Raw genomic sequence first — 115,343 nt, 5'->3', positions numbered from 1 at the left:
GAAGCCCGATAGCCGCCAAAGCTGTAAACGGTGTCGCCGTCGACGATCACCGAAGGCGAGACGTTTCCGGTCATGGGTGACTCGGCATACCAATTCAGTTTACCGGTCTTGGGATTCATCGACCAAATCTCACCCGGCACGCTGATGACGAGTTCTTGAGTGCCGTTTTCCAACTGAACCAGCCGCGGTGTGCCATAGGTCAGTTCGAGCATACCTGCTTCCTGCCGCCAAAGTTCTTCGCCGGTTTGCTTGTCGAGCGAAATGATTGATTTGGCCTCTTCGGCAGCATTCACGATAATGCTGTTTTCGTACAAGATCAAACTCGCTGCCGAACCCCATTGCCGATTGCTGGATTCTTTTCCGACATCGACGCTCCAGTTCGTTTGGCCATCCAAGCTGATCGAATGCACGCCACCTTTTCCTAGAAAGACGTAGACGTTTTCACCATCGGTTACGGGCGTGTTGCTGGCGTAACCGTGTTCGGTGATGTAGCCACGGTAACCGTCTTCGCGGTAGTCGATCGGGAAATCGACCGACCAGAGCTGCTCGCCACTGTTCTGATCGAAGCACAGCACTTGACGTTTCGCGAGGTCGTTCCCGGAAATGTAGCACGTCACAATGACTTTTCCATCGACGATAACCGGGCTGGACGAACCCGTTCCCGGCAGGTCGACTTTCCATGCCATGTTCTTCGTTTCGTCCCAGGTTTTCGGCACGACTTCGGTAGAGCGTGCGGCGCCATTAGGGCCTAAGAATTCGGGCCAATCGTTTCCCTGAGCGGGAACGAAGAGACAGAGCGTTAGCAGTGATGCGAAGAAGTATCGTTGCATGGAAAAGTTCGCCAGTGAAAAAGGTATTCCGGTGAGTCGGGAACGTGGTTGCGAGTCCCGCGAATATACCACGCAAGAACTCGTCTCCTTGGCCACTACGTCAGTTCAATCCAAACGGGAGTGAAATGACGCAGCGGATTTCGCCCGAAATCCTCGCGGTAGGGCATTTAGGCGAATCTCACTTCCAGATCGGACAGTGATTTTCCGCTCGACCGTTAGCTATTGCGGACGTTGGGGTCTGCCGCCAGCTTCTTCACCGTGGTCTGGATGCTGAGGTGGATGCGAGTTCTCGAGTTGATCTTCTTGTTCGTCCGTCAGAATCGCGGCGAGGCGTTTATCGACATCGGCTTGCAACGCGGCAAGTTGACGCGTTTGCTTGGTGCTTAAGTTGAGAGACTCGGCGACCGGTTCGGGCAGGATTTGTCCGGGTTGTGGCGGAGGGCCATGTTGGCCACCGTCTTGTGGCGGTGGGTTCATTTGTTGGTTGGGTGGTCCTCCGTTTCCGCCTTGCGGTGGTGGTCCGCCTCGACCGTATTGGTTGGCCCGCCCTTGGTACTGCAGAACCGCCGTCAATTCCGCCTTGGTGACGCAGCCGTCTCCGTTGGCGTCCGCTTGCGTGAACAACTGAATAATCATTTCTGTCGGCGGTCCGCCGCCTTGATTCATCCCGGGAGGACCGCCACGGCCAGGAGGCTGGGCAAGCAAATAACTCGTTCCCGACAAGAGGCTGGCACTGAGTGCGATGCCGAAGTTGGCAATGAGCTGGAGACGACGATTCATGATTCGGTTCCGGTAAGTGACGAGCGATCAGAACGCGAGATCAACACGTGACGCATCTGCTAAGTAGCGGAAGTCGTCAAGGCTTTCGGAGGGAAGGAAACGAAACTCCAAATGAGTTGCGTTACGCCCGGTGTTGTTCTTGCGTTGCTTAGTGAGGAGGCGATGAGAAGCGAATTAGCAACCGCCGGATAGATTAATGCGTTGTTCGCACGAGCAGTGGGCCACGCTTTTCAGAACTTTTTCGGGAATAGCGGGAACCTCAGAAAACAACGTGAATTCCGCTATTTGGGCTCGTTTTGTCCGCAAGATTGAGGTGGTCTTGTCCCGACAAGGAAAGTGCTGATCGCCTTTGCAAGGCTCATCTCACACCACACCCAAACTCAAAGCCGTCCCATGAATATCTCCAATTTGAATGCGTCATACGCCAGCCAGGCGTCGTCCTCAAGTTCTCGTCCACAGGGCCCTCCGCCGCAAAAAGGCGAAGAGCAACTTTCCTCTGCACTGAAGTCGATCGGCGTGGATGATTCGACGGCCGCAAGCGTGCTCGATCAAATCGATGAAGCCATCTCGGCTTTGGAGTCAGACTCCGCGTCGGGAACGACGAGTCGTGCCGCGTTCAAGTCTGCGATCAACGAGGTGCTCAAGGCCAACGGAATCGATTCGGCGGAAGTCGAGGAAGCGATTCAAGCCGGTGGCGTGGATGGCCCATCGGGTACTGGCGGACCATCGCGTGGCGGACGACCCAACGGACCGCCTCCACCGCCCCGAGACGATGAAAGTGAAACCAGTGCCGTGGAATCCGCTCTGCTTAGCAGTGGCGTAGATGAGTCGTCGACTGACGACCTGATCAGTCAGATCATTGAAACGCTTCAAGAGTTGTCCAGTGAATCGAGTAGCAGTGTTTCCCAAGACGACATCCGTTCGGCACTGACGAATCTGTTTGAAGAAAACGGAGTTAACTTCGATCAGTTTCAACAATCCCTCAGCAGCGGAGTTGGCTCCAGTGGATCGTTCCTCGACCGCGTGGCCTAAACCCCGGAAAAAACGAAGAGACATTGGTGGCCCCGTTTTGATCCGAATGACGAAAATCGACCCACCCAGCGTTCAATGCTTGCAAACTGGATCCCAATCGAGGGTGGGTCCATCAACCTTGAATAGAAGCCATTGCCACGAGGTCATAGGGACGTTGATTGTTTTAGTGCCTTTTTTAGCGGAACGGCGCAAGCCGTCCGGTCCCGAGTCACCGGACGGCTCGCGCCGTTCCGCTACTTTTGAAATCCTTCAGTAATCCAATCGACGTCCCATACGCCCGAGGTCTTTTTACCGGACGGACGACAACGCCGATCCGGCACAGTGGCAGTTCTCTGACGGATTCACGATCACTCGGGCAGTTAGCTGACGATCTGGTCAGATGACGACACCGACCAAAGCGACAATCACGTGTCGTTCAAATGGTCATCCGGCGGTGAGTTTGTGCTGCTTACGGACGTCCACGAAACGCTGAGTTTGTTTGCGATTTCGTAACAGCGTTTGATGCGTTTCTGATTGTGAATCACTCGTCAGTAAGTCGTCGAGCGATTCGAATCAATTCAAACGAAGTGGATTTACTTTGTCGTCCATTGCGGTGTCGGTTCGATCTCGTCGGCGACGGCGCCGCCTTGGTCTTTCCGACCGCTGCCTTCGAGACGGCTGATCAGACGCACCGACATGTCATGATCGCAGGCGATCTGGCAACTCAGTCGAACACCGGGGTCGGTGATTTCGCGTGCACGCAGAGTTTCCTGTTCCGCGACGGTCATCTTGTCCGGTTCACCTTCGATGAATTCGACACGGCAGGTCGTGCATCGGGCCGAACCACCACACGCGTGCAGTTGGTCGGTTCCGGCATCTTGAGTTAACGCTTGGACCAATCGTTTGCCAGCGGGGACGTCAAACGTACCAACATTTTCGACAGTGAGTTTCGGCATGGTGGGAGTGGGGGCTCGGTTTGAGGAGGAAGGGAACGTCACGCGTTTACCGGTTGGCAACCGCGTGCTGGCGAGTCGTGCAAAAAGCGGGCCGCCCTACAGGGCTGGGGCGGTTTGCTTTCGGTTGCATTGGACGCTGGCGAAATCCACCGTTGCGAAGTAATCGTCGAAGTTTTCTGCTCGGCGAATTTCGCGGACATCGCCCGCGTTGTTAAAGAGGATTTCAGCCGAACGTAATCGGCCGTTGTACTGGAAGCCCATCGAGTGGCCGTGAGCACCCGCGTCATGAATGACAAGGATGTCTCCGACTTCGGTTTGAGGAAGTTCACGATCGATCGCGAACTTGTCGTTGTTCTCACAGAGCGAACCGACCACGTCGACGGTTTTTTCGGCGGGGGCGTTTTCTTTGCCGAGGACACTGATGTGGTGGTAGGCGCCGTACATGCCCGGTCGCATCAGGTTGCTCATGCAAGCGTCGACACCGACGTAATTTTTGTAGGACGTTTTTTGGTTGATGACTTCCGTGATCAAGAAGCCGAACGGGCCGGTCATAGCACGCCCGTTCTCCATCATTAGCCGAACGGGTGGAAGGGCCGAGGGTGTCAGTTTCGCTTCGTACAACGCCTGCACGCCACGTCCAAATTCGGCGATGTCGATTTCGTCTTGTTCGGGACGATAGGCAACGCCGATGCCACCGCCGAGGTTAATGCATTCGACGGCGACGCCGGTTTGTTCGTGGATTTGAACCGCCAAGTCGAACAGCATCTCCGCGGTTTGCAGCAATGCGTCCACGTTGAGTTCATTGGAAACGACCATCGCGTGAAGTCCAAAACGCGTCACGCCGAGTTCGGCACATCTCGCGTAGCCTTCGAAAATCTGTTCGCGCGTGCATCCGAACTTTGCTTCCTTGGGATCGCCGATGATGACGTTGCCCTGGCGTTCGGGACCGGGGTTGAACCGGAACGAAACCATTTCAGGCATCTGTTCAAGTTGCAACAGTTGGTCGATGTGATGCGGCGTGTCGAGGTTGATGATCGCACCGAGTCGGGCGGCGATCGCGAATTCCTCGGTGGTTGTGTTGTTGGACGTGAACATCACGTCGTGGCCGGTGATGCCGAGCCGTTCGCAGGTGATCAGTTCCGCCACGCTGCTGCAGTCGGCGCCGCTGCCCTCTTCGGCCATTAACGCGACGATGTGCGGATTCGGGGTCGCTTTGACCGCGAAATACTGCTGGAAACCTTCGTTCCAGGCGAATGCCGCGGTCAGATCCCGAACACGTTGGCGAATGCCGTCTTCGTGATAAAGGACGAACGGGGTCGGGTGGTCGGAAATGATGCGGTCGATCAAAGGGCGATCGAAAGGCAGTGTTTTAGCGGCCATGGGGTAACTTCGAGGGTCCAAACCGAAAGAGGGTGACACGTCAGACGTACCAGGAAGGATAGTCTCGGTGGCAAGTTTGGAAAACCGGAGAACACCGTTGCCTTCGGCGAGCGGGCACCCGCCGAAGGCTGGCGATCAGTTGTTGTTGCCAAAAGAGAACGAGACCCCGCCGAATGGCACGATGCCGTAGACCCCTTCGGTGAAGACCTGGGTCACAAATCGATCGAACAACCGGATCGGGGCAGGCGGTACGATGATCACGTCCCCGTCTTGGACCCAAATCTCGTCCGCAGGTCGCGACGCTTTGGCGAGCAAGGCGGCACGCAGGTCAAGCACCGTGGAGAGCAATTCCCAGTTCGGACCGCGGCGGAACACAACGACCTGACGAAGGTTCGCACCCGGCACGTAGCTGCCCGCGAGGCTGAGCGAGCCCAACACGGTCGTCGGGGCATCGATTTCGAAACGGCCCGGTGTGGCGACTTCGCCGAGGACGTAAACGTAGTGCGGAGCCTGCTCCTCAAGCATGACTTCGACTTCGAGACCGGCGCCGAGCGATTCGTATCGAAGGTTGATCTCGCGTTTGAGTTCGGCCATCGTCAAACCTTGCGTCGGGATCGCACCCAGACGCGGCAGACGAAGTGTTCCTTCCGGGGTCACGGTTTGCACGGTTTGTTGCGGGTTGAAACCTTCCGAGCCGCTGATCGCTTCGCGAATTTGTCGGGCGACGTTCCCGGTTCGGACCGGTGTGACGTCGATCGACGGGTCCGGATAGTACTCTTCGTAACGTTCGTTGAGTAAGTCTCGCAGTTGTTCAATCGTTTGGCCGGCGGCGTGAACCTGCCCAATAAACCGCAGCGTCAGCGTCCCGTCGGGTTGAATTTCCAAACCACGTTCGAGCGTGCCGCGGGTCAAGTTTTCATCGGCATCGGATTCGATCAACAACTCGTCACCAACGACCAACCGGTAGGACCCAACGGTTCGAATCGTTTTGATCAGAAACGTCATCTGAACTTGGTCGCCGGCCCGCAATCGGTACTCGGGTAACGGTGCCGATCGTGCTGGACCGGCGTAGCCACCGGGGCCGTAGAGGTTGAACGGGGCACTTTGAGGGCATCTCCAGCACTGGCATGCGGGTTTCTCACGAGTTCCCACCCCCACGTAGACGCCGACCTTATCGCACACGCCAACGCCGTGCCGGTCCACGCACCCGCCACATGACGAGCACGTGACTTGCGAAACCGGCATGTTTGGTCGAAAGCTCGCCGGCATCGGCCACCGAGCCATTTCGTTTTCAACTAGCCCGGTCCAGTGCGTCGAACTGGTGGAGTTTGGGTCGATGGGTGTTTCGAGAACCGACTGCGAATGATCGTTGCGATCTACGTTGTTCCCGGAGTTGGTGCGACGGGAGTCTGCCGAATCGTCATCGGAATCGCGGTCGCGGTTCCAGCCGCGTGATGAATCGTTGGACTTCGATGGCGGATCCGAATTCGGTGTGGATGGTCCTGACCGGTCGCCGCCCAATCGACTGGGGCGTTCGTTCGAGTTTTCGCTATCTCGTGACAGCGGTGGAGGGAGCTTGCGATCGGGGAGGTCCGAAATGTCGCGATCCCGGGGCTGGAGCGGCAACAGCAGATCGTCCAAGTCGCGATCGGGCGGATCGAGGAGATCGCTCGGTGATGCAATTTCGTCGGCCGATCCTCGGCGAGGTGTCGGCAACAAATCATCGTCTCCGGTAAGGTCGCTGGTACCTCGTTGGTTCGTTTTCGGTTTCGTCGGAGTCAGTCTCGGAATCAGATCGAGTGAACGTGATTCAAAACGTGCACGCGCCTCGGCCTTTGCCTTCTCTTTTCGCAAAATGTGCTCTTCGAGCGAGCGGCGATATTCTTCCATCGGGTCCACTGCGGCGTCGGCCGCTTTGGCTTTCGTCGCCTTTGGACGCGAATCCTGTTGAAAGAACGGATTGGGTGTCGGCTCCTTGGGCTGATTCGAACGCGGCGCGGGCAACTCGGAAGCTGGCGTGCCGGGAGCGATGAGCTCTTGAGCGGAAACCGCTTTGCTGTCGGACAAGCCGGTGGAAACCGCCACCGCGCATACCAGCGAGAGCAGACCGACGACGCCGCGACGTGGCGTAACGATCTGACCCGAAATACACAAAAGGAAAGAGGGTGGTGTTCGCATCATGTGATTACCAAAACAGGCGACGTGCGGGCTGCGTCGGCGCGGGTGATGCCGAAGGCTTGGATGTCCAGTTGTCAGGCAGCGTCGGGTCAACGATTTGATTGCCATACCCGGGCGAAGACATCGGCTGACGGTTGCCGGGAATGTTCCCGTAGGCGGGTCGAGTTGCGACCCGGTATTGCTGGGACGGGGTGGCCTGATTCATCGGCACCGATGTCGATGCGACTGACGATGGCATCGTCGTGTTAGGCAACATCTGACCGGTTCGCGCGAAGGCTTGCGGCGACATCATCTGGACCGGCAGTTCGCTGGGGAGTTGTTGCGTCGCGAGTTGTTTTTCGCACTGATCAACCAAAACGAAGTCACCGGATTTCGCCGCGGCTTCGAGCAACGATTCGACACGTTGGCGTGTCGGAGCAACCCGTACGCTTTGCAGCAACAGTTCTTTCGCGGCGTTTGGGATAGAGCGTTTCAACAAAGTTCGGCCAAGGTCTGCGGCTGCCGCTGCGTTTTCGGGAGCGATCTCGACCGCGGCTCGGCGGTACGTCAACCCCAGTTCGGCAGAATGCAGGGGTGAAAACTCCGGCAGCGAATCGATGGATCGTCCCGCATTCGCAGCGATCGATTCCAAATCGGCCAAAATCATCGCCGCTTCGGCAGCCAACGGGCCACCCGAGGTGGCGTTGACGAGCCGGCGCTGCGCAAATTGCAGGTAGGCGTCCACGGCGCGTGCCGACGTTAAGTGTGTGGTGGCAACACCCTTGAGGACCGGAGTTTGATGCACGTCGATCAGACGACCGATAGCGGCGGTATCGACGGGGCCGTAACGGCCCGAAAAATCCATGGATTCACGGATCGCGACGAAAGCCGTGTTGAGTTCTTGGGTGTAGGCGTTGTCGCCGTTTTGAGCGTCACGAAGTGCAGCGATTGTGCGGAGCGTTTCGATAGCGGCCTGTTTGGCCGATTCGGTGGCGCCACGCTGCGCCGCCCAGTGTGCGATCCGAAGTTGTCCAACGGCCGCTGCGGCAAGTTGTGATTTTCGAGATCCGAGATTGATTTCGTCCGTCGGTGGTAGCGGCCGGTCAGGAAGCTGGGCGGCGTCATATTCGGATCGCTTTTCGACAGCCCGTTTTTGCAGCAGTTTCTGCTGCCGGATTTCAGCCGGTGTGGGTGGCTCAGGCTCGGGTTCCGGCGCAGTCGGTGGTGGCGCAGGAGCAGGTGGTTGGATAACGATCGTGGTCGCCTGGGGAATCGGCGCAGACGCAACTCGTGGCGGCGGGCTCCATGGGGTGGCAGTGTCAGAAGTTGCCGGAAGCGCTAGCGGTCGTGGCTGCCAAACCGCATGTCCACCTGATTCGGTTGGAGTGGTGGTGGTAGTCGACGTCCAGCCTTCACCGATCGCCGGTCCCGATGTTGACGCCAAATTCAACGCCAGTGCCGCGACGAGAATACGGCCGGTCGATTTACGGTAATGAGATTGCCCGTGGGGGCGGCGTCGCAGCATATCGCGATCCATCGCTCTAGGTGAATTTCGTCCATGAAATACCTTTTCTGCTATCGTCTGGTCACACCCAGACGCTCTATGAGAGACGCGCCGAAGACCTAAACATGGCCGCGCAGGGGGCGTGCAACCGTGATCAGCGGGGCAAGCCAAGTAACCCCGGTATGCCCCGTAACCCGCAGTGTCGCTGCTTTTCCGTAAACTCGAACAAGTGCCGATGACCAAGAAATTGCCGAAAAAATCGATCTGTAAATGGGACCGTCGCACGTTGGAGAACGCTTTACCGCTTTTGGCAGATCAGATAGCGGGAGCGACGTTGGTCTGTCGAAAATGTGGACGTGCGGCCTCCGAAAAAAGTTTGCTATGCAAGCCCATGAAACTGCAGCCGCTACTTTCGAAGGATGAAACGAAATCGTGAATTTCCACCTGTTGTTCGCCGCGACCACCATTGCTGTCTCGCTCTCCGTGGTCGGTTGTCAGCCGTCGGCATCAACGACTCGGGAAAATAGCACGTCGAACTCGCAATCCGAGCAAACCCGTCCACGTATTGACGCCAAAAGTCGTTTGCGAGAAGTCTTTCAGAGATACCAAGTCTGTTCCTACTACGAGGACGATGGCGAAGTCGTGATCCGGGCGTCTGGATCGCGATCCTTCGCCGCTGGCCGAAACGCGACTTCCCGCGAAACGCAATCCGCGCCGCTGAGAGTTCATTTGGACCAACGTGAACTCAATGTCGACGCGTACATGGCGCGGATACGTGTGAACGTGGTCTCGAATGCGTCATCCGGTGCCAGCGAGCGGATCGATATGATCGCGTGGTTCGACGAACCCGAGAGTTCTCATTTCGACGCGCAAGTTCTGAAACAACAGTGGCAATCCGCATCTGCCGATCGACTGCGGCTGGAGCGAGTACTCGCCGACGAAGTCTTGCGTTCGCGTTTGTCGGCTGGTTTGGCCGGTCCACCTCCGCAGCTCGAGTGGTTACTCGCCGATCGGCCGATGGAAAAACTGTTCGAACCGGAATCGCAGTTCGAGTGGCTCGATTCGGAAGCGATCGACGGTGTCTCGCTGCAACGCATCGCTGTGACGTCGGATCGTGAGCGGTTTGTGTTTTGGATCCATCCGGCGACGAGTCTCGTGCGACGCGTCGAGCTGCCTGTGCCTTTGGCGATGGATAGCGGGCAAGACGAATGGTCGCTAAGCCTTGAACTCAAATCTGCCAGTTTTCAACCGCCACGCGCAGGACAACAGAGTGACGTCGAATTTGAATCCCGGCCACGGTTCGAACCGAAGCTCGTTCGACAGTTCGTGCCGATGCCACCGCCTCCTCCGTCACCATTGCTGGGACGCAGTTTTCAAATCGATTCCGTGTTCGCTGCGTCGGGAACTCGCGGATCGGACGGTTTGAAAACGGCTCGGTTTGTCCTGATCGCTCTGCCGCCATCGGACGATGGGAGTCTACGTACTTGGATGCCAACTTGGACGTCCGTGTTGCCGATGATCGCGTCGCCCACGATGGGACCGGCACATCTCGTGTTCGCCACATCAGATCGATCGGTCGGAGACGCTCTGAATCAATTACCATCCTCCCTCGTGTCGGTGATTCAACCGCGAGAAGTGAATCAACTACTGCGGCAACTCCGTTTAGGCGAAAACTCATTTGCGCTGCTCGACGTTTCCGATCGGCAACCAAAATCGGGTAGGCTGTTGTTGACCGAGAACGCGACAGACGCGAGTACGATCGGCAATGCGCTCGCCGTTATTCGCGACTCGCTGTCAGGCGTCGACGTTCCCAAGAAGATTCGAGTCGATTACGACTCGATCATTCGCGACTACGAATCGTCGCTGCGTCAGAACTTGACTTCAAATTAAAGATTGCGTCATTCGCGAACAAATCGCGGTGTTTTGAATCATCAGTGATCGGAGCCGACGATGGGACTTTTTGACTTTCTGTTTGGCGGTTCGAACTCGTCCAAGTTGCAGACGCCACCGGATTTGATCTGGATGACAGAAGCGGGCAAACTCAACGGCATCCTCGCGGCGGTGAACGAAAAAGGGCAGGGCGACGCGGTAGCGATCTTGGTCGTGTCGCATTTTGACGAGACGCACGCCAAGATTGAACGCTTGCTGACCAACTACAGCGGTCAGGTGCCCGCGATGGCGGTTCGCACGAACGACTTGTCACCTCGGATCGCGACGGGATCGCAGTTCAATGAAGCCAGCAGGGTCGAGTGCATCGTTACCGAACACCATCCACTCGCCGAGGAAGACGATCGGGTCATCAACGAATTTGTACAAGACCTGCCCTGCCAATGCCGAGTGAGCTTTTGCACTTCGTTGGATGACGCGGTGATGCAGCTCTTCGCTGGCGATTACATGAAGAGCGTCATGAAAAGGATGGGGATGAGCGACAATGAAGCGATCGAGAGCGCTTTGGTTTCGCGCCGCATCCGCGCGGCCCAAGAGTCGGTCGCACAAAAGACCGTTTCCAGTCACCGGGCCAATTCGGCCAAGGAATGGATCGAGATGAATGTCCGCAAGGATGGTGGTTGAAAAGTCGATCGATCGGGCAAGTTTTTTCGCCCCGGCGAGAGTCGACCGCTAGAATGAATTCGGGCCACGACGCTGGCCAGCGTTCCCGTGACGTCTCTTCTCTCACGCAAAGAACTACGATGAAAATCTTGCAAAAACTCGGTCTGTTGTTGTTGCCCACGTGTCTCTTTTGGGGCGGAACTGGACTCAGTCTGGTGTCGGCGCAAGGCGTGAAAATCACGATCGAAACCGGTTCCAATACGACCGCCACGGTGACCTCGTCCGATGCCAAGGAACCGTTCACCGGCCAGCGTCCCGCCGTCGACGTCACGATCCTGCTGGATACCTCCAATTCGATGGATGGGCTGATCAATCAGGCGAGAAACCAATTGTGGAACATCGTTCAGGAATTTGCGAAAGCGAAGAAAAGCGGCAAAACGCCTTTGTTGCGAGTGTCGATCTTTGAATATGGCAATTCTCGTCTACCAGCTTCGGAAGATTACATCCGTCAGGTCGTGCCGCTAACCGATGACCTCGACAAAGTTTCCGAGGCGCTGTTCGCATTGAGCACCAGTGGCGGGGATGAGTATTGCGGGTCCGTGATCACCGAAGCGATCAAGCGTCTCGATTGGAGTAGCGAGCCGAACGCCTACAAGGCGATCTTCATTGCCGGCAACGAGCCATTCGATCAGGGGCCAGTCGATTACCGATCGGCGTGCAAAAAGGCGATCGGTGACGGCGTCGTGGTCAACACAATCCATTGTGGAAATTATGACCAGGGGGTGCGAGGTAAATGGCAAGAAGGGGCTAAGCTCGCCGAAGGCAAATTTCTGAATATCAACCAAGACGAAAAGGTCGTGCACATCAAAACACCGCACGACAAAATCATCATCGAGCTTAACGCCGAACTCAATAAGACCTACCTGTGGTACGGTTCCAAGTCCAAACGCCAGAGTTACGCTACCAACCAAGCCATGCAAGACTCGAACGCGGGGCGGGGATTGAGTAGCCGAGCGGCGATCAAGTCGAGTTCGTTGTATCGCAACGTCGGCCGGGATCTCGTCGACACCTACTTGGAAGATGCGAGCGTGGTCCAAGAGTTGAAAGACGAGGAATTGCCCGAAGAACTTCGCGGTCTTTCGGTCCAGGAGCGGATGAGCCGTATCGAGGAAATGGCCAAACGCCGGGCCGAGATCAAGCAGCAACTCGCCGAAGCGAGCAAGAAGCGGGACGCGTTCGCTTTGGAGCAACAGCGGGCTGCCCAGCCCGCTGCGCCCGGAGCGATCACCCTCGGCGACGCATTCTCTGACGCGATCAGCGAACAACTGCAGGAATCAGGGTTCGAAGTTGGAGAATAGCAGGCAAGCACCCGCGGTGATCCAGCGGATTTGACGCTTCAGGTCACCATTGTGCGAGTCAAAGATTTGGCGTTGCGGCTTGGTCAGCCGCCATGCGGGAATCACCGACAGCCCGGTCAAGAGACGGAGGCTGTCGAATGAATTCCGCCGTCGAGCCCCGCGAGGCCGACGGGAAAAAACCAACCGACATCGGTCGTTTCTTCCGCCACCGAACGATGTCTGGAACGCATCGACCTAATTTTCGGGGCAATCGCTGTGGCGTATTACCCACTCGGGACCAAGAGTCCCATGCTCAGAATGAGGTAGTTGCTCACTTCTGACTTGACGTGGCCGCTATTCACCGGCGGGGAAGCCCGCAGAGGGGGATCGGTCCGCAATTTCGGCGGATCGACAGACATTCACCTCCGTCGAAGAGGGGCCACATGCATGCTTTGTGGAACTTTCTGCGTATTCGAGCGTCCAAGTGGGCGCGGAATCGTGCCGGTTATGCGCGTTGAAACGTCTCTGAGGCTTGTCAGATTCACTTTTGCCACCTGATGGCAGGGTGAGTGACGGGGAGTATCTCGGCGCCAGCGTCGTTGCGACTGGTACATCCGTTCGCCAACGTGTTCGTTGCGGTAAGTAGCGGTGCAGCAAAAATTTGCGACACCGCTAGCCCTAACTATACTCGGCGAACTGTACGCCTTAGCTCCTATGACGGATAGGGATCCTTTCCTGACCCCCGAGTGGAGTGCTGATGGGCGTTCAGCCTTGTCATTCACGACTGATCTTCGTCCGCTTTTAGGCCGGTTTCCGCTTGTGGGTTATTGAAAAAATAACCCTCTGGTGAGATCGAACTGAGGTCGTGCGAAGCTCCGAGATTCACATCAAGTGCAATGGTATTGCGGTTTTTTCATGCATTTTCGCCTGTAACAACCGACTTGCCGTCCGCTCTGCCTAGAAGGTTCGGTCTATGACCTCGCGTCAGCGAAATTCGTCGTCTTCTCCTGTTTCCACGACCCCTCAAGCGTCGTCCGATCAACCCACGCGCGCCCGCCGCTCAAATCGAGAGGGCCGGCGTTCGAGCGTCACACGTCAACAACGACGTCGGCATTTGCTCGAAACGCTTGAGGCCCGGCAATTGCTCGCCGGTCCCGAACTGATCGGGGTCCAACCCAATGAGGGCGAGTTGCTCGACAACGGGGCGGTTCGGCAAATTGCCCCACGGGTTTTGACGTTCCGGTTTGATCAAGATCAGCAGCTTGACGCCAACACGCTCGATTCGATCCAGCTCACCCGGAGCGGTCGTGACGGCTTGTTTGGGACGACCGACGATGTCCGAATCACACCGGGGCTCGTGTCGCTCGGTGATCCGAACGAGAATGAAGTCGTCGTGCGATTTGCCGATTCGCTGCCCGATGACAATTATCGAATCACCATCTACGGCTATGACGACCCGAACGCGACGCCTGTTCCGATTGTTGGCTTGCGTAACGTCCAGGGTGAGCTGATTCAGCCCTCGGTGGTCGGCGAACGCGTCGAGACGGTCAATTTCCGGCTCGACCTCGGTGCACTGATCGAAGCGGTCGTGCCGCAGCCGGTGATCCGAAACGCGGACGGGTCGTTGACTCAAAATCGTGACGAGATCGTTGTCTATTTCAACGAAGATCCTTTGTTCGTCGAGGACGACGCGGCGGGGAATCCGACCGAACGCTCAGCGGAGAACCCACGCTTCTACCAGTTATTGCTGACGCAAGATTCGGTGCGGACGACCGACGACGAGTTCTATCTTCCTGAGGAAGTGATCTACGACGCGACCACGCACACGGCTCGCTTGATTTTCGAATCCGACATCAACAACCTGCCTGGAGTTCCCGTCGGCGGCGGCACTTTCCGGTTGCGGATCGGAACGGCGGTCGATTCGAAGTTAGACCTGATCGTTGAACCATCGGAAATGCTGACGGCGCCGACGGCAACCGTTTCGCTCGGCGTGAACAGTGGGTCGTTTGAATTTGTCTCGCGTCAAGTCGGCGAAAACGCGTCGGGCCAACAGGTCCGCTTTGTGAACACCGGGACCGCCGGTTTGTCGGTTTCGCAAGACACGTCGGGTGTGATCGTCGTCAACTACGGCGGCAGCACTCCCTTGGTTAGTGACTTGGTCGCTGCGGTCGAGGGCGATGCGATTATCAGCAGTCTGATCTCGATCTCGGTCAACAGTTCTTTCTTATCGACGCAGTTGCCCCAGCGTTTGGTCGGCGGTGATCCGATCACGCTGGTCGGACTCGGAGACACGCTCAGCACGTCATTGGACATCGGAACGTTTGATGCCGATACGCTAACGAGCCTTGTGATCCGTGAGTCGATCTCGCCACAGCAGGTCAATATTGAGTTGCCCGGTGGGGATGACGATCCGGGGCACCGGTTGTTGATCGAACATATCAATGACGCGTTCGGTGCCGACTTGCAGTCTGGTATCACCGAGATCCCGTACAATTTCAAAGGCGTCTATTTCCAGAACGGAACGACCTCTTCGCTCAATCAGATCACTCCGACGCAGAAGCTGCGGATCCGTGAAGTGCTGCAGTTGTGGAGCAACAAAATCGGTGTGCAGTTCACTGAGACCGCGGACCAAGGGATCACGTTTGCTTTGGGTGAGACTAGCGATCTGTTGACGGCCGCTTCGCTGCCCGACGATCTGCGTTTTACCGCGGTTCCGCAATTGCAAGCGTCGGTGCGAGTCGACCCGGCGATCAATGACAACGCGACCGCGGGCAGCTCCAACGCGTCGATCGTGTTCAGCAACCAAGCGAACTTTGGATTCGATTACGGCGAGGACTTCACCCGCAAGGCGGCAGCCGGTGTGGGGCTGTTGCTGGGACTTTTAGCCGCTCCCGATCAGGCTCCGCGAGTGCTGATGGCGCTCAATGCGTTTAATGATGAGGCGTTGCTTCGCCGACCGACCGACGGTGTCCTTGGGCCTGCAATCACAGCACCAACGACCGATCCGAATTCGCCGGATTATCAACGGTTTGCTGAAGAACATCCTGAATTCCGGGGCTTCCTCAATGATCTAATTGATCCGATCACGCTGCCCGCGGATGTGCCAACGACGGAAGGTAGTTTGGTCTATCTACCCGATAATCTCGACGATTTCTCCCTTCCAGATTGGGAACCTGTTTTCCCATCGAACGTCGATGTCTTGCACGGACAATACGTACACCGGCCGGATAGCGTCGACGTCGACCTGTATCGATTCGTAATCGATTTGGACGATGCCAATCGGATCGGTCAACTCAGTGTCGAGACGTTTGCCGAGCGGCTGTCGGACTCCAGCGCCCTCGATACAACCGTCACGCTATTCGAAGAGGTTCGCGCCAGTGCGTCGACCGATTTGAAGATCGGGCCTTCCTTGCAGCTCCGTGTCGAAGCCACGCAAGTCGGCACAGGCGGCAACGGTGCGCGTATCGAATTCATTGAGAGCGACCGTGATGCCGGCGACGATCAAGTCCGCGTGCTAAGGCTTGATGATGGTGCCGGCGGATTCGTCAACAATGCGATTCTGATCGATATGCCACGTCGGGGCCGGTTTGTCGACGCTGTCGAAGTCGGCCAACTGATCGCGGCCATCGAAAATGACGCGTTTGCCAGCAGCCTCTTCCAACTCGAGCTCGTGAAGGGTTCGATAACGACCGACATCAGCGGTCTGAACCTCCGCACAACGCCGATCATTTTGTCCGGCGGTGGTCTCCATCAACTCAGCCGTAATGACGATTACTTCAGCGAAGATTCGTTCCTGACCGCGTCGCTCGGTGAGGGCGTCTATTACATCGGTGTTGCCGCCAGTGGCAACGATACCTATGACCCGATGGTGAAGGACAGCGGCTTTGGTGGATTGACGCAGGGCGATTATGAATTGCGGATCAAGTTCGAGCCGCAGGTCGATGAGGTCGATGTGATTCGAGACCGGGACGGAACACGTCCAGGAGTTCCAGGAACACCGATCGACGGTGATGGTGATGGCGTGCCTCGCGGAGCGAACAATTTCTGGTTCCAGACCCGTCCGGAACTACGCACGATGCAGTTCACACTCGGTGGTGAATCGATCACGCCGGGCCAGACGATGACGATCACGGGTGCCAACGGCGACACCCGCACGTATGAGTTCCTGCCGTTTGGCGGTGGTTCGGCACGACCGGGTAACGTGGTTGTCCGTTACAGCAGCACGCCTGGAAACGATTCGCCTCCTGAGAACCTTGCCGAATTGTTGGCGACGGCGATCAATGGCCGGCAAGACGCGACGGGTGTTGTCGCAACGGTGAATGCGGACAGCATCACGCTCGATGGTGAGCGTTCGGTGAGCTTCAGCAATAGTTTCCGCGGCGTTGAATCGTTCGGACGAATGATCTTTGTTGACAAGCTCGCCGCGACCAATGCGGACGGTAGTATCGATTTGCCGTTCAATAACATCAACAATCCCGCCGTCGTCAACGCCTTCGACTCAACGCTTCGGGGCGACATCGTCCGGATCGTGGGCAACGGTGGCTCGGATCAAAACATTGTGACCGAGGCGGATAACTTCGCTTATGAATTTGGATTGAGCGAAGTCGGTGGTCGGACGCTCGAAGACGGCCGCGACATGGAAATCCCCGCCGGGGTCACGACCATGATCGATGCCGGCGCGATTTTTAAACTGCGTTCATCCCGCATCAGCGTCGGAAGCAGCAGCACCCAGATCGACCGCAGCGGCGGTGCGTTGCAAGTTCTCGGAACGCCGCGTTTGGTAAGCTTTACCGACACCGGCGCCTCCCTGATTGGCGAAGTCAACGACGCCGGTCTCGGCTATGACGATGGAAGCGTCATTTTCACCAGCACCCGCGATCGCGCCGCCGACGCTGCCGGTGCCGGGACTTCCATCGCGCCCAAACCCGGTGACTGGGGCGGGATCGTTTTCCGTCGCGATATCGATCAAGCATTGGGCCGACTCGATTTGGAAGATGAAGGCATCTTCTTGCATACGGTCAATCATGCCGAAATCCGTTACGGCGGGAGTAGCGATATTCGGGTCGATTCGGTGCAACAATTGGTTAACCCGATTCAGTTGATCAATCTGCGTCCGAACATTTCTTTCAACGAGATCACTCGGAGTGCGGACGCCGCGATGAGTGCGGCTCCGGACAGTTTCCAAGAGACCACGTTTAGTACGCCCGCATTCCAGCAAGCAGGCAGCTTCACGCCTGATTACAGCCGGGTCGGACCGGACATCCACAACAACGTGCTAACAAATAACAGTCTCAACGGGCTGTTCATCCGCACCGTTGTGACCCCGAATTCGGCCCCAACGCAACTCATGTCATCGGCACGATTCGATGACACCAGCGTCGTGCACTTCATCGCTGAGAATCTCGTGATCGCGGGTGATCCCGGTGGTGCAATCCAAGACGGAATCCGACCTTCTTTGGCACAAGCTTCTGCTCAGATTTTGACGGGCGGTGCGATCCCCAACGGAACGTCGACGGTTGAGTACCTGATGACGTTCGTCGACGGAAACGGGTTCGAGTCGGCGGCGACGGACGTCTCCGCCGCCTTGCGTCTGTCGGCCGCGACCGGAGAAACGCTCGCCGGAGCAAGCATTCAATTGGCAGGATTGCCACGAATCCCTGATGGCACCGACTACGTTTCACGTCGCTTGTATCGAGCCGAATTCGACGCCACCGGAGCCCTGATCAGTGGTGGTTATCACTTGATCGCCAGCCTCGATGGTCTCAGTTCGACGTACACCGATGGTGGCGCGTCATCCGAAGGTCTGTTGGATCTCAATCGCGTGGGCCGACGTGGTCGACTCGATGCGTCATTGGTCATTGATCCGGGAATGGTGGTTAAGCTTCAGGGCGCTCGAATCGAACTCGGACACGGTACCCAGTTGCTCGCCGAAGGCACGCTGTCGCAACCGGTGATCTTCACCAGTTCGCTCGACGATCGCTATGGAACCGGCGGGACGTTTGATACCAACAATGATGCCAACACCCTGAACGGAAATGAAATCGCCGAGCGAGGTGATTGGTCGGGTATCTACGCCGGCGCGAATGCTTACGTCAGTTTGGACCACTCCGTCGTTTCATACGCCGGTGGTATCAGTTTGGTGACCGGTGGTGAGAGTCGCGGGTTTGCCCCACTCGAACTGCAACAGGCCGATGGTCGCATCACGAACACGCGATTCGAGTTCAACGAAGACGGACAGGATGGTTCGGGTCGTCCCGGCCGTGGTGGTCGACTCGCGGTGGATCCTTCGGTGATCTTTGTTCGCGGTAGCCAACCGGTGATTGTCGCGAACGAATTCAAGGACAACCGGGGTGCCGCGATCGGTATCGATGTCGACTCGATGGTCGCCGATCTGTTGCGAGACACCGGTCGTCAAACGGGCAGTGTGGATACGTTCTCCGAATTCGACGACAACCACGGTCCGTTGGTTCGCTTGAACCGATTCGAAGTCGTTCCCGCCGATGATGATGAAGACAAGCAAATCAGCGGCTTGGTCATCCGCGGTGGCGAGCTTCTCGTGGAGTCGATTTGGGACGACACCGACATCGTTCACGTGCTCAATAAGAGTGTGACTGTTGGCAATATCCAAAGCTCCGGCGGCCTGCGATTGCAAAGCCGCGCCAACGAATCTTTGGTGGTCAAACTCAGTGGTGCGGGCACGCCGAACAGTGCCACGCTCGGTACCGGGTTTACCGCGACGGGAGAAACGAGCGATAGCGACCAACGGCTCGGCGGCACCATTCACATCGTCGGTTTGCCGGGAGCTCCGGTTGTTCTGACGAGTTTCAAAGACGATACGGTGGGTGCGGGTCTCGCGATCGACGGAACGCATTTCACGGACACCAACGGAGATTCCTACGGATCACGTCCCGAGACGAATGATTGGCGCAGCGTTTTGCTGGACCAATACAGCAACGACCGTAACGTCGATTTCATTCTGGAAGAAGAACTCACCACCGACGTGGCTCCGGGACGAAACGGCGACGTGAATCAGGCTCAGTTCTTGGGTGATCTCGCGGCCGATTTGAATCTCGGTGATGAAAATCGTCGGCTCGGTTTCGAGGTCAGCGGTTACCTATCGGGTCCGACCGACGTCGATACGTACAGCTTCGATGGCAGCGCCGGTTCCGAGGTTTGGTTCGATATCGACAGCACGTCCTTTGGCCTCGATACCGTTGTGGAATTGCTCAACGCCGAGGGCGTGTTGCTCGCACGTAGCGACAATTCGATTGCCGGAGACGTGGTCATCTCAGATCCTTCGGTAGCCGGTTTGGTGAGTCCGTTGCAATCGCGTGCCGACACTTACACCGAAAAGAATGTGTTCGGTGACTACCTCGATATCGGCAGCATCAACTCACGCGACGCCGGTTTCCGAGTCGTATTGCCTGGCGATTCGACCGGAAACGACAGTCGCAGTACGTACTATTTCCGTGTTCGCAGTGCATCGACTAACCCGAACGATCCGAATGCCGGCGGCAGTCACGGCACCTACCTGGTCCAAGTTCGCTTGCAAGAAGCGCAAGAGTATCCCGGCAGCGTCATTCGCTACACCGATATCCGCTGGGCTAACAACGGGATTCACGTCCGCGGATTACCGGGTGAGTCACCCTTGATGGGTGAAGCCGGTGAGAACGAATCCGTCGTGGGCGATGATTCACCGTTCGGAATCGCCTCGTCCAACGACGTACTCGAATCCGTTTCTCTGCAAAACGATAATCGTGCACCGGCGCAACAACCGCAGAACGTCGGAAACCTGCTCGACGGTAAACGTCCCGTCATCAGCGTTGCCGGATCAATCAGCGATGGGCTCGATGTGGACTTCTACCAAGTCGACATCGCGGCCCTGGTCGGCACCGAAGGTTTGAATACCAATTACATGTCGACGATTTTTGACGTCGACTACGCCTCGGGGCTGACACGTCCGGATACCAATATCAGTGTGTTCTATGATCCTGACGGCGAGTTCGGGCCTGCACTCCCGCAATTGGTATTGTTCGGTGCCGATAGCAACGTGGCCGAAGATCAATCGAGCCCATTCGGTGAGAACGGCAATTTCGCCGAACGCCTCGACCGTGGTTCGATCTCGGCAAGCGATCCACTGATCGGTCCTGTTTCGCTTCCCGAAGGTGCGTACTACGTCGCCATTACCGCGGGAGAAAGATTGCCTGAGCAACTCAGCGATGTGGCGGTTCGTCGGGAGCCGATTAACTCGATCCAACGGATCTTCGAAGACCGGATTGATAGTGCCGCGACGGGCGACAGTGTCTTTGGTGGCCCGCGTGAAGACGAATTGTTCTCCGATGCTGCGATCATCGGCGGTGGGTTCACCACGACCACTGAGCGTGCCAACGACATCGGCCACGGCGTCAACGACAACTTTGACAAGACGAATTTCGGGCTGACCGGTCGCAACCAGACTTTCTACAGCGAATTCCGCGGTGAGTTCAACACGACTGATGATACAAACGTTGAGTCGCCGTACACGCGAATTCAGAGAATCACCGAAGGCACCGCGGGGCCTGCCGGTGCGTTGGATCTGAATACATTGGATTGGTCGATTTCGAGCAACCCGCAAATTGGTGGTACCGACGACTTCACCGCACAGACGATTCCTCACGTTTCGATCGAAGCGTCGATGAACGGCGATTCCGCCGACTTCTATCAATTGACGATCACGGAAAACAACACTCGCGTGATCATCGATGTCGACGAAGGTGAAAACCCCTTCCAATCAATTTTTGGTGATCCGACTCTCGGCAGCGTGGATGTCGACCTGGTCATCCTGGATGCTTCGCGTGTTCTGCTCAATCCTCCCGGACGTGTGTTTAACTCGTTGACGACGGAAGGACAAACGGGCAGTGCGGGTGATACGTTCTTCTCGATCAGCAGTGACCCTTTCTTCGATGGCATCCTTGACCAGGGTGTGTACTTCATCGGCATTTTGGAGGCGAACACTCAAATCGTTACCGCCCCGAACGGTACGCTGACGTTCCCGCGCACCGGCGAGGCGGCAACGGGGCGTTACGTGATGCACGTTTCAGCGGCGGATCAAGTTATCGGCGACGGCGCCAACGAAAGCATCCACTTCGATCGCAACGTCGAAACTCGCGGTCAATTGCTCAGCAACGCGTTCGACCTAGTCGGATACGCCGCCGAAGACCTGCCGCGGTTCTACTTCAACTATCTCTGGGATAGCCCGCTCGATGGTCTCGGCAACCCGATCGATTCGCTCACGCTGAAGATCACTAGTGCGGAAAACCCCGCTGGCATCACGTTCGATGAGACCCAGCCGAACTTGACGTTAGATCCGACCGCCGACCCGGATCCTGATTTTATCAGTGATTCGCAATGGCGTCAGAAGGTAATCTCGCTGAGCGATTTTGCCGGCCACACTGATATTCGTTTTGAGTTCGAATATGAGAGCGATGGGGTCGTCGTTGACGAAGCCGAAGGTTTGTATCTGGACGACTTTATCGTTGGTTTTGCCGAACGTGGCGAGACGGTGTTCAACTCCACGCCGGGAGCCACCACGTTCGTCGGTGAAGCCGAAGGGCCGACCGGCGAGTACCAACTCGAAATGCGTCGTGCGACGTCGTTCACCACGCCTACCGGTAACGCACAAGGTTTGACGCGATCGTTCGATACCAACGACCGTCACGCTCAAGAAATCACACTCGTCGTGCCCGCCGGGTCCCAGGTCCAAGACGGCGATATCTTCGAAATCAATGATGGCAAGACGACGCAAGTCTTCGAGTTCGACAACAACGGGTCGACCCGGTTCACGAACCAACGGTTGATATTTAGCACCGCGGACACACCAGCGGAACTCGCAATGCGGATTCGCACGGCGATCAACGCGACCAATCGGTTGGATGTGGAAGCTGCCTCCGCGTCCGGACTCGATGATGAAACGATGACCGGAAATCGGTTGAACCTGTTTGGTGCCGTCAATGGTTCGTTCACGGAGTTGGCGTCGTACAGCGACGCACCGCAAGTCACTGATACGCTGGACTTTGAACTCACCGCGCAAGGCAACCGACGCATCCTCATGCCTGCGGTCTTGCACAACGGATCAGGTGACGTCAATTACACGCGGACTCAGGGCCAGGTCATCATTGAGAACAATGTGATCAGCGATGTCCACGCCATCGGTATCTATTCGGAAGCCGGCGATCGTGGTACCGACATGGAATACTATCGCGGCGATCCGTCGGAAGTCGATTTCTTCAATGAGTTATTCGGTATCGCTCAGAGCACCGACTCACCGCATCCATTCTTACAACTGCCCCCAGTCGGTAATCCTGCTGCCGGTGTCGCTCGGAACCTGCCGACGCTGAACAACTCCGTCGACGGCGGGTTGATGTCGGGCGTGGTGATTCGTAACAACACGATCGATCAAGCTCGGATGTCGGGCATTAAGGTCGAAGGCGAAACGCGACCGTTTGTCATCGATGCTTTGTCATTGAACGTCAATGACGGATACACGATGGCGATTGACGCCGCCGGAACGCGGGTCGTCTTCGAATTTGAAGACATTGGTGGGGCACCCGTCGTCGCGGGCGGTAGCGGAACCGCGGGTGGAAATGGATTCATTGACGGTCACGTGCCGATCTACTATCGGCATCAATCCAGTGCAGCAGCTTATAACAACGCACCCGGAACGGTTTATCCGTATTCGTCGTTCGAGTTGATGCTCGCAATTGAACAGGCCATCCAAGGCAGTATCCTTGTGACCAATGATATGGCCGAAGTGGTTACTGCGTATCTCGGCCCTTCGATGGTGCAGCGTAGCGGTTTCGAAGAACAATTTGCCGCTAACCCGGAATCATTCCCGAACGCCGCGGTCTACTTGCAAGGTGTTAGTAATATTTACTTCACCACCGCCTATGGAAGCAGTGGCGGCGGTATCACTGATTTCTCGGTCGGTCCGGCACCGGTTGCCGAAGCGGCACAGCCGTTTGCTCGCGTGGTTAACAACACCGTCTACGGTTCCGATGGGACGCAGTCGTTGTTCCCTGACGACGCGAAACTGGACAACAACGACGTTCTTGCTGATGCGACGACGACCTATGTCGGACGTGATCACGCAGGTCCTTACATCCAAAACGCGGCGATCGGTTACAACATTCCACAGGGTCTGACCGATCAAACGATCACCTTCCGAACCGTGTTTGACAGTTCCAACGTGACCGATGCACGCAGTGCCGTGGTCGGTGTCGGCGTCGAGTTTGGCAACATTGCTAACTTCGCGACCGACGGTGCACCGACCACGACGGTTAACGCCAACATCGACGTCAATAATGCGTCGATCTCGGTGAATTACACCGGTTCCGGTGTGGTCGCCGACGGCAGTTTCAACGGATACGTTTTCGAAGGGGATTTCAGCAACCTTCGAGGTGTCGACGTCAGCGACGCGTCAACCGTGGGTGTGGATGTCTCCTTCACCGATACGCAACTGTTGGTTAACCTGACCGGTGGGCAGACGATCGACGCCAGTGATCAATTATTCCTCAGCCTCGAGTTCCCAACCCAAGAATTCCCTGCCGCTCTTGCCGGAGTGGAGGATGCCAACGATGTCGACCTCTATAAGGTGGAATTGATCGTTGGTGATCGCTTGATCGTTGACATCGATACGATCGAAAATGGTCCGGATACGATTATCCGGATCTTCGATGAGTTCGGTGAGTCACAAGTCTTGAACTTCGGTGCACCCAACGAAACCAAGGTTGCCGACAATGGTGCGGCGCCGGATTATCTCGATCCGCGATCAACTGCATTTGCCGGTGCCGGTCGAGCAGGTACGGTGACGGATAACTTGAATGGTCGCGACCCGTTCGTTGATTTCACCGCTTTGAAGACAGGAACCTATTTCATTGGTGTCAGTTCCGTGGGCAATGCGGGTTATGACCCCAACAGCCTCTCCGGACGAACGGGTGGTACTACCACGGGTGACTACGAAATCGGCATTGAGGTTTACACCCCTCGCCAATTCGTAATGAGTCTTGACGACGGCAACGAAGGTCAAAGCCGGCGGGGTGGCACGGTCGGTAGCGATTTGGTCGGCACGACGTTTACGGTCACGCAGATCGCGGATTTTGCGGGCAATTGGCCTAATTTCCCGGTCAGTGGCGGCACACCAACAACCGTCGGAAACCAACTAACGTTCGAATTTACGAACAGTGTTACCGGCATCGTCCTGGGCAACGGCAACTACAACGTCCCGTTGATCGCTAATTACAACGTTCCTGAAATCATGGACGCGATCGCCAGCGCCGTGACCGGATTGCAAGATCCGATTTCCGGTGCGGACATCCCTGCACTGCCCAACAATGAAAACGGTAACGGTCCTGGTGGACGCAGCGGCCCGATTGCTCGTGGCCGCGCCACGGCGTTGGGTGGTCAAAGCGGTGACAACTTGGGCATCGTGAACCTGTCCGACCCGAGCCGACGGCCGGGGCAGACTCGCACGCTATTCCCGATTCAATCTCAAGGGAATGACACGGACTTCCCGTTGGGTTTCGGACATGATCGTGTTGAAAATAACTCGTCAACGCTCAGCCCCAACAACACACTAACGGACGGTTTTGCGTCGACCGAGCTGTATGTTCTGTTTGAAAACATCGCGGAAATCGAACTGAGTCCGCAAGCGATGGCCGCCGGATTGAAGCTGAGCACGAACGACTTCCGTCCGAACTCAGACAACAACAACCGAGTCGAGTTTGCCGAGAATGCGGATCAGCTGATCGCTGAAAGCGGGATCTGGGTCACCGGTGGTGCTTCCCCGACCTTGCTCAACAACGTGTTGTCGAACCTGCACCAAAGCATCCTTGTTGACGAGACGAACTTCTTCGGTTTCGGAAAACGGGTGCGGGTCGCCGGGAATGACTTCATCAAACCGCAAGAGGTCGTTGTTAACGGCAACGTGTTCCAGCACGACGAATCTCGCAACAGCGAAATCCGATTCGACGTGACGTGGCCGGTCGACCCGACCGGGCCGTTTGACATCGTTGATACTTCGTTGTCGACCGACGACGTGGTTGGCGCGACGAACGTGACGTTGCAATCGGGTGACTTCAATTTCTTTATCGATCCGACTGGTGTTTTGCTGGTTGATTCGCAAGGAAACAACTTCCTCCCGGCGCCTGGCTCTCGTGTCATCGATAGTGCGACGAGCAGCCTGAACGAGCGGAGTTCGTTCTCGTCGGTGAAAACCGCCGTCGGTCTTCCGATCAGCAACGTTCTGGCACCGAATCGTGACGTCAATGGAGTCCTGCGAGCTGATAATCCGAACTTCGTGACGTCGGGTGGATCGGGACAATCGATCTTCAAGGATCGTGGTAGCTCGGAACTCGCTGATTTTATTGGGCCCATCGCGATCGCATTGAATCCGCGAGATAACGACGCCGCTGGGCTCGACCGTGATACTTCGGTGTCCTACATCCAACGTGGTGTAGGCGTGCTGGGTGACTTCCGCATCCAGTTGGTGGATACCGGAGACGGATCCAATCCGTTCACCGGCATCGGAATCGATGACAGCACGTTGAAGGTTGCCGAGATTCCAGGCCTCCGCCGGGAAGGTGCCAACCTGACCGTGTTCGAGAACGATGAACTGCTCGAGGAAGGTATCGATTACACGTTCCGATATGACGAAACGAGCAACACGATCACCCTGATCCCGTTGGCGGGTGTGTGGCGTGATGATCGTTCGTATCGGATCGCGTTGAATAACCGTGACCGTACCGTCTTAATCGCGCCAGATCCGAGTGAAGTCACCGACGGTGATCAAATTCGAATCACGGACTCCGATGGCGGTACCGTGGTGTTCGAATTCGATTCGGGCTACCAATTGTTCTTGCCTGAAACGCCGACATTGATCGTGCCCACGGTTGGCACCGAAGTGGGCGGATTGAGCGATGGAGATATCTTCCTGATCTCCGACGGTATCAACGACGCGGTCGTCTTCGAATTCGATAACGATGGCGTTCTGTTGCCCGGTTCGCGGCGTGTTTCGTTGCCTACGGAGTCGCTGGTCGGTCAACAAGTCGGACTAAGAGTTGGCAACGATAATTTCTTGTTCCAGTTTGTCGAAGAGAATGGTTCCGCAACCGGCGGCGCGATCGCCGTCACGTTTAATCCTGCTGATCCGGTTGAAGGAAGTATTTTCGAACTTTACCGAGTCATCCAGCAGACGCTTGCAAACAACGGCATCAATGTGGTTGTCGATGTTGCCGATGATGATCTCACCACGTTGATTATCACGACCGCAACCAGCGGACCCGCGGTCTCGATTACGAGCAAGCCGACTTCCTTCTCGACCGGCGCTGCCCCGTCGCCTTCCCGAGGCATTTCTCTCCAATTGGAAAGTTTGCCGGCCAAGGAAACCCCGACAGGACGGCAGGAACGTCAAGAGTACCTCAACCTGATCGCTCAAAGCATTCAAACCGCGATCACTCAAGAGCGTCGCAAGACGAATGAAACAGGTGATCTGCCGTCGAATCGGGCTGCGGCGTTTGACTTTGAAGTGAAGATTGATGCCAATCGTGTTGTACTCGGTGCACCGGCTGGTTATGTCGTCGATACTTCAGGTACCGGACTCGGCCAAGATGCTCGGACGCTGGCGTTGCAAGTGCCAACCGTCGGAACCGGAATCAACGGTATTGTGGACGGTGACTCGTTCACGGTCAGCAATGGCAATAGCGAAAAGGTGTTCGAGTTCACCTTGGATGCTCAGCTCGACAACAGTGACGCGACGCAGATTTTCCTCGACACCACGCTGGGTAATCTGACTGGAGGAGAGATCGCCGAATTAATCCGCGAGACGGTCGAGGAAGCCGGCCTCGGATTGACCCCAACGGTCGATGGTGAAACGGTATATCTCGACCTGCCAGCGAACGGGTTGGTCGCTGCCTCGTCGGGTCAGTTGCGTGTGCTCGGTTTGTCGCGTCCGCTGCTCGATGGGGACATCATTCGTGTTGCCAAAGCTCCTGAGCCACCGTCCACGGCGATCGCAATTAACAATGCGTTCCCAGCCGGATTTGAAGTCGGCACGATTGTGGCGCAGATCGATAGCACCGTGTTCACGCTGGAACTCCGCGAAGGCGATCTGCTGCCTGAACTCTATAATTTTGAGTTCGACACCAGCGATGCGGATCCTGCTGAAGTCACACCGGGTAATTTCCCGATTGACGTTACGGAAACGATCGCAGACGAAAATGGCGTCTTGCGTGAGTATTTTGTTTCGCGAGATGAATTGGCTCGCCGAATTGCTCAGGCGATCCAGGCTCGCGGAATCGATGTCAGCCCGGTGGCTCAAGATGAGTTCATTTATCTGACCGTTCCTGCCGAAAAGACCGCTCGAATCATTTCCGAATTCAATGGTATCGGTTTGACGGAGACCGCGACCTTTGAAGAACGAGTCACGTTCGAATTCGATCTGAGTACCGCGGAAAATCCGAACGGTGATGGGGTAACACCCGGCAACCGGGCGATCCTTTATTCACTCACCGATACATCTTCCGAACTCGCGGACAAGGTTACTGCGGCACTGAATCCTGTCGACGATGCCGGCAACGCGATCACCTTGATCGACGGGTTGCTGCCGGGAAGTAGTCCGGTCGCGCCAGGACAGGTTGCGGTGAACGTCAGTTCGGATAATCCGTTGACCTTGTCGGTGACCATTGACAGTTCGCTCGAAATACGCGGCGAACCGGGCGTCAGTGGCAGCAGCACGGTCGAAGTGTTCGGACCGCTGTTGTTGTCGATGCCGGTCCTCGGCGGTAATAGCATCACCAACGGCGGCATCTTTGTGATTGCCGATGACGACGGTAACGATATCGTCTTCCAGTTCGGAATTGGTGGTTTTGTGCCACCTGCCCAAGCCGTTGTCGGTGCGAACGTGGTCAACTACAGCACCGCGGATGACCCGGATGTTTTGGCGACGAAGTTTGCGGCGGCCATCCGCGCAGCGGCTACCGGTTTGACCGCAACTGTCGTCAACGGAACGCAGGTTTCGCTGGGACGTACCGATCAAGACCGCGTGAGCAACGCGGGATTACCCGGCGTCAGCGGCACGCCGGCGATCGATATCGTTCGCGGGATCGTCAGTGACGGTGAGATTCTTCGGATCCGCCAAGGCGATGTGTCGGTTTCCTTCGAATTCGATTCGGTCGATAACGGTGGGGGCGTGGAGCCGGGTAATGTTCAGGTCGCGTTCCAGCCGACCAGCACTCCGGGTGATATCGCCGAAGCTTTGGCGGCAGCGATTCGCAATAACAGTGGCGGGTTACGGTTTACACCGGGTGAAGACGGAACCGTCTACCCGATCGCCGAACTCGATGAAAACGGTATCCCAACCGGCGGCGTGATCTTGAACGATTTGCCGGGAACTCAAGTGGATATCTCAGACGCACCGACCTTGAACGTGACGGGTGTTCCCGGCGGAGCGATCCCGATTGCGATCTCGCCGTTGTTTAGCCCCGAAGCAGTGAAACAGGTCATGCTTCGTCAACTCAACAGCGTCAACGTTGTTGGCGAATTGCCGACGACCACGTTGGTAGCGGAGGACCGCGGCGGAAACACGCTGTTCGTTGAGAACGCTTCGATTATCAGTGGTCCGGTCAGCAACTACTATCTGCCCGCGATCAAAGATGTCGTTGGCAACCCGCTGCAACCCAATCGTGATGATCGGACGACGCAGTTCACGATTAACCTGTCCGACATCGCCTTGGACTTTGGTGACGCTCCCGATCCGGTCGGATTGGTTGCGGGACGCTATCCGACACGACTTGCTGACAACGGTGCTCGTCACATCATTGGTGTGGGACCTGTCTTGGGGACCAGTGTGGATGCGGAAGTGGATGCCCTTTCGGTGCGGACCGCGGATGGTGACGACTTCACCATTTCTGTCAGCGGCGGGGGATCACTGTTTGTCCCACGGCTCGAAGATGGCGTGGTCAAGATTGACATCAATCCGAACAACCTATTCGACGTCACGCGTTTCGATGGAGAGACGTTCACGATCGATACGGGGGCCGCGATTGCCACGTTCGAATTCGATACCGACGGCATCTTCGACGAAGACAACTACAACATCTGGGTTCCGGGTTACACCGGAAATCGCATCCTGACGGCGGCCGACAGTGCATTGCTGACACGGACGGCAATTGCGACGGGCATCGAGGAAGCGATTGCTCTGAGTCCGTTGAATCCGGCATCCACGAGGACCGTGGAAGGGGCAACGCCAGGTTCGGTCACGTTCGAAGTCAGCGGTGACGACGAAGACGGTGTCACGTTCACGAGTACCGCGAACCCAGAGGGACTCTTTAACGCGAGCCTAACGACTCAAGTAAGCGTGACCGTGACCGGTGCCGGTATCCTCGAGGGCTGGATCGACTTCAACGCCGACGGTGATTGGGATGATCCGGGCGAGCTGGTGATCTCACCCGATTTGGCATTCGATGGAACGGTAAACCCCGCCATCTTCGGTGAGGGCACGACGACTCACACGTTCCCGGTAACGATTCCGGCAACGACGACCAAGCTACTCGCCGGTCAATCGGCCAACACGTACGCACGTTTCCGGGTGTCCACCAACGGCACCGGCTCGCCGGTCGGATTGGCACTCAGCGGAGAAGTCGAAGACTATCTCGTTCGTTTGGTCGGTGGCCAACCTCCAGCGATCGGGAACCCGAGTCCGCAGTACACCGTCCGTGAGGGTGATTTCCTACAGGCGGGCGACGACACCGGTACGGACGCGTTCACCAACAACAACGGACTGCTGGTCGGTGTCACGACCGCAACGCCGGGTGGGGTTCAGATCTATGCGGATGATATCGGTGTGCGGCAATTGTTTGACGAGTCAGGTCAATTCGCCGGAACACTCGAGGTTCAACGCAACGGAACGTTTACTTTCGATGCCGATGATGACTTCTCAGGCCAGGTAACGTTTAGCGTTCTGGCAACGGACGTTGTCCCGTCAGCTCCTCAGAACCAATTGGTGAGCCCGACGCCGATCGTCGCAACGATCACGGTCACACCAGTAAACGATCGACCAACGCTGCAGGACGGTGTCGTCGAAGATGATGTGGTTACGACGACCACCATCAATGAAGACAATGTTGTCAGCCAAGCCGATCAAACTAGTCTCGGACCGGTCGTGTTTACCGCGAGCCAACTGATCGATCCGTTCTACTCGGCAGGACCGGGTACCGAACCTGACGAACAAGATCTGTTCTTCTTGTCCGCCGGTACTGTGACGACGCCATTCCGGACGACTCAGGGCGGATCGTTGACGATCAGTTCGAATGGTCGCACAATCCTTTACACACCACCACAGGATTACAATGGTCTGACAGCGGACACGTTCACCTACACGGTGGCGGATCGGTTGAAGAGCACTCTTCCAGGAACGATCGTCAGCCAAACGGCCGACGTGAGCGGCCGGGTGGAAATCACGATCAACGCGATCAACGATAACCCTCGGGTGAACAACGAGACGTATCAAACAACCGAACGGGTTTCGAACAGCGATCCGATTTTGATCATCCCGATCAATGGTCCTACGGTGATCAACGGACAAAGCGTTGCTGGTATTCTGGATAACGATACGGCCGGGCCACTCGACGAGACGCAACCGCCGCAAAATCAAACCATCAGTTTGAAAGCGGGGCAGTTCACGTCCATCGAAAACGGTGCGATCGTCCAATCGCGACGTACCGAAGGTGGTGGCGGCCGGATCGCTCTGGTCGGAAATAACTTGGAGTACACGCCGCGATTGAACTTCAGCGGCATCGACCGGTTCACCTACATTGTTGTTGACTCACTCGGTGCGGAGTCGACGGCGACCGCCTTCATTAATGTCGGTGGTGTGAACAATCAGCCTGAGTTCTTTGGGGTCCGAGGCCAAGAAGGGCAAACCACTCTCGAGTTCGATGAACGCAAGGCGGCCGACGAAACCGCCACCTTCGACTTGACGTCGTGGTTTGTGGATGCCGATGACGATTCGCTTACGTTCCCGCAGCCGACTGTGGAGAACACGGATCTGTTTACCGCGACCACGAACGGCAGCCAGCTGACGCTGAATTTCAAACCGTTCGCATTCGGAACCACGACCTTGTTTGTTCGTGCCACGGATTCGTTGAGTCCCGATGTGGTTCAAGAAATTACCGTCACCGTGCTTGGATCGGATGACCCACCGGTTGTCGCAGGCAGCTTGCAGCCGCTGCAGATTCTTGAGGACGGCGTCGGGCAAGCAAATCTGAGGCGTCCGACCGTTGACGGTGATGGATTGTTCTTCGATCCAGACAACGATGTGTTGACGTATCGCGTTCGCCGACTCGGTTCGATCAGCAACCCGACGGCGGCCCAAATCGCCGCGCACCCGTTGGTCCAGTCGATTCAGTTCCTCGGTGACACGCTGCAGATCACTCCGAAGCCTGATCAATCCGGATCTGTTCAAATCGAGATCGAAGCGTCCGATGGAACGTTTGTAAACTCACACTCCTTTGACTTCGTCGTGTTGGCAACTGAGGATGCTCCGCGGGGCAATGTCACGCCGAGCGGCGTCGCAAGCCCGGATGCCTATTCCGTGCCTGTGGGAGGAACGTTGCGAATTACGGATCCGTCGCTCGGACTGCTCCGCAATGACTTCGATCCCGATCCGGGTTCGTCGATCCGAATCGCTCCAGGATCGTTGACCCAACCGGTTGGCGGAACGGGAGCGGTCGATCTGCTGGGACGCGAAGACGGTGCGTTCTCGTTCACGACGACCAAGACCGGCAATTCGATTCCGGTTGCCGGTCAGACGGATACGTTCACGTATCGTTTGATCGACAACACAGGACGACTCAGCGGCCCGATCACCGTGAACATCACTTTCAATCAATCGAGTTATCAGAACCCGATTAATAAGTTCGACGTCAGTGCCGACGGATTCATCACCGCCGTGGATGCTCTGCGAATTTTGAACCTGATGAATGCACGCGGCGCCGATACGAGTGCCTTCAGCGTCTCGGAATTGACGAGTTCGCCGCCGGACTACTACGACGTCAACGGTGACGGATTTATCAGCTCGGTCGACGTGCTGCAGGTCATCGAAGAGCTCAACCGTCGTGATGCCAACGGCAACAACGGTTCGAGTGAACCGCTCGCGACGCAATCAGCATCCTCGGTGACCACGGTGACGTCCAATGTCGCCGGCGGCATCGAGAGTTCGCTGGCATCGACCCAGGCATTTGCGAGTGGTTCAACAGCCAATCTCGGTTCGGCAAACACCGTGCTGCGAACGGCTGAAGAAGAGGGGCCGATTGATGCCTCCGCATCGCTCGATAAGCTGTTGACCTTCGGCATGGACCTCCAATCAGGGGGGCAATTGAAGGCGGAGGAAGTTGCCGACACGTTGGCATCGAACCTGTCATCGTCACAAGCTTCCGAATCGGAAACGACCGGACAAGCGAATGACTCTGCGTTACTGGATCTATTTTCTGATAGTTTTGAGACAGACTAAACTGGTCTACTAATCGTCCAGGGACGGTTGAAGGGAATTCCTTCGCCGTCCGAGTTCCGTCTGCTATTACCCCACCGATTTTTTCTTCCAAGGCTTCGGTCAAACCATGACCCACCGACGAAACCCACTTTCGCGAGCGTCTCGTACTGTTTCCCGTCGAGATGTTCGGCGAAATCAGGCCGCTCTGCGTCGTAAATCCTCCGACATGTCCCGTCGGTTACAGCATCAAACCCTTGAGCGTCGTGAACTGCTCGCTGCAGAGATCATCAGCGGTCCACGGTTGGTTAGCGTCGAAGCGGGAGCGGACTCACAAATCCGCCTGGATGGGTCGAGCGTCCAAAACCGGCTGGATTCGGCACCGCGCGAGTTGACCTTCCGTTTTGACGGAACGTCCCGACTCGATGGGTCGACGCTGGAGGGAATTCGGATCATTGGTTCCGGTGGGGACGGAACCTTCGATGATGGAAACGAATTCTTGATTCAGCCTGGGTTCCAAGGCTTTGCCGACGATGAGGTCGGTGACCGTGTCGTTGTTTCACGTTTTGTCGAAGCCTTGCCCGATGATCGGTATCGGATCCAAATCGCCGGCTACGACGACGTCAACAATAACGACGTGTTCGCCAATGGCGGATCGATCAACACCAACATCACGGCGCTGCGTGATACGGACGGCAACGCGATCTTGCCGGCCGATCAGGTTAATTCTCCAACTCCTTCGCTGAATATCGACTTCGAAGTCGAAGTTGGTCCTCGCGTTGTTGCGGTTGTTCCACAACCGGTTTCGGGGGTTGCGGGCAGTCGCGCGCAGGCACGCAACGAGATTCACGTTTATTTTAATAACGATCCGTTGTCGAATCCGAACGCCGGAACGATCACCAATAGCACGACACCGGGTCCCGACCAAACGACATCAACCCTGCCGGTTGTTCGTCCTGAGTTCTATCAGTTGTTCATGACCCAGGACACGGTCGACAACAAGGATGACATCGCTCTGAAGCCCGATACGGTCATCTATGATCCGACGCAGGCGTTGGCAATTTTGCAATTCTCTGCCGATCTGTCGGTGTTGACGGGAAGAACCGATGGTGTGGGAACGTTCCGCTTGCGGGTCGGCAGCGGCGATGCATTACCAAGTGCGCCGACGGTGTTAGAAGTTGCAGGGGAAGGAGCGAGCGTTCTCGATAGCGGTGGTAGCCCGATCACGGTACCTTCCAATGACACGTTTGATAACAGCGGTGTCGTTGTCATCGACGATACCGTGGCCGGACCCACCCCAACGGTGAAGACGGAAGAAATCCGTTTCGACCCCGCTGGCGGAATTCAAAGTGTGTTGGTGCAGGGCGGTTCGATTCAAAACACCGGGGCTTACGTGCCCCCGTGGCCGGGTGCGTATGACGCACCGGGGTCGCGAGAGTATCGTCGCGACGCGAGTACGGTCGAACCGATCGACACCACCAGCGGGATCAATATCTACCCATACAACTTCGCACAGCTCTATGGTTTAGATCCAGACGGTGTCGCGTTGGACAACGCGATCACGCCGGCGCAAAAACAGCGCGCCCGTGAAATCTTTGATCTTTACGAACAGCACCTCGGCATACGGTTTGTCGAGACTGAAAATTCGGGACTACAGATCGCGACGGGAGACCTGCGAGCCATCCAACAGAGCGTCGACACCGGCGCAGGTGAAGGTACTCCGTACAGCCTGTACCGCGTGAATGAACGTGATCCTTCACGCGGCATCTTGGTACTTGAAGCGGATGAAGGTTGGTATGACGGGTACGGTCTGTCGCCCGATTCACGCCCGAGTTGGTTTGTCGAGGGGCTGCGAGGGATTGGTAGCTTGCTCGGAATCGGCAACCTGTTCGAGTTGCCAGATGGTGTCGCGGCCGGCGGTAGCAGTCCGGACGAACCAGACAGCGAAGGATACACCAACGATGGTAGCTCCAGCACGGGCAACGGAACCGCGGGCGTCGCCGGGTTCCCGTCGCTACCGAGCGAACCGGATTTCCTTAGCCAAAGCGACATCACGCTCGGCCAAGCACTCCATCGACCCGAAAGCAGCGACGTTGATTTCTATTCGTTTACGATTGATTCGCCGGCGGATGCTGATATTCCCGCCGACGCGATTCTCGGTCGGTTGTCGCTCGAAACGTTCGCTCAACGACTTGATGACGTCAGTCTGCTCGACACGTTAATTCAGTTGTATCGTGTGACCCCAGGACAAGGTGGCACATCGAACTACGAACTGATCGCAAGAAACGATGACTCATACGGCAATGATTCGTTTGTTCGCGTTGACTTGAGCGCGGGCGATTATGTCGTCGGTATCACCAGCACAGGCAATGACGCGTACGATGGCGAAGCTGCGGGAACCGGCAACGATGGCCGCAGCGAGGGGCGTTATGAACTGCGGATGACGTTTGATTCATCGATCGGCGTCGCGAGCGACAATGCGTTGGTCGATCGCAACGGTACCCGGCTCGACGGCGACGCCGATGGGGAAGCCGGCGGCGATTTCAATTTCTGGTTCCGCACCGCACCCGCCACGACGGACACGACTAAAGTTCGAACACTCTTTGTGACCAAGGACGTTGATGGCAGTGATTCCAATAACGGTGCAATCACTTCGCCGTTTGGAACCGTGGCCAAAGCACTCGCCGTTGCAAAACCTGGCGATATCGTGCGGCTGTTGCCGTCCGCCGGGGCCGATGGCATTGTCACAGCCGTGGACAATCCTGCGACTCCAACGGTCGATGAAGCGTTCAATGCGCAGAAAGACAATCGAGCGTACGAGTTTGGTCGTGGAGGTGCAGGTAACAATGTGCTCTCCGATGGTGAGACGTTTAACGTTCCACGCGGCGTGACAGTGATGGTCGATGCCGGAGCGCTGCTTAAGCTCCGTGATGCCAAGATTGGTGTCGGTAGTGAATCGGTGGATGCCAACCGTGAACTCGCGGCGATTCAAGTGCTCGGCACTCCGCTCGCATCGGTGGTATTTACCAGTTTCAACGACCAAAGCGTCGGGATCGACAGCAACCCGATCAACACATCGCCCGCCCGTGGTGACTGGGCAGGGATCGATTTGCGGAACGACGTCGACTATGCCGAAGGCCGCAAAGTATGGGAACGCCGGGGGATATTCCTGGACTACGTTTCTCACGCCGACATGCGTTACGGCGGTGGACGCCCCGGCCTACTTGCCGAGGTGGTTTCGCCGATTCAAATGAATGAAAGCCGTCCAACGCTGATCTACAACAATATCTCATTCAGCGCACAGGCTGCGATGAGTGCCGATCCGAATAGTTTCCGTGAAGATAATTTTCACGCACCCCTGCACCAAAACGGCGGACTGTATACCAGCGACTACGATCGTGTTGGTCCTGAAATCGTCGGTAACTATTTGACGGACAACACGACCAATGGTTTGTTTGTCCGAGTCGGTTCGTCAACAGAAGCCGAAGCGTTGACACAAAGTGCTCGCTTCGATGACACCGATATCGTTCACGTCGTGAGTGACGTGTTAACCATCGCCGGGGCGCCGGGTGGTCCGATTTTGTTGGAGACTCGTCCGAGCGTCGGCAGCGTCACGCTGACCCCATCGACGACCGGAAACCTCGCCGCCGGTCAATATCACTACGTACTTTCGTTTGTCACGATCGAAGGCCATGAGTCGTTGGTCAGTGTGCCGACTAGCAACGTCAGCGTCATCGACGCTACCGACGGGTTGGGATCAGTCACCCTCCGCAATCTACCCTCGGCGACGGCGGAATATGTTGGACGCAAACTCTATCGCGGTACGACAACAGCGGGTGTGACCACATACCAACTCGTCGACCAACTCGACCGCCGTACGGGGACGTTCGTCGACAGCGGCCAAACGCAAGCGGGTGCACCGAAAATTCAATCGGCCCCGGACGCGGGCAGCCTCAATGTTGTTGAAGTTCCCGGTCAGGGAGCCCTTGAGCAGAACCGTGCCTACGATTATCGGATCACCTTTGTCGACGCCTTCGGTGGTGAGACACGCGCCAGCGCCGCGACCGAAATGGTTGTGGTGGGCCAAGACGGCGCGATCATGCTAACGTCGATTCCGGTCGCTCCGGGCGAATTCGTGGGAACGAACGTCTATCGACTCGATCCGAACAGTGGCGATTACTTCCTGATCGCTGAGCTGCGATTAGGGGAAACCTCTATTCTCGACGATGGACGGTCCCTCGATGAAGAGGGATCGTTCCTTGGTAGAAGACTGGGCGCCAATGCCGATAACGGTGCGAAGCTGTTGGCGCGATTCGATGCCCGTTTGACGATCGATCCGGGCACCATCGTGAAGTTGGGAACCGCACGCATCGAAGCCACCTTCGGCGCCGATTTCTATGCCGAAGGTACCGAGAGCAGCCCCATTATCTTTACGTCTCGCAGCGACGACGAGTACGGGATCGGCGGAACGTTTGATACCAATAACGACGGCGCCAGCGTTGGCGCGGCCGGTCATTGGTCCGGAATCGTGTTGCGGCAAGGTGTGACGGCGAGTTTGGACAATGTCGATGTCCGATACGGTGGTGGCGAATCGCCCGTGTCCGGCGGACTGACCCAGTTCAACGCGTTGGAAATTTTGCAGGCGGATGCCCGCGTTGTGAATTCGACCTTCGTGTCCAATGCCGATGGAAAAGACACCGATGGAATCGGCGCGGACACGGGCCCATTCGCGACCCGCGTCGGGCGAGGTTTCAACGATGCTTCGACGATTTTCGTGCGAGGTGCTCAGCCGATCTTGATCGGAAACGTGATCGCCGATGGCGAAGGTGCCGCGATCAGTATCAACCCAGACGCGTTGACGTTCCAGGCGATCACTGATCCAGGCCGCTCGACCGGATTGATCGATCGTTTCGCAAGTCGTCCTGATAATCAGGGACCGTTATTGCTGGACAACGAATTGGTCAACAATGCGATCAACGGGATGCGAGTCCGCAGCGAGATCGTGACAACGGACAGTGTTTGGGACGATACCGACATTGTTCATGTTGTCGAAGGTCCGATCTATTCGCTGACACACCATTACTTTGGTGCCTTGCGGCTGCGTAGCGATGCAGATCAGTCTCTCGTTGTGAAGTTCGGTCCTAACGGCACGCTTGTTGGTGGTGGCCGTCCGCTTGATATCGACGATCGAATCGGTGGTACGTTGCAGGTGCTCGGAACGCCCGGGTTCCCAGTCGTGCTGACGAGTCTCGATGACAGCAGCATCGGAGCCGGGTTCACGCCTGATGGCCGTTCGCAACGTGATACCAACAACAGCGGCTTGCCCGTCGACGCAGCGGGTAACGAAATCATCAGCGCGGCCGCTGGCGATTGGGTGGGCTTGCAATTGGAGGCTTATGCCAATGATCGCAATGTGGCCTATGTCTACGAAAGCGAACGGGCTGAACCGGGGGCGATCACGACCAACCGAGATCCCAACAATGCTCAAATTCTCGGAAACCTCGCAGTGGGCGAAACCGCAGGAGACGAGGTCGATCGCCTCGGTTTCCTGGTTCGCGGTACTCTCGCGACCGAAGAGGACGTTGACACCTACCGGTTCCATGCGTCCGGTGCGACGGCGGTGTATTTTGACATCGATGAAACATCGTCGGGACTCGATACCGTTATCGAACTCGTCAATAGTGCCGGCGAAATCATTGCGAGTAGTGATAACTCGTTGGCAGAAGCGATCGGTGCGCAGACGATTTATGTCAACTCGGCACTTCAAGATGGTGTTCGTCAAGAAGATGTGCGATCGCTACCGACGGCGCTGACGAGCGGTAACGTGGAATCGCCCAATGTCCTCGATGCGGGTTTCCGCGTCGTGTTGCCAGGTAACGTGGACGAAAGCACGGACTATTTTGTGCGGGTCCGCAGTGCTAATGCCAAGACGATGGGGCAGTATGAACTTGGGATTCGACTCAGGGCGACCGACGAGGTCGCTGGATCCACCGTTCGAGGAGCAGATATACGTTACGCAACCACGGCGATATCGGTGACCGGATCGCCGTTACACAGTCCGCTGGTTGGAGACGTTGGCGAATCAGTGGTTTACATCGATCCCACACCTGGGGATCAAAATAGTGGTGACGAGAGTACGCGAGAAACGGTCAACACACGACTGAGTGCCAATCCCGCCGATGCTCAGAACCTCGGCAACTTGCTGACCAGCGACCGCGGTTCGCTGATCGTGACCGGTGAGATCGGAAACCTGACCAATACGCAGCTCGATCAACGAATCGAGGACGTTGATGTCTACCGGGTCGATCTCGTCGCTCAGCAAATCGAACCGGACGTCTTTGATAGCGAAAACCGATACGTCACGACGACGTTTGACATCGATTACGCCGGATCGGAACTCTCACGGGTCAACACCGTTTTGTCGGTCTACGATGCCGCCGGACGACTGATTCTGGTGGGACGTGATAGCAACATTACCGATGACCAAGGTCGACCGCTCGAAGGCGTCGACATGACCAATCTCGCAGCGGGTTCCGCTAGTATTCGGGATGCTTATATCGGTCCTGTCGAGTTGCCCGAAGGCACTTACTACGTTGCCGTTAGCAACGAGGCCGCAGTTCCCGAAATGCTGGGACAATTCTTTCTGGCTGATCCAGTCGACCCGAACGTTCGATTGATGCCGATCAACTCGGTCCGAAGAATCAGTCGTGATAACCTCGACGAAGGCTTGACTCCCTTTACCGGAACGCGAGACGATGATTACACGGCAGAAAGACCCGTCATCGAACCGTTATTCACTAACGCCTCGGCTGTGCCGTACTCGCTCGACGATATCCGATTGTTTGTCAATCTTATCGGTGGATCGGGCAACAACAACAGCACGCTGGTGAGTTTCAACCCCTTCACCGGAACGTTGGAACGAGGCATCGGTGGCTACGGCCCTGCGACGCGGGATATTGCCATCCGCGACGACGGTGAATTGCTGACGTATAGCACACCATCGGGCAATGTAACCAGTGCCAACACCGGAAACTTCATCAACGTCAGCCCCGTGAATTCGGCGACCACTCAAGAGGGTGATGACGGGATCGTATTCCGGCAAAACAATGCGGCCGGTGCCAGCACCGAGGTTGATGCCAACGCACAATTGGTCATCAACGCGATGACCTTTGCTCGCAATGCCAACAATTTCCAGGGTGGGTCGATCAACCGCAGCGCGATCACCGACAACAACGAGCGATTCTGGTTGGTGGGTAATCGCGACTCGTCAGGAAGAAATAACATTCCGATCGAGTTGAGAACCAACATCCTGTATCAAGCTGCTGGCGCTAGCGGAGAGATCACTTCACGCGGCAGTCTTCTTGACACGGCGGATCAAAATTATCCCGACAATACGGTGTACAACACCTCGATGGGTCCTGCCTCGGACGAGCGTGAGTACGGAATTATCGATACCGGATTTATTGATGATACGACCGGTGGAGACGGTGGTAACATCACCGGCATCGCGGCGATTAACAACAATATGAATGGCGACCTCGTCGGCGTAACCGACGACGGCGGTATCCACGTATTCAATCCCAACAGGCGAGGGCCCGCACCGATCGGAACCCCCGCCGAGGGATACAACAGTGTGATTTCAACGACCAACCACGGTCGCCTCGTCGCTGACCCTGAGCACTTGGCTCTTGACGGCGGATTAACCCCAGGGGTGTTCACCGATTTGCGAGTGGATCCTGATACCGGAGAAGCTTACCCGGTGTTCACCGGATTGTCGCTCGGTCCTCAAGTCGTTGAGGACGGAGCCTATGCAGACATTCTGTTTGCGACGACATCTGACGGTTGGATTTACGCGTTCACATTAGAGACGGATGACGCGGGATTACCGACGACTGAGCCCGCAAATATTTTCTACAACGGCCGATCGGCGATCCGTCTGCGGACCTTGGCAGGCGACTTCGGCGTCCAGCTCAATCTGCAGCCGAGTGGTTTGGCGTTTAGCAACCTCGAAATCAATCCGTGGCACACAACCGGTGATCGCGCTGGCAATGCGGGTCATGGTACCGTGAATCCTTATGACGACAGCCGCCTCAACGGTTCCGGTGGCTCAAGTCTCTATTTCGGCTTTGAGGTTGCCGGCGCAGACCAAAATACCATCGCTCGGGCCGAGGACGACAATCTTGGTCAGGTTGCCCCGGGCGGTAGTCATGGTTCGGTCATTTCGGAACCGATCGATCTGAGTGAATACAGCGCGGCAGATAAGCCGACGTTGTATTTCTCCTACTACATCGAAGTCGAAGACAATGACGACTACCTCCCCAACCGCCTGCAAAACGATAGCTTCCGTGCTTTCGCCGCCGGCGATGATGGCCAGTGGCAGCTGCTCGCAACCAACAATAATTTCCGTTCGGTAGCCCTTGATGACGAGTACGATGAACATGTGACGAGCGGGATCGATGTTCAAACGGTCTTCGACGACAATCCCGAAGACCAATGGCGTCAGGTTCGTGTCGACCTTTCTCCACTGGCCGGCAGTCGCGATGCCCGCATCCGATTTGACTTCAGCACCGCTGGATCGATGCGAAGCCACTTTGGATCGATCGAATTGGTAGGCGTCGATGGCGAACTGCTTGTGGACAACGCCAATACGTTGATCCGCAACGACGACGGCAGCGTCTCGACGCTGCAAACGATCCTCGGACGTGACGTGGTACTGCCCGCTGGGGCACTGCTTGCGGACGGTGATTCCTTTACGGTCACCTACGTCGATCCGGCTGATACGATCAATCTAACCTCCACCGCGACGGTCAAATTTGTCAATGCTTTGACACCGGGTGCGACCGAAATTGAAGTGTTGATTAATCCGGCGGCAACGGCCAGCCAAGTGGCTGCCGCGGTCGCCGCAGCAGTTCCCGGCCCCACGCGGCCACGGGTCGACGACAGCGGCAAACTCAGTCTGTTATCAGCGACGGACATCCAAATCGACGCGATGATGCAGGGCGGTCAGTCCAATCCGGTGGAGTTCCAAGGTGAATTCCCTGTGATGCTGATTCCCGACGGTGACGAAGCTCCGATCGGCGAACGAGTGACAGTAGACCTTCCGTCACTCGGTTCCACCTTTACGTTGCGATATGTTCGCGCAATCGACCCGCTGGATCCCAGTGGGGATCTGCAAATTATCGCCCTGTCCGGTGAATCTCGCGCGACGATTGCGTCTCGCATTACCGCTGCATTGCCGGTGGGAGCGGCGTTCATTGATCTCGACGGGAATGTCGTGTTCGTTGATCCAGACGTCCTCATCACGGTTGAGGCGGCACCGACCGCGGTTGTGATCACGACAATCCCCGAAGATCAAGTACGGACCCGTATCGATCTGAAAACTGGAAGCGAAATCAACGACGATGAGCTGCTCATTTTGCGGTATGACGGAAACGTCTTCGCGGTTGCTTTCGATGATGGAGATGGAGTTGCAGCTGCACTCTTAGCTCCCTACCCGCAAAACGCGACGATTTCGTTCACTGACGCCAGCACGATCACGGAGTTGACTGACGCTCTTGAGGCGGCAATCAATACCAACGCTCTGCCAGGGCTCGATCCGATCCGTGAAGGCGACACGTTGCGAGTCTTGGTCGACGACGCCAACAACGATGACTTGCCCGACGTGACGCTGTCGCAGCGACCGAATCTCTTTACTTCGCGTGCGATTCAAGCAGTTCAGATCACCCTCCCCAATACGATTGGGGGTCTGATCAACGGTGAGGAAATCGACGTGACGGTCGATGGTGTTACCACGCGAGTGATCTTCAACAACTCAACGGCGGGGTCGTCGCCTGGATCGGTTACCTACACCGGCGGGTCGTCGGCAGCATCGGTTGCGGCTTCGCTCGCGAACGTCGCTCTGCCCAACAACATTGATATCGGACGCAACGGCCGAAGCCTCATCGTTTATGGCAATTCGGTTACCGTGGCCACTCTCAATGAGAATAGCAATATCGTCGTTACGGACCGGGATGCACGAGATATCACGGTTCCGACGGGGGCTCAATTGAATGACCGTGACACGTTCCAGTTGATCGGCATTGATCCCGCACTTTCGCTGTTCATCAACAACGGGCAGGTAACGCTCCTCGATTCGAACACTAACACAACGGCCGCCCTTTCGGCTCCCAACGTGCTGCCGTTCGACAGCACTCAATCCGCTGCGGACGTGCGCACGAATTTAATCACGTTACTTTCGCAATTTGCGTCCACCGTGAACGGAAGCAACAATCGTTTCCGAGTCGTCGCCGAAAACATCGCGACGACGGTGCCTGACAGCGGTGTCGAGTACCAACTCGAACCGGTCACGATCATTGACGTCCCCGCGGGGTCTGAACTTCGCACCGGAGAGCAACTCCAGGTGGTAGGCGGTGGTCGAACCGTCACGGTGACCTTTGTCCGCGAAGGGGTCGATTTGGCACCCGATCCCGATGACGGGAACCCGAACACGATCTCGATCCAAGTGTTCTTCAATGAAGGCTTGACGGCGGCTGAGGTTTCTGACCGCATCGTTACGCGATTGCAAACCGATGCGCCTCAAGTTGCCGCAATCAACTCGTTCACCAGCGACGGGTTTGGACTCGCGATTTTTGACTCGTCGGCATTGGTTATCACTAACCCGACGGTGACTGCTCAAGGCACCGTTGAGTTCGATACTTATGGCGTGCCGATCACCCTGCCATCGGGTGCGAACTTGATCGATGGCGAGTCGATCACGATCTATCGCAAAGACGCTCCTTTGGATGTCGCGGGAATCCAATACACGTTCAGTACTGATCCCACGCCGGCAGCCAACAAAGTTGTCTACACGACCTTGGATACGCCGCAGGAAATCGCGCAGAAGCTCCTCGCGGTACTCGATCCGAGTTTGGTTTCCCAATTTCATGGCACTTCGGGACGCGAACTGTTGATCGTCGAGGCGGGATCGATAGCGGTCCAGCGGAAAACGGCGACTCAACCGGCATCCAAGATCGTCTCGTGGGAGGCGAAACAACAGACATTGACGCAAATTATCAATGGTGTCACGGAAGAATTCATTCCGCGGGCGGTTCCCGTGCTGACCCATGCGGCGATGGATTCGAATGAAGTGGCTGAGGAATTGCGTCGAGGGTTGGCGTTCTCGATAGGAACCATCGCGGCGCAGTTGACTGACTATCGCACCACGGCGGGTATCGAAGAGTACAAGCTCTATGGTGGGGACCGTATACGAATCTATATTCCGGAGGCTTTGGATCCGGCCGACTCGGCATTGTCAAGCATTACCGGTGTCGACCCCATCGTGAGGGTGCTTGATTCAGGACCCTATGGGTTCAACGCAGTTCTGCCTGGAGACGAATTTGGACTTTCAACGTCAACATCGTTCACGGCCTCGTCGTCGGCGGGAGCCAGCGACAATGTGGTCGAGGGTGTCTACATCGATGACATCATTATCGGCATGGCTGAACGTGGTGAGGCAGTGCTCTATGAAGGCGGCGGTCCGACAGGCAATAGCACGTATATCATGGATCCGGCTTACATCCCGGACACGCGTGGCGACGCCGTCCAGCCGGAGCACCCCGATGAACTGCTCGTCGGTCGCTATTCACTCGAGATTCGTACCGCGGATGGGTATGGCGATCCCGAGGATTATGATCCGATTAATTTGTACTTGGATGAGGATGTCTCGGCAGGTCGTTCCTTTGACAGCAATGATCGGTTGGTAAATGGCGCGGTGACGATTGTTGCCCCAGCGGGCCGCGATCTCCTTGACGGAGACACCTTTGTGATCGACGACGGATCGCAACGTCTGACGTTTGAGTTTGACAGTCGCTATGCGACGGGTGTGACACCCGGGTCGGGGAACGTGCCCGTTCCGTTCGATCCCGTTGATACAGCAGCGGCGGTTGCCACTTCGATCCGTGACGCGATCAACTCGGCGCAGGCCCGAGATGTGCTCGCGATCCTTGCCGCAACGGGAGATTCACGTGACAGTGGCAATTCAACTTCCAGTCGCATTGAACTGTTTGGAAATAATTACGCTCTGGATGAACTGGGGAACCGGCGAGCGTTGTCAGGGGAAATCCTCGTCAACCCAGGTTCGAATCGAACACTCACTCTCGACCTCGTTAAGGAAGAGTCCTTTTCGGGGCGATTCACCAGTCGCCGGATAGCGGTGATTGATCACGACAGTTCTGATCCCAACAGCGCTGTCGACTATGCCATCTATGGTTTCGAGATGGAGCAGGCGGCCGTTCCTGGGTACGTCAGTGGGGACACACTGTTTGCGGTCGGCAAGATCGGTGACTCCATTCACTTAGGCCTGTCCGTGGACGAAACTGATGATGGAACGATCGTCGGTACGACCCCATCGTTCGACCGCGACGTGGTGCGGGTGTATCTCGAAGCCGGGGAAGGGATCGATATCGATCTCGACACGACGGGACTGTTCAAGGTTGGAGCGGGACTCGAATTGCCTGTGGTCGCGGTCGTGCCAACAGGGACCTTGTTCACCTACAATCAATTGACGTCGGCTTACGATCGCGCGACGGGTGAATTCAATATCACATCGGATCCCAATTCGGCCCGATCGAGCTTGGATCAGCCAGTCGTGGCTGTTGGTGAGACGCGGGCGGGAGCGTCGTTGCAGTTCACGCCGACCGAGTCGGGGTACTACGACGTCGTCATCAGCAGCGTGCTTCCCTATTTCACAACGGAAGCACCGGCAAACGAGATCGCGCCGCAGAGTTTGACCGACAAACAGTTCGGTGATTACTTCATGTCGATCCGACCTACCGGTGACCCTGGTGTGCCAGCACGCGACGTGTTGTTGGTGGATTACCAGTTCGGTATCACGGACGAGAACCGCGTTGACGATCAAGGTCAGATCATCATCGAAGGAAACTTCATTCGCGATTCAGCCGACGTGGGGATCTCATCGGTGGTCGCTTCGGAATCGGGAAGACTCGGCAATGACTCGTCGCTGCCTGGCAATGCCCGTTTGTTGCGAAATGCGAACACGACCGGTTTGATTCCCGGTGCCGTGATTGTCAACAACGTGATCGAGCGATCCGGAACGACCGGAATCCAGATCAATGGCGGTGATTTCGGAAACGCCGAACTGGGTACGCCTAGCTTGTTCAGCCGAGTGGTCAATAACACGATCGTCGGTGATGGCGGCGGTGTCGGTGTCTCGGTCACCGGTCGGGCTGCTCCGACGTTACTCAACAACGTCGTTGTCGGCGTCAATACCGGGTTCGACGTTGATACGACGACGGCCTCGGGAACACGGGTCAGCGGTAACCTGTTCTCACAAAACACCGTCAACAGCACGTTGCCGCTTAGCGGTAGTTCGGTTGTCGTTCCCAATGGTGTCGAGGTATTCCAAGACGCCAGTCGTTCGATCTACATTCCTGCGGCGGGCAGTTCGTTGATCGACAGTTCGATCGCTTCGCTGGGTGACCGCCCCGATTTGGTCCAGACGGTAAAGGCTCCCGTCGGAATTGCGGCGTCGCCGATCGACGCTCCCGAGTTTGACATCTACGGCCAACGCCGCGTCGATGCGGCCACCGGGAACGCCGGGGGTGGCGTGGGGTCAAACCCATACATCGACCGAGGTGCCATCGACCGTGCAGACGACCGGGCACCCAATGCGGTATTGAACAACCCGTTCGATGCCCCTGACGAAGACGCAGCGGGTTCGGCAACGGATCCGAATACCACCGGTGATACCGATCCACAACAATCGTTCGTTCGCTTAGTCAACAGTGACCAGTTCGTTGAGTACTTCGAAATCCAATTGATTGACGAAGCGGGAACCGGTTTGGACGCTTCGACGATCAATGTTGATACGGTTTTGATGACCGAGAATGGCGAACAGTTGCTGCCTGATCGAGACTTCACGTTCGGTTACAGCGAAAACAGTCGCACGATCCGATTGACACCGTTGGCCGGAGTTTGGAATCAAGACTCGGTTTATGAGATCACACTCAACAACCAAGTTCGAAGGATCGTTGAACTGCAATCGGGAGGTTCGATTTCCGATGGTGATCAGGTTGTCGTGACCGATGACACCGGCCGCGAAACGGTACTCGAATTCGATAGCGGTTACACACTCGGTGTACCGCAGAATGACACGTTCGTCGTGACCGATACCAAGAATGGTTTCCGGGATACCGACACGTTCTCGATCACATCGCGAAACGGTCTGACGACGATCACATTTGAGATCAACACGACTGGTACGGTGGCAAGTGCCAACGTTGCCATCCCATTGTCGGCCACCGGCACGGTCACCGAGGTTCGTGACGCGATCTTGCGTGTTCTCGATCCGACGCAGTTCTCCAATAGTTCGCCAACGGCGACCAACTATGCCAGCCTGTTGGGTATTGCTCCGGCGGCGGTCGGAAACGATTCGATACAGTTGGGGACCTTGCCAGCGGTTCAATCAACAACGGTTCCGCCGACGACCACGTTGCCGGGTCACGTGATCAACATGTCCAACATTTCCTCAGGTTTGATCAAGACGGGCACGGTGGATTCGATCGTTGACGGTGCACAGTTCACGTACACCCGCGACGACATGGCGATCACGTTCGAGTTCGACTCCAACGACTCGTTCGATCCTGCCGACCAAACGGCATCGCGGCGCCGAATCGAATTCAGCCGCACGGACACGCCTGACCAGATCGCACTGGCAATTGCGGCTGCACTTCGAAATTCGAATATCGATTTGAGCAGTGCGGTTGCGATCGGGGACGGCTTGGTCTCCGTTGGCGGTCTCGAAGGGGACGTGATCGATCTGCTGAACTCGCAAATGTCGCTCACCGGCACACCGGGTGTTACCCGTTCGCTGAGTGTGACGGTACCGGATACACAGACCGGGGCCACCATTGATGGAACGACTGTCACGGTTACCGTCGGCAGCAAGGCGGAAACGTTCTTGTTCACCAACGACCCACAACTCACTTCGGCGAACATCACCGTCGTGGTGAATCCAATTGCTGATTCGACTGCGATCGCTCAGGCACTCGAAGCTGCCGTGGATCTCGCGTTTGAAAACGAATTGAATGTTCAACGCACCGGTGCCGTGATCACTCTCGGCGAGACCGGATCGGGACAGAACAGCGAGTTCACAACGATTGATATCGTTCCCGGGGCTGCGGTGGTCGGCGATGCCCTGGTTGTCGGTGGCGTCAGTGGTGGGGCGATTCCTGTCGAATTCACGCCTAGCGATTCGTTCCCCGCCGTGTCGGTGGCGACGAAGGTACAACAAGCGATCAGCGAAGCCGGGATCGGTGTCGAGGTGTTCTCACCAGGCGGTGGCGTGTTGCTGTTGGCTGGAACCCAAAACGTTGTCACGCGGGGTGGCGTCGGCGCGGTGGAAACGACCGCAGAAACGATTTCGGCGATCTCCGACTTGGCTGGAAATCCGGTCAATCCGACTCGACCGAACAACGAAACTCGCTTCACGATCATCATGCCGGATGTCCAATTCGACTTCGGCGATGCACCGCAAGAATACGGCACGTTCCTACAAAGCCCGACGCCTGGGTTGAATACGACCGATCCAGGCTATGTTCCTGGCAACGGTGCACGGCATGCCGTGACCGGCAGTTCGTCAAGCCGTTTGGGACGATATGTTGACACCGAAGCCGATGGCCAACCTGTGGGTTCCGGCATCGGCGTGTCCGACGACATGTTGTTGACGGTCGGTGCGACGTCGATTGCCGCGGAGGCCGTCACGCCTACATTCGGACGGATCACCGTTACCGCGATGCCACGCATCGGCGATGTGATGACATTGACCGTTCGCACACCTGATCCGGCAAATCCTGGTAGTTTCTCCAGTTCGACGTCTTATCAATTTGAATTTGTCAACGCGGGATCGACCCCGAGTGGTCCTGGTTTCGCGGTTGAGATTGCAACCGGCGATGGTGTCAACGATGTGGCCGCGTCCTTGCTGGCCGCCATCGAGTTGAACGTCACCGGTCCTGCGGCCGACCTCACCGCCTCGATCGATCCGGCGGAACCAGACCAGATCGAGTTGAATTCGGTTTCGGTCGGTGGCGCACGACCACGTGAGTTTGCATTTGCGACCCAATCGGTTCTGTCTTCGGCAACTTTCACCGTCGATAATTCTGACCCCTCGTCGCTATCGATTGCGTTTTCGGCGGTGCCCATTCCGGGGCAACTGTTGGTGCTTCGCACGTCTAGCCGAACGCGGACCTATGAGTTCGTTGATCCGGCGTCCAACCCACGACCCGGCAGCGTTCCGGTTCTGATTCAGACTTCGTTCACGACCGAACAGGTCGCCGAAGCCTTGTTGAATGCGATCGAGTCTGGGCTCGACGAGTTTGGTGGCAGTATCCTGTCGGAAATCGATTCCGCTAACTCCGCGAAGGTCAATTTGACCGCGATCGACGATGAAGACGGAGTTTCCGTGATTACGTTCAATCAGGGTGGATCCAATCCGCCGGCGTACTTCTTCGGACGATACGCGGATAATGGAAAAACCTTCGATGCTTCGCAGTCGAGTCAAGTATTCGGATTCCTCAATCCGGCTGATCCCGTTGGTACCAACGTGGAAGTGTTCGTTACCGGCGGTGGATTGATCGATGCTTGGGTCGACTTCAATGGCAACGGTGTCTTTGATGTTGGGACCACCGAACAGGTGCTGTTCAATCAGCCAGTTGTCGATGGTCTTAACACGCTGAGTATTGTGACGCCTAGCGACGTGGCGGACATCGATACCTGGATGCGTGTCCGTTTAAGCAATTCCGGCAATACTAGTCCAACCGGTGTCGCCATCGGTGGCGAAGTCGAGGATTACCTCGTCAGCGTCCGACGCGTTGAAATTCCGTTGCCATCTGGCGTCGGAGATCAATTCATCGCAATCGAGGACACCCCGTTGCGTGTGGATGCTACTTTGAGCGCGTCCAATCCGGCATTGGAGATCAACCGGAAGACGTTGCTGACGAACGACAATCTGGGCAATCAGATTCTGCCGGTTCGTTATTTCCTCGACCTGCCGCGACTGCTTGTTGATGAATCTGGAGCTACGTTCCCTGATACGATGCTCGTTTATCGCACCCCGCAAGGTGGCCAGATAATGGTTGACTTGGCAGCGGGAGATGATCTGAACGGAGCGTTCACCTACACGCCTGCCAAAGACTTCTATGGTGTGGACACCTTCCGATATCGCTTGTCCACGCAACAGAACGCGTCGGGAGTCAATACGGACAACGTCCAGTACGAAACGGTGACGATCAACGTCCTCCCAGACAATGACGATCCCGGAGCGAGCAACGAAACGTTTGTGACGTTTGAACCTACCAGCGACGGACCTGATCCGACGTTGATCATCGATGCGGCAGATTTGGTTTCGTCGGCGATCCCGGACTTCGATCCTAACCAAACGACGACTCCACAGAATGAATCGAACCAAAACATCCTGATCCGTTCGATCGCAACGGTCAACGGTACGATCACCGCTGGCGGAGCCGTCGACACGATCACGACGAGTCGTGGTGGTACGTTGGTCGCGGAGTTCAATAGCGTTGCCAATCCTCAGTGGATCACGCGAGTGCTCTACACACCGGCGGATGACTTCAACAGTGACGTCGGCGCTCTCAATGCGTTGTTGCTCGATGAGTTCACGTTTACGTTGATGGACGATGGCATTTCATTGTTGCCGACGGAACTCAGTGATAATCTCGCTGGACTCAACTTGGGTGCCGACGATCTCAGTGCATCACCGTATTTCGTCAGTGGTGGTCAACGAAATCAATTCTTGCGGAAACCCGTCACGGCGACCGCAGCGACAGCGACGGCGACGATTCGCGTCACCCCGCGGAACGATGCCCCTGAATTGGCCGCCGACTGCGTCGGCTTGACCGACGCGACGGGAGCTGCAAATAGTCGCTACCTGAGCTTCTTCCCGAATGCCAACACGCGACCAACCCCGACCGAAGACACGGTATTGGTTTTCCCAAGCTCTTACTTGCTCGACAACGATGCGACGGGACCTGCCGGTGCGTTGGACGAAACCGACCCGCTAATCGGCAACGATGCCAGCATTCGAGTTGTCGCGGTGGGGATGGACAATGCCAGCCCCGAAACGCTCAGCCGTGGTTCCATTTCGCTGGATCCGTCCACGGGCATGATCACATTCACACCTGCGGATGACGTCTACGGCGAAATCACTTTCACGTACACCGTGATGGACAGTGGTATCGACGAAGGCACCGATGTCACCGATGTGTTTGATGTTAATGATCGCGGAACACGCGTGGTCAACGGACGAACGTCAACAATCACTTCGACGATCTTTGTCGCGCCCGTGAACGACGCTCCGGTTGCCTACGATCGACTGCATCGAACCGCCGAGGACACCCCGTTAACCATCACTGCAGCAGAAGTGCTTAGCGGTTCACCGACGGCATCTTCGCAAATTCAGGTGTCGAACTTCGGCGTCACATTGCCGGATGCCGATGATTTGATCAATGGAGAAGTCTTGATCTTGACGGCAGTCAACGGTCAGCGTGTTGCGGTCGAGTTCAATACCTCCGGTGTTGCGTCCCTGGGCATTGACCGGGTCGTGCGTTACACGGCCGGTGACGTGGCAACGGATATCGCCACGAGGCTCGAACAAGCCTTGCGGGCGATCGGGTTCGGCGGAACAGCAACCGGTAACCAAGTTGCATTCAACGATGCCAATTTGGTCGACGAAGTGGTTCGCCCGACATCTCTCGACGTCGATGGACCTTCGCAGGTCGTTACGATCCCATCTGGAGCTGACCTCGCTGATGGTGAACGCGTCGTGGTCCGCGACGCCGCCGGAGTGGACCATGTCTTCGAATTCACAACGACGGGAAGTGTTGCCAGCGGGGTGATTCCGATTGCAATCACTAGTGCGGATTCGTCGCAGCAGATCGCCGAAGCTCTCTCGTCCACAATGCGTTCCGAAGGGTTTGGCGGTGATGCCGCCGCAACGGCTCAAACGGTGTTCCGCGTGCGGGTCAATGGTGCGGCGTCGATTGCCGCCCAGTCCGGCACGTCGGCCATTCGCGTGATCGGCAGTGACGTCGTCTTGCCAAGCGGCGGGATGTTGCAAAACGGCGAATTGCTTTTGATCGAGAACTCCACGGGTGGAACCACCACCGTTGAGTTCGGAACCGGTTCAGCTAGCGATTCGTCTTACGTCTTCATTCCATATGTGTCGACGGACAACGTTGCTGATTTGACCGCTCGGTTGACGGCTGCACTCAACGATGCGACGGATCCGAACGCCTCAGCGGTCTCTGCCACACCGGTAACATTCGTGGTCTGGGACGTGACGGTCAATGACGTTACTTCTGTCGTGATCAACGATCCGGCGTCGGCGATTCAGTTCGACGGTACGAATCTGATCCTGCCTCCTCTCGCTCAGATGATTGATGGCGAAACGGTCACGATCACCAACGACAACGCAGAAGCTTTCGTGATCGAATTTAACGTCAATGGTATTCCAGCTGCGGGCAGTACGATCGCGATCGCATACGACCCGATCGGTTCGCTCAGTACCGTACTCGCGGAACTTGCGACCGCGCTGCAGGGGCTCGGTGTTGGTGCGAATTTACAATCGGGAAGCGTTCAACTGAGCGATGCTCAGTCAATCACTCTCGACCGTGCGGCCAGTAGCATAGAAATCAACGGAACGAATATCGTCGTGCCTGACGGTTCACAGTTGATGGATGGTCACCGGATTCGCATCCGCGATGCCGGTGGCGATGAATCGGTTGTCGAGTTCAACACCTCGGGAATACCTTCCACGGGTGCGGATGTTGCCGTTGCGTTCACGACCGCAAATACGGCCGATGAAGTCGCCATCGCATTGCAAGAACAACTCCGTTCCATCGGATTCGGTGCAACAGCGGAGATCGGAGCATTTGGGTTGCCGGCTGACCGGGCTCGGGTTTCGATCCAAGTTCTCAGCCAAGCCGTCGCGGGTGAACTGCCCGCGGCCCCTGGTGATTTCGATCCGCGACTGGGAGCTCCATTCAACGAAGCCGAGCAGATCGCGGGTCTACGTATCATCGAATTTAGCGTGGCCGGCGGTACGTTGAATCTGCAAACCAATACCGCGTTGGTATCGGCAGATCCGGCGTCGATCGGAACGCTGGATCCATGTGGCCCGAATGAAGCTTGTTTGGTCAGCGATGCTGGCGGAATCTTCCGATTCTCGATTGCAGAGGAGACCGTCAACGGCACAACGCTGCGGTACTTTGACAACATCTACTACACGCCGCCGACGGACTACAACGAACAGTTGCCGTTCTCTGCACGTGAGCTGTTGAGTTACAAGATCATCGACGATGGTCTGACAACGGTGACAAGTCCTGCGAACGTTTCGAATCTTCCGGCGGAAGTGTCAACTCAATCGGGAACGTTGACGATTACCGTTGGAGCCGTCAACGACGCGCCGACCTTCGATAGCCAAATTTCGATCGACGTGCTGGAGCGAGACGACAATTCTTCGACGACCATCCCGCAGTTCGTGTCGCGTATCTTCGCGGGACCTGGCGGTGCATTCGACGAAGTTCAAACGCAGCAAGTTGACTTCGAGGCTCCGCGTTTGGTTTCGGGTGATCCATCGATCATGAGTAGTGATCCGGTAATCAACTATAACCCCGGTGATACCGAAGGTTCGCTGACGGTCTTCCCGGCTCCGGATCAGTTTGGGCAGTTGGTCTATGAGATTGTTGCGTTTGAGGTTGCCGAGCCCACGGTCAAATCGGCGCCGCAACGAGTCACGATCAACGTTCGTCCGGTCAATGATCCGCCACGGATCGACCCATCGATTGCGGGAACCACTCAGTGCGTGATTAATAATGTCTCCGACGATCCGAATGACCCGAACTACCTCACTCCTGCCGAACTCGCTGCACTGACGTGCACGGATGCGATCGATGGTCGCTATAGCGACGAAGGTTTCTCGGTCACGACCGGATTCGATACCGATGGCGATGGTTTCCAAGATCAGGCGACCATTCGCTACACCTTGCGAGAGGACAACACGCGGCCGGTCGCCGGCGATACCGAACAGGTTCAAACGGGAAATTACTTCATCCCGATCGATCGTGCTCGACAATTGCCGGCCGACATCGCCAGCAGCGTGGTGGTCGGGCCTTACACCCGCCTCGGTCTGCTCGATATCTATGACGTCGGACCTGCCAACGAAACCCTCGTCGGTACGGCCGAAGTGCCAACCGGTGGACCTCAGCAGCTCGAACTGTTTGATTTCCCAAGTCAGACTTCGCTGGGCGGATCGTTGACACCAAGGTTCTCGACGACTGAAGTGGATGGCAACGGCAACCCGCTGTTGATCGGTTTGCTCTACACGCCACCGACCGACTTCAACAACATCAATGGAGCGGTTGACACGTTTGAGTACACCGTACGAGACGATAACCCAGGCGATGGTGAAACCTATTCGACCGGTACGAACTCGTTGATTCAGAATCGTCGTACCGCATCCTCTCGGGTTGAGCTCAGCCTGAACCCGGTTAACGATCGACCTGAGTTTTCGACTTTGGATCTACGTTATGAAGTCGCCGAGGATGGACCGCTGCAAATTATCAACGGGTTTGCCTTTGGCATCTCCGCCGGTCCTGCACAAAGTGCCTTCGATGAGACCAGTTCACGAACGGGTCAGACGCTCAACTTTACTGAAACGAGCCTGACGTTCGATGATGCGGACTTCGAACAGTTCTTCGAAATCTTCCCAACGGTCAACTTGCAGGGTCAGTTGCGATTCAAACCGGCAGCGGATGTGTACGGTACGTTCGAATTTGCGATCGTGCTCAATGACGACGGTGCCGACAACAGCACTCGGGGCGACTTGCAGTCCTCGCTTCCTGCTACGCTGACCATCGACGTTCAGCCGGTCAACGATCGGCCCGTCATCGCTCCTGAATTCGATACCCCCGAAACGAATCCGCTCAACTTCGAAGTATCCGAAGGTGGTTCGATTGACGTCTTGCTCAACGGCGACGGAACGAATGTGGGGCTGCTCGACGTCTTCCAGGTCGGTCCTGCCAATGAAGCCGCAGACATCGTTCCCGGTGGCAATCAGACGCTGCAATTGACTCAGCCGATTCCGCTGACGACCGCGCAGGGTGGAACGCTCGTTCTGGTAACACCCACCGTGGGTAGTCCGTACTTCCGATACACTCCGCGAGAAAACTACGTCGGTCCGGATAACTTCATCTACACCGTCACCGACGACGGGGTCACCGTGCCAGTGGGAACCGGTGGCGTCCCCTTGAGTGAGCCGCAAGTCGCGTCGGGCACTGTCACCTTCGAAGTCAAACCCGTCAACGATGCCCCGCAGTTTAGCGGTGCTGGTGATGTCACCAGTGATGAAGACTCGAATGACGGTAATGGCCGCGGTGTGGTCACGATTGAAGACTGGGCAACCAACGTCCAGGCCGGACCTCCCGGTGCGGACGACGAAAATGGAACATCAACCGCTGACGGTCAGCCGCTCTTCTTCGAGATCATGTATGTCAGTGGTGATACCGGATTGTTCACCGTGCAACCTACGGCGACGGTGAACGATAACGGAACCGCATCGTTGAACTACACGCTCGCACCGAATGCGAACGGGGCAGCGACATTCACCGTGCAACTGTTCGATGAAGGTCCAAATAATGTCGGAAACGGCGACGTGTTCGCGTCCGATATTCGGACCTTCACGATTAACGTCAACCCCGTCAATGACGCACCATCGTTCTTGCCAGGAGGAACCGTTACGGTTGACGAAGACCGAGGTCCATACACCGCGACATGGGCGACCAGCGTCGCTGCGGGACCCGCCGACGAAGCCTCGCAGGTGGTGCAGTTCCGTGTCACACCGGTTTCCGCCAGTGACGCGGCATTGTTCACGACCGAGGGACAGCCGAAGATTTCAACAACCGGAATCCTGAGTTTCACGCCAGCGGCGAACGCGAACGGTGTGGCCAACTTGCAAGTCGTCGCGTTCGACTCCGAAGGAGCCGAAAGTGCGTCGGTGACATTGCAAATTGTCGTCTCGCCAGTGAACGACTTCCCGTTGGCTGTGGGAGAACAGCTGCCGCAGACCACCGAAGACGACATTCTGACAATTCCTGCGTCGGTGCTGCTCGCGAATGACATCGATATTGACCGCTTCGACGCCGATCCGGATGTGTTGCAATTGTCGATGCCGCTGGTCCAGCGAAGTCTCCGTGGGGCCCTCGTGACATTCGATCCGGTTACGGGGATTGTGACGTACGATCCGACCGATCGCGTCGATTCACGGGAATTGCAATCTCTACGTCCTGATTCACCTGTGGTCGCCGATTCGTTTGCCTATGCCATTACTGATCGCGCCGGACGTAGCGTTACACCGGTTCGCCAAAGCAACAGTGTTCTGGTCACGGTGAACGTGAAAGGGGTGAATGACGCTCCGATCCTGAATCCGGACACGCCGACGCTCAACACCACCGGTTCGACGACGATTGACGTCCTCGGTAATGATGAAGATATCGATGGCACCATCCAACCGAGCTCACTGGAAATCACCAGCCAGCCTGCGTTTGGTGAAGTGACCGTCAATCCGGATGGCACGATCGTCTACACCCCGTTCACCTCGTTCCAGGGACTCGATTCCTTTGAATACAGTGTTCGTGACGATCTCGGTGCTCTTAGCGAGGGCGGTCTCGTAACGATCAGCCCGAATGCTGCTCCGATCGTGCGGAATGATAATGGCTTCGCCTATGTGGGTGAGTCCATCATCATCAATGTTCTTGCCAATGATGAGGACCCTGAAGAAACCGACGGCAATCCGGCCACGACCGACACGATCGATCCGACGAGCATCCAGATTGAATCTGGTCCATCCGCTGGAACCATCACACCGTTGGCGGATGGCACGATCCGTTACACGCCGGCGGCCGGATTCACCGGACGAGATTCGTTCCAATACTCGGTCGCTGATTCCAGAGGACGACGAAGTGGATTGGCTACGGTCAGCTTGCAAGTGGTCTCGAGCCGTCTACAGAACCCAGACCTGCGTTACGACGTGAACGACGACGGGGAAGTTTCGGCTCTGGATGCCTTGCTGGTGATCAACCATCTCAACCGCTTCGCCGGGGCCAGTGGTACGATCCCGACGGCAGCGAATGTCACCGTCGAGACGGATGATCCGATCCCACCGAACACGTACCTGTTCAACGGTGTGGAATATGGAGCAGGGTACTTCGACGTTTCGGGGAACCGAATCATCACGGAACTCGATGCGTTGCAAGTCATTAATGAACTGAATCGCCGAGACACTTCCGGTAGCGTTAGTGAACCATTGCCTCTGACGGTTACGTCAAACTCGGCACCGGTTGCCAGCGGTGAACCGATCGCCCCGGTGACGGACTCGCCGTCATCGCACGAATCGCGATCCGCGGACGAACTCGCTGTGGAAACGTTTGATCTGTTCGAGCAAGAAGACAAATGGGTCGGTGGTTCGGATTCAAGCGAATCGATCGATGACGATGTCTTAGACCGCTTGGTTGCCGCTCAACAGGTTGGTAAAGGATCGGAAGAAGCCTCGACGGACCCATCGGCAATCGACGCCGCGATGGCGAAACTGTTGTAGAACGACAAGGGCATGCTCAGCATGATAAGTGCATGACCGTGTTCGTTGGATTTCGTCGAGTTAGGACCAAACCGCTCGCGCCGTTCCGCTGGACCTTCTAGCGGCAGGGCGCGTGTGGGCTGTTGACTAAATGAGCCGACGGCGCTAGCCGCGGGCGTAACGGTGAGGGCACAGTCATTGGTGGCCCGCGGCGAGTGCTGTCGCCTTACTAAGCTCTACGAATACAACTAGCTGGACAGCGCCACTCTATAACAGATGTACCGTGATTCGCCGCATGGTCGATGTCATTAGCCGCTTTGGCGTTAGCCACGGTTCTCCCTTCGAAAACCGCGGCCAACCCCGATCGGCTAATTCAAACTGACGCTGTCCCTCTGGGAAGTATCCTTCAAAACCGGTCACACTCCCCCGCGTGAATGTTCCAACATCACACTGTTGCGTCCTGAGTTTTTGGCTTGGTATAGCAACTTGTCGGCGCGAATAAACCAGCTCCGTCCGTCATCGTCCTGACGCAGACGGGCGCCACCGATCGACAGTTCAATCTTGCCGAGATCTTCGCCGCTGCCGCTTAGCTTCAGAGGTGTCGAGGCAAAGTACTGTCGGATCTCAGCGGCAATGTCCGTCGCCTCCGAGAAGTCATCGTTGCGCAAAATGATCGCGAACTCATCACCACCGAGGCGGGAGATTGGCGACTCCGGACAAAGCTGCGTGAGTTGGGAGGCGACGTATCGGATCACCTTGTCACCAGATTCGTGACCGAAGGTGTCGTTGATGTATTTGAAGTGGTCGAGATCGACGAGCAGCAAGAACGAGAATAGATCTTCTGACTTGGCGAGCATCAAGGCTTGGTGAACCTGGACATCGAAATGCCGACGGTTACCGAGGTTGGTCAGCGGATCCGTCATCGCCACCAATTGCGTTTCGCTTAATTCCGCTTGCAGGGATTCGACTTTCGCTTGGGATGCCTGCAACTGGGTCTGCAGTTGACGGATTTGGTCCTGCATCGTGTTGTTGCTCGACAACATTTTCTGCGCGCATTCCGCAACGCTCTCAGCCGTCGGTGTCGTCTCTTTGAGTGTCCCACATGCTTCGTCGAGCTCGTTGCCAAGCTGCACGCCGGCGTGCATTTGAGACTCGATGATCGACTGGAGCGACGAAATCTCGTGGGCGAGATTATCGCTCAACTCCGCATTGGAGTCGTCGATGTTTCGGCAATACTGCTCGTGCAATTGCTCCAGCATGTCGACGCTGACCGCGTTGACGTCTTCGACCGCATGAGCAAGGTTGGCGATAATGTCATCGACCCCTTCCACGTACCGATACCAAACTTCGTAGACTGAAGGCGTCGGAGGGGTTTGGAATTTCCCCACGTGCCCAAGTGCTTCTCGGGCGATCTCAAAAGGCGAGGTTTTTTTCGTCGGTTTGGATGCTGGCATGTGAAAAACAGATTCCTAATAGATCAGTCATAGCGCCCCCCCCCTGAAACCGAAAGTTCCGATACGGTGATCAATCGGAATACACCCCCTCCCAAATTGCAGGAACCCCACTCATTCTCCGCCAAAAGCAGGGAGGCTCCGCTTACAACCCGTAGAATCTGTACGAGTGAGCCACCGCCAGCGGCGTCGTCTAGCGAGTCGATACGAATCGCGTCATCGTTCCGGTTCTCCACAACCTTGCCGGGTGTGACCAAGATGAAAAAACGAAATTCTGATCAATTTTGTCGCAAATAGTCGCTGCAACGTCGGGTCAGAAACGTGGCGGCCCGCTGCGCCGTGTGTTAGTTGTCCCGTGTCCTCGATGCGGGGCGATTCAATGCGCCGGTTGACGAGTTTTGCAGATAGGTTTTGGGTGAGATAGTACGAGAATTTTATATCGGTTGTCGAAGGGCACGTTGAGTTCATGCAGGCTTAGTCGCGGTAGTAGACGCGAACAACACGATGATGGCGCTGATCGTATGCATGCGGTGAGCATTTGCGATTTGCCTTCTGCCTCGACCGCTAGAGGAAGACATAGGCTCCAGCAAGACAAACTGTTTGAGGTGTGCGCCGACATTCGATCTCTTTGACGTTTCCCAGCTGAATAGCTCAAACTTAAAGGAGCACCGATCCGGTATGTTCTCAAATGGCTACCGCAGTCGCCTTCGTGGTAAGACGGGATGGTGCGTGTATCTTGTTTGAAATGTTAGTTCTCCCGTATCAAATTTAACGCCATGATCCGACTCCGATGCTTCGACCCGCTACTTGTTTTTGCAGCGATAGGCTTGCTGGCTGCCTCAATCGCCGCTGCTCCATCGGTTTACGCCCAGCATGTGACGGGTGAACTGCCGAATATCGTCGTGATCATGGCGGATGATTTAGGTTACGGCGATGTGGGCTGTTACGGAGGAACGGGGGTTTCCACTCCCGAAATCGATAAACTGGCTGCGAAAGGTTTGCGTTTCACTCAGGGGTACTGCTCGGCAGGCACCTGCACGCCGACCCGCTTTTCACTACTGACTGGCGTGCACGCCTTTCGAGTCCCCGGCTCAGGTATTGCTCCGCCAAATTCTCCCGCGTTGATCCCAGCGGAAACTCCTACCATCGCCTCGGTCTTGAACGACGCGGGGTACCGCACCGGCATCATCGGAAAGTGGCATCTCGGCCTGGGTGAGAAACCCGGTGGGCCAGACTGGAACGGGACGTTGTCCCCCGGTCCATTGGAGATTGGTTTTGACGACGCGCTCATTCTTCCGACGACGAATGATCGCGTGCCGCCTGTTTTGGTGCGCAATCACCACGTTGAAAACCTCGATTCAAACGATCCCCTCTGGGTCGGTAATCAAAGGCCTTCGCCCGAACACCAGGATGCCCGATCAAATCCGGCGGCTTTGCGAATGACCACGGTCGGCAGCCATCATGGAACGATTCACAACGGCATTGGAAGGATCGGCTATTTCACTGGCGGAAAAGCGGCGTTGTATCGCGACGAAGATCTCGCGAAACGATGGGTATCCGAGTCCAAAGTTTGGCTGAGCAAACACGCGGGCACTCCGTTCTTCTTGCTCGTTACCCCGCACTCGCTCCATGCACCGCGTATTGTCGACGAGCAGTTTCAAGGCGTGTCCAAAATGGGGCCCCGAGGTGATGCGATTGCCGAACTCGATTGGACCGTTGGGCAAATCATGGCATCACTCAAGCACCTCAAGCTCATTGAACGGACCTTAGTTGTGTTCTGTAGTGACAACGGACCCGTCTTAATTGACGACTACAAAGATCGATCCGATGAACTGCTCGGCGATCACGATCCCAACGGGGACTTCCGAGGAGGCAAATACAACGTCTACGAAGGTGCGACTCGAACACCCTTCATAGTCTCGATGCCTGGAACCGTACCTGTCGATGAGAGCAATCAAGTCATCTGCACGATTGATCTAGCTGCCAGTTTCGCAGCCTGGGTCGGTGCAAAGGTCCCAACCGGAGCACTTCGCGACAGTATCAATTTAATGCCAGCACTGTTGGGAGAAACCGATGCGGTTGGGCGATCATTCTTGCTCCAACAAGACAACGGTTGGGGTAGTTTCGGATACCGTAAAGGCAAATGGAAATTGGTCCGTTGTGATTCACGCAAAATGCTAAACAGCGACCTAGACATGAAGACGACGCAAATCCCGAGATATGCGTTGTATGACTTGGGAAACGATCCTGGCGAGACGACGAATGTTCTTTCAGATCATCAGCGTGTTGCGGAGCGAATGAAGCAAGAACTCCAACAGATAATTGATGCATCCTGATTACACCTTGGTTACAGACGAAGCCTCTTTGCTCGACGAGATCAGCGTCGATTGCAGAAGCTCAAAGGTACCGCTTTTGTATGTCGCCTGGTTGTCGCATTAAGAGACGATGTTGTGCTGGAGGCGATCATCGCTGCGATTCAATTAACTCTGCAGTCGCTTGCATTCGCAGCGTTCTGGCATGCTCAAGCCACAACGCGTATGTGCTTTCTTAAGGCACGCGTCCCATTCAATGTACACGCACGAGACACCCAAGAACTTTTCCAAAAAATGGCAATATGCTTTCTGGCGGCGGCGCTAAAGCGTCAAGCCGCATTACGACGGATGAAATTAGCGGTGGAAGAAGATTCAGAATCATTGATAGCGAGAACATTCCTCGGACACGCCAGCAAAACCCCTCGATGCATAATGGAAGGCCGTTGACGAAATATCGGATTGTTTTTCGATATCACTCGACAATAGTGGTGTCTATCCCACCGAGTGATCGGTGAAACGGCCTGCCGCATACATCGGACGTGCAAAAGTTGCAGCAAGCCTCCCACCTAGACCCGCCGGCGACAGTCTGTCGCCGATGTCTGTCGACTTGCTCTCTCGTGAGCCCCACCCAAAAGTCACTATGGCCATGCCTCCTTTCGATCCATTCCCGTCTGCGAATAGGTGTGTCTGCACTCTCATCGCATGCTTGGGGCTTTTTTACGCTTCGCACGCAAATTGCGTAGCTGAAACAAAACCGATCAATCGGATTGACCTTGCTGGTATCTGGCAGGTCAAACTTGCTGATGCTCACGACCGAAGTGACGTCCGCTTGCCCGGTGCACTGCGTGATTCGGGAATCGGCCATGTCCCTGGGCCCGGGACTGAGTGGATTGCAGGGAGTCGTGATGAAATTTGGGACCGACCTGAATACGCGCCGTATCGAACCTCCAGCAATTTCAAGATGCCATTTTGGCTACAGCCTGATCGACGTTATGTCGGTAAAGCAACTTACCTACGGTCCGTCAGTATTCCTCAGCATTGGTCAGGACATCGCGTGGTGCTCAAACTGGAGCGTCCACACTGGCTGACTCGCGTCAGTGTCGACGGAAAGCCCGCCGGCCATGGTGAGTCACTCGGCGTAGCGCATCGATTCGATCTGACCGACCTCTTACCTCCTGGCGACCACGTGCTCGCCATCGAAGTAGACAATTCAATCGAAGCCATCGATGTTGGCATCAATTCGCACAGTGTGTCCGACCATACGCAATCAGCTTGGCACGGAATTGTTGGTGAACTTGCACTGAACGCTCATCCACAAATCGACATCAATCGAGTTGACATACACCCAAACCTGGACGGCGGTGTCGTGCACGCAGATATCATTTTCTCAAACCATGAGAATAGCACTCGGTCACGAAAAATCGAAATCATCGTCGCACAAGGTGGGAAGGTAATCGCAAACCAGGATGTGGTCGTAGAGATTGAACCGGGCACACCGAAGATCAGGCAAACCATCCGCTTCGAGTCTGCGCCGTCGCTGTGGGACGAGTTCGATCCACAACTTTGTGAGCTGACGGTAAAGGTCGTTGAAGGTGACCGCCTCGAACCTGCGCGATCAATCCAGCCCGATGTGAATGCGTCAGATGTCTCAAGCGAATGGCGCGGCAGCTTTGGGTATCGCCAAATCAAAACCAGCAATGGCCAGTTGATTCTCAACGGTCGACCGATTTTCCTTCGCGGCACATTGGAATGCTGCATCTTTCCGCTCACCGGATATCCGCCGACCGATGTTGCCGCATGGCGGCGCATCATCCAGATATGCAAGCAACATGGGCTCAATCACATTCGTTTTCACTCATGGTGTCCGCCCGAGGCTGCGTTTCGAGCGGCAGATGAATTGGGTTTCTATTTGCAGGTCGAATGCTCGTCGTGGCCAAACCAGAGCGTAGCGTTAGGCCGTGGGGATCCGATCGATCAATGGATTTATCGGGAAGCCGATCGTGTGCTCTCTGAGTACGGTAATCATCCGTCTTTCGTTCTATTTTGCGCGGGCAATGAGCCCGCTGGCGAATCGAACGGCGGTAAATTCCTATCGCCGTGGGTGGAACACTTCAAGCAACAGGATGATCGCGTGCTGGTGACATCCGGAGCGGGATGGCCGATGATCACGGCCAATGAATTCCATGTCACGCCTCACCCGCGAATTCAACAATGGGGCCAGCAACTAAATAGTCGTATCAATGCGCGCCACCCCGAAACAATCACCGACTACGATGAGTTCGTCTCCAAGCAGTCGGCAGTTGTTGTCGCTCACGAAATCGGTCAATGGTGCGCCTACCCAAACTTTGACGAGATATCGAAGTACACGGGCGCACTGAGACCGAAGAACTTTGAAATCTTCCGCGATTTCCTTCGCGACGCAGGGATGCTGCATCAGTCTCGTGACTTCCTCATGGCCTCAGGGCGATGGCAGGTCCTGACGTACAAGGAAGAAATCGAATCGGCGCTTCGGACTCATCCTTTTGGTGGGTTTCAGTTGTTGGACCTCCGAGACTTCCCCGGACAAGGAACGGCGGTTGTGGGGATGCTGGACCCATTTTGGGATCCAAAGCCTTACATGGATTCAGCGGAATTCAGGAAGTTCTGCGGGCCGGTTGTGCCCCTCGCGAGGATGCCCAAACGAGTGTGGAAGCAGGGCGAAACGTTTGTCGCCGAAGTTGAAATATCGCATTTTGGAAAGCTCCCATTGGCTGGCAGCGCAATGTGGCAAATTCGACACGCCACGCAGAGTGACGGAGGATTAATCGCCAGCGGAAAATGGAGTCTTGAGGGCCAAATCCCTGGCGATCTGTATTCGATCGGAACCATCCGGTGTCCGCTCAATGACATCGCTACTGCAACCAAGCTCACGCTTGAAGTCACAATCCCTGACAGCGACATCGTCGCGTCCAACGATTGGGACTTCTGGGTGTATCCGTCCCATCGCGATACGGATCAAAAACGCAATGCCTCCCCGTTTACAATGACCAACAGCCTCAGCCTTGCCGTTGACGCAGCAAAGCAGGGTAAGAAAGTCCTTTTGACAATCCCGCCAGACCAGGTGGCCACCGATGTGAAAATCGGAATGTCTCCAATATTTTGGAATTGGGCTTGGACGAATGGACAAGCCCCGCACACTCTCGGAGTTTTTTGCGATCCTGATCACGCTGGCCTAAAAGAGTTCCCTACCGAATTCCACTGCAATTGGCAGTGGTGGGACATTCTCTCGAAATCGGCCGCGATGCCGATGGAAGATCTTCCTCGCACCGTCGAACCGGTGATCCAAGTCGTACCTAATTGGTTTCGCCCCAAAAAACTTGCATTGGCCTGGGAAGCCAAATTAGATGACGGCCAAATCCTTGTGACTTCGGTCGATCTCACAAACGACCTGGATAATCGTCCCGCCGCGAAGCAACTGTTGGTCTCTCTCCAGGCCTACATGACCAGCGAGAGCTTTGCTCCTTCGCAGAGCGTTACTGAAGAGCAAGTGAGATCGCTGATTAAAAAGCTATCCAAAACTCAGTCAGCAGTGGAGAGCATCCGAGCCAGTAGCATGCAAAGCGGTTACGAAGCATCGAACGCGATCGATGGAAATGATCAAACGATGTGGCACACGCGATGGACTCCAGTGGCGCAACCGCCTCATTGGCTCGAAGTAAGGTTGCATCGTCCCTGCACCCTTAACGGCATCATCCTAACGCCGCGACAGGACAAGTCCCCGACCAGAGTCAAAGGATATGAAATATTCGCTCGTGACGAGGCAGGAACATGGTATTCAGTAACAACAGGAAAGTTTGAAGCGACAGCATCACCTAAGACGGTCCGGTTCTCAAAGCCCGTGACCACGAACGGACTCCGTCTTCAGGCAGGCTTGTCGCAACTGGAAGTCCAAGTCCCGGAACCACGTCTCATAAGTGTTGCGGAAATCCAACTACTGTTCGATCTCCCTGAAAGACAATAAAGCAAATATGCGAATGCGAGTTGGGATGATGAGAGGGAGACCAGCGTTGGCTTTGCAACTTGTCGTGCATCAACTTATGATGGCTGTGCGTTGCGTGCAATTGCGTTCGTTTCTGTCCACATCTGATGTCTTTCAAGTCAGGGGGCGTCGCGAGATGAAATATCGAAGTTGATTGCCGCAATTGTGAAATGAAATGCAAATACCGACTGATACAATCAGAGAATCGTTGGGGCTCCGCTTGTAGTGGAGTGTGAACCCGTTCATCCCAACAAGTAGATCATTTGTTCTCATACGAGGTGACCACTATGAAATTAGATGCAAAACAGTGTCGACGCGGCTTTACGCTGGTCGAACTCTTGGTTGTGATCGCAATTATTGGAGTCCTGGTAGGCCTCCTTCTTCCCGCCGTGCAGGCTGCCCGTGAAGCAGCCCGTCGGATGAGTTGTAGCAACAACTTCAAGCAACTCGGCTTGGCTCTTCACAACTATCACTCCGCATACAATCGTTTGCCCATGCAGGGCGTGGGGACAAAGTCGGGGACTGTTGATGGGCCTCTCGCTGGCGGGGCAAACGTTTTTGGGTCGTTCTTCGATCACAATGCGATGCAACTCAGCGCGCTTGTCGGACTCACTCCGTTTATGGAGCAGCAGGCGCTGTGGGAGCAAATTTCGAATCCCCTGTTTGTAGATCACAACCAGAACGGAACTGTCGAAACGGGGGAGCTGTATCCGGCAATGGGGCCAACGCCTCAAGAAGTCGATGGCGAGCTTTACACACCCTATCTCACCGAGATGCAAACATTGCGTTGTCCGAGCGATCCTGGCACAGGGCTTCCCGCTCAGGGGCGAACGAACTATGCGTTGTGTCAAGGTGATTCACCCCTGCTCGCCCTTTATGGCAATCGCGGGACGACGCTCGCGGTTGATGTAGCTGGCGCGGGTTGGTTCTCATGGGGCGGGGCCAGGGCGTCGCAAGCGGGGCAGCGTGGCGTTTTCAAAACCCACGAGTTCACCGGGTTTCGCGATATCCTTGATGGATTGTCCAACACAATCGCCATGGGTGAAATTGCAACCTACCTCGGCGACCGCGACGTCCGCACGAGCGCCCGAACCGGGCAGGGTGCCGAAGGGTACATCACACGCTGTGACTCCTTCGTCGACCCCGCACGTCCGCAATTTTGGCTCTCGACCGCCACCGTTGATGTCGCAGACAACCCAGCATTCGCGGGCAAGGCACGTGGGTATCGTTGGGCGTCGCATATCCCCTGTCAGACAAGTTGTTTTACGATCAAGCCTCCAAATAGTTTGATTTGCGCAAACAACTCCGACGACGCCGGTGTCTTCGGCATGAGCAGTAACCACCAGGGCGGCGTTCATGTCTTGATGAGCGACGGGGCGGTTAAATTCATTACTGACTCGATCGAGGCAGGGAATCAAACCTCGCCCACGCCCACACGCGCCGGTCCCGATACCAACATCGGTGGAAAAAGTCTTTATGGTCTTTGGGGATCGCTCGGAACGCGAGCATCACGTGAGATCATTGATACAGAGTTCTAGGTAACGAATGTGGTTCCGCGTGAGCACCGTCCTGTCCGGATCGTGTTCCGACATCTCAATCACCAGGACTCGACGAGACGCTCTCGTCGAGTCCTAGATTAAACAACAGGAATTTCAAGATGAGATCGAGTCTATTGGCTGCGTTGGTCGCGCTGTTTTCCTCCGCGGTTTGCGTTGGGATGACTGGTTGCTCAGACGATGGCAACAGGCAAATTGCCCCAAATCCAGAGGCAAAGGTTTTGACTCAGGAAGAACGAGACGAATACAACGAGAAACAAAGTGCGATGATGATTCCACAAGATTGAGGACACGTTCGGAATTAAGTTCGTTGTTAGCGGAGCGACGCGAGCTGCCCGGTGTGTCTCCGGAGGGCTCGCGGCCTGTGGATTGAGGCGAATTTGACTGCTGCGGGGGATCAATACTAGCCCGACGCGCAAGCGAGTGCAGGAACGGAATCCCTTGCTTGCGCTGCGGGTTAATAAATCGCGGGCTAGTAAATCAACAGCCCGCTCGCGCCCTTCCGCTAAAATTGGGAATGCCGAAGTTGTTTCCGAACATTCCCTGAAATGCTTTGGGTGGCAAGTTTGACGCGTGAGATCGATCTCTTCGTATCAATGTTGTGACCTGACGATTCGAGGTCCATTCGCGGGGATTTCACTTCGCAAATTCATTCGAATCGGCCCAAGCGGCTATGGCGTGTCGTCGGGACCAGCACCTATTGTTTGTCCCGACCAAAGACGCACCTGGCGACTGCCTCGCGCTTTTGTTTTGTGACCTGTTGACCACCGCTGGTATGCGAATGCAGTCCGGTGTTGGCTGCATTCTTTTAACCCTCAAAAGCGATGTGTTCTATGTTCTACCGCTCTCTGTTTTGCTTGGTCACTCTGCTGACCGCATCCGTCTCGTGGGCTAAACTGCCTTCCACGGATCGGCCGAAGCAACCTAACGTATTGTTCATTTTGGTGGACGATCTTGGGAAGTATGACATTGCGATCGAAGGTAGTTCGTTCTAACAAACCCCGCATATTGATCATTGGCAAAAGGCGGCGTGCGATTCACCAATGGCTATGCCAACTGCCAGGTTTGCAGTCCTTCCCGTGCGAGGATTCACACCGGAAAGTTCACCGCCCGCCTCGGTGTCACGGATTGGATCGGTGCAGCAGCCGGGTTAAACAGATCGATAGGTGATCGGCTATGCGTGCCTGACTATGTACGGAACCTTCCGCACTCAGACACCACCATTGCCGAGGCAAGGAACGCGGCCGATTATCGAACCTTTTTTGCTGGCAGATGGCACCTCGGAGGCGAAGGGTCGGTGCCGACCGAATATGGGTACGAGTCAATATTGGCGGTATCGATCGTGGTACGCCGCCGGGAGGTTATTTCGCGCCGTGCCACAACGCGCTGTTGGAAGACGGTCCCGATGGGGAGTCGTTGCCATTGCGTTTGGCGAATGAAACATCCGAGTTCGTTCGTAACCATCAAGACGAACCGTTCTTTGCGATGCTCTCGTTCTATTCCGTGCACGGGCCGATCCAGTCAATGAAAAATTTGTGGGAGAAGTATCGCAAGGTCGCAGCGACCAAAGCAAACCCACAACCTAGATGCAAAATCGATCGGACGATGCCGGTTCGTCAGGTTCAGGATCACCCTGTCTATGCGGGTATGATGGAATCGCTGGACAACGCGGTCGGAAGCGTGTTGGCCACAATTGATGAGTGCGGATTGAGTCGCTCGACGATTGTCGCCTATTCAGGCGACAATGGTGTGTCTTCGGGGGACGGATTCTCAACAAGCAACCTGCCGCTTCGTGGCGGAAAGGGACGCCAGTGGGAAGCTGGAATTCGTGAACCCTTCTACATTCGTTATCCAGAACGATTCGAAGGGGGCGGTGTAAGCGACACGCCCGTGACCGGTGCGGATCTCTTTCCGACAATCCTTGATCTGTGCGGATTAAACATGTTGCCCGATCAGCATGTTGACGGCGTCAGTCTCGTTTCAGCGATGGAGGGCAAGCCAATGAAACAACGACCGTTGTTTTGGCACTATCCGCACTGCGAAAACCAGGGTGGCGAACTGGTTTCGATCATCCGCAAAGGCCCATGGAAGCTCACTCACTACTACGCAGATTATCACAATGAGCTCGATAACCTTGCTGAAGATGCCGGTGAAACGAGCGACTTGGCGCTTTCGATGCCTGTCACGACAGCAAAATTGTTGGGGGAGCTCAATGACTGGCTTAAAAGCGTGAATACGGGGATCCCGGTCTTTGATCCGCAATTTGATCCCGCAAATGCCGAAACAAGGGCGATTCAGGACCAAACGACACTGAAGGCGAATCTCCAAAAGGCACACGCCGCCATGCTGCGACCTGACTGGCAACCCAATGCGAATTGGTGGGGCAGTCTGCGTTCGGACGACTAAAAGAGCCGTCGGCGACAAAGGGCTGTTTTTACGGCGATGTCGTTCCGCTGTCTTTGTCGGTTGCCTCTCGTTTCGGCGCGATCGAACGCCCCGCTGCTCTGATGTGCGTTCGGATCTCTTGAGAAGACAAAGCTCGATCGTAGATCGCAATTTCGTCGATTTGGCCAGCGAATCGGCGGTATTCGGAATTCGGGTACACCTGGCCGACAAGGATCTGAACGTTCTTAGAGAGTGGAACAGGGTTAATTCGCTCGGCGGCGATTTGCCCGTTCACCCACAGCAATTGGCGATCACCTTTTTTCTGCGCGACAACGTGCTGCCACACTCGCGGTTCGTAGGGTTGTTCAGCGAAGAGACTGGTTGCGCTGATCGGCTGAGGTGCGCCGAGTTGACGATGGACAAAACGAAATCGGTTGGGAGCGGAGTCGCTCAAGCGATGCGTAAAGTGGTGCTTGGTAGTCACCTCCAGCATCATTGTATGTTGATGCCTACCATCTTCGAGTTCTTCTTGCTCGTGCAAGCAAATCACCTCGCCGTGGTGGTAAAGCTGAGGCTTGACCCACAGTTCGACGCTGTACTCGCCCAACGGTTCTTCGGGCCACGTCTCCAGAGCACGAAACGCGGATGCTCTCGCGGTTCCGACTTCGGCAACACGGTTGTTTCCATATTGCCGCCACGTGGGGTTACCGACAATGACGGCATTCATGCCTGGGATGCTTCCCTCGTTCTCGATATAGAAGGGGTTTTCACCGTGGAGTTGCTCGAACCGCCAATACACACCCGGTTCGGATTGCTTGACGGCTTTGACGTAATCGTCGCCGATTTTCAACGCATCAAAACCCGCTGATCGGGCTGAAACGAAGCTCGACTTTGATGCGGCAAAGCGAACGAGTTGCGATCCCATGTCGGTTGTTGAAAAGACTCGAACGGCTTCCGATTCGATCAAGCGGATCTGCTCTGTCTCAAACGTAACGCCGCGAGGATTGAGCAACGCAGACCCCGTGAACACGTGCACTTCGCTAACGATATCGTCGGAAACCAGTCCGATTGAACTTTGGCCGGCAACGAGGACACGTCCGATCGTTGTGTCGATCGTGAGAGTTTCGGCGTCCGACCCGAATGAATCGAGAGTTAACGATCCGCGGAGGAGCCTCAGTTCGCCATTGTCGCGGATTTGGACGCTAGCGGGCCCCTCGATACGCACGACCGCACCACGTGTGGCATCGTCACCGAACCGCACTTCCGCGATCCCTTCGACGAGGCTCAAGACCTCGCCGGTCGGAATCGGTTGACCGATCGCCGGAACGGAATCATCCGAAGAACTCCACACACACGCCGTCATGGACACCAACTGCGGTGAAACTGCCTGTGTGACGATGTCCCCTACCGGTTGTCTCTTCGACAGGCTGCCGGCCAATGACCACGCCAATGATGCGACCAAAATATTGCTTGCGACAAGCGACAGGATCCAAAGATAGTTCGAAGACTTCGGCGAGCTGGCTGTGCTCGGTGCGCTGGGGCTGACCGCGACGACGTTTCTGAGCGCCGTTGGCACCCGTCGGACGGCTGCCTTAACTGGGGGATCAGGCTGTTCGCGTAAAACATCAAAAACATCTTTCGCCAACGACGGTGAGTCGAGCGAGCTGAATTCGCTGAACGCGCATAGCTGATCGATCATCGCGACCGCTTCTTTCGATCCCGCCTTGGATTGTGCGATTCGATTGGCCTGCTCGGATTCCGAGTCGCTCAATGATTCTTGTTGCGATTTCAGAATCAGCCGGCGTAGTGTCGACAAGTCGTCGTTGTCCGGTGCCACTAGATTTCCTCTGCTAACGTTCGTTCGATACATCTCGACAGCATGCCGTGGATGCGACTCAGTTCACGGTAGACGGCGTAGCTTGACCGTCCTAATTGTTCAGCGATCTCTTTCACGCTTAATCCGTCGTAATACCTGTGCTTGATCAGTTCTTTGTCGGCATCGTCCAATTTTTTCAGACAAGTACCTAAGGCCGTCCGGCGGTCTCCTACTTCACGTGCGACGAGGTACGCATCGGCTGACAGATACTCAATGGTCTCGTCGCCGAAAACCTTAACACGTCTTTGCGAATCTCGATGCTTGAGCATCTCATAGCGCGCGATCCGACAAGCCCATGCCAGAAAGTTCTCGCCATCAAATTGCGAGTATTTCTGCCACAGGATGACGCATGTTCGCTGGAACACCTCTTCAGCATCGTCCTGCCGATTCATTGTGATGATTCGGATGAAGGACATCAGCCGGCTAGAGTGGCTCGCCAACAGCCGGACGAACTCGTCTTGGGAAGGATCCTGATTGATAGCTTTGTCCATTCGTCGAGATTCGCGATGGGGAGCGCATGACGTCAGCCCGTGACTCCAAGTGCCACCCATCCCCTGACATAAGAAACCCAATTTGACAATTAATTTTTGCGATACTTTTGGACGGTTTCTATAAATAAAAACGTCATTTGGACGATCGGAATATAGATTTCGGGAAATTGTGCGCAAAAAGGCGTCTGTGTAATCGGATTAATACTAACACAGGCGTGATTTAGCGGAAAACAGCCGCGCCGTCTCGCTTTTTAATTTTCTTCTTTCTCGTCTCAGGATCTCGAAATGAAACGTTTGCGTACCGGTTTTACCCTCGTTGAGCTCTTGGTGGTCATCGCCATCATTGGCGTTCTCGTTGGGCTGCTACTGCCGGCCGTCCAAGCGGCACGCGAAGCGGCTCGCCGCATGAGCTGCAGCAACAACTTCAAGCAAATTGGTTTGGCAGTGCACAACTACCACTCCGCCTACAAGCAGCTTCCTATGCAGGGCGGTGGAACAACTGGTAGCTCAGCCACCGGGCTAGCTCAGACGGCGGCTGATATCCCGAGAGCAACCAACGCTTTCGAAAACAGCTATTTGGTGGGGCTGTTGCCGTTTATCGAGCAGCAGGCACTATGGGAGCAGATTAGCAACCCATATGACTCTGATCAGAATTCAGCGACCACTGGTGATGTCTTTCAGGCGATGGGCCCGACCCCCAGACGTCGCCTGCAGGATCACTCAGGACAGCCATATGATCCATGGGTAACAGAACTGCCCGGCTTCCGCTGCCCGAGCGACCCCGGTATGGGCTTGCCAGCAGCTGCACGAACTAACTACGCGGCTTGTATGGGCGACTCTGCGCTTTATGTTCACGGTGGAGTCAACGGAAACAATAATGTACCGCCCCCCGCCAACCATTCGCGGGATATGCAGCGGAAGCGTATTTCGGATCGCGGATTTTATGGATTTCGACGGAAGTCGAAGTTCCGAGATATCCTGGATGGTTTATCAAACACCATCATGGCGGGCGAGATCGCAACCGATCTGGGTGACCGGGACAACCGCACGCATCCTGCGGTTCATGACTCGGGTCTCATGTCGCATGGTTGGACCGGCGCACAGGGAACAAACAACGCATGCCAAGGCCAGATCGATACAACGCGACCTCAGTTTTGGAGCAATAGTTTGGTAGACATTACGTTCAACGCAAGCATCGGTCCGAATGTCGAGGTTCGACGCGGCTATAAGTGGGCGTTTGGTCGTCTTCTGTTTACAGGTTTCAATACGACCGTTCCGCCAAACAAACCGTACTGTGGCGGCTCGCTCGGGATCAGTGATGCGGTTGCATCGGCGAGCAGTCGTCACCAGGGCGGCGTTCACGTGCTCATGGGTGATGGTGCAGTCAAGTTCATCACTGATTCGATTGAAGCCGGTGACCAAAACAGCTTCCATGTTGGCTGGCGAGGCCCCGCTTTGAAGGCGGGCACGCAAAGTCCCTTCGGGCTGTGGGGTAGTCTTGGCACCAGGGCGATGAAAGAAACGATCGACACAGAGTTCTGATCGACGTTCTGTTTGATTTCAGTTCACACGGACCCGTGTGGGTCCGTGATTTTGGTTGGCCGCCCGCCCCGTGGGCGGCTTTGTTTTTACCAGTTAGTTATCAGTTGAGATGTTTAACATGAAGCGTTTTTTGTCGTTGGTAGGTGTTTTGTCGGTGTCGATGGCGTTCGTCGGTTGCGGTGACGGTGGCGAGACGGTGCCATTCGAAAAAAGTGAACTGGAAAAGTACGTCGAAGACAACCCAGTTCCGCTCGTCAGCGACGAAGATTTTTCTTCGGCTGATGAAGAAATTTCGGAGTAGTCCACGAGCGTTGTGCGGGTGCATTGCTCCAGTCCGTTTCTCTGCTATCTCCACATAGCGTGTTATTAACTCCGGAAGATCCGCGCTCGCTTCGTCGGAGCGAGCTCTGGGGTTGTATTGGGCACGTATCCCGCATGCATCCGGAATCGCAAGGGCGATTTGATTGTGTTAGATCAGGAATCTTTAGCGGCTGTTCCAACGGCAGCCATCCCACGACGCAGCTGCCAATCGGTCGACGATGTCGCCCGCCTGTCGATAAATCTTGGTTTCGTATCGTTCTTGCGTTCGATTGCGTCCGTCGAGATTTGAGTGACTTCGGTGTCACGAATAATCGGCAGCTTGCTTTGTAATCCTCTCGCTCACCTGACGTGAGATTATCACATGCGACATGGCGATCGGCTCAATCGAAATGCCTGCTAGGGATGCTGATGGCGCTCATGAAAGTCTCGCTCGACAACTTTGCTCCCTCTTCCCACCGTTGCGAGAAGTGTTCGTTTCGAAACTGAGATTCGAACGCCCGTTAGCTCGACATTGCACCTTTAATTGAGATTGATATGTCCGCCCCTAATCTCGGTCCTGATCGGTTTGGCAAGGTTGCCTTCTTCGCCGCGTCCCCAGCGTTGTTTCGTTCATGCCCGCCACCGGCACGCGGATTGGCATTCTTGACCCTCGTCTTTTTGGCATCGTTGCTGGGGTGCGATGTCCGTGCAGACGAGTCACAGGGAATCCAAGCCACGCCGAGAAAAATGAACCTCAACGCGGGTTGGCGTTTCGTTCGCGATGATGCCAAGGGGGCTGAGTCGCCAACGTTTGACGACAGTGAATGGACCACCGTTAGCTGTCCTCACACATGGAACGACATCGACACGTTCGACGATTTTGGCACCGGCGGTCACCAAGGCGAAACTGACCTGTGGCAGGGAACGGCGTGGTATCGCAAAGAGTTCTCGCTGCCAGCGGACACGGCGGGCAAGCAAATCGTTATCGAGTTCGAGGGCGTCCGACAGATCGCCGATGTCTATCTCAACGGGCATCACCTCGGTCAAGACAAGACTGGTTTCATTCCGTTTGGGTTTGACCTGACCCCGTACCTCAGCAAGACCGGGAAGAACGTGTTGGCCGTCAAGGCAAACAATACGGTCGAACCGGAGCTCTACGCCGGCACCACGCCTTGGCACCATCAGAACTGGCATCCACCTCACGGAGGAATCTATCGCAACGTCTATCTTCACGTGCTTGATCCGGTCCATGTGACGTTACCACTGTATGGAAAGCTGGGGACTGAGGGCGTTTACTCATGGACTGAATCGCTCAGCAAAGATCGAGCGACCGTTGGCCTTACCGCAGAAGTGGAAAACGCACAGCAGGTGGACGCCGATGCGACTGTGACGTTTTCGTTGCGTGGACACGATGGCGAAATCGTTGCTTGCACTGAGACGATAGCCAAGATCGCAGCGGGCGAGAGAGCTAAGGTGGAGTCATCGCTGAACGTCACCGACCCGCACTTGTGGGAACCCGACTATCCGTATGTCTACACGGTGGAGGTCGCGGTGAGTGTGGATGGAATTAAACGTGACAAAAGCACCAGCCCGTTCGGTTTTCGCAACTATCGTTTTGACAGGGACACGGGTTTTTGGATCAACGGTCATCCTCTCAAACTGCACGGATGGGGCCAGAAGCCGATTGCGGGGTGGGCCGGATTGGGAGCCGGCATTCCGAACTGGATGCACGACTACACTCTGAAGTTAATGGAAGAGGCCGGTGGCAATCTGATCCGCTGGGGGCACTGTGCGGGGCCGGCCGTCGGGGTTGAAAGCAGCGACAAATATGGCTTTGTGACCATCATGCCGGGTGTCGACGGCGAGAAAGATTGTCACGGCGAAGCCTGGCAGATTCGCACCGCGGCGTTCCGCGACATGATCATCTACTATCGCAATCATCCCGCTATCTGTGTCTGGGAAGGCGGCAACTATAGCGTTAGCCCAAGCCATGCCGCCGAAATGAAAGCGATCACCCAAAAATGGGATCCTCGCGGACAACGCTATTTTGGCTTCCGTATGTCGACGCCCGAAATGGTTGAAAGCATCGACTTGGAATTGGGAACGGTGGGACGAACACGCGCGTTCCCATCATTGCCCGTCGTGGAAACTGAGTATGACCGGACCGAGACACCTCGCCGTGTTTGGGACAAATACTCTCCACCGGATTTTGGCAGCCTCGGCAAGCTCGCTGAATTGAATACCTACAACCTCACATCGGAAGGTTTTGCAACCAACGCGATCGAAGAGTGGTGGACTTTGTTTGGAAGCAAGCCTGATCACTCGGGAGGTGCGAACTGGATCTTCTCAGACGGGACACACGGAACGCGGCAACGAACCGATTGCGCCCGGGCGACCGGTGAAGTCGACGCCGTGCGGTTGCCCAAGGAAGCGTATTGGGCATTGCAGGCAACGTGGGATCACGAAGACCGCGTCCATTTAATCGGGCATTGGAACTACCCGCCGGGATCGGTGAAGCCGATGTACGCGGTTTCGAAAGCGGATCGAGCGGAGTTGTTTGTTAACGGCAAAAGCCTCGGCGAGGGGCAACGCAGTTTCGACACCTTGTTTACCTGGCATGACGTCGCGTTCGAACCGGGCGAGATCAAAGTGGTTGCGTTTCGCGATGGTGACGAGGTCGCATCGCAAGTCAAACAAACCGCGGGAGAGCCCGTCGCGATTCGGCTTACGCCAATAACAGCCCCTGGTGGATGGCGTGCAGACGGTTCGGATATTGCTCTGGTCGACTTTGAAGTTGTCGATGCGCAAGGCCGACGTTGCCCTACCGATCAGGCTCGCGTCGATTTTGATGTGTCTGGTCCAGGGATTTGGCGTGGTGGCTATAACAGTGGTAAGGAAGACAGTATTAACCATCGATATCTCGACACCGAGTGCGGGGTCAATCGCGTCAGTATCCGATCGACTTTGCAAGCCGGCGAAGTCACTGTTGTGGCGAGACGCGACGGCCTAGCGTCCGCAACACTGCGGCTGAAATCAAACCCGGTCGCGATTCACGGTGGTATCCTGAATACGCTTCCGCCCGTTTTTGAGACGTCGCTTCCATCACGCCCCGACATCGATGCGGACAAGCTTGCGGAGCTTTCCAAGCTGAGAAACGCTCCTCCGGTTGCGCTTGCTGAAGCGACTGAAGGCGATCGCTTGTTCTCGATGTTTGCCTACACGGGCAATGGTGCTGGCGGAATAGAAACTCCTTATCAACACGAAATGCTTCCCTATTCTGATGAAGCCAGGATCTACATCAAGGAGGTTCCCGGCTACTTAACGAACTGCCAAGTCATACGTACGGCCAAAAATGACAGTGCTTACTGGGCCGCCGACTACATCGTTGCAACCGCTGGACAGGACCTCGAGCTCTTCGTAGCGCACGATCCCAAGGCGCCGCTACCAAATTGGCTGAAAGGGTTCCAGAAAACCGATGACCAAGTTCTTCTGAATCGAGGAAAACTGCAGCTTTACACAAAGCGTCTTGTAAAGAACGAAGGGCTGCGTATCCCCGGCAATGCGGACCAAGGAAAGGGGCGAACTTCCCACCTCAATATGATTCTTTTCTGTAGGCCAGTCGCAAGCCAATAGTGCTTTCTCAGCTGTGCGGCGCAAGCGGGCTGTTGATTTAATAAGCCGACTGCGCTAGAGCATTTTTACAAATCATGTAGGTCCGGTTCCCGCCGGACGAATTCAAATCGGCCGGCAGGAACCGGCCCTACATTGCGCATCATTCGTCAAAATGCTCTAGCCGCGGGCTAGCGGTGAGGACACAGTCATTGGAGGCCCGCAGTTGCCGCTGTCGGCTCACTTGGCTTTGCGAAGCAACTGAAGCCCGCGAGCACTCCGGTCTCATCGTTCATGGGGATTCTGTCATCGTCTTCGAAAAACTAGGCGATGGGTCGTCTCTCGGTGAGGGCTGAGTTCAGGAAACACCTGTTTTGAGAGAGGGTTATTGAGAGAGGGTGTCGGCACCGGAGACCCCGGGCATGGTGAAAGTTTTCAAATGATGGCGTGCAGCCGGGCTCATTGTCTGGGTGCCACTTCGGCAGCGTTTGATTTGCCAGATCGAGTGGCATCCGTGGCTCCGCGGTGAAAACCAGCAAATGTTTGTTTTCTTGATGGAATCCGTGCAATTTTTGTGCGCGAACTCGGGTTTTAAAGGGGGGGTAATGCTCGTCCAGGCGAGCGAACGGCTTTCTATCAAATCTTACCGGCTGAATGAATAAACTAATGATTAGGCTCGCAGGTCGACTTATCGCGGGCTGCGTGGTGGTGGGTTTTGCGATGCCAGCGCTATGCGATGAGCAACCGTTGCCGGATATCGTTGTCTATTTGGCGGACGATCTGTCGGCGAGAGATCTGCCGGTCTACGGCGGCACGAATATTCAGACGCCTGCGATTGATCAGTTGGCCGCCGATGGCATGACATTCGACCGCGCATTTGTCGCCAGCCCATCGTGTGCGGTCAGTCGGGCGGCGCTGTTGACCGGATTGATGCCTGCGCGAAATGGGGCTGAGGAAAATCACAGCTACCCGCGTGAAGATGTTCTGCGTCTTCCAAAGGTGCTAGGTGACCTTGGCTACCAAACCGCTGCCTTTGGCAAAGTTGCGCATTTGCGTAGTGCCCCCGACTACCACTTTGACGTCTATGACCTGAAACAGAATATTCCCGACTTGCAGGTGACGGTCAAAGGCTTTCTCGAAAACCGAACCGACAAACGGCCGCTGGCCCTCTTTGTTGGCGTCTCGGATCCGCACGTGCCTTGGCCCAGCGAATCGACTGTCGATCCCGATTCGATGACGATGCCGCCGCAGTTGCTAGATACTCCACGCACGCGAGTCCAGCGTTCGCGATACTTGCAAGAGGTCAAGGATCTGGATGCGTATTTGGGTGAACTTCGCGAGTTGACGGACAAGCATCTGTCCGATGACAGCGTGTTTTTGTTTTCGAGCGATCACGGGGCTCAGTATCCCTTTGGTAAGTGGACGCTTTACGACGAAGGTATTCGTGTACCCTTAATCGTGGCGCGGTCCGGTCGGGTTCAACACGGATCTCGTACCGACGCGATGGTTAGCTGGGTCGATATCCTGCCAACGCTGATTGACATCGCAGGTGGTGAAGTTCCCGAGGGCCTGGATGGCCGTTCTTTCGCCTCGGTGCTGAGTGGGCAAAGCGATTCGCATCGCGACCAGATTTTCACGACGCACAGTGGTGATCTGTTGATGAACGTGTACCTGAGTCGCAGCGTGAGAACGGGCCGCTATAAGTTGATTTGGAATCCGCATCCCGATTTTGCGTTCACCTCGTATATCGATCTGCTGTTGCGAGAGACGTCGGGTGACTACTTCAAAGAATGGACAGAAGCTGCGAAGACCGATGCGCACGCCGCCGCCGTGGTCGCCCGCTATTACGGCCGTCCCAAGTACGAGTTGTATGATCTGCAAAACGACCCGAATGAACTGAGCAATTTGGCCGGCCGTGAAGAGCTTTCGTCCGTTCAGCACGAGCTGACTTCAGAATTGAACCGTTGGATTGAGGATCAAGGCGACGCGTTGACGGTGTTTCATCCGCCTTTGATGCTCGAAGCCCCCGAGACTTGGGTTCCTCGAAAAAAGTCTGCAAAGAACCCTCGAAAATAGAAGCTCAGTTTCAACCTGCCTCGCAACCTCTGGATGATGATGAACCGTTTTGCCGTATTCTGTTTCCTGGCACTTTTGAGCGCCACGTCCGTCGATGCTGATCGTCCCAATGTTGTCTTTCTGTTGAGTGATGACCAAGGTTGGAATGATTATGGGTTGATGGGGCATCCCCATATCCAAACTCCAGCCCTCGATGAATTAGCGAAACGTGGATTGGTTTATGAGCGGGGATACGTCACCGCTCCACTGTGTCGGCCGTCGCTCGCCAGTCTTGTGACGGGGATGTACCCGCACCAAATCGGCATCCGCGGAAACGATCCGATGTTGCCTGCGGGAACCAATCGTAAAGAGGCAAAGTACCGTGCGATCTCCACCGAGTTCCGCAATCGAATGACCGCGCCGATGCGTGAGTTTCCTTCGTTCGTAAAGGAACTAAAGAAGAGCGGTTACGCGACGCTGCAGACCGGCAAATGGTGGGAAGGCAATCCGCTCGATCACGGTTTTACCGATGCGATGACCCATGGTAATCACTCTCGCGGCGGACGCCACGGTGACGTTGGTTTGAGGATTGGCCGTGAGACGATGCAGCCGATCTATGATTTTGTCGACAAAGCCAATGAGAACGAGCAGCCGTTCTTCATCTGGTACGGCGTCTTTCTGCCGCACGCACCTCACAACGCACCGGATCGACTCTTCAATAAGTACAAGGATATCGCCCCAGACGAGCCGACGGCACGCTACTGGGCTAACGTGGAATGGCTCGATGAAGGTTGTGGCCAGATAGTGGATTACTTGAAGCAGAAGAATATCTACAAGAACACCATTTTCGTTTTCACGTGTGATAACGGCTGGGTTCAAAATCCTGAGCGTACGAATGCCAGCATTCGCTCGAAGCGGGAGCCAGTCGAAGCGGGAATCCGCACGCCGATTTTTGTCACTCACGAAGGCACCATCGAACCCGCGCGCGACAAAACAACGCTGGCTAGCAATATTGACATCGCAACGACCATCTTGCATGCCTGTGGTATCCAACCGCCTGCGGAAATGACCGGGCTCGATCTACGTGATCCCGAGGCGTTGCAGGAACGCAACCGTGTGTTTGTTGACGTGTATGAACACGACAGCGATTTGGATCAACTCGAAGACTTGGGCAGCGGTTTGGTTGCTCGCGTGGTGATTGATGGTTGGCACAAATTGATCGCTCGCCCGTCTGGTAGCGAACTTTATCACTTGAAACACGACCCAGATGACCGCAACGACCTGTCCACACAACACCCGGCCACGGTGCAAAAACTGGAAGGGATGATTCACGCTTGGATGAACGAGGAGGCAGCCCAATGAGTAACTCAATGAAAAAACATACCGGCACAAATCGACGTCAATTTTTTCAGTCGGCACTTGCGAGTTTCACGGGAGTTTCCCTGGTGTCGGGTGTTGTTCTGAACCCATTCGTTGGTCATGCGGCCGAACAAAGTGGTGGCACCGAACCCTCGTATGACAACGCTCGCTTCCATGAGCTGACGAACAGCCTCCTGTTAGATTGGTGCGACGGCATGATCCGACGGCAGGTGAACGATCCCAGCGATCCGAGTCGTCATGGCGCGCTTCTCTGCCCGTCATGCAGCCATATTCACGGTCGCTGCAGCGACGCGTTGTATCCGTTTTTGCATCTGGCGCACGTGACCGGCGAACAGAAATACCTCGACGCGGCGATCAACGTTTATGACTGGGCCGAGAACAATGTCAGCCAACCCGATGGAAGTTGGACCAACGACATCAATCCGAAAGCTTGGCGAGGCACGACCATCTTTGGTGCGATCGCGCTCGCCGAAGCACTGCATTACCATGGGGAAGTATTGGACGAGGCGCGGAGAGCCGCCTGGACAAAGCGACTTGACGAAGCCGTTGGTGGTTATCTCTATCGCGATTTCAAGACGATCGATTTCACGAACCTGAACTACGGGATGACCGGGGTTTACGGTTTCCACCTGTTTGGTCGACTGTTGAATAACTCGAAATACACGCAGCGAAGCGAACAGTTCGCCAAACGTGTCAAGGAGTTCTTCACGGAGCCGAACACGCTGCTGTGGGGCGAAGGAAAACCGAATGACAACCGCAGCGGTCGCGGATTGCTGCCGGTGGACCTTGGTTACAACGTCGAAGAATCGCTCAACGGTGTTGTTCTTTACGCACTCGAGGTCGATGACAAGGAAATGCTTGATCTCGCCGTCGAGACTTTAAACGGTCACCTGGAATTTATGTTGCCTGATGGCGCGTGGGATAACAGCTGGGGCACCCGTTCACAGAAGTGGAGCTACTGGGGTAGCCGCACGTCGGACGGGTGCCAGCCAGCGTTCAGCTTGATGGCGGGCTATAACCCGGCGTTCGGGACTGCCGCGATTAAGAATGCTGAGTTGTTGCAGCGATGCACCGCCGACGGGCTTTTGCACGGCGGACCGCATTACGTTTCCCATGGCGTTCAACCCTGCATGCACCACACGTTCGCTCACGCCAAAGTGATGGCACTGGTGCAGGACAAAATGCACGCGATGCCCAAGGTCGACAGCAGCACGCCTCTGCCGCGTCAGACGGCAGACGGAATCAATCACTTTCCTGAACTGAATGTGTGGTTGGCGGCCCGCGGTCCGTGGCGAGCGACCGTTTCGGCGTACGATTCGATCTACAAGACCAAGAAATCTGGGCTCTTGCAGCAACCCACCGGCGGTTCGCTCGCGGTGCTCTATCACGAAAAAGTCGGCCTGCTGCTCGCATCGAGCATGGCACGCTACGAGATGGTCGAGCCGCTGAACATGCAGCCGCAGCCCGGCGAGGATTTCCCTCTGACGACTCGCGTCGAAAGTCGAGACCAGGGCGGTTGGTTTACGAACTTGTACGATCTGACTGCCGAAGTGTCCGCCAAAGACGACGGGCAGCAGATCGACATTCAGGTCGAAACTTCGCTGCAAGACGAGTCGCGCAACAAGCTCGCCGGCGACGCTTCGGCGTGCGAACTTCGTTATCAGTTCAACGGCACTCAGGCACATATCTCGGCTTCTGTTTCGCCTCAGGCAGTGAAGGGAACCGAGGCGTCGTTGGTGCTTCCGATCGTTTCGCCGTCGGGTGAGGAAGTCCGGCAAGTCTCCGAGACACGAATCGAAATCGTCAAGCCGCAAGGCACCGTTGTCGTCGAATCGGATGCTCCGATGTCGATCAAAGCAACTGAAAAGGGGCGGGTCTTCAACATGGTCCCCGGCGCCGAAGCGATTCCGATCGTCGTGAAGTTGTCCAAGCCTAATGCAACCGTCCAGTGCCAAGTCTCTGTTATCTAACATTCATGGAATGGTGGGCGATCAATGCGTTTCACCTCAGTCGTATCGAAAAGGGTTCATGTCGCTATTGCCGTTCAAAGAATGCGAAATTCTTACCGTGATAGGCCGATTGTTATTCATCGGGCTGTTCACCGCTGTTGTCATGGTGTCAAGTTGGGCCGAACCACAACATGCGTTGGCGCTGGAGCGTGGGTTCGTATCGCCATCGAAGAATTCGTATCCTGAGACCTGGTTCCATTTGATTGGCGGCAACGTTGATCGAGAAGCCTTAACAACGGATATGGAAGCAGTTGGGGCAGCCGGCATAAGCGGAATTCAATTGTTTCATGGTCGCGGGCGACCTTGGCCCGGGGTCCAGCCACAGGTTCAAACGCTCAGTAAAACCTGGGATGCGTTGCTCGGTCATGCCGCCGATGAAGCGAAACGGTTGGGGCTGAAATTTACCATGCAGAATTGTCCGGGATGGGCGATGTCCGGTGGCCCGTGGATTTCGCCCGACAAAGCGATGCGGCATTTGATCTACAGTCGCGTGAACGTTACCGGTGGTCGACCGATAACAATCAAGCTCGCGCAACCGGAACCAAGCCACGAAGAATGGCGTGATTATCGAGACATCGCCGTGGTCGCCTTCCCAACCGTGGCGGATGATTCGGGACAGCCCCTCCATCCGAATCAGATTACGAGCAATCTGCCAAATGCGGATTGGGAGGGGCTCTTCGCGGGCAACGACATCAAAGTTCAAATTCCAGCTGTTTTGAACGCGTCGGCTGATTCTTCGCCCACGTGGATCGAAGTCGAATTCGACCAGCCAGTCACCTTGCGATCGATTCAGTTGCCGCCGATCGAGAACTTGATGAAGCGGGTATCATTCGCCCCAGACTCCTCCATCAACATCGCAGCGTTTGAAGAAGACGCGTGGAATGATTTGGTCACGCACGTGGTGCCTCGTGGGAACTGGCAGGATCGACAACCCGAAGTCCATTATGTGTTGGCGGTCCCCGATGCGAAATCCACTCGCTATCGCATGACGTTTCACAACGGCCGCCCGATGGAAATTTCCCACTTGAAACTTTCCTCAACAGCGAAACTTCATGATTGGCAAGCTCAGGCCGGCTACGCCCTGCGAAGCCTCGAGCGAAGGCCCCCACCCAAACAGGCATCGTCAGCTTGGCTGCGCCTTGAAGACGTGATTGACCTGAGTGAGAACACAGATACCTCAGGAAATCTGACGTGGGAAGCGCCGGATGGAGACTGGACGGTCGTCCGATTTGGTCATGTCAACACGGGCGTGACGAACAAGCCAGCGCCGCCGGAAGCGACCGGGTTTGAATGTGACAAGCTCTCAGCGGCCGGTGCTGAACAGCACTTCGCTGGGTACATCGGTCGAGTATCCAAGCCCGGCGGCCCGGCGGACGACGGTCGGTTGCAGGGAATGTTGATCGATAGTTGGGAATGCTACACGCAGACCTGGACGCCCGCGATGGAATCCGAGTTCGAAGCACGCCGAGGTTATGCGTTGCGAAAGTGGTTGCCAGCACTGGCAGGTTGGGTGGTGCAGGATCATCGAACGAGCGAACGGTTTCTGCGAGATTGGCGGGCGACGATTAGCGACTTAATCGTTGACAATTACTACGGTCGACTGGCGGAACTCGGCAGAGAACGCGGTCTCGAACTATCGTTCGAAACCGCCGTCGGCGATGTGTCGCCGGGTGACATCCTGCAGTACTTCAAGTCAGCCGACATCCCGATGTGCGAGGTCTGGAAACCCAACGATCCGCATGAGGGTGGGTTAGAAACGAAGCCGATCGCGCCGACCGCTTCGGCCGCACACATCTATGGCAAGCGTCGCGTTGCAGCGGAGACATTCACATCGGCACCCATGAATTGGCGAGAGCATCCGTTTTCTCTAAAACACTTCGCCGACCGCAGTTTCGCCCTTGGCATCACGCATCTCGTCTTTCACACGTACACCCATAACCCTCTAAATCGACAGCCTGGAACGTCTTTCGGTGGCACGATTGGAACGCCGTTTCTACGTGGCCAAACGTGGTGGCATCACATGCCGTACTTCACGGACTACCTCGCCCGTTGCAGCCACATGCTCGAACAGGGCCGACCGGTTGCCGATGTGCTGTGGTACCTCGGCGATGATCTCGATCACAAACCACGTCAAGATTCACCTTTCCCGTCAGGGTATCATTTCGATTATCTGAACGCGGATGTGCTATTGAATCGGCTAGCGTTCGAAGATGATCACTTTGTTGTTCCCGAGGGCACGCGTTGGAAGGTATTGTGGTTGGCGCCGGAGCAATGCCGACGACTGACATCCAGAACGCTGCAACGCATCAAGACGCTGGTTCAGAGCGGGGGCGTCGTCATCGGGCCGCCGCCCGTGATGAACCCTTCGCTGAGCGGTGGCACTAGCGCCGATGTGGCATTCGAAAATCTCGTTGACGAGCTTTGGGGCAATGATCACGGCGATCGCGGTGATCGCAGAATCGGCCAAGGCCGCCTGCTGTGGGGCGACTCTCTACAGGACACACTTGAAGCATCAAATATCCGGCCGGACGTCAGCGGAACGTTGCCGGAGCGATGGTGCCATCGTCGATCCGACGACACCGATATTTATTTCGTAACGGCCGGGCAAACGGAGCCGCTGAACGCGACGTTGCTGTTTCGAGCGGAGGGGCGTCCGGAGTTCTGGAACCCGCTCGATGGATCATGCACGCCGGCGCTGATGTTTGACTCAACTGCTGCGGGAACCGCGATTCCCATTCACTTGCCGGCCGCCGGGTCGATTTTCGTCGTCTTCCGGCCAGAACCAAAAACGCGTAAGCCGTCTATCGCGAAACTGACCCAAATCTCTCGTGGTGGTGCTAAGTTGCTCGATGCGACCGACGTGTCTCGCGTTGACACCACCGCTGGTTTTCCCGCATTTGGGATCGATCGTTATGGAGTCACTCAGCCGTGGGTTGATCCTTCGCCGCAGACCGTCGAACTTGATCGTAAGGGCGAGAACCTGATCGCTTACAACGACGGTACCTATGAGATGACCCGCGGCGACGGACAGACAAGTTCGGTCACGGTTAGCGGCACACATGCAATTCCGCTGCAGACAGGCTGGAGTCTCCGTTTTCCAGACGGTTGGGATACACCAGATTTGATCGCCCTGGATCGAATCCAGCCTTGGTCGGAGCTCGACGAGCCAGTGGTGCGTCACTTCTCTGGGACTGCGACCTACGCCACTCATTTCACCGTCGGAGAAAAACGCGAGAATGAATTTTGGCGACTCGATTTGGGACGTGTCGGCAACATTGCGAAAGTCAACGTCAACGGAATCGATGCCGGCACAATTTGGTCAGCTCCCTATCGCCTGGACATTACCGACCGCGTCCGGGCAGGTGAAAACGCGCTTTCGATCCAGGTCACGAGCACGTGGCACAACCGGCTGGTTTTTGACTCGCAATTGCCGGTCGCACAACGGAAGACCTGGACGATCGGTCATCCGAGCAAGGACTCGCCACTCGAGTTTTCTGGACTTAGCCGCGACGTGTGTTTGAAAGTCGGCAAGCTTATCAAGGTTCCAGCTATCCGAGATGCAAAGGCGGATGATTCAGCACAACGCGGTGTCGGAAAATCCGAGCCCGCTCCACAGGAAGTAACGGAAGCTATCAATGGTTTCGATGTGGCAGCGGAAGCACCACAAATTTTGACGAATTTCGCTGCGGACTCGGTTGAAGATGCGATCCGTCCTCCTGCCGGTCGACTCGCGGTCGTTGCAGACGGAAACTCGCCCGACCCGGACGACATCGGCGCCACCGCGGTGATTTTTGGATTGCTCAAAGGGTCAGGACTGAGCGATCGGCTCGTGCATTTGTCTCATTCGTGTGACTTGAAACCAACCGCTCGCATCTCCGCAGAAGACGAACTGCGACGCCAAAAAGTGTTGACTCAAATCTGCCATGACGGTGTGAAGCAATTCGGTCCGTTTCCGAATCTTATGGGCACATTCAATTGCCGCACCGATCGACGAGCGGCTGTGAACGATTTGCGAGACGCGATCAATCAATCCACTTCGAACGACCCGCTATGGATCATCGAAGCTGGAGAGCCCGATGTCATCGGTTTCGCGCTCGAGGCCGCCGATCCAACGCGTCGCCGACACGTTCATGTCATTTCCCATCACCCGGCGAACGACAACGCGGGCGACTTTTTCTCATGGCAACAGATCCTTGATTTCGGCGTCAACGAACATCAAATCGGAGATCAAAACGTCGGCTTAAAAACGGCTATCAAACGCTGGGATTGGGTGAAGGACTATGACGACAAGAACCTGCAGTGGATCTGGCAACAACTCGCCTACGCCGAACAAGATGGAGTCGTCAAATTCCAAACGAACCATTTCGATTGCTCTGACGCGGGGATGGTCTATTGGTGGATCACCGGTGCCAACCAGATCGGGAATCGAGATTCAACGCCAAATGACATCAAACACATGCTTCTCAAACAAGGTATTTAGCATGAGTTTCGGACACCGATTTCACGCAAAACTAATTCTGTCGCAACTATTGGTGTTCGTTTCGATCTGTGCTAACAGTTGGAGTCTATCCGCGACCGATTCGCTGCGAGAACATTTCCAATCGCCACCGAACTCTGCCAAACCACACACATGGTGGCACTGGATGAACGGGTATGTGTCGAGCGAAGGCATCACTGCTGATTTGGAAGCGATGAAGCGAACCGGCATCGGTGGATTTCAGGCATTCCAAATCGAACGCCGAATGTCACCGGGGCCGGTCAAGTACCTGAGTGATGATTGGCGTCGGCTGATGCAACACGCAATCGAGGAAGCCGATCGACTCGGTTTGGAAGTGTGCTTTCATAATTGTGCGGGATGGTCGAGCAGTGGAGGTCCGTGGATCACGCCCGAAGCGTCAATGATGAAGGTGGCGTGGACCGAGCAACGAGTCGCCGGACCGCGACCAGTGACGATTAAACTAGAAAGGCCAACTGATCGCGACAACTACTCACGCGACATCGCTGTCCTCGCGTTTCCCACGCCACACTCCGAGTCGCAAGGAAAACCTGGGTTTCGTATCGACAACTGGCAAGCAAAAGCGGGATTCGAACGCGATAACCACATCCAGAGTGATACTCGCACCGTTGATCCAGGCGACGTGATCAGCACCGACACAATCGTCGACCTAGGCGACAAGATGACTGCCGAGGGAAAGATCATGTGGGACGTTCCCCACGGTGATTGGACCGTCGTGCGTTTTGCTTACACACCCACCGCCGTTCGTAACCGCCCCGCTCCTCAGGAAGGACGCGGCTACGAGTGCGACAAGCTCAGCAAAGCTGCTGTCGATTTGCACTGGGAGAATTGCGTTCAAAAAGTGCTTGATGACGCCGGTCCTCTGGCAGGGAAGGTGCTCAACAACATTCTCGTCGATAGCTATGAGGTGATGGAGCAGAACTGGACCAAGGGTCTTGAGATCGAGTTCCAAAAACGAATGGGATATGATCTCAAAAACTACTTGCCTGTACTGACCGGACGAGTGGTCACGAACATGGATGTCAGTGAGCGTTTCCTTTGGGATTTTCGCCGTGTGATTGCAGATCTGCTGACCGAGAACTACTACCAGCACTTCGCCGATCGATGCCACCGTAGCGGACTCAAGTTGTCGATCGAACCGTATGGGAAACCGGGTAACCTCGATAACTTTGCCGTCGCTGATGTTGCGGATATTCCGATGGGCGAATGGTGGGCGCGAACTCCGCCGGGGTTGCACTTTGGATCGTCCAAGATGGCAGCGTCAGCCGCCCATACCAACGGGCGTCGAATCGTTGGAGCGGAAGCCTTCACGGCGGGACGCGCTACCGCAGCCTTTGTTCAGCATCCGTACCGTTTGAAAGCACAGGGCGATTACTTTTTCTGCCAGGGCGTTAACCGTTTCATCTTTCACACCTTCGTGCATCAACCGTGGGCCAACGATGTTCTCCCCGGGATGACGATGGGGCCATGGGGGTTCCAGAATAACCGCAACAACACGTGGTACGAACAAGGGAAAGCCTGGAACGAATATCTGACACGCAGTCAATATCTGCTGCAACAAGGTAGTTTCCAGGCGGACCTTTGCTACTTTCCAGGCGAGAATGCGCCGCAGGCATGTCCGAACCGCAACGACATGCAACCGGCGGTTCCGGACGGATACGACTACGACACAATCTCCTGCGACAAATTCATGCAACTGACCGTCCAGGATGGTCGCATCGTTTTGCCCGGACGCATGCAGTACCGCGTTCTAGTGATGCCCGAAGGACCGGTCCGACAGCAGGTGTTTGAAAAGGCACACCAACTATTGAAGAGCGGCGGTCACCTTGTTTGGGCCAAACCACAACGCGCCCCGGGACTGCAGAACTATCCGGATAGTGATCGGGTGCTCCAGCAAACGGCGAACGCTCTCTGGGGTGAGTGCGACGGAAATGAAGTACGCGAAAACGTCGTCGGACAAGGAAAGGTTTACTGGCCCGGTTCGCTTCAGAAGATCCTCGCATCGCTGGACGTTCCACCCGACGTTGAGTTTCATTCGGTGCAGCCGATTGCGACGACTTTGTATTCGGGGGTTGGTTACGAATGGATTCACCGTTCAATCGACGACGTGGATGTTTATCTGATTTCAAACCAACAGGAAGTCGCGAGGCAGGTCGAAGTCACGTTTCGCGTCGATGGTCGAACACCGCAACTATGGAACGCTCAAACGGGGGGAATCAAGCAGGCTCCCGTTTATGAACCCACCGACGATGGACGCACCCGCGTGCAACTGTTCTTGGATTCGGCCGAAGCCATTTTTGTAGTCTTTGATGAACCATCGAAAAATCGCTCCGTCGTCGACATCCTGCATAATGGCTCGACTCCTTTTTCGAACGGAGAAAAACGGGCCGAATCACTCGTCATCCACCGCGCGACCTATGGCGATCTGAATGGCGATGCTAGTCGTCACGTCGACGTGACCGAGCGAGTAAGATCCAAGATCGCCAACAACGCGATCAATGTCGAAGTGAAATGGGATCTTTTTGGCCTCGATCCCGCCCCTGGATCTCTGAAGCAACTGCGGGTGAATTATTCCGTCGGTCAGGAGAAGTTCTCAACGGTAGTGAACCAAAACGAAATGCTCGTTTTGAATCGTGTGACCAATCCGATTCCTGCCTCGGCGGAACCGGCAACATTGGCAATTTCGAGCGAAAGCATCGCTCTACACGCCTGGGAACCGGGCACGTACGAGTTGGTCTATTCGGATGGAAATCGCAACTCGTTGGAAGTCCCGACGATACCCGAGGCGATCGATCTCTCAACGGATTGGAAGTTGCAATGTCCTCGCGTCTGGGGACCTGAGAACGTCGTTTTGGACCGTTTGGTTTCGTGGACGGAGCACAGCGATCCGGAACTAAAGTATTTCTCGGGAACCGCTATCTACCGCAAAAACTTCGATGTTCCGGCAGACCGAATTGGAAGGGATCGATTGGTTCGACTGGATCTTGGCGACGTCAAACTGTTCGCCGAAGTCATCTTCAATGGTGAAGATGTCGGAACGTTGTGGAAACCACCTTTCAACGTCGAGGTTACGGGGCTGGTTCAACCCGGCAAAAATCAACTGGAGATTCGCGTCACCAACTTGTGGGTCAATCGGCTGATCGGTGACGAACGATTCGAGTCGGTCGAACGCTACGAGCCGAACGTGAAGCCCGGTGAGGGATTGATCGTGGAAATCCCCGCGTGGTTGGAGAACAGCACGCAGCGCCCAGCGACAAAGGCGAAGACATTCACTACGTGGAAGTTCCACACTCAAGATTCACCGCTGCTCGAATCCGGATTGTTAGGTCCGGTCAAACTCGACTTCGCGATCCGCAAAACGTTGGAACCATAGCGCATTCATCAAACAATGGAAACTCTTACTAAATACTTTCGCATGCACGTCGCCGCTCGCGCAATCGTCTTGGGCTCCTTTTACGTGGCAGCGGTGTTGTTCCCCCGCAGCGTACTCGCTGGCGATTTCCAGAAAATCGAGAACACGATCGTGGATGCTCACGCGTTGACGTTTGCCGACGGTCCGGCTGCTCGTTTTGGTGGTACCGTCAACGGTCGCTCCCACCAGCAACAACCGATCGTCTCTCACCGAGGCTACCAATACGTCGCCTATGTCGACGCGAACCGACAGGTGTGTTTGGCGCGACGAAAGCTGCCTGATTCGGATTGGTCAGTGATTCGTTTTGACGATCATCGATTTGAGTCGAACGATTCTCACAACACAGTGGTCATCGGCATTTCCAGCAAGGATGGAACCATCCACTTGGCATTTGATCATCACGCGACTCCGCTGAATTATCGTGTGTCGAAACAGCACGTGGCCAACCGACCGGAATCGTTTGCTTGGGAGAAAAGTCTGTTTGGGCCGGTTCAGCATAAATTGGGATCGATCGAGACGTCCTCAAAAGTGACGTATCCACGCTTTTTCTCTTCCCCTGATGGCGACCTGATGCTGTATTACCGGGCGGTGACATCGGGAAATGGTGATGGCGTGATCGAACGATACGACGGCGATTCCCACGAATGGGTGCCGGGAATGGGGAAGTTCATCGCGCGTGATATTGGTGTTTATGAACACAACGGTCGCACCAGCCCATATCGATGTCCCTACATGAACTCGTTGTCGTTTTCAAACCAACGACTTCATGCCACTTGGGTTTGGCGAGACCGTTTTGAGAGGACTGATCCGCGAAATCAACATGACCTGTGTTACGCCTACAGTGACGACATCGGAAAAACGTGGCGCAACTCAAATGGAAAATTCATCGGCGTGACTGGTACGAATCCTCTTCATCTCAATACACCTGGATTGGTCGTCTTTCCCATCGCTCCGGAAAGCGGTATTGCGAACCAAAACACTCACTACGCGTTCGATGATGGCAGCGTCCACGTGATTGTGAGACAGCTACAAGCAGGCCGCTTCGAGCATCGTTATCACCACTATTGGCGTGGCGTCAATGGACGGTGGAATCTGGAAGTCTTACCGTTTTCGGGACAACGCCCGAAGCTCGTTGGAGACAAAGACGGCGTGTTAGTTTTGGTGTACACCGACGAAGTCAACGACGGCTATCAATTGTTCATTGCTCGCGGAATCCCGAATGCGTCGCAAAGCAAGTGGCAGTGGGAACGACTTGCTGCTCCCGAACAAACAACTTTCGGAGAACCCTTGGTGGACGTTGCACGATGGGAAAACGAAAGAATTCTTTCCGTCTACGTCCAGGCCGCTCCCACCAAAGTCATTCGAACCACCGAGACCGGTCCGGTCGACGGAGTCCCCTCACCGCTACACGTCATCGACTTCCATCTCAAACCAATCATCCGCACCAAAAACCTGGAGAGTTCCCTTTGACATTCTCTCGAACTCGTCCGCGTTCCAAGCACCTGTTCCGCTGCATCATTTTCTGTTCGCTCGGTCTCGCGGCGCTCTCGCTCTCGAAAGCGACTGAACCTACAACGCCTGAAGCTCCCAACATCATTTTCGTCTTGGCTGACGACTTGGGGTTCAATCAAATCGGTGCGTATGGCAACACGCCGATCAAGACGCCCCATCTCGATCGTCTCGCTGCGGACGGAATCCGGTTCACGAACGCGTACGCGGGCAACACTGTTTGTTCGCCTTCTCGTGTTTCGCTATTCACGGGACGTGATGGACGGTTGATGCAGAACAATTCCAACAAAGTTCAGTTGGCCGATATCGACGTCACGATGGCGCACGTGCTCAAGCATGCGGGGTACGACACCGCCTTGTTTGGCAAGTATTCCATCGGATCACAAATGGGCGTGACCGATCCTTTGGCAATGGGGTTTGATACGTGGTTCGGCATGTATTCGATTCTCGAAGGCCACCGGCAGTACCCGACGATTTTATGGCACGACGGTCGGAAACTACGCATCACCGAGAACGAGGGCGGTAAGAAGGGGGCTTACGCGCAAGAGCTGTTTGCCCAAGAGGCGATCGACTACATCAGCGAAGATCACGAGAATCCGTTCTTTGTGATGCTCGCGTTTTCATCCCCACACGCCGAACTCGCCGCGCCGGACGAATTTGTCAAACCGTACGAATCGCAGTTTGATGAAACTCCGTACGCGGGAATGTCGACCGGCGAACCATCAGACCAGTACGCGTGGTACTATCCCGAGCCGGTCGATCGGCCGCGTGCAACACTCGCCGGCATGGTCACTGCCTTAGACGCCTATGTTGGCAAGATCGTTGGCACGTTGCACAAGCGCGGCATCGTTGACAACACGCTCATCATTTTCACATCGGACAATGGCCCTCACGATGAGGGCGGTGGCGATCCCGACTTCTTCGAGGCCGCCGCACCTTTCAAGGGCATGAAACGAGACCTGTTCGACGGCGGCATTCACGTACCAATGATTGCTCACTGGCCGGCAAGGATCAAAACCGGCCGAGTTGACGAAACGCCGTGGGCTTTTGCCGACGTGCTGCCCACGTTTGCCGACATCGCCGGCGTTTCACTGCTTTCGGTTCCTCGAGTCAAAACGAACGGAACGTCGATCTATCCGCTGCTCAGTGACGAGCCAAACCCGATTCCGGAACGAACGTTGTACTGGGAATTTGGCAAGCAAGTCGGCGACCCGAACTCGGGCGTTGTCGGCGAAGTCTTTCAAGCGGCTCGCCGTGGCAATTGGAAAGCCGGTCGCTACGGTCTGGACCAACCGACCCAATTATTCGACCTGTCATCCGATCCCGGTGAGACGACGAATCTCGCAAAGCTACATCCGGAGATCCATCAAGAGTTCGCTTCTCTGTTTAAAGAAAACGAGGAATAACCGAAACCAAACTCGTTTCTCTTTCATCGTTTACTCGCGGCCTTTTTCGCCAACATTTCTGATCAATTGAATCTGATCGCATCCCTACTCATGAACGCCCTACCATCCTTCGATCGACGCACGTATCAATCGATACTTTGGATGACGCTTGTCTTTGCGTCTACCAACGGTTTTGCTGCCGTGGCCCCGGTGGATTTGCGTTGCGAGTATCGGACTAACCCATTAGGAATCGACAATACGTGTCCAAGGCTCAGTTGGAAGCTCGTCGATACGCTGGCCGAGCGAAATCAGCGACAGACGGGATACCGAGTCGTCGTCGCGAGCAGTCTCACGAAACTCAACGCCAATCAAGGTGATCTGTGGGACAGTGGGCTGGTCGAGCAATCCGATTCTCAAAACATCGTTTTCGCGGGCGAGCGGCTTACGTCTGGAATGACCTGTTACTGGAAGGTAAGAGTTCGGGACGCGGCAGGAGCAACTAGCGATTGGAGCGCACCTGCACGTTTCACGATCGGCCTACTGAATTCAAACGACTGGCTAGGCTCCTGGATTCACAAGGAGGATCAACTCGAAACCGACCACAACTGGTTCCGCAAAACGTTCTCTTTGTCTCAAAGCCCTTCGACCGCGTTCGCCTACGTTGCTTCATTCGGCTATCACGAACTTTATGTCAACGGACGCAAGGTCGGCGACGGTGTGATGAACCCGGCACAAACGTTCATGAAGAAACGGATTCCTTATCTGACTTACGATCTTCGTGACTATTTGAAACCGGGCAAGAACGTGGTCGCGATCTGGCACGCAGCCGGATGGGTTCGGTGGCGGCGAGTTACCGAATACCGGACTCCGCCTTTTGCTTTCAAGGCCCAGATCGAGATTGGCAGTGCCACAGAAACCAAAACACTCGTGACGGATGAGACGTGGAAATGTCGTAAGAGCCACAGTGAGTACATCGGGGACTGGAACATCCTCGATTTCGGTGGCGAACGCATCGATGCCCGCAATGGGATCTCGGATTGGAATCAGCCGAACTGCGACGACACGCAGTGGGACCAAGCGACAGTCTGGGAAGGCGACATTCCTGCGACCTTGAGCGCTCAGATGGTCGAACCCCAAGTCAAATACGAAACAATCACACCGTGCAGTGTCACGCCGCTTGAGGATGAGGCTTTTGTGATCGACATGGGACGAAACTATTCCGGCCACTTTCAAATTCACCTTCGTGGCGGAAAAGTTGGGCAGAAAGTGTTGTTTGAAATTACGGATCAAAAGGAAAAACGCTGCAACTGGAACCAGAAGAGCGAATACGTCTTCGACAAAACCGGGGAAGGATTATTTACAAACCGTTTCAATCTTGCCGGCGGACGCTGGATCACCGTAAGCGGTCTCGAAGCCGCGCCGACGTTGGACGACATCACGGGATATGTCATCACGAGTAATCGAAAACGGACCAGCGCGTTTGAGTGTTCAAACAAATTGCTCAACCGCATTTACGAAATGAACATCGACACGTATATCGCCAATACGCTGGACGGCATCTTGATGGACTGTCCTCATCGCGAACGTCGCGGATGGGGCGAGGTTACCGTTGCGGCGATATACGGTGACGCTCTGCCGAATTTTGAAAGCGGAGCCTACATGGATCAATACACACAGTTCATGCGAGACGCTCAGTTCCCCGATGGGAGAATACGTGCGGTCATCAACGAACAAGATCGGCCCTTTTTGATGTGGAAAGCCAACAGCCCGATCACGATCTGGGCGACCTATCAGATGCTCGGCGACAAAAAGATTTTGGAAGACAATTACGCATCCATGGAACAGTGGATGACCTGGTTGTTCGAAAACTCCAACTACGCCACCGGCGGTGCGCTCATCATCGGCGAACATGGTGAACGGCAATTCCCCGGGCTCGGTGATTGGTGCACCCCAAAGGGAAATTTCTGGGACAGTAGCAATTCACCGGAGGCGGCTCACTTCAATAATTGTTTGTATGCCTTCATGCTCGATCGAGCCGTGAAGATTGCTACCGCCTTGGGGAAGAATGTCGACGCGGAAACTTATTCGGACCGGTTGAACGTACAACGTCGAGCCACTCATACGCTGTCCTACGACTCAGAAACTGGTGACTACGGAAACGGTCAACAAGTGAACCAGGCGTTCGCACTCATTGCGGGCGTTCCTCCTGAATCAGAACGACAGAAAGTGTATGACCGCTTAGTCGACGAAGTGCTTTATGAATTCCCGTACTACGATTGCGGAAGCTCAGGACAAGCACTCTACACCCGCTATTTCACTGAATACGGTGAGCGCATGGACCTCGTCTACGAGTTGTTATGCGACGAAGCTCATCCCAGCTACGGCTACTTCATTGCGCAAGATGAAACGGTATGGCCCGAACGCTGGTCGTCGTTGGGTGATAGCCGAATCCATACTTGTTACACCGGGATCGGTGGGTACTTCATCAAGGGCTTTGGCGGAATTCGCCCGGATCCTGAAAGACCCGGGATGCGTCACTTCCTTATCAAGCCCACGCCCGTCGGCGATTTGACATTTGCCAAAACGAAGTTTCTGTCCGGCTATGGCAGGATCACGGTGAACTGGACTCGTACCAAGTCTTCAGCCAACTACTGCATTGAAATTCCGGTTAATTGCTCCGCCAAAGTTTACATCCCCGCCGTCAGCAAGGCGCACGTGCGAGAAGGTGATATCCTCGCGGAACAAGCCGAAGGCGTCCTCTTTTGCGGCGAGGAACTGAGCGACGCGGTCGGGAACTATGTGATCTATGAGGTCGGTTCCGGAACGTACGAGTTTTCCGTCTCCGCGGTTCCTGACACGACATATCCCGAACCTATTGAACGGCCTGCAAATCTCGCGACGATTGCCCGCATGAGTGCGTCGAGCATGCATGTAGAGAGTGAAAAGCTCCCCTTTCATGAGGCGTTCAAAAGCAATGACGAAAATCCGGAAACTGCGTGGGAGGCCGCGTCCGATCATCCGCAATGGTTGGAGGCTGATTGGATTAAGCCGCAAACATTCAATCGTGTTCAGATCAATGAGGTTGGCAACCACATCACAAACTATCGCGTTCAGGCCTGGAAAGAAGATCAATGGCACGATCTTGCATCAGGCGACTCCTGCGGGAATGGCAAGCAGCATGTTTTTGAACCAGTCACGACCAGCAGACTTCGCCTTCAGATTGAATCGTGCTCGGGGCCGCCGGAGATTTCCGAACTGAAAATTGACAGTGATCAGTAAACATCTTCGGCCACTCGAAACGAGCAGCCAAACAAACATGAAACCTACCACATTGATTATTCCACAATCGAATCACTCCCGATGATAACAAGATCCACTCTACCCATTCGCCTCGTCGACACGCCAGTTCGCGGTATCAGTCTGCGTCTTAGTCTCTTTGTTTTATCAACTCTGACTGCCTTCTTAGGAATTGTGTCTCCAACGTTAGCGCAAGTGACGTACCCGTTCGAGATACCTTCTGAGTTACACGCAACTTTGTCGGTCGACACTAGGCAAACGCGGAAGGTTAACAACATGTTGTTGGGACTCAACTGCAATTGGCCGGAGAATTTGTACGGCAAAATTGGGTACAACCATCCCGACGCTCAAAAACTCATCAGTACGATGAATCCTTCGTCGCTGCGATTTCCGCATGGAGTCTGGGCCAATTTCTATGACTGGGAAAGCGATGGCCGTCGGATCACGGATGATTATGTGACGCCCTACGATTCGTCTGTGAAAAACCACCCCGAGTTGAAATACGGATTTGAGGGCTTTCATAAGCTGCATCAGCAATTGGGCTTCGATGTCGTGTTAACGTTCAACGTGAACTACGACAGCCCAGAGAAAGCGGTCAGGCGACTGGAAGATCGTCGCGACAAGGGATTCGACGTGAGATGGGTCGAACTGGGTAACGAGCCATTCTGGAAAACGCAGCGCAGTCGTGCGATCGAGGACGTAGACAAGTATATCAAGGTTTCCAAAGCACACGCCGCCGCACTCAAAGCAGCATCGCCCAATCTGTTGGTTTCCATTCCAGTCCACTGGCGGACGGCGGAATCCAACCCTTGGAATATGGCGGTCAAAGATCATCACTACTATGACGCGATCACGCTTCACAAACACATGGGATTCGAGAATTCCGCTGATGGAGCCGCACGAACACTAGGTGCTCGTGAGCACATGGTCCAGACGGGACAGACGTTACGCAAAGTTTTCCCCGGGTTGCCGATCTGGGTGACAGAGTGGTCGGTCAGTTGTGGTGACAACGCCTTAAGTGTCCTCGCGATGGCAGATGTCTACCTTGGATTCTTCGAGAATCCAGAACTCTTTGCGATCGCGAGCTACTTCCAGATCAATGCCAGTCATAAGCTGATCGAGTATGAGCGTGCGACCGGCACGCATTCCCGAACCAGTTATGGGGCGGCATATGAAGTCGTTCGGCGAGTGTTTGAGGGGAGTGAGATTTGCAAGACCAGCATGGAATCATCCACGATTGCCGATGGGATTGATGCAGTTACCGCTTCCGCCGTTGTCAAAGACGGCATCGTGACCTTGTTCGCGATCAACAAGACACCGCAAGTCGTTCCCTTTGACGTTGTCGTCGACGGCGTCGCCGATCTTCGACCCACAAAACATCAGGCACAGAAATTCGACTCAATCGATGCCATGAAAACATACGCGATGAGTGATGAGGTCTTGGACGACATTGAGATCGACGGGCGACAGATATTGCTGCCTCCATTGTCGATCAACTGCATTAAAGTCTCATCGGATCGAGAAGCACTATGATTTCCAGCACACTGTTCGCGTTTCTCCAGATTCTAATGAATGTACCGAACGCTTCTGCAAAACGTTTCGGCTTGGGACACCTCCATAATAGGCATAGCCGACTGAGGTTGACGCACGCACTCACTCGTTTTCGGTCACTAACCGCAGCATTCGCGGTGATTCTGACCTCGCAAGCGTTTGCAGAGCCTCAGAACATCCAGACGGCAGATGACATCAAAAACGTTTTGGTTTTCTATATTGATGACCTCCGTCCGGAGCTTGGTTGCTACGGGGTAAACTCGATTCAAAGTCCGTCGATCGATACATTGGCATCCGAAGGGGTGTTGTACGAACGGGCTTATTGCCAGCAAGCTCTTTGCGCACCGTCTCGCATCAGCATGATGAGCGGACAGTATCCGGATCACACCGGAATCGTTGATCTGTTCACTCCGCTTCGCAAGGTGAACAAGACCGCGATGACGTTGCCACTCTACTTCCAGCAGCGTGGTTACGTGACCGCGTCATTTGGAAAGGTGTACCACCACCTGCGTGATGACAAAACGTCTTGGTCGGAAATCCCGGAACCACCCAGCGAAAAGTATGCCGATCCCGAGACGTTGGCGGCGATCGCGCGGCGTGTTGAAGACGCCAAAGAACAAAAACTGGATGTCAATCAAACCCGTCTTGCAGCTAAGGGGCCACCGACGGAATGTTTTGTCACAGAGGATGAAGGTTATCGTGATGGCATCGTTGCCAATCAAGCGATCGCTTCCTTGCAAGAGAATAAAGACAAGCCATTTTTCATGTGTGTCGGTTTCGCCAAACCACACCTGCCGTTCGCGGCCCCCAAACGCTACTGGGATCTTTATGAGCCAGACCAGTTCACCGTGCCCAGTCGTCAGCGTCCCGAAGGATCGCCGGATCTCGCTTTCACCATCTGGGGTGAACTACGCGGTTATCAAGGAATTCCGCAGGAAGGGGAACTGTCTGACGAGATGACTCGCGAGCTGATGCATGGCTACGCGGCGTCGGTGAGCTTTGCGGACGCACAAGTCGGCAAAGTGATGGCGGAACTCGATCGGCTCGGTCTTCGTGATAACACGATCGTCGTTCTGTGGGGAGATCACGGCTACAAACTAGGTGACTACGGGCTGTGGTGCAAACACACGAACTTCGAGCTGGACGCACACGTGCCGCTGATCATTTCTGCGCCGGGCCACGCGCGTGGTCGACGCACCAAAGCCTTGGTGGAAATGATCGACATCTTCCCCACGGTGGCGTCAATGACCGGTGGTGAAGTCCCCGAGTCTTGCGACGGTGAAAGTCTGCAGCCGTTGTTGCAAAATCCGAATCAGGATTTCAAGCCATTCGCTCTGACCCAGTACCCACGTGGCTCGACAATGGGATACAGCATGCGAAACGATCGCTATCGATACACCGAATGGATCCAGGCCGGCACGAAACGCGTGGTCGCGCGGGAACTCTACGACCATCAGCACACTAGCACGCCAGACAAGAATCTCGCGGGCTCCCCTGATCAGAGCGAACGCATCTCACGTCTCTCAGTACAACTCGACGCAGCGCGACGAATCGAGAACACCAACGTCAATATGAAGAAATAGGCCCCCACCGTGCAGTACTTCAATCTAATAAGAGTTTCGCTCGCTGTGTTATCGCTTTGGATCAGCACCGCTTTCGTTGACGCCGCCGATAGACAGCCGGACTCGCTTAACGTCGGTGAGAACTTTGTCGATCCAATCGGCTTTTACGACCCTTCGCCAGTATTCTCATGGAAACTGCCTGTCGACGCGGGCGTCAAAGCACAATCTGCATATCGAATCGTCGTGCACCCGCGATCCGCGTCCGGTGAAGACGCCGAGCCCATTTGGGATTCCGGCAAAGTGGAGTCGGATCAATCGGTGTGGGTGAAATACGAAGGTCCCGCATTTCAATCACGGCAACAAATCGTGTGGCGAGTCAAGTTCTGGGACGACCAAGATCGGGAGTCCAAGTGGAGCGAGGAAGCCACGGTCGAAATGGGATTGCTCGGACAGGATGACTGGGACGCTCAATGGATCGAGCTGGATCGCGGAAGTCGCAAGCCCGACGATGTGAAGATCTTCAAGGCGGAGTTTGGCAATCGCACCGCAGGGGGCGCAAAGGTTAGAGATGTCACCGAGAACGTCCGAAGGGCAATCCAACGAGGTTCAACGCCGATCCGAGTTGTTCCCGCCCGACTCGGCGGCGACCCGGCCCCCGGAGACGACAAATCTCTGTGGGTCGACTACGAAATCAATAGCGTTCGCAAGCAAAAGGAATTGGCCGAAAACCGCGCGTTTGATCCATACCCCCAAATCAAAGCTCACCCAGCGTACTACTTGCGTCGAGAATTCGAATCACCAAAGCAGATTGTTCGAGCTCGCTTGTATGCGTCGGCTCTGGGGATCTATGAATTCCGAATCAATGGCAAGCGAGTCGGCAACGACATGCTGTCGCCGGGATACACGATGTATGCCAAACGCGTTGAGTCGTTGACTTACGATGTGACCGATTTGGTCAACGACGGCGAGAACGCGATCGGCGCGTTGCTAGGCGAAGGCTGGTATGCGGGCAAGTTGTTACTGCGTAAACGCAGCGAATTAACCGGGTTGACGCCGAAACTGCTGGCGCAGTTGGAGCTCACCTACGCAGACGGCAGCGTCGAAAAGATCGTGACCGACGACAGTTGGCGGGCAACCGATCAAGGGCCGATTCGAGCCGGGGGGTTCTATCACGGGGAGGACTACGACGCCTCGAAGACACTCGGCCGATGGACCGAGGTCGGTTTCGACGATACGGATTGGAAGCCGGTGAAGCCGACTGGATTGGGCACCAATCCGTTGGTGGTTCCCAAGCGGTTGCCGCCCGTTCAAATCATGAAAAAACTGCAAGCGGTTGCGCTGACCCAGCCGGAACCGGGCAAGTACGTCTTCGACTTCGGCCAAAACCAAGTTGGCGTGCCGACTATCACGATGCCGGTGACGAAAGGCGAAACAGTCCAGATTCGATTCGCTGAAATGCTTCAGCAGGATGGGACGCTTTACACAACGAACTATCGCTCCGCTCGATCGCAAGCCACTTACGTCGCAGCCGAGACCGGGACGATCACCTATCAACCGTCACTGTCGTTCTTTGGTTATCGCTACGTTGAATTGAGTGGTCTGGCCAAGGGTGACGAGCTGACAACCGATGCAGTTGTCGCCAACGTGATTCATACCGACTTTTCATCCAAGGGTAGCTTCACGTCCTCGCATGACAAGCTGAACCAACTGCAAAGCAATATCCGCTGGGGCCAAATCAGCAATTTCCTCGATATTCCCACTGATTGCCCGCAGCGTGACGAACGGTTGGGTTGGACGGGTGACGCTCAGGCATTTTTGCCAACGTCGTTCTTCAACTACGACGTGTATTCGTTTTGGGCTCGGTGGTTGCAAAGCGTACGAGATGAACAGACCGACGACGGCGAGATCCCGCATACTGTTCCCGCGACTAACTTTGGATACTCCAGCCCAGGCTGGGCAGATGTGGTCGTGACGGCTCCTTGGGAAGTCTACGAACGAACCGGCGACATCCGGATTCTGGAAGACAACTATGAGGCGATGAAGAAATGGGTGAGCGTCTACGAGAGTCGTTCCAATGACTTGATTCCCACGTTGACGGGATTCGGTGATTGGTTGCAGCCCTATGCGAAACTGGATCGCAAAGGTGACACCGCACAAGATCTGATCGCGACAGCGTACTTCGGTCGTGACGCAAGAATTCTGCACTGGACCGCGATGGCGCTCGGCAAGTCGGATGACGCGGAACGATATCGCAAGTTGCACGCTGACATTCGATCCGCGTTCACAGCGGAATATTTTCCTAACGGTGAGGCGACTTCGGGCGCGCAGACACAAACGGCGTGCCTGATGGGGTTGGGCTACGACTTGGTCGATCCCGAACAACGCCCGGCGGTTAAACATTTGCTGTTAGAAAAATTTGAGGAAGCAGGCCGGCATCTGCAAACCGGATTTCTTGGCACACCATTGCTTGCCCCCGTTTTCGACGAAATCGGACACGCGGAGATTTGTTTTGAGTTGTTGTTCAAGGAAAGCTATCCGTCGTGGTTTTTTTCGATCAACCAAGGCGCGACCACGATGTGGGAACGATGGAATAGTTACAGCCGCGCTGACGGGTTCGGGGATGCGAGCATGAACTCGTACAACCACTATGCCTACGGTGCGATCGGCCAGTTCATGTATGAACGCGTGGCGGGGTTAGCGCCCGATCCGGAGCATCCCGGTTACAAACATTTCTTCGTCCGTCCGTTGATAGGCGGGCCGCTCACGTCAGCACGTGCTGAACTCGAAACCAACTACGGAAAAGCCATTAGTGGTTGGCAATTACGTGATGGCAAACTCAAGATGGAGGTCGTCGTCCCCCCAAACACAACGGCAACCGTCGAGTTCCCCAATGGGCAACCAAGTCAAACGCTGGATGCGGGGACACACGCATTCGAAATAAACCTTTAAACATCAAGTGGATCAAACCAACTCGTTCGCCTGACGTTAGGACGGGGAAGACGAGGCAGCGACTGGACGCCCTCCCCGCGCTCGGCTCGACCCTTCCCGAGGGAGGGTGAGTTTACGATTTAACTTTAGCTTGCACCGAACCTCGATGTGACGCAGCAACACACAACACTTAGACGATTATTAGCTTGAACATGACAGCAAGAATTCACATCCTCCTGCTCTTGATGATGACTGCCGCGTTACCGGAAAACGGAATCGCCGGTGTCGTTGGCTTGAAGTGTGATCATCGCGTCACGCCGCTGGCGGTTGATCACGACGAACCACTTTTGTCGTGGCGGTTGGATGACGTACGCAAAGACATTTCGCAGACCGCGTATCAGATTCAGGCGGCGACCTCACTCGGCAAGTTGACTCAGCCTGACCTTTGGGATACTGGTTGGGTCCAAGACGTGCGATCACACGCGATTGCCTATGAAGGAAAGCCTCCCGCTGCAAAGCGACGCGTTTACTGGCGTGTCCGCATCAAAGATGACCGCGGCGAGAACCTTCCCTGGTCCGAGACCTCATGGTTTGATGCCGGGTTGCTAAGGGATCAAGATTGGCAGGGTGCGACCTGGATTTCCTGTGATCGTGAGCAACAAGACGAATACGGTCCCGCCGATGTGATGGGCGACTGGATCGCGGCGTCGATGAATGCGAGCGAAGCAGACACGATCACCTATCGACACAGCTTCACGCTCCCCAACAAAAAGGTTGTCTACGCCGGAACGTGGTGGAGTCATGTCGACGAGGGTGCAATCTCGGTTCTGGTCAACGAAACCAAGGGACTCAGCGGCCCGGAAGGCCCACCGACGGTCCACTACAAGGACTTAGGCTTTCAAATGAAGGCCGACAACACGATCGTCGTCACTCTGACGGGTGCTAAAAGATCGACTCCGATCAGTTTCGGCATGCGGGTCGTATTCGCCGACGGCAGCGAACAGATCATCGGTACAAGCGGTGACTGGGTTGTCGAGATCGATGGTGAGAGCACGCGGGCAAAGGTGGTTTGCAAGCACGGCGAACGCCCACTGGGGCAAGCCAAGATTTCGCCTCACGCTCCACTGGCGGCCACGTGGTACAAGAAGGACTTCACCGTCAGCAAGGAGATTGTCGCTGCAAAGCTGTATGTGTGCGGCCTCGGCTATCACGAACCATATCTCAACGGAAGTAAGGTCGGCGATCATGTTCTCGATCCGGGCCAGACGGACTACGAACAGTTTGCTCACTATCAAACTTTCGACATCACCGATCAGGTCAAAGCGGGCGACAACGCAATTGCCGTTTTGCTGGGCGATGGTTGGTACAACAACACTCGCATGTTTTCGCACGCGCGTTTTCGCTACGGAAAGCCGGGTCTGCGTGCGTACATCGATATCCGCTACACCGATGGCACCCACCAACAGGTGATCTCGGATGGTAGCTGGCATTGGAAAGAGTCGGGGCTCACCGAATCGAGCGTTTTCCGTGGCGACTACATCGACTATCGCAAATGGCACGAAGAATGGAAGACGCCCGGAACGCCTGATGGTTGGCAACCGGTCCAGAAAGTCAAGCCATTGTCACCCAAATTGGTTGCACAGGACTTTCCTCCCATCCGCATCGTACGTGAAATCGATCCCGTTAAAACATGGCAAGTTGGCGAAAAAACTTGGGTTGTCGACTTAGGACAAAACATCAGCGGAGGAATCGGTCTGCAATTCAATGAACCGTCCGGCACAGTGATTCGCTTGCGTTGCAGCGAGATGCTCGCGGAAGACAACACACACCTCGACAACGTGCCCAAGTCGCATTGGAATTGTCATGCCGCACCCCAGCACCACCGCATTATCGCGGATGGCAAGCCGCATCAGTGGCGTCCCTATTTCAGTTACCACGGTTTTCGTTACGCTGAGATGACGGGACTCAGCCAACCGCCATCGCCGGGACAAATCAAAGGGTTGGTGGTTCACACGGACACGCCCGTGATCGCCACCTTCTCATCATCGGATCCGTTGCTCGATCGGATCTTTCAGATGGGCGTTCAAACGCACCTCAACAACATGCATTCCATTCTGGAAGATTGTCCCCATCGTGAGAAGTGCTTGTGGGGCGGTGATCTGCACTCGTCATGGGCAACAGGACTTTACACGCTCGATTCGGGCTCTTTTTACCGGCAACAGGCCCGACTGTTTTACACGCCTCCGATGGATCCACTGGGAATCCCTGGCCGGATCGGTGTTGGAAAACGTTCCACCAGGAAAACGCTTGACTTCACTTGGTCGGTATCGCCGCTGTTCACCGCTTGGCATCACTACCAACTCAGCGGTGATCTAGGCTCGGCAAAAGATCACTATCAGGAAATGCGTGACTTCCCGCGTTTCTTTGAAGAAAATTCCCCTCAGTTGATCCCGCACATCTACCGCTACGGGGATCACGCTCCGCCAATCGGGATCGATCGAACGCCAGCCGATCCCCAGCTTATCGCGGCGCTGAATTTCTACGCAGCGGCGGATCGCTTTGCCGATCTCGCGGCAGCACTTGGGAATACAAAGGACGCCAATTGGAGTCGTGATCTCGCCAAACGCATCGCGAAATCAGTTGTCAACAGATACTACGACGAGGAACAAAACACGTTCGGCAATGGAACTCACGACAGTCTTGCGTTGTCGTTCGGCATTGTGGATGCCTCGAAACGTCCGGCGTTGGCAGCATCGCTTGAGAAGGTTTACCGAGAGAACGGCAAGCAGTTTGACGGCGGATTCATGTCATACAACATTTATCCGGAATTGACTAAGTCTGGCAACGTTGACTTAGCGCTCGAGATGCTTCGCAATCCAAGTTATCCGGGCATCGCGCAGAGTATCCGTGACTACGACGCGACAACGATCTTTGAAAGGTTTCGCAACGACTCTCGCAGTCGTCAGTTGGTGCAGTCGTTAGACCATCACGCAATGAATCACCCCTCGGCATGGTTGCTCAACGACATCGCCGGCATCCAATCGCATCCGGAGCATCCTGGAATGCGACAGTTGTTGCTCGCTCCGCACATTCCCACCGATTTGGATCATGCCAGTGGAACGCTTCGGACTTCCTACGGAACCGTCAAAAGCAGGTGGGAAAAGAAAGGCAGTTCGGTCACCTGGCAGATTGAGATTCCACCCAACTGTGTCGCGGAGACACGTCTGCCTGATCCAATCGCAAATCTTCGCTTCAACGGAGAAGCGGTCGGTGACGCCCAAAGCTTCAATCTAAAAGCTGGCCAGCATGAATTGGAATGGATAGCGTCCAAACCCGTCACGCATTCCGAAGGGACGGGGTCGAACGCGGAAGCACCGGCAGGATTCGTTAGTGTGTTCAATGGCACGAATTTGGACGACTGGAAAGGCGGCGACGAATGGACCGTAGAAGACGGTGCGTTGACGGGCGTCGCCGACGGAACGTTGACCGCGAACCGCTTCATCGTCTGGCAGGGTCAACCGTTAAAGAATTTCGAATTACAAGTCATGGTTCGTGTGAGTGAAGCGGGCAACAGCGGACTGCAGTATCGAGGCAAGGTTCGGCCCGACCTCGGGCCACATCGGGTTTCTGGCTACCAGTGCGATATCGTAGCGAAGCAACCCGCGTACAACGGAATGCTCTACGAAGAGCAGGGGCGTCGCATTCTTGCGCGACAGGGCAAGACGGTTGTGATCGACACCGAGGGGCAGCCATGGATTACTCAATCAAAGCCCGTTGTCAGTTTTGCACCCGACCAATGGCACCAGTATCGAATCCTTGCCGAAGGCAACCATCTACGTCACTGGATCGACGACCAGAAGACAGTGGATGTAATTGATCTCGATGAATCGGGACGTGCGTTGGAAGGAGCCTTGGCGGTGCAGGTCCATGTCGGGCCGCCGATGAAGATTCAATTCAAAGAGTTCTATCTTAAACGTTTGCCCGATGATCTTCCGCTTATCAAGCGTGAAAGCTCAAAGATCCCGGATGACGCGATACAAGTGAAACCGCAAGGGCGGCTGCCCGCAAACTGGAAACCCGTCACGTATGCCCAACGTGCCAAACTTAAGAAGCACCAAGAAATGTTGAATCGAAATCAAACGAAACCGTGATGGAATTCTTATCCGTATAGTCGTCAGACGAAGGCGTGCATGAAGGTCAAAAAGTACTCCTACCGCTAACGATTGAACGATTGCATCCTAATCGCACCAATTAAGTCACCACATTCACCCATCCAAAATCAATGCCCCCCACCACGCCAAAGATTTACGTATTCTTCCTCGTGATCGCTTTTTTGGGCATCACGCGGTCGGATGATGCGCGGCCACAGGACGTTGAAAAAGCAGGGAGTTCGTCTCTTCATGATTCGAGCCAGTTCGCAGACATCGAACCGACCGAACTGAAGTGCGAATACCTGACCGATCCGCAAGGTATCGATATGCCTGATCCGCGTTTCTTCTGGCAGGTCACTTCAGAAAAAAACGATGTCGTCCAAACCGCTTATCAATTAATCGTGGCGTCCAGTGAATCCTTGATCGCAGAAAACAAAGGCAATGTCTTTGATTCTGGCAAGGCTCAGCACGACGGCAGCGTCCACATCGCATACCACGGAAAACCTCTGTCATCCGCCACGGATTACTACTGGAAAGTTCGCGTTTGGGGCCGAGACGACAAACCATCAAAATGGAGCCAAATGGCCAAGTTTGCTACGGGACTGCTAATCGATGGTGATTGGACGGATTCTCAGTGGATCGCTTGGAAAGAACACGACACTTGGCAAGATGCGTGGTGGAAGCGTAAAGAGGTCGAATTGAAATGCCAGGAATTCTATCTTCCTTCGTACTTCGGTGCCCGAATGAATATGTTCGAGCGTATGTATTTTCATGGCGATAACCGATACGATCCCGCGCCGCTGCTGCGCAAAACATTCGCCGCGAAGAAACCGATCGCTAGTGCCAAGGTCTTCATTTGCGGCCTGGGGTATCATGAATTGTTCCTCAATGGATCCCGCGTCAGCGACCATGTGCTGGATCCCGGTTGGACCCAGTACAACCGAACGGTACTGTATGTCGCGCACGATGTAACCGACCTGGTTCGCGACGGTGACAATGCGATCGGAGTGATGCTGGGACGCGGCAACTATGGGATGCTCGCTCTGGATCACTGGGGCTTCTACAAGAAGGGCGGCTACATTGGCCAACCGAAGCTGAAGTGCCTGATCAAGATTGACTATGAAGATGGGACGACGGACAACGTGGTCAGCGACCTGAGTTGGAAAGTCACCGGCGGTCCCATTCAATACGATTGCCCCCACATGGGCGAAGTGTACGACGCAACGAAGGAAATTCCTGGTTGGAATACACCCGAATTTGATGACGCCGGTTGGGACTCGGTACATTCGGCTCCTGCGCCCGAAGGTGACTTGAAATCGCAACTCTGTGAGCCGATCCGTGTGGTGAAAACGTTTCGGCCCGTCGGCGTTAAACCAGGCGGTCGAGGAAGTTTCCTCGTTGATGCCGGCACCAACTTGGCGGGCTGGCTGCGCGTCAAGGTAGATGCCCCCAAAGGTACCCCCATCACCATTTACTACGGTGAAGACTCGGATCCACTCACACACAGCCAGCCCGGCGGTTACCAGCAAAATGCTTACGTTGCCAAAGGCGAACCGGGTGAAGTTGTTGAATGTCACTTTTCATATAAAGGGTTTCGCTATGCGTTGATCAAGGGACACGACAAGCCCTTGACCGCCGATGATGTCGAGGTCTGCCAAGTCAACTCGGACGTGACCGATGTGTCGACATTCCAAACGTCCGATGCGATGCTGAACCAACTGCACATGATTTGCCGTCGCTCGTTGACATCCAATCTGCATAGCATCCCCACCGACTGCCCGCACCGTGAAAAGAATGGTTGGATGGGTGATGCTACTACCGGCATGGAATACGGGATGGCCAATTATGACTTGGCCGCTTTGATGACCAAGTTTGTCGGCGACATGCTCGATACCCAGGATGACGAAGGCAGCATGGCTGCGATCGCGCCTTGCAACAGCAACGCTCGCAAGCGTGGCCGTTCGCCGCTGTGGTCAGCCGCCTGTGTTCATGTCTCTTGGTACATGTATCAAACTTACGGTGATACCCGAATCTTCGAGCGCAATTGGGACAGGCTTTCACTTTTTACCGAAGGCGTGTGGAAACACAACGGTGTGCCGGGACAACGGGGCATCTTCAAAGACGGTTACGGCGACTGGACGTCACCGCATGGCAATAAAGGCGAAGAGGGTGTGGAAGTCTACGCCACCATGAACTTCTTTCTGGTGCTACAGCGGATGGCGCACATGGCGGAGGTTCTGGGCAAGATGGAGGACGCTATGGATTTCAAGTCGCAAGCCGAAGAAGTTCGCCAGGCACTCTACACGCACTGTTTTGATGCCAATCAAACCGTTTTCACAGGCACAAAACCGTCAGGGTATCGTCAGGGCCCCAACGCGATGGCACTGTATTGCCGCATCGCCAAGCCAGAACACTGCGAAGCAGTCTTGAAGCGGTTGATTCAGGACATCACGGTTGATCGCGACCTGCATGTCTATGGAGGCATCTTCACGGGTCAAGCTGCGTGGGAAGTCATGCCACAATCCGGGCATGCCGAGCTCGCTCATGATGTGCTTTCCACCGATACCTTTCCGGGGTACGGCAAGATGTTGGCGAATGACGCTACGACAGTATGGGAACACTGGACCGGCGGCGGTTCCCGCATCCATCACTTCTTGGGCTACGTCGACAACTACCTGACGCGATACATCGCTGGGATTCGCTGCGATCTGACAAAGCCGGGATTCAAGAACATCCTTTTCGAACCGCAATTCATCAGCCAGGTGGATGATGCCGAGTACCACTTCGATTCGATCCAGGGCCCGACAAGCATTCGCTGGCAGCGGATCGGCGATGATAACTACGCGATCGAACTGATCATCCCAGCAAACTGCACCGGTGAATTCGTGTTAGCGGCGGAATCCATCAAGTCCATCATGCTTAACGGCCAAGCACATGACCTCGATGGATATCAACCACACCCGCTAAATCGAACCGCGGTGGTTCAAAAGAAGCAGTCCATTCGCCTGCCTTCAGGAAGGCATCAAATAACTCTAGCAACCTATTCAACAGCACTATGACATTCACCGCTCGGCTCACATCACACCAATTACCGTTGATTCGGCAGGCCCTCAGTATTGCATTTTTGCTGGTCGCGTTGGCAGGAATTAGCACCGCAGAACAGTCGGTTGCGACAGGTACTGCGATCACTCCGCCGCCTGGTGGGCACGATCTCACGACGTTCGGCCCCGAGAAACCGATCGATTTTCAATCGCAGCATGTGGAAGCAAACGGCAAGTGGATCTCGGTCGAAGAGATGCCGTTCGCCAATGCTTACAGTATCGAATCAGACACGCGTTTCAGCGACCCCGAAAACATGCGAGTACGGGTTCCAGTTCACGGAACGGTTAGCAAGGGCGACGTCGTGCTGATTTCATTTTGGATGCGACGTCCTGGTGCCGGCGGCCAACCCAACAACGCCTACCTTTTCGTTGATGCAAAGCCGGAATCAACATCCTATCAATACAACTTGTCTGCGTACAAAGAGTGGGTACAGCACGTTCGTTCGTTTGTGGCAACAGGTGATTTTGATTCGTCCGAAGCTTGCCTGCGATTCAATTTGGGCGAAGCTGGCCCAAGGGTGCAGATCGCCGATTTGCGGCTGATTAACTACGGATCTGCGTACGACATCGGCACGCTACCCCGGTCAACGATCATGTACGATGGCCGCCAGGAAGATGCCCAGTGGCGAAAAGAAGCACTCGCGCGGATCGAGAAAATCCGCAAGGGTGATCTCGCCATCACGGTTGTTGATTCCGAGGGGCAACCTATTTCGGACGCAAGCGTTCATGTCGCGATGCAGAAGCATGCGTTCGGGTTCGGAAACACGATCAACTCTGAGGTAATCGGGGCAGCCAAAGAGGACTTCCCGGTCAATCCTAAGAAAAAGATTATCGTCACCTGGGATGAAGCTCTAAAGTACCGCGAGGTTGTTAAGAGATATTTTGATCGGGTAACCTTTGAATCGGAACTGCGGCCTCACGTATGGAAAGGGCTCAAGGGAGATAACGCGGGGGCACGTCGAAAACGCCGAATCTTTTTCGAAGAATCTCTTCCTTGGTTGCGTAGTAACAACATCAACGTGCGAGGACACTACGTTGCTTGGGCTCCGATGGATTTTAATTCAATCGAAAAGGAATTCGTCGGTGATCCGAAGGCTCATCGCGAGTGGCTCTGGGCGCACATGAATGACGTGCTACCTGCAACCAGCGAGTTTGTCACCGAGTGGGACACCATCAATCACATCATCGGCTGGGGAAAACACACCTACGAAAAAGAGTATGGCAGCCCCAAAATCTACGCGGAGATCATGGCCGAAGCTCGTCGCCTCGCACCGAACGCGACCCACGCGATCAATGAGGGCAAGATCCTTCCGGACGGTTACAAACGCGAACCATACAAAGAGATCATTCGCTATCTCAACGAACAAGGCCAGCCGGCTGATATCGTGGGCTTCATGGCTCACTTCGGGTTGGCCTCGCTGACTCCTCCCGAAGAGTTGCTGAAAGTCTATGACGAATTTGGCGAGATCGCGCCAAAGCTACAACTCAGTGAATTCGATGTGGACGCCGGTGACGACGAAGCGTTGCAGGCGGACTATTTCCGCGATGTGATGATTGCCTCATTTAGCCATCCAAACTTTGTGGCAATCGTGCAGTGGGGATTCTGGGAAAAAATGCATTGGAAACCCGCCGCGGCGCTGTGGCGTGCAGATTGGACAATCAAGCCCGCGGGGGAGGTGTTTGTCGACCTGGTCGCCAACCAGTGGTGGACCGACGAAGTGACTCACACCGACGACGATGGCAACAGTCAGCAACGCGGTTTCTTGGGCGACTATCAAATCACCGTCACGAACGACGGAGTGACCAGAACAGTGGACGCGACGGTTACCACCGACGGAACCGAATTGCGAGTGCAACTACCCAAACCAAAGGCTGCCGCCCACATCCTTGCGAAATGATCATAAGTACCATCGCCGGATGACTTGGAAGGACAGAGATTTGTTTTCCTGCAAGAATTCAAAACGAACCGGTAAGTCCGTGGTGATTGAGCGGTTTCAAGCGGGCGACACGATCCGCACCGACCGCCATCGCCTTAGTCTACACACGCGTCCCGGTGGCAAACAAACGCGACGAATGCTCTACGACCACCAACGCGATCCCGATGAGAATGTGAACGTTTCGGAAAAGCTCGAACAAACTAAAATCGTCAATACGCTGACGACGGAATTACACAAACGCATGGGCGAGTATAGTGTTTGCCACCGTTCACGATGTTTGGGAACTGATCGAAAATGATGTGGCCGGTGAACAACAGAAACGATGCTTTTCAAGATCATCTACAACCAGGGAACAAAAATGAAACTGTTAACGAGGCAAAACGCAATGAGCATTCGATTGTTGATTCCAGTGACACTGGTTTGCTTGGCTTGCGTGAGTGACGATGCCGTTGGGCAGGAACTCGATCCGCAACAACAAGAATGGGCAAAACTGTATTCCAAGCAACCAAACGCGCCCAAACCCGAAGAGATGTTGCTCAACACTGACGGCGAGCCTGATTTGTCAGAAGGTTTCACGCCTCTATTCAACGGCACCGATTTGACCGGATGGATTGCGAAAGGAGGAACCTGCACATTCGAAGTCAAAGAAGGCCTGATCATTGGAACGTGCGTGCCGGGATCCAACAGCACGTATCTCTGCACTGAAAGATCGGACTACAAGAACTTCATCTTTACTTGCGACCTGAAGATGGAAGTCGATGGGAACACGGGCGTCCAGTTTCGGTCGAAATCGAAACCGGGAGAAACGCCAGGGGCAACTTCAGAGACCGTGTACGGACCTCAAGTTGAAATTGAAGGACAGGGTAAGAACGGCCGACACTGGTCCGGCGGTATCTATGGACAAAGCTGCGGCGGATACTTCTACCCGTTGTGGTTGAAAGAACATAAAAAAGCTCGGGCAGCCGAAGACGCCACGGGATGGAATCGTGTGACGATATCCGCCCAAGGTGACGTGGTCAAAACTTGGCTCAACGGTGTTCCGTGTGCGCACTGGGTGGGTGACGAGACCTATGCCGACGGATTCTTTGCACTGCAGGTTCACAAGGGGAAAGCCGGGACGATCCTGTTCAGAAATATCCAAGTCAAAGAGTTGGCTGACTGAGCTCGTGTTCTACGTCGCATGCACTCTTTTTGCTGATGTACAAGCGGGGAGAGTGATGAATAAACTGGATCGGTTGGTGATCACTTTGAATGCGATCACCAACACGATCCAATCGAGAACACGAATCTCTCAGCAAAGACATTCCTGCCCCGCTGCCACAACTGAAGTCGTCTCCCCAATTCTCTATCATTGTTTCATTCACTTTGTATGAAGTACCCATACTCATACGATCGATTCGTAACCCATAAAGCCCAAAATGTTTAAACTGACCCATTTTTCTCTGTTGCTCTGTTTCTTTACCGCATTAGTCAATTGCGACCTGCAACCATGCGACGCAGACGAGGGCACCAAGGCGCTGAATCAGATGAACATTCTGCTTCTCTATGCCGACGATTGGCGGCATGACACGCTCGGTGTCGCTGGCAATCCGATCGTCAAAACACCCAACTTGGATCAACTCGCCAGACAAAGTGTTCGATTCACGCACAACTATGTGACAACCGCGATTTGTGGAGTCAGCCGTGCATCGCTTTTCACCGGCCAATGGATGTCGCGGCACGGTAACCGTTCATTCAAGCCGTGGGACACCGCTTGGGATGAGACACTGCCCGGCCTACTTCGTGAGAACGGGTATTTCGTCGGTCATGTTGGCAAGTGGCATAACGGAAGGATTCCCGCTGACCGGTTCGATTTTGCTCGGGCCTATTCTGGAACACACTGGATTGAAGAGGACGACGGATCAAAAATTCATGTGACGCAGAAGAACGAAAACGATGCGATGGAGTTTCTCCGAACTCGACCGGATAACAAGCCTTTCTGTTTGACGGTTGCATTCTTTGCGACGCATGCCGAGGATCACAACCCGCTGCAGTTTTTGCCGCAACCCGAGAGTATGGACTTGTACGAAGACGTCACGATTCCCGTCCCCGTCAACGCCACCCAGGAATCCTTCGAACGTTTGCCTGAGTTCGTGGGGAATGAAAAAAACGAAGGCCGAAACCGATGGCACTGGCGGTTTGACACGCCCGAAAAGTATCAGACGATGATGAAGAACTATTATCGCCTGGCGACGGAGGTCGATTCGACATGCGGTCGGCTAATCGGTGAATTGGAGAAACAGGGGACCCTCGACAACACGCTGGTCATCTTCACCACGGACAATGGGTATTATCACGCCGAACACGGGCTCGCCGACAAGTGGTATCCACACGAGGAAAGTATTCGAGTCCCATTGATCATCCGTGATCCTCGTATGGCGGCCAGCAAGCGGGGCAGCACCAACGACGACATGACGTTAAACGTTGACCTCGCACCGACGATCCTTTCCGCAGTCGGTATCGAGTCGCCAGAGACGATGCAGGGATCTGACATCGGACCGCTCTACCTGTCGGACGAAAAACCGGCGTGGCGTGACGAGTTCTTCTATGAGCATCCGATGCTCAAAAGCACCGAATTCATCCCCGCGTCCGAGGCACTCGTTCGCAAAAATTGGAAGTACATGTACTGGCCCGAGTTCGACCGTGAGCAACTGTTCGACTTAAAGAACGACCCGATCGAGGAACAAGATCTCGTCAGCAATCCTGAGTATGCCGTGAAGTTGAGCGAGATGCGAAAGCGATTCTGGCAGCTGAAAGAGAAGGCAAGGTGAAAGGGTTTTGCAAAACAAACCGATCACTTCTCAAAGCTCGCCAATGGCCCGCCCTTGTGCAGGGGTAGTGTTCGTTTAGCGAGGGCGGGACTTAAATCGGCGTTCATCCCGTTGTGCAAAGGTGGTTTCCGATATCGAAATGCTGTCAGTTCCGCTGGAGGAGAGATGCTGATCCCTCTTGATTTCAGCAAGTCCATGATTTGATGCGGCACAATGTTGTGTGTTGAAACGGCCAACGGACATTTTATGAATCGGCTGGGCTTGGAAGCGTCGTAAGCAGGTATGCAGGTATGCAGGAATCATCTGGCGAAACGTGCCGCGAACTGTAGGCCGGACCGAGGCTTCGCGAGTTCCGGCATTCACTTGCTCAGTCGTGCCGGAACAGCGTCGCTTAGGCTCCTTGGTCCGGCCTACGCCGAACCGATCACGATCAGCGGAATTGTCGTTATACCGAATCACTTCCATGTACCTGCTTAGCAGCATTTTGGCACCAGAAAGGCCGCTGTTATCACTGGCGAAGGTTCTGGCTCGCTT

43 protein-coding genes and 1 pseudogene (1 of these 44 running past the window's edge) are annotated in these 115,343 nt (G+C 55.4%); 34 read left to right on the top strand and 10 right to left on the bottom strand.

What is annotated here, in order from left to right; all coding sequences use genetic code 11:
- Both NB063_RS26645 and NB063_RS26640 read right to left on the bottom strand, forming a co-directional pair.
- Positions 1 to 830 carry the 5' portion of an outer membrane protein assembly factor BamB family protein gene (locus tag NB063_RS26645; RefSeq protein WP_250932100.1) on the bottom strand. Its footprint begins 427 nt before the window's first position, so 830 of the gene's 1,257 nt are visible here — the first part of the coding sequence; it begins with the start codon at positions 828 to 830; its stop codon lies off the left edge, out of view.
- Between the two features lie 219 nt (positions 831 to 1,049).
- Positions 1,050 to 1,610, bottom strand: a complete 561-nt coding sequence (locus tag NB063_RS26640; protein WP_250932099.1) for an EF-hand domain-containing protein — start codon at positions 1,608 to 1,610, stop codon at positions 1,050 to 1,052.
- A 393-nt stretch (positions 1,611 to 2,003) separates the two neighbouring features.
- Here NB063_RS26640 and NB063_RS26635 point away from each other — a divergent pair, with 393 nt between their 5' ends.
- Positions 2,004 to 2,642 carry a hypothetical protein gene (locus tag NB063_RS26635; protein ID WP_250932098.1) on the top strand — a complete coding sequence of 213 codons (639 nt, stop codon included), beginning with the start codon at positions 2,004 to 2,006 and terminating at the stop codon, positions 2,640 to 2,642.
- A gap of 572 nt (positions 2,643 to 3,214) precedes the next feature.
- On the opposite strand, the gene NB063_RS26630 is transcribed toward NB063_RS26635, so the two are convergent.
- The 4 genes from NB063_RS26630 to NB063_RS26615 form a co-directional block, all read right to left on the bottom strand.
- Positions 3,215 to 3,577 carry a 2Fe-2S iron-sulfur cluster-binding protein gene (locus tag NB063_RS26630; RefSeq protein WP_250932097.1) on the bottom strand — a complete coding sequence of 121 codons (363 nt, stop codon included), beginning with the start codon at positions 3,575 to 3,577 and terminating at the stop codon, positions 3,215 to 3,217.
- A gap of 96 nt (positions 3,578 to 3,673) precedes the next feature.
- On the bottom strand, positions 3,674 to 4,957 hold the full coding sequence (locus tag NB063_RS26625; protein ID WP_250932096.1) for a diaminopimelate decarboxylase: 1,284 nt from the start codon (positions 4,955 to 4,957) through the stop codon (positions 3,674 to 3,676).
- A 135-nt stretch (positions 4,958 to 5,092) separates the two neighbouring features.
- Positions 5,093 to 7,135, bottom strand: a complete 2,043-nt coding sequence (locus tag NB063_RS26620) for a polysaccharide biosynthesis/export family protein (protein ID WP_250932095.1) — start codon at positions 7,133 to 7,135, stop codon at positions 5,093 to 5,095.
- Positions 7,136 to 7,142: 7 nt separating this feature from the next.
- Entirely contained in the window at positions 7,143 to 8,639 is a 1,497-nt protein-coding gene (locus tag NB063_RS26615) for a hypothetical protein (RefSeq protein WP_250932094.1), read from the bottom strand.
- A 411-nt stretch (positions 8,640 to 9,050) separates the two neighbouring features.
- Between NB063_RS26615 and NB063_RS26610 the strand changes: the two genes are divergently transcribed.
- The 5 genes from NB063_RS26610 to NB063_RS26590 all read left to right on the top strand — a co-directional run bounded on the left by NB063_RS26610 (position 9,051) and on the right by NB063_RS26590 (position 57,687).
- Complete coding sequence (locus NB063_RS26610) at positions 9,051 to 10,508, top strand: hypothetical protein (RefSeq protein WP_250932093.1); 1,458 nt, start codon at positions 9,051 to 9,053, stop codon at positions 10,506 to 10,508.
- Positions 10,509 to 10,568: 60 nt separating this feature from the next.
- Positions 10,569 to 11,189: a preprotein translocase subunit SecA gene (locus tag NB063_RS26605; protein WP_250932092.1), complete on the top strand. Its 621-nt coding sequence runs from the start codon at positions 10,569 to 10,571 to the stop codon at positions 11,187 to 11,189.
- Positions 11,190 to 11,308: 119 nt separating this feature from the next.
- On the top strand, positions 11,309 to 12,526 hold the full coding sequence (locus tag NB063_RS26600) for a vWA domain-containing protein (RefSeq protein ID WP_250932091.1): 1,218 nt from the start codon (positions 11,309 to 11,311) through the stop codon (positions 12,524 to 12,526).
- A 1,093-nt stretch (positions 12,527 to 13,619) separates the two neighbouring features.
- Complete coding sequence (locus NB063_RS26595; RefSeq protein ID WP_250932090.1) at positions 13,620 to 33,047, top strand: dockerin type I domain-containing protein; 19,428 nt, start codon at positions 13,620 to 13,622, stop codon at positions 33,045 to 33,047.
- 205 nt (positions 33,048 to 33,252) lie between these two features.
- Complete coding sequence (locus tag NB063_RS26590) at positions 33,253 to 57,687, top strand: tandem-95 repeat protein (RefSeq protein WP_250932089.1); 24,435 nt, start codon at positions 33,253 to 33,255, stop codon at positions 57,685 to 57,687.
- A gap of 395 nt (positions 57,688 to 58,082) precedes the next feature.
- Here NB063_RS26590 and NB063_RS26585 read toward each other — a convergent pair whose 3' ends face one another.
- Entirely contained in the window at positions 58,083 to 59,120 is a 1,038-nt protein-coding gene (locus tag NB063_RS26585) for a GGDEF domain-containing protein (RefSeq protein ID WP_250932088.1), read from the bottom strand.
- Positions 59,121 to 59,893: 773 nt separating this feature from the next.
- Between NB063_RS26585 and NB063_RS26580 the strand changes: the two genes are divergently transcribed.
- The 8 genes and pseudogenes from NB063_RS26580 (at position 59,894) to NB063_RS26545 (ending at position 69,409) form a co-directional block, all read left to right on the top strand.
- The gene (locus NB063_RS26580; RefSeq protein WP_250932087.1) at positions 59,894 to 61,453 is read left to right on the top strand and encodes a sulfatase-like hydrolase/transferase; all 1,560 of its coding nucleotides are present in this window, start codon (positions 59,894 to 59,896) and stop codon (positions 61,451 to 61,453) included.
- Between the two features lie 51 nt (positions 61,454 to 61,504).
- The gene (locus tag NB063_RS26575) at positions 61,505 to 61,876 is read left to right on the top strand and encodes a hypothetical protein (RefSeq protein ID WP_250932086.1); all 372 of its coding nucleotides are present in this window, start codon (positions 61,505 to 61,507) and stop codon (positions 61,874 to 61,876) included.
- Positions 61,877 to 62,390: 514 nt separating this feature from the next.
- Positions 62,391 to 65,429, top strand: coding sequence for a discoidin domain-containing protein (locus NB063_RS26570; RefSeq protein WP_250932085.1), 3,039 nt, complete (start codon positions 62,391 to 62,393; stop codon positions 65,427 to 65,429).
- A 305-nt stretch (positions 65,430 to 65,734) separates the two neighbouring features.
- Positions 65,735 to 66,985, top strand: coding sequence for a DUF1559 domain-containing protein (locus NB063_RS26565; protein ID WP_250932084.1), 1,251 nt, complete (start codon positions 65,735 to 65,737; stop codon positions 66,983 to 66,985).
- A gap of 119 nt (positions 66,986 to 67,104) precedes the next feature.
- Positions 67,105 to 67,290: a hypothetical protein gene (locus NB063_RS26560; protein ID WP_250932083.1), complete on the top strand. Its 186-nt coding sequence runs from the start codon at positions 67,105 to 67,107 to the stop codon at positions 67,288 to 67,290.
- Positions 67,291 to 67,836: 546 nt separating this feature from the next.
- Positions 67,837 to 67,998 carry a hypothetical protein gene (locus tag NB063_RS26555; protein WP_250932082.1) on the top strand — a complete coding sequence of 54 codons (162 nt, stop codon included), beginning with the start codon at positions 67,837 to 67,839 and terminating at the stop codon, positions 67,996 to 67,998.
- 35 nt (positions 67,999 to 68,033) lie between these two features.
- A pseudogene (locus NB063_RS32495) lies at positions 68,034 to 68,273 on the top strand (sulfatase); the annotation flags it as partial.
- Between the two features lie 2 nt (positions 68,274 to 68,275).
- Positions 68,276 to 69,409 carry a sulfatase-like hydrolase/transferase gene (locus NB063_RS26545; RefSeq protein ID WP_322975308.1) on the top strand — a complete coding sequence of 378 codons (1,134 nt, stop codon included), beginning with the start codon at positions 68,276 to 68,278 and terminating at the stop codon, positions 69,407 to 69,409.
- 28 nt (positions 69,410 to 69,437) lie between these two features.
- On the opposite strand, the gene NB063_RS26540 is transcribed toward NB063_RS26545, so the two are convergent.
- Together NB063_RS26540 and NB063_RS26535 are read right to left on the bottom strand one after the other, a co-directional pair.
- Positions 69,438 to 71,225 (bottom strand): LamG domain-containing protein, encoded by a 1,788-nt coding sequence (locus NB063_RS26540; protein ID WP_250932079.1) that lies wholly within the window; start codon positions 71,223 to 71,225, stop codon positions 69,438 to 69,440.
- Positions 71,225 to 71,755: a sigma-70 family RNA polymerase sigma factor gene (locus tag NB063_RS26535; RefSeq protein ID WP_250932078.1), complete on the bottom strand. Its 531-nt coding sequence runs from the start codon at positions 71,753 to 71,755 to the stop codon at positions 71,225 to 71,227. The genes NB063_RS26540 and NB063_RS26535 overlap by 1 nt, the downstream gene beginning before the upstream one ends.
- A 285-nt stretch (positions 71,756 to 72,040) precedes the next feature.
- Here NB063_RS26535 and NB063_RS26530 point away from each other — a divergent pair, with 285 nt between their 5' ends.
- The 20 genes from NB063_RS26530 (at position 72,041) to NB063_RS26435 (ending at position 114,809) form a co-directional block, all read left to right on the top strand.
- On the top strand, positions 72,041 to 73,297 hold the full coding sequence (locus NB063_RS26530; protein WP_250932077.1) for a DUF1559 family PulG-like putative transporter: 1,257 nt from the start codon (positions 72,041 to 72,043) through the stop codon (positions 73,295 to 73,297).
- Positions 73,298 to 73,415: 118 nt separating this feature from the next.
- Complete coding sequence (locus tag NB063_RS26525) at positions 73,416 to 73,598, top strand: hypothetical protein (RefSeq protein ID WP_250932076.1); 183 nt, start codon at positions 73,416 to 73,418, stop codon at positions 73,596 to 73,598.
- Positions 73,599 to 74,152: 554 nt separating this feature from the next.
- Complete coding sequence (locus NB063_RS26520) at positions 74,153 to 77,230, top strand: glycoside hydrolase family 2 protein (protein ID WP_250932075.1); 3,078 nt, start codon at positions 74,153 to 74,155, stop codon at positions 77,228 to 77,230.
- 642 nt (positions 77,231 to 77,872) lie between these two features.
- Positions 77,873 to 79,282: a sulfatase family protein gene (locus NB063_RS26515; RefSeq protein WP_407652732.1), complete on the top strand. Its 1,410-nt coding sequence runs from the start codon at positions 77,873 to 77,875 to the stop codon at positions 79,280 to 79,282.
- A 39-nt stretch (positions 79,283 to 79,321) separates the two neighbouring features.
- Positions 79,322 to 80,623, top strand: coding sequence for a sulfatase-like hydrolase/transferase (locus tag NB063_RS26510; protein ID WP_407652731.1), 1,302 nt, complete (start codon positions 79,322 to 79,324; stop codon positions 80,621 to 80,623).
- Positions 80,620 to 82,611, top strand: coding sequence for a hypothetical protein (locus NB063_RS26505; RefSeq protein ID WP_250932073.1), 1,992 nt, complete (start codon positions 80,620 to 80,622; stop codon positions 82,609 to 82,611). The genes NB063_RS26510 and NB063_RS26505 overlap by 4 nt, the downstream gene beginning before the upstream one ends.
- A gap of 58 nt (positions 82,612 to 82,669) precedes the next feature.
- Positions 82,670 to 87,130 carry a glycosyl hydrolase gene (locus NB063_RS26500; RefSeq protein ID WP_250932072.1) on the top strand — a complete coding sequence of 1,487 codons (4,461 nt, stop codon included), beginning with the start codon at positions 82,670 to 82,672 and terminating at the stop codon, positions 87,128 to 87,130.
- Between the two features lies 1 nt (position 87,131).
- Positions 87,132 to 90,539 (top strand): glycosyl hydrolase, encoded by a 3,408-nt coding sequence (locus tag NB063_RS26495; RefSeq protein WP_250932071.1) that lies wholly within the window; start codon positions 87,132 to 87,134, stop codon positions 90,537 to 90,539.
- Positions 90,540 to 90,554: 15 nt separating this feature from the next.
- On the top strand, positions 90,555 to 92,048 hold the full coding sequence (locus NB063_RS26490; RefSeq protein ID WP_250932070.1) for a BNR repeat-containing protein: 1,494 nt from the start codon (positions 90,555 to 90,557) through the stop codon (positions 92,046 to 92,048).
- Positions 92,045 to 93,493 carry a sulfatase-like hydrolase/transferase gene (locus NB063_RS26485; RefSeq protein WP_250932069.1) on the top strand — a complete coding sequence of 483 codons (1,449 nt, stop codon included), beginning with the start codon at positions 92,045 to 92,047 and terminating at the stop codon, positions 93,491 to 93,493. The genes NB063_RS26490 and NB063_RS26485 overlap by 4 nt, the downstream gene beginning before the upstream one ends.
- A 90-nt stretch (positions 93,494 to 93,583) precedes the next feature.
- Complete coding sequence (locus NB063_RS26480) at positions 93,584 to 96,751, top strand: family 78 glycoside hydrolase catalytic domain (RefSeq protein WP_250932068.1); 3,168 nt, start codon at positions 93,584 to 93,586, stop codon at positions 96,749 to 96,751.
- A gap of 294 nt (positions 96,752 to 97,045) precedes the next feature.
- On the top strand, positions 97,046 to 98,302 hold the full coding sequence (locus NB063_RS26475) for a hypothetical protein (protein WP_250932067.1): 1,257 nt from the start codon (positions 97,046 to 97,048) through the stop codon (positions 98,300 to 98,302).
- 155 nt (positions 98,303 to 98,457) lie between these two features.
- On the top strand, positions 98,458 to 99,903 hold the full coding sequence (locus tag NB063_RS26470) for a sulfatase (RefSeq protein ID WP_250932066.1): 1,446 nt from the start codon (positions 98,458 to 98,460) through the stop codon (positions 99,901 to 99,903).
- Positions 99,904 to 99,912: 9 nt separating this feature from the next.
- Positions 99,913 to 102,831, top strand: a complete 2,919-nt coding sequence (locus NB063_RS26465; RefSeq protein ID WP_250932065.1) for an alpha-L-rhamnosidase — start codon at positions 99,913 to 99,915, stop codon at positions 102,829 to 102,831.
- Positions 102,832 to 103,022: 191 nt separating this feature from the next.
- Positions 103,023 to 106,961 carry a family 78 glycoside hydrolase catalytic domain gene (locus tag NB063_RS26460; RefSeq protein WP_250932064.1) on the top strand — a complete coding sequence of 1,313 codons (3,939 nt, stop codon included), beginning with the start codon at positions 103,023 to 103,025 and terminating at the stop codon, positions 106,959 to 106,961.
- A 131-nt stretch (positions 106,962 to 107,092) separates the two neighbouring features.
- Entirely contained in the window at positions 107,093 to 110,020 is a 2,928-nt protein-coding gene (locus NB063_RS26455; protein ID WP_250932063.1) for a family 78 glycoside hydrolase catalytic domain, read from the top strand.
- Positions 110,017 to 111,960, top strand: a complete 1,944-nt coding sequence (locus NB063_RS26450; protein ID WP_250932062.1) for an endo-1,4-beta-xylanase — start codon at positions 110,017 to 110,019, stop codon at positions 111,958 to 111,960. Before NB063_RS26455 ends, NB063_RS26450 begins: the two co-directional genes overlap by 4 nt.
- Before the next feature lie 82 nt (positions 111,961 to 112,042).
- A complete protein-coding gene (locus tag NB063_RS26445; protein WP_250932061.1) occupies positions 112,043 to 112,297 on the top strand; it encodes a hypothetical protein in 255 nt (84 codons plus the stop codon).
- Between the two features lie 60 nt (positions 112,298 to 112,357).
- The gene (locus tag NB063_RS26440; RefSeq protein WP_250932060.1) at positions 112,358 to 113,161 is read left to right on the top strand and encodes a 3-keto-disaccharide hydrolase; all 804 of its coding nucleotides are present in this window, start codon (positions 112,358 to 112,360) and stop codon (positions 113,159 to 113,161) included.
- Positions 113,162 to 113,417: 256 nt separating this feature from the next.
- Positions 113,418 to 114,809, top strand: a complete 1,392-nt coding sequence (locus NB063_RS26435; RefSeq protein ID WP_250932059.1) for a sulfatase family protein — start codon at positions 113,418 to 113,420, stop codon at positions 114,807 to 114,809.
- Between the two features lie 75 nt (positions 114,810 to 114,884).
- Here the strand turns inward: NB063_RS26435 and NB063_RS26430 are convergent.
- On the bottom strand, positions 114,885 to 115,343 hold a 459-nt coding region (locus tag NB063_RS26430), incomplete at its 5' end, for a hypothetical protein (RefSeq protein WP_250932058.1).

The organism is Aporhodopirellula aestuarii (assembly GCF_023701485.1).
Classification (GTDB): Bacteria; Planctomycetota; Planctomycetia; order Pirellulales; family Pirellulaceae; genus Rhodopirellula; species Rhodopirellula aestuarii.
The sequence above is the reverse complement of the archived record's forward strand: the minus strand, read 5'-3'. Positions and strand labels throughout refer to the sequence as shown.

Excerpts from the sequence above, each read along its gene's own strand:
- NB063_RS26640 (WP_250932099.1), bottom strand. The coding sequence starts at position 1,610 with ATGAATCGTCGTCTCCAGCTCATTGCCAACTTCGGCATCGCACTCAGT.
- NB063_RS26635 (WP_250932098.1), top strand. The coding sequence starts at position 2,004 with ATGAATATCTCCAATTTGAATGCGTCATACGCCAGCCAGGCGTCGTCC.
- NB063_RS26630 (WP_250932097.1), bottom strand. The coding sequence starts at position 3,577 with ATGCCGAAACTCACTGTCGAAAATGTTGGTACGTTTGACGTCCCCGCT.
- NB063_RS26625 (WP_250932096.1), bottom strand. The coding sequence starts at position 4,957 with ATGGCCGCTAAAACACTGCCTTTCGATCGCCCTTTGATCGACCGCATC.
- NB063_RS26620 (WP_250932095.1), bottom strand. The coding sequence starts at position 7,135 with ATGCGAACACCACCCTCTTTCCTTTTGTGTATTTCGGGTCAGATCGTT.
- NB063_RS26615 (WP_250932094.1), bottom strand. The coding sequence starts at position 8,639 with ATGCTGCGACGCCGCCCCCACGGGCAATCTCATTACCGTAAATCGACC.
- NB063_RS26605 (WP_250932092.1), top strand. The coding sequence starts at position 10,569 with ATGGGACTTTTTGACTTTCTGTTTGGCGGTTCGAACTCGTCCAAGTTG.
- NB063_RS26600 (WP_250932091.1), top strand. The coding sequence starts at position 11,309 with ATGAAAATCTTGCAAAAACTCGGTCTGTTGTTGTTGCCCACGTGTCTC.
- NB063_RS26590 (WP_250932089.1), top strand. The coding sequence starts at position 33,253 with ATGTCCCGTCGGTTACAGCATCAAACCCTTGAGCGTCGTGAACTGCTC.
- NB063_RS26585 (WP_250932088.1), bottom strand. The coding sequence starts at position 59,120 with ATGCCAGCATCCAAACCGACGAAAAAAACCTCGCCTTTTGAGATCGCC.
- NB063_RS26580 (WP_250932087.1), top strand. The coding sequence starts at position 59,894 with ATGATCCGACTCCGATGCTTCGACCCGCTACTTGTTTTTGCAGCGATA.
- NB063_RS26570 (WP_250932085.1), top strand. The coding sequence starts at position 62,391 with ATGCCATTTTGGCTACAGCCTGATCGACGTTATGTCGGTAAAGCAACT.
- NB063_RS26565 (WP_250932084.1), top strand. The coding sequence starts at position 65,735 with ATGAAATTAGATGCAAAACAGTGTCGACGCGGCTTTACGCTGGTCGAA.
- NB063_RS26560 (WP_250932083.1), top strand. The coding sequence starts at position 67,105 with ATGAGATCGAGTCTATTGGCTGCGTTGGTCGCGCTGTTTTCCTCCGCG.
- NB063_RS26555 (WP_250932082.1), top strand. The coding sequence starts at position 67,837 with ATGTTCTACCGCTCTCTGTTTTGCTTGGTCACTCTGCTGACCGCATCC.
- NB063_RS26545 (WP_322975308.1), top strand. The coding sequence starts at position 68,276 with ATGGCACCTCGGAGGCGAAGGGTCGGTGCCGACCGAATATGGGTACGA.
- NB063_RS26535 (WP_250932078.1), bottom strand. The coding sequence starts at position 71,755 with ATGGACAAAGCTATCAATCAGGATCCTTCCCAAGACGAGTTCGTCCGG.
- NB063_RS26530 (WP_250932077.1), top strand. The coding sequence starts at position 72,041 with ATGAAACGTTTGCGTACCGGTTTTACCCTCGTTGAGCTCTTGGTGGTC.
- NB063_RS26525 (WP_250932076.1), top strand. The coding sequence starts at position 73,416 with ATGAAGCGTTTTTTGTCGTTGGTAGGTGTTTTGTCGGTGTCGATGGCG.
- NB063_RS26520 (WP_250932075.1), top strand. The coding sequence starts at position 74,153 with ATGTCCGCCCCTAATCTCGGTCCTGATCGGTTTGGCAAGGTTGCCTTC.
- NB063_RS26515 (WP_407652732.1), top strand. The coding sequence starts at position 77,873 with ATGATTAGGCTCGCAGGTCGACTTATCGCGGGCTGCGTGGTGGTGGGT.
- NB063_RS26510 (WP_407652731.1), top strand. The coding sequence starts at position 79,322 with ATGAACCGTTTTGCCGTATTCTGTTTCCTGGCACTTTTGAGCGCCACG.
- NB063_RS26505 (WP_250932073.1), top strand. The coding sequence starts at position 80,620 with ATGAGTAACTCAATGAAAAAACATACCGGCACAAATCGACGTCAATTT.
- NB063_RS26500 (WP_250932072.1), top strand. The coding sequence starts at position 82,670 with ATGTCGCTATTGCCGTTCAAAGAATGCGAAATTCTTACCGTGATAGGC.
- NB063_RS26495 (WP_250932071.1), top strand. The coding sequence starts at position 87,132 with ATGAGTTTCGGACACCGATTTCACGCAAAACTAATTCTGTCGCAACTA.
- NB063_RS26490 (WP_250932070.1), top strand. The coding sequence starts at position 90,555 with ATGGAAACTCTTACTAAATACTTTCGCATGCACGTCGCCGCTCGCGCA.
- NB063_RS26480 (WP_250932068.1), top strand. The coding sequence starts at position 93,584 with ATGAACGCCCTACCATCCTTCGATCGACGCACGTATCAATCGATACTT.
- NB063_RS26475 (WP_250932067.1), top strand. The coding sequence starts at position 97,046 with ATGTTGTTGGGACTCAACTGCAATTGGCCGGAGAATTTGTACGGCAAA.
- NB063_RS26460 (WP_250932064.1), top strand. The coding sequence starts at position 103,023 with ATGACAGCAAGAATTCACATCCTCCTGCTCTTGATGATGACTGCCGCG.
- NB063_RS26455 (WP_250932063.1), top strand. The coding sequence starts at position 107,093 with ATGCCCCCCACCACGCCAAAGATTTACGTATTCTTCCTCGTGATCGCT.
- NB063_RS26450 (WP_250932062.1), top strand. The coding sequence starts at position 110,017 with ATGACATTCACCGCTCGGCTCACATCACACCAATTACCGTTGATTCGG.
- NB063_RS26440 (WP_250932060.1), top strand. The coding sequence starts at position 112,358 with ATGAAACTGTTAACGAGGCAAAACGCAATGAGCATTCGATTGTTGATT.
- NB063_RS26435 (WP_250932059.1), top strand. The coding sequence starts at position 113,418 with ATGTTTAAACTGACCCATTTTTCTCTGTTGCTCTGTTTCTTTACCGCA.